The 115,343-nt window shown below is 61.7% G+C and carries 101 protein-coding genes and 1 riboswitch (1 of these 102 only partly in view); of the genes, 50 read left to right on the top strand and 51 right to left on the bottom strand.

The features are described from left to right. The first annotated feature begins 108 nt into the window (after nt 1–108). The 6 genes from ESZ00_RS03315 (at nt 109) to ESZ00_RS03295 (ending at nt 5,767) form a co-directional block, all read left to right on the top strand. Complete coding sequence (locus tag ESZ00_RS03315) at nt 109–1,980, top strand: alpha-L-arabinofuranosidase C-terminal domain-containing protein (RefSeq protein WP_229740925.1); 1,872 nt, start codon at nt 109–111, stop codon at nt 1,978–1,980. Between the two features lie 54 nt (nt 1,981–2,034). Beyond that, entirely contained in the window at nt 2,035–2,181 is a 147-nt protein-coding gene (locus ESZ00_RS19995) for a hypothetical protein (RefSeq protein ID WP_164981328.1), read from the top strand. A 2-nt stretch (nt 2,182–2,183) separates the two neighbouring features. After that, on the top strand, nt 2,184–2,396 hold the full coding sequence (locus tag ESZ00_RS03310) for a hypothetical protein (RefSeq protein WP_129206759.1): 213 nt from the start codon (nt 2,184–2,186) through the stop codon (nt 2,394–2,396). Between the two features lie 10 nt (nt 2,397–2,406). Further along, a complete protein-coding gene (locus ESZ00_RS03305; RefSeq protein WP_129206758.1) occupies nt 2,407–3,453 on the top strand; it encodes a glycosyl hydrolase family 18 protein in 1,047 nt (348 codons plus the stop codon). A gap of 110 nt (nt 3,454–3,563) precedes the next feature. After that, on the top strand, nt 3,564–4,610 hold the full coding sequence (locus ESZ00_RS03300; protein ID WP_129206757.1) for an aminopeptidase: 1,047 nt from the start codon (nt 3,564–3,566) through the stop codon (nt 4,608–4,610). Nucleotides 4,611–4,774: 164 nt separating this feature from the next. Beyond that, the gene (locus tag ESZ00_RS03295; protein ID WP_129206756.1) at nt 4,775–5,767 is read left to right on the top strand and encodes an aldo/keto reductase; all 993 of its coding nucleotides are present in this window, start codon (nt 4,775–4,777) and stop codon (nt 5,765–5,767) included. 117 nt (nt 5,768–5,884) lie between these two features. Here ESZ00_RS03295 and ESZ00_RS03290 read toward each other — a convergent pair whose 3' ends face one another. From ESZ00_RS03290 to ESZ00_RS03240, 11 genes are all read right to left on the bottom strand, one after another. Continuing rightward, complete coding sequence (locus tag ESZ00_RS03290) at nt 5,885–6,409, bottom strand: hypothetical protein (protein ID WP_129206755.1); 525 nt, start codon at nt 6,407–6,409, stop codon at nt 5,885–5,887. Nucleotides 6,410–6,412: 3 nt separating this feature from the next. Then, on the bottom strand, nt 6,413–7,195 hold the full coding sequence (locus ESZ00_RS03285; RefSeq protein ID WP_129206754.1) for a hypothetical protein: 783 nt from the start codon (nt 7,193–7,195) through the stop codon (nt 6,413–6,415). 97 nt (nt 7,196–7,292) lie between these two features. After that, on the bottom strand, nt 7,293–7,703 hold the full coding sequence (locus ESZ00_RS03280) for a hypothetical protein (protein WP_129206753.1): 411 nt from the start codon (nt 7,701–7,703) through the stop codon (nt 7,293–7,295). A gap of 507 nt (nt 7,704–8,210) precedes the next feature. Further along, nucleotides 8,211–9,533, bottom strand: a complete 1,323-nt coding sequence (locus tag ESZ00_RS03275) for an isoaspartyl peptidase/L-asparaginase (RefSeq protein WP_129206752.1) — start codon at nt 9,531–9,533, stop codon at nt 8,211–8,213. A 39-nt stretch (nt 9,534–9,572) separates the two neighbouring features. After that, complete coding sequence (locus tag ESZ00_RS03270) at nt 9,573–10,448, bottom strand: M28 family peptidase (protein ID WP_129206751.1); 876 nt, start codon at nt 10,446–10,448, stop codon at nt 9,573–9,575. 200 nt (nt 10,449–10,648) lie between these two features. Continuing rightward, nucleotides 10,649–11,416, bottom strand: a complete 768-nt coding sequence (locus tag ESZ00_RS03265) for an enoyl-ACP reductase FabI (RefSeq protein WP_129206750.1) — start codon at nt 11,414–11,416, stop codon at nt 10,649–10,651. 549 nt (nt 11,417–11,965) lie between these two features. Beyond that, nucleotides 11,966–12,514 carry a DUF1572 domain-containing protein gene (locus ESZ00_RS03260; protein WP_129206749.1) on the bottom strand — a complete coding sequence of 183 codons (549 nt, stop codon included), beginning with the start codon at nt 12,512–12,514 and terminating at the stop codon, nt 11,966–11,968. Between the two features lie 49 nt (nt 12,515–12,563). Then, complete coding sequence (murI, locus tag ESZ00_RS03255; RefSeq protein WP_129206748.1) at nt 12,564–13,367, bottom strand: glutamate racemase; 804 nt, start codon at nt 13,365–13,367, stop codon at nt 12,564–12,566. Then, a complete protein-coding gene (locus tag ESZ00_RS03250; protein ID WP_129206747.1) occupies nt 13,364–14,065 on the bottom strand; it encodes a GerMN domain-containing protein in 702 nt (233 codons plus the stop codon). Before ESZ00_RS03250 ends, murI begins: the two co-directional genes overlap by 4 nt. Then, nucleotides 14,062–14,811 (bottom strand): N-acetylmuramoyl-L-alanine amidase family protein, encoded by a 750-nt coding sequence (locus ESZ00_RS03245; RefSeq protein ID WP_164981327.1) that lies wholly within the window; start codon nt 14,809–14,811, stop codon nt 14,062–14,064. The genes ESZ00_RS03250 and ESZ00_RS03245 overlap by 4 nt, the downstream gene beginning before the upstream one ends. A gap of 40 nt (nt 14,812–14,851) precedes the next feature. Continuing rightward, the gene (locus ESZ00_RS03240; protein ID WP_129206745.1) at nt 14,852–16,210 is read right to left on the bottom strand and encodes a DUF1015 domain-containing protein; all 1,359 of its coding nucleotides are present in this window, start codon (nt 16,208–16,210) and stop codon (nt 14,852–14,854) included. A 390-nt stretch (nt 16,211–16,600) separates the two neighbouring features. Here ESZ00_RS03240 and ESZ00_RS03235 point away from each other — a divergent pair, with 390 nt between their 5' ends. From ESZ00_RS03235 to ESZ00_RS03215, 5 genes are all read left to right on the top strand, one after another. After that, nucleotides 16,601–17,587, top strand: coding sequence for a VWA domain-containing protein (locus ESZ00_RS03235; protein ID WP_129206744.1), 987 nt, complete (start codon nt 16,601–16,603; stop codon nt 17,585–17,587). Beyond that, nucleotides 17,571–18,740, top strand: coding sequence for a VWA domain-containing protein (locus ESZ00_RS03230; protein WP_129206743.1), 1,170 nt, complete (start codon nt 17,571–17,573; stop codon nt 18,738–18,740). The genes ESZ00_RS03235 and ESZ00_RS03230 overlap by 17 nt, the downstream gene beginning before the upstream one ends. 424 nt (nt 18,741–19,164) lie before the next feature. Further along, on the top strand, nt 19,165–19,491 hold the full coding sequence (locus ESZ00_RS03225) for an ArsR/SmtB family transcription factor (protein ID WP_129206742.1): 327 nt from the start codon (nt 19,165–19,167) through the stop codon (nt 19,489–19,491). After that, nucleotides 19,488–19,916, top strand: a complete 429-nt coding sequence (locus ESZ00_RS03220; protein WP_129206741.1) for an SRPBCC family protein — start codon at nt 19,488–19,490, stop codon at nt 19,914–19,916. Before ESZ00_RS03225 ends, ESZ00_RS03220 begins: the two co-directional genes overlap by 4 nt. Then, entirely contained in the window at nt 19,916–20,281 is a 366-nt protein-coding gene (locus tag ESZ00_RS03215; RefSeq protein ID WP_229740924.1) for a DoxX family protein, read from the top strand. The genes ESZ00_RS03220 and ESZ00_RS03215 overlap by 1 nt, the downstream gene beginning before the upstream one ends. A gap of 60 nt (nt 20,282–20,341) precedes the next feature. Here the strand turns inward: ESZ00_RS03215 and ESZ00_RS03210 are convergent, their stop codons facing one another. After that, complete coding sequence (locus tag ESZ00_RS03210) at nt 20,342–22,030, bottom strand: diguanylate cyclase (RefSeq protein ID WP_129206739.1); 1,689 nt, start codon at nt 22,028–22,030, stop codon at nt 20,342–20,344. A 353-nt stretch (nt 22,031–22,383) separates the two neighbouring features. Between ESZ00_RS03210 and cysK the strand changes: the two genes are divergently transcribed. Both cysK and ESZ00_RS03200 read left to right on the top strand, forming a co-directional pair. After that, the gene (gene cysK, locus ESZ00_RS03205) at nt 22,384–23,325 is read left to right on the top strand and encodes a cysteine synthase A (protein ID WP_129206738.1); all 942 of its coding nucleotides are present in this window, start codon (nt 22,384–22,386) and stop codon (nt 23,323–23,325) included. Nucleotides 23,326–23,379: 54 nt separating this feature from the next. Further along, nucleotides 23,380–24,534 carry a trans-sulfuration enzyme family protein gene (locus ESZ00_RS03200; RefSeq protein ID WP_129206737.1) on the top strand — a complete coding sequence of 385 codons (1,155 nt, stop codon included), beginning with the start codon at nt 23,380–23,382 and terminating at the stop codon, nt 24,532–24,534. A gap of 68 nt (nt 24,535–24,602) precedes the next feature. Here ESZ00_RS03200 and lon read toward each other — a convergent pair whose 3' ends face one another. The 7 genes from lon to purH form a co-directional block, all read right to left on the bottom strand. Further along, complete coding sequence (gene lon / locus ESZ00_RS03195) at nt 24,603–27,047, bottom strand: endopeptidase La (RefSeq protein ID WP_129206736.1); 2,445 nt, start codon at nt 27,045–27,047, stop codon at nt 24,603–24,605. Nucleotides 27,048–27,221: 174 nt separating this feature from the next. Further along, nucleotides 27,222–28,499: an ATP-dependent Clp protease ATP-binding subunit ClpX gene (clpX, locus tag ESZ00_RS03190; protein ID WP_129206735.1), complete on the bottom strand. Its 1,278-nt coding sequence runs from the start codon at nt 28,497–28,499 to the stop codon at nt 27,222–27,224. Nucleotides 28,500–28,530: 31 nt separating this feature from the next. Next, complete coding sequence (clpP, locus tag ESZ00_RS03185; RefSeq protein ID WP_129206734.1) at nt 28,531–29,121, bottom strand: ATP-dependent Clp endopeptidase proteolytic subunit ClpP; 591 nt, start codon at nt 29,119–29,121, stop codon at nt 28,531–28,533. Nucleotides 29,122–29,206: 85 nt separating this feature from the next. After that, nucleotides 29,207–30,607, bottom strand: coding sequence for a trigger factor (gene tig, locus ESZ00_RS03180; protein ID WP_129206733.1), 1,401 nt, complete (start codon nt 30,605–30,607; stop codon nt 29,207–29,209). A 309-nt stretch (nt 30,608–30,916) separates the two neighbouring features. Continuing rightward, a complete protein-coding gene (dgt, locus tag ESZ00_RS03175) occupies nt 30,917–32,062 on the bottom strand; it encodes a dGTP triphosphohydrolase (protein WP_129206732.1) in 1,146 nt (381 codons plus the stop codon). A gap of 25 nt (nt 32,063–32,087) precedes the next feature. Further along, the gene (locus tag ESZ00_RS03170; protein WP_129206731.1) at nt 32,088–34,214 is read right to left on the bottom strand and encodes a tetratricopeptide repeat protein; all 2,127 of its coding nucleotides are present in this window, start codon (nt 34,212–34,214) and stop codon (nt 32,088–32,090) included. A 439-nt stretch (nt 34,215–34,653) separates the two neighbouring features. Further along, nucleotides 34,654–36,225 (bottom strand): bifunctional phosphoribosylaminoimidazolecarboxamide formyltransferase/IMP cyclohydrolase, encoded by a 1,572-nt coding sequence (gene purH / locus ESZ00_RS03165; protein ID WP_229740923.1) that lies wholly within the window; start codon nt 36,223–36,225, stop codon nt 34,654–34,656. A 199-nt stretch (nt 36,226–36,424) separates the two neighbouring features. On the opposite strand from purH, the gene ESZ00_RS03160 reads away from it, so the two are divergent. Next, on the top strand, nt 36,425–37,432 hold the full coding sequence (locus ESZ00_RS03160) for a rhomboid family intramembrane serine protease (protein WP_229740922.1): 1,008 nt from the start codon (nt 36,425–36,427) through the stop codon (nt 37,430–37,432). Between the two features lie 116 nt (nt 37,433–37,548). Here the strand turns inward: ESZ00_RS03160 and ESZ00_RS03155 are convergent, their stop codons facing one another. Then, on the bottom strand, nt 37,549–37,896 hold the full coding sequence (locus ESZ00_RS03155; RefSeq protein WP_129207897.1) for a helix-turn-helix domain-containing protein: 348 nt from the start codon (nt 37,894–37,896) through the stop codon (nt 37,549–37,551). Between the two features lie 162 nt (nt 37,897–38,058). Then, on the bottom strand, nt 38,059–38,547 hold the full coding sequence (locus tag ESZ00_RS03150; protein ID WP_164981326.1) for a DinB family protein: 489 nt from the start codon (nt 38,545–38,547) through the stop codon (nt 38,059–38,061). Between the two features lie 234 nt (nt 38,548–38,781). Here ESZ00_RS03150 and ESZ00_RS03145 point away from each other — a divergent pair, with 234 nt between their 5' ends. Next, a complete protein-coding gene (locus tag ESZ00_RS03145) occupies nt 38,782–39,675 on the top strand; it encodes a YihY/virulence factor BrkB family protein (protein ID WP_129206728.1) in 894 nt (297 codons plus the stop codon). 67 nt (nt 39,676–39,742) lie between these two features. Here ESZ00_RS03145 and ESZ00_RS03140 read toward each other — a convergent pair whose 3' ends face one another. After that, on the bottom strand, nt 39,743–40,507 hold the full coding sequence (locus ESZ00_RS03140) for a hypothetical protein (protein WP_129206727.1): 765 nt from the start codon (nt 40,505–40,507) through the stop codon (nt 39,743–39,745). A gap of 456 nt (nt 40,508–40,963) precedes the next feature. Between ESZ00_RS03140 and ESZ00_RS03135 the strand changes: the two genes are divergently transcribed. Then, entirely contained in the window at nt 40,964–41,452 is a 489-nt protein-coding gene (locus ESZ00_RS03135; protein WP_129206726.1) for a hypothetical protein, read from the top strand. Between the two features lie 167 nt (nt 41,453–41,619). Here the strand turns inward: ESZ00_RS03135 and fabG are convergent, their stop codons facing one another. Beyond that, on the bottom strand, nt 41,620–42,366 hold the full coding sequence (gene fabG / locus ESZ00_RS03130) for a 3-oxoacyl-[acyl-carrier-protein] reductase (protein ID WP_129206725.1): 747 nt from the start codon (nt 42,364–42,366) through the stop codon (nt 41,620–41,622). A gap of 123 nt (nt 42,367–42,489) precedes the next feature. Between fabG and ESZ00_RS03125 the strand changes: the two genes are divergently transcribed. The 4 genes from ESZ00_RS03125 (at nt 42,490) to ESZ00_RS03110 (ending at nt 46,777) form a co-directional block, all read left to right on the top strand. After that, on the top strand, nt 42,490–43,392 hold the full coding sequence (locus ESZ00_RS03125; RefSeq protein ID WP_129206724.1) for a hypothetical protein: 903 nt from the start codon (nt 42,490–42,492) through the stop codon (nt 43,390–43,392). A gap of 11 nt (nt 43,393–43,403) precedes the next feature. Beyond that, a complete protein-coding gene (locus ESZ00_RS03120; protein ID WP_129206723.1) occupies nt 43,404–43,724 on the top strand; it encodes a hypothetical protein in 321 nt (106 codons plus the stop codon). Nucleotides 43,725–43,796: 72 nt separating this feature from the next. After that, nucleotides 43,797–45,272 (top strand): MFS transporter, encoded by a 1,476-nt coding sequence (locus ESZ00_RS03115; RefSeq protein ID WP_229740921.1) that lies wholly within the window; start codon nt 43,797–43,799, stop codon nt 45,270–45,272. Nucleotides 45,273–45,439: 167 nt separating this feature from the next. Beyond that, nucleotides 45,440–46,777, top strand: coding sequence for a serine hydrolase domain-containing protein (locus ESZ00_RS03110; protein ID WP_229740920.1), 1,338 nt, complete (start codon nt 45,440–45,442; stop codon nt 46,775–46,777). An 83-nt stretch (nt 46,778–46,860) separates the two neighbouring features. Here the strand turns inward: ESZ00_RS03110 and ESZ00_RS03105 are convergent, their stop codons facing one another. From ESZ00_RS03105 to ESZ00_RS03090, 4 genes are all read right to left on the bottom strand, one after another. Beyond that, entirely contained in the window at nt 46,861–51,402 is a 4,542-nt protein-coding gene (locus tag ESZ00_RS03105; protein ID WP_129206722.1) for a glucoamylase family protein, read from the bottom strand. 9 nt (nt 51,403–51,411) lie between these two features. Next, complete coding sequence (locus ESZ00_RS03100) at nt 51,412–53,238, bottom strand: ABC transporter ATP-binding protein (RefSeq protein WP_129206721.1); 1,827 nt, start codon at nt 53,236–53,238, stop codon at nt 51,412–51,414. Between the two features lie 243 nt (nt 53,239–53,481). Then, nucleotides 53,482–54,780: an amidase gene (locus ESZ00_RS03095; RefSeq protein ID WP_129206720.1), complete on the bottom strand. Its 1,299-nt coding sequence runs from the start codon at nt 54,778–54,780 to the stop codon at nt 53,482–53,484. A 127-nt stretch (nt 54,781–54,907) separates the two neighbouring features. Further along, complete coding sequence (locus tag ESZ00_RS03090; protein WP_129206719.1) at nt 54,908–58,762, bottom strand: carboxypeptidase-like regulatory domain-containing protein; 3,855 nt, start codon at nt 58,760–58,762, stop codon at nt 54,908–54,910. A 437-nt stretch (nt 58,763–59,199) separates the two neighbouring features. On the opposite strand from ESZ00_RS03090, the gene ESZ00_RS03085 reads away from it, so the two are divergent. From ESZ00_RS03085 to ESZ00_RS03075, 3 genes are all read left to right on the top strand, one after another. Continuing rightward, nucleotides 59,200–60,069 carry a hypothetical protein gene (locus tag ESZ00_RS03085; protein WP_129206718.1) on the top strand — a complete coding sequence of 290 codons (870 nt, stop codon included), beginning with the start codon at nt 59,200–59,202 and terminating at the stop codon, nt 60,067–60,069. A gap of 4 nt (nt 60,070–60,073) precedes the next feature. Next, entirely contained in the window at nt 60,074–60,580 is a 507-nt protein-coding gene (locus tag ESZ00_RS03080) for a DUF2165 family protein (RefSeq protein ID WP_229740919.1), read from the top strand. Nucleotides 60,581–60,698: 118 nt separating this feature from the next. Then, nucleotides 60,699–62,273, top strand: coding sequence for a GH39 family glycosyl hydrolase (locus tag ESZ00_RS03075; protein ID WP_129206717.1), 1,575 nt, complete (start codon nt 60,699–60,701; stop codon nt 62,271–62,273). 121 nt (nt 62,274–62,394) lie between these two features. Here ESZ00_RS03075 and ESZ00_RS03070 read toward each other — a convergent pair whose 3' ends face one another. Both ESZ00_RS03070 and ESZ00_RS03065 read right to left on the bottom strand, forming a co-directional pair. Next, entirely contained in the window at nt 62,395–62,820 is a 426-nt protein-coding gene (locus ESZ00_RS03070) for a VOC family protein (RefSeq protein WP_204520146.1), read from the bottom strand. A gap of 30 nt (nt 62,821–62,850) precedes the next feature. After that, on the bottom strand, nt 62,851–63,660 hold the full coding sequence (locus ESZ00_RS03065; protein WP_229740918.1) for a DUF899 domain-containing protein: 810 nt from the start codon (nt 63,658–63,660) through the stop codon (nt 62,851–62,853). Nucleotides 63,661–63,685: 25 nt separating this feature from the next. On the opposite strand from ESZ00_RS03065, the gene ESZ00_RS03060 reads away from it, so the two are divergent. The 3 genes from ESZ00_RS03060 to ESZ00_RS03050 all read left to right on the top strand — a co-directional run bounded on the left by ESZ00_RS03060 (nt 63,686) and on the right by ESZ00_RS03050 (nt 66,193). Next, the gene (locus ESZ00_RS03060) at nt 63,686–64,147 is read left to right on the top strand and encodes a MarR family winged helix-turn-helix transcriptional regulator (protein ID WP_129206716.1); all 462 of its coding nucleotides are present in this window, start codon (nt 63,686–63,688) and stop codon (nt 64,145–64,147) included. A 137-nt stretch (nt 64,148–64,284) separates the two neighbouring features. Beyond that, a riboswitch (SAM riboswitch) is annotated at nt 64,285–64,394 on the top strand. Between the two features lie 178 nt (nt 64,395–64,572). Further along, nucleotides 64,573–65,844 (top strand): threonine synthase, encoded by a 1,272-nt coding sequence (gene thrC, locus ESZ00_RS03055; RefSeq protein WP_129206715.1) that lies wholly within the window; start codon nt 64,573–64,575, stop codon nt 65,842–65,844. Next, entirely contained in the window at nt 65,834–66,193 is a 360-nt protein-coding gene (locus tag ESZ00_RS03050; RefSeq protein WP_129206714.1) for a MoaD/ThiS family protein, read from the top strand. The genes thrC and ESZ00_RS03050 overlap by 11 nt, the downstream gene beginning before the upstream one ends. A 63-nt stretch (nt 66,194–66,256) precedes the next feature. Here the strand turns inward: ESZ00_RS03050 and ESZ00_RS03045 are convergent, their stop codons facing one another. Further along, a complete protein-coding gene (locus tag ESZ00_RS03045; RefSeq protein ID WP_129206713.1) occupies nt 66,257–66,472 on the bottom strand; it encodes a hypothetical protein in 216 nt (71 codons plus the stop codon). 135 nt (nt 66,473–66,607) lie between these two features. On the opposite strand from ESZ00_RS03045, the gene ESZ00_RS03040 reads away from it, so the two are divergent. Then, nucleotides 66,608–66,856, top strand: a complete 249-nt coding sequence (locus tag ESZ00_RS03040) for a GlsB/YeaQ/YmgE family stress response membrane protein (protein ID WP_188590827.1) — start codon at nt 66,608–66,610, stop codon at nt 66,854–66,856. Between the two features lie 244 nt (nt 66,857–67,100). Here ESZ00_RS03040 and ESZ00_RS03035 read toward each other — a convergent pair whose 3' ends face one another. Next, nucleotides 67,101–67,787 carry a TetR/AcrR family transcriptional regulator gene (locus ESZ00_RS03035; protein ID WP_164981325.1) on the bottom strand — a complete coding sequence of 229 codons (687 nt, stop codon included), beginning with the start codon at nt 67,785–67,787 and terminating at the stop codon, nt 67,101–67,103. A 111-nt stretch (nt 67,788–67,898) separates the two neighbouring features. Here ESZ00_RS03035 and ESZ00_RS03030 point away from each other — a divergent pair, with 111 nt between their 5' ends. Continuing rightward, the gene (locus tag ESZ00_RS03030; RefSeq protein ID WP_129206711.1) at nt 67,899–68,750 is read left to right on the top strand and encodes an SDR family NAD(P)-dependent oxidoreductase; all 852 of its coding nucleotides are present in this window, start codon (nt 67,899–67,901) and stop codon (nt 68,748–68,750) included. Between the two features lie 51 nt (nt 68,751–68,801). Here the strand turns inward: ESZ00_RS03030 and ESZ00_RS03025 are convergent, their stop codons facing one another. The 3 genes from ESZ00_RS03025 to ESZ00_RS03020 form a co-directional block, all read right to left on the bottom strand. Beyond that, nucleotides 68,802–69,491: an energy transducer TonB gene (locus ESZ00_RS03025; RefSeq protein WP_129206710.1), complete on the bottom strand. Its 690-nt coding sequence runs from the start codon at nt 69,489–69,491 to the stop codon at nt 68,802–68,804. 59 nt (nt 69,492–69,550) lie between these two features. Next, on the bottom strand, nt 69,551–69,718 hold the full coding sequence (locus ESZ00_RS19990; protein WP_164981324.1) for a hypothetical protein: 168 nt from the start codon (nt 69,716–69,718) through the stop codon (nt 69,551–69,553). Nucleotides 69,719–69,832: 114 nt separating this feature from the next. Further along, nucleotides 69,833–71,845 carry an ArnT family glycosyltransferase gene (locus tag ESZ00_RS03020; protein WP_129206709.1) on the bottom strand — a complete coding sequence of 671 codons (2,013 nt, stop codon included), beginning with the start codon at nt 71,843–71,845 and terminating at the stop codon, nt 69,833–69,835. 170 nt (nt 71,846–72,015) lie between these two features. On the opposite strand from ESZ00_RS03020, the gene ESZ00_RS03015 reads away from it, so the two are divergent. Then, nucleotides 72,016–72,816: a CHAD domain-containing protein gene (locus ESZ00_RS03015; RefSeq protein WP_229740917.1), complete on the top strand. Its 801-nt coding sequence runs from the start codon at nt 72,016–72,018 to the stop codon at nt 72,814–72,816. Nucleotides 72,817–72,873: 57 nt separating this feature from the next. On the opposite strand, the gene ESZ00_RS03010 is transcribed toward ESZ00_RS03015, so the two are convergent. Beyond that, on the bottom strand, nt 72,874–73,329 hold the full coding sequence (locus ESZ00_RS03010; RefSeq protein ID WP_129206707.1) for a GNAT family N-acetyltransferase: 456 nt from the start codon (nt 73,327–73,329) through the stop codon (nt 72,874–72,876). Nucleotides 73,330–73,549: 220 nt separating this feature from the next. On the opposite strand from ESZ00_RS03010, the gene ESZ00_RS03005 reads away from it, so the two are divergent. Continuing rightward, nucleotides 73,550–75,094, top strand: a complete 1,545-nt coding sequence (locus ESZ00_RS03005) for a Ppx/GppA phosphatase family protein (RefSeq protein WP_129206706.1) — start codon at nt 73,550–73,552, stop codon at nt 75,092–75,094. Here the strand turns inward: ESZ00_RS03005 and sixA are convergent. The 4 genes from sixA to ppk1 form a co-directional block, all read right to left on the bottom strand. Next, on the bottom strand, nt 75,046–75,582 hold the full coding sequence (gene sixA / locus ESZ00_RS03000; protein WP_129206705.1) for a phosphohistidine phosphatase SixA: 537 nt from the start codon (nt 75,580–75,582) through the stop codon (nt 75,046–75,048). The genes ESZ00_RS03005 and sixA overlap by 49 nt on opposite strands. Nucleotides 75,583–75,714: 132 nt before the next feature. After that, complete coding sequence (locus ESZ00_RS02995) at nt 75,715–76,422, bottom strand: class I SAM-dependent methyltransferase (RefSeq protein ID WP_129206704.1); 708 nt, start codon at nt 76,420–76,422, stop codon at nt 75,715–75,717. Nucleotides 76,423–76,433: 11 nt separating this feature from the next. Beyond that, nucleotides 76,434–77,351 (bottom strand): hypothetical protein, encoded by a 918-nt coding sequence (locus ESZ00_RS02990; RefSeq protein ID WP_129206703.1) that lies wholly within the window; start codon nt 77,349–77,351, stop codon nt 76,434–76,436. A gap of 487 nt (nt 77,352–77,838) precedes the next feature. Next, entirely contained in the window at nt 77,839–80,019 is a 2,181-nt protein-coding gene (gene ppk1, locus ESZ00_RS02985) for a polyphosphate kinase 1 (protein ID WP_129206702.1), read from the bottom strand. Between the two features lie 187 nt (nt 80,020–80,206). On the opposite strand from ppk1, the gene ESZ00_RS02980 reads away from it, so the two are divergent. From ESZ00_RS02980 to ESZ00_RS02950, 7 genes are all read left to right on the top strand, one after another. Further along, entirely contained in the window at nt 80,207–80,782 is a 576-nt protein-coding gene (locus tag ESZ00_RS02980) for a hypothetical protein (RefSeq protein WP_129206701.1), read from the top strand. A gap of 294 nt (nt 80,783–81,076) precedes the next feature. Further along, the gene (locus ESZ00_RS02975; protein ID WP_229740916.1) at nt 81,077–82,516 is read left to right on the top strand and encodes a TolC family protein; all 1,440 of its coding nucleotides are present in this window, start codon (nt 81,077–81,079) and stop codon (nt 82,514–82,516) included. Nucleotides 82,517–82,518: 2 nt separating this feature from the next. After that, nucleotides 82,519–83,751 carry an HlyD family secretion protein gene (locus ESZ00_RS02970; RefSeq protein WP_129206699.1) on the top strand — a complete coding sequence of 411 codons (1,233 nt, stop codon included), beginning with the start codon at nt 82,519–82,521 and terminating at the stop codon, nt 83,749–83,751. 124 nt (nt 83,752–83,875) lie between these two features. After that, nucleotides 83,876–84,475, top strand: coding sequence for a Dps family protein (locus tag ESZ00_RS02965; protein WP_129206698.1), 600 nt, complete (start codon nt 83,876–83,878; stop codon nt 84,473–84,475). Between the two features lie 215 nt (nt 84,476–84,690). Then, entirely contained in the window at nt 84,691–85,674 is a 984-nt protein-coding gene (locus tag ESZ00_RS02960) for a VTT domain-containing protein (protein WP_129206697.1), read from the top strand. Nucleotides 85,675–85,744: 70 nt separating this feature from the next. Continuing rightward, entirely contained in the window at nt 85,745–85,999 is a 255-nt protein-coding gene (locus tag ESZ00_RS02955; RefSeq protein WP_129206696.1) for a hypothetical protein, read from the top strand. A gap of 188 nt (nt 86,000–86,187) precedes the next feature. After that, a complete protein-coding gene (locus ESZ00_RS02950) occupies nt 86,188–87,840 on the top strand; it encodes a UbiD family decarboxylase (protein ID WP_129206695.1) in 1,653 nt (550 codons plus the stop codon). Nucleotides 87,841–88,012: 172 nt separating this feature from the next. Here the strand turns inward: ESZ00_RS02950 and ESZ00_RS02945 are convergent, their stop codons facing one another. Further along, the gene (locus ESZ00_RS02945) at nt 88,013–88,549 is read right to left on the bottom strand and encodes a molybdopterin-dependent oxidoreductase (protein WP_164981323.1); all 537 of its coding nucleotides are present in this window, start codon (nt 88,547–88,549) and stop codon (nt 88,013–88,015) included. A gap of 218 nt (nt 88,550–88,767) precedes the next feature. On the opposite strand from ESZ00_RS02945, the gene ESZ00_RS02940 reads away from it, so the two are divergent. The 3 genes from ESZ00_RS02940 to ESZ00_RS02930 all read left to right on the top strand — a co-directional run bounded on the left by ESZ00_RS02940 (nt 88,768) and on the right by ESZ00_RS02930 (nt 90,369). After that, a complete protein-coding gene (locus ESZ00_RS02940; protein ID WP_129206693.1) occupies nt 88,768–89,262 on the top strand; it encodes a NuoI/complex I 23 kDa subunit family protein in 495 nt (164 codons plus the stop codon). Nucleotides 89,263–89,420: 158 nt separating this feature from the next. Continuing rightward, entirely contained in the window at nt 89,421–89,927 is a 507-nt protein-coding gene (locus ESZ00_RS02935; protein WP_204520145.1) for a PPC domain-containing DNA-binding protein, read from the top strand. A gap of 118 nt (nt 89,928–90,045) precedes the next feature. After that, a complete protein-coding gene (locus ESZ00_RS02930; protein WP_229740915.1) occupies nt 90,046–90,369 on the top strand; it encodes a PleD family two-component system response regulator in 324 nt (107 codons plus the stop codon). A gap of 33 nt (nt 90,370–90,402) precedes the next feature. Here the strand turns inward: ESZ00_RS02930 and ESZ00_RS02925 are convergent, their stop codons facing one another. Beyond that, complete coding sequence (locus tag ESZ00_RS02925) at nt 90,403–91,323, bottom strand: YqjF family protein (RefSeq protein WP_229740914.1); 921 nt, start codon at nt 91,321–91,323, stop codon at nt 90,403–90,405. 154 nt (nt 91,324–91,477) lie between these two features. On the opposite strand from ESZ00_RS02925, the gene ESZ00_RS02920 reads away from it, so the two are divergent. The 3 genes from ESZ00_RS02920 to ESZ00_RS02910 all read left to right on the top strand — a co-directional run bounded on the left by ESZ00_RS02920 (nt 91,478) and on the right by ESZ00_RS02910 (nt 97,057). Then, the gene (locus tag ESZ00_RS02920; RefSeq protein WP_229740913.1) at nt 91,478–93,052 is read left to right on the top strand and encodes an FAD-dependent thymidylate synthase; all 1,575 of its coding nucleotides are present in this window, start codon (nt 91,478–91,480) and stop codon (nt 93,050–93,052) included. A gap of 575 nt (nt 93,053–93,627) precedes the next feature. Beyond that, the gene (locus ESZ00_RS02915; RefSeq protein WP_164981322.1) at nt 93,628–96,066 is read left to right on the top strand and encodes a TonB-dependent siderophore receptor; all 2,439 of its coding nucleotides are present in this window, start codon (nt 93,628–93,630) and stop codon (nt 96,064–96,066) included. Between the two features lie 442 nt (nt 96,067–96,508). Continuing rightward, complete coding sequence (locus tag ESZ00_RS02910; protein WP_129206689.1) at nt 96,509–97,057, top strand: hypothetical protein; 549 nt, start codon at nt 96,509–96,511, stop codon at nt 97,055–97,057. A gap of 73 nt (nt 97,058–97,130) precedes the next feature. Here the strand turns inward: ESZ00_RS02910 and ESZ00_RS02905 are convergent, their stop codons facing one another. The 5 genes from ESZ00_RS02905 to dapA form a co-directional block, all read right to left on the bottom strand. Then, entirely contained in the window at nt 97,131–97,685 is a 555-nt protein-coding gene (locus ESZ00_RS02905) for a TlpA family protein disulfide reductase (RefSeq protein ID WP_164981321.1), read from the bottom strand. A 44-nt stretch (nt 97,686–97,729) separates the two neighbouring features. Beyond that, the gene (locus ESZ00_RS02900) at nt 97,730–98,521 is read right to left on the bottom strand and encodes a DUF3050 domain-containing protein (RefSeq protein ID WP_129206687.1); all 792 of its coding nucleotides are present in this window, start codon (nt 98,519–98,521) and stop codon (nt 97,730–97,732) included. A gap of 172 nt (nt 98,522–98,693) precedes the next feature. Continuing rightward, entirely contained in the window at nt 98,694–99,821 is a 1,128-nt protein-coding gene (gene hppD, locus ESZ00_RS02895; RefSeq protein WP_129206686.1) for a 4-hydroxyphenylpyruvate dioxygenase, read from the bottom strand. 396 nt (nt 99,822–100,217) lie between these two features. Then, nucleotides 100,218–101,078 (bottom strand): 2,3,4,5-tetrahydropyridine-2,6-dicarboxylate N-succinyltransferase, encoded by an 861-nt coding sequence (locus ESZ00_RS02890; RefSeq protein WP_129206685.1) that lies wholly within the window; start codon nt 101,076–101,078, stop codon nt 100,218–100,220. Nucleotides 101,079–101,285: 207 nt separating this feature from the next. Then, nucleotides 101,286–102,212, bottom strand: a complete 927-nt coding sequence (dapA, locus tag ESZ00_RS02885; protein ID WP_129206684.1) for a 4-hydroxy-tetrahydrodipicolinate synthase — start codon at nt 102,210–102,212, stop codon at nt 101,286–101,288. A gap of 94 nt (nt 102,213–102,306) precedes the next feature. Between dapA and ESZ00_RS02880 the strand changes: the two genes are divergently transcribed. From ESZ00_RS02880 to ESZ00_RS02865, 4 genes are all read left to right on the top strand, one after another. Then, complete coding sequence (locus ESZ00_RS02880; RefSeq protein ID WP_129206683.1) at nt 102,307–103,143, top strand: glycosyltransferase family 2 protein; 837 nt, start codon at nt 102,307–102,309, stop codon at nt 103,141–103,143. Nucleotides 103,144–103,267: 124 nt separating this feature from the next. Further along, the gene (locus ESZ00_RS02875) at nt 103,268–103,480 is read left to right on the top strand and encodes a heavy-metal-associated domain-containing protein (protein ID WP_129206682.1); all 213 of its coding nucleotides are present in this window, start codon (nt 103,268–103,270) and stop codon (nt 103,478–103,480) included. Between the two features lie 26 nt (nt 103,481–103,506). Next, a complete protein-coding gene (locus ESZ00_RS02870) occupies nt 103,507–105,861 on the top strand; it encodes a heavy metal translocating P-type ATPase (RefSeq protein ID WP_129206681.1) in 2,355 nt (784 codons plus the stop codon). Nucleotides 105,862–105,869: 8 nt separating this feature from the next. Continuing rightward, nucleotides 105,870–106,244, top strand: coding sequence for a metal-sensitive transcriptional regulator (locus tag ESZ00_RS02865; protein WP_129206680.1), 375 nt, complete (start codon nt 105,870–105,872; stop codon nt 106,242–106,244). A gap of 121 nt (nt 106,245–106,365) precedes the next feature. Here the strand turns inward: ESZ00_RS02865 and ESZ00_RS02860 are convergent, their stop codons facing one another. Next, entirely contained in the window at nt 106,366–108,843 is a 2,478-nt protein-coding gene (locus ESZ00_RS02860) for an ABC transporter permease (RefSeq protein WP_129206679.1), read from the bottom strand. 112 nt (nt 108,844–108,955) lie between these two features. Here ESZ00_RS02860 and ESZ00_RS02855 point away from each other — a divergent pair, with 112 nt between their 5' ends. After that, a complete protein-coding gene (locus ESZ00_RS02855) occupies nt 108,956–109,543 on the top strand; it encodes a GNAT family N-acetyltransferase (RefSeq protein ID WP_129206678.1) in 588 nt (195 codons plus the stop codon). A 104-nt stretch (nt 109,544–109,647) separates the two neighbouring features. Here the strand turns inward: ESZ00_RS02855 and ESZ00_RS02850 are convergent, their stop codons facing one another. From ESZ00_RS02850 to ESZ00_RS02840, 3 genes are read right to left on the bottom strand one after another with little or no spacing between them, the layout of a single operon-like run. Beyond that, nucleotides 109,648–110,205: an isochorismatase family protein gene (locus ESZ00_RS02850; RefSeq protein WP_129206677.1), complete on the bottom strand. Its 558-nt coding sequence runs from the start codon at nt 110,203–110,205 to the stop codon at nt 109,648–109,650. A gap of 24 nt (nt 110,206–110,229) precedes the next feature. Beyond that, nucleotides 110,230–111,507, bottom strand: a complete 1,278-nt coding sequence (locus ESZ00_RS02845; protein WP_129206676.1) for an MFS transporter — start codon at nt 111,505–111,507, stop codon at nt 110,230–110,232. Continuing rightward, complete coding sequence (locus ESZ00_RS02840) at nt 111,507–111,935, bottom strand: MarR family winged helix-turn-helix transcriptional regulator (protein ID WP_129206675.1); 429 nt, start codon at nt 111,933–111,935, stop codon at nt 111,507–111,509. Before ESZ00_RS02840 ends, ESZ00_RS02845 begins: the two co-directional genes overlap by 1 nt. Nucleotides 111,936–112,254: 319 nt before the next feature. On the opposite strand from ESZ00_RS02840, the gene ESZ00_RS02835 reads away from it, so the two are divergent. Continuing rightward, the gene (locus ESZ00_RS02835) at nt 112,255–113,184 is read left to right on the top strand and encodes a CsgG/HfaB family protein (RefSeq protein WP_164981320.1); all 930 of its coding nucleotides are present in this window, start codon (nt 112,255–112,257) and stop codon (nt 113,182–113,184) included. Nucleotides 113,185–113,219: 35 nt separating this feature from the next. On the opposite strand, the gene ESZ00_RS02830 is transcribed toward ESZ00_RS02835, so the two are convergent. After that, a complete protein-coding gene (locus ESZ00_RS02830; RefSeq protein WP_164981319.1) occupies nt 113,220–114,398 on the bottom strand; it encodes a tetratricopeptide repeat protein in 1,179 nt (392 codons plus the stop codon). 215 nt (nt 114,399–114,613) lie between these two features. On the opposite strand from ESZ00_RS02830, the gene ESZ00_RS02825 reads away from it, so the two are divergent. Beyond that, nucleotides 114,614–115,343: the 5' portion of a pyridoxal phosphate-dependent aminotransferase gene (locus ESZ00_RS02825; protein ID WP_129206672.1), read on the top strand. Its footprint extends 482 nt past the window's final position; 730 of the gene's 1,212 nt are visible here — the first part of the coding sequence; the start codon lies at nt 114,614–114,616; its stop codon lies beyond the right edge, outside the window.

The following is a 115,343-nucleotide window of genomic DNA, read 5'->3' as shown; positions in this document are numbered from 1 at the left end:
GGAGATAACGTTTACCTAACCTGTGAATGCCTGCAGTAAACCCACTCGTTCGACTGGAGCGTTATGCGATCTGTGCCGGCTCGGTTTGCCTGTTCTCTTCCCCTAGTATTGAGCGCTTTTCTTACCACGGCCGTGGCTCAGACTGCGCCCCCGGTAACCGTAGAAGCACACTTCGACCAGCCGACGGCCAAAGCCAGCCCGATGCTGCACGGCCTGATGACCGAGGAGATCAATTACTCCTATGACGGCGGCCTGTATGGCGAGCTGGTGCGCAATCGCACCTTCTTTACCGACTGGGAAGGCGCTCCCTATTGGCGGATGGTGCCGAAGGGGCAGGCCAAGGCTACGCTGACCATCGACAAGACGACCGGGCCGAGCGCGGCGCTGCCGCATAGCGCGAAGCTGACGCTCGAGAGCGTGGGCACTGGTGGCTCGGCTGAGCTGGAGAACCAGGGCTACTGGGGGATTCCCGTCCGTCCGCACGCGACCTACAAGGGATCGTTCTACGCGAAGGCCGATGGCTCGGTGGGGTCGGTGCATGTAGCCGTAGTGGGCGATGAGACGGGCGTGGAGCTGGCTTCGGCCGATGTGACCCTCGACGGAAGCGGCTGGAAGCAGTACAGTTACGAGCTGGTTTCCCATGCGGAGACCGCCAGCAGCACGAATCACCTGGTGCTGTCGATTGCGAAGCCGGGCTCGATCTGGTTCACCCTGGTGAGTCTCTTCCCGCCGACCTATCACGACCGCGAGAACGGCTTCCGGCCGGACCTGATGGAGCTGATGGCGGCGATGAAGCCGACCTTCCTGCGCATGCCGGGCGGGAACTACCTCGAGGGCGACCACATCAAGGAGCGTTTCGACTGGAAGAAGACGATCGGTCCGATGGTGGACCGGCCGACGCATCGCGGTCCCTGGGGCTATCAGTCCTCAGACGGCATGGGGCTGCTCGAGTTCCTGGAGTGGACGGAAGACCTGAAGATTCAGCCGGTGCTGGCCGTGTACGCGGGCTACTCGCTGCAGCAGGAGCACGTGAATCCGGGCAAGGATCTTGAGCCTTACGTGCAGGATGCGCTCGATGAGATCGAGTACGTGACCGGCGATACCTCGACGAAGTGGGGTGCCGAGCGCGCCAAGGACGGCCATCCCGCGCCCTTCAAGCTGCACTACATCGAGATCGGCAACGAGGATTGGTTCGACAAGTCGGGTTCGTACGATGAGCGCTATGCGCAGTTCTACAAGGCCATCAAGGCGAAGTATCCGCAGTATGAGCTGATTGCCACGACGCCGGTGAAGACGGTCAAGCCGGATGTGGTCGACGACCATTACTACAAGTCGGCCGAGGAGTTCTTCGCCGACGTCCACCACTACGACAAGACAGACCGCAACGGGCCGAAGGTCTTCGTGGGCGAGTGGGCGACGCGCGAAGGCTCGCCGACGCCGAACTTCGGCGCGGCGCTGGGCGATGCGGCGTGGATGACGGGCATGGAGCGGAACAGCGACATCATCGTGATGGCCAGCTATGCGCCGCTCTTCGTGAACGTGAACCCCGGCGGCATGCAGTGGGAGAGCGATCTGATTGGCTACGACGCGCTGCACAGCTACGGCTCGCCGAGCTACTACGCGCAGGTGATGTTCGGCAGCTACCATGGCGACGAGATCCCGAAGACCGAGACAACGGGCGACGAGTTGCGTTTCTTCTCCTCGATCACGCGTAAGAGCGAGAACGGCGAGATCTTCGTGAAGCTGGTCAATGCGACCTCCGAGCCCAAGCCGGTCACGGTGAAGCTGGATGGCGTGTCCAGCGTCGAGAAGATCGCCGACGTGACGACACTCAAGGCGCGCACGCTTTCGGCGACTAACTCGCTCACCGACCCGAAGAACATCGTGCCGGTGGAGTCGCGTTTTGAGCGGGCCGGAAAAACCTTCGACTACGAGATGGCTCCGTACTCGATCGCGGTCATCCGTCTGAAGGCCAAGTAATCTAAACTCAATACAGAAGGCGAACGGCGCTCCCTTCAGGAGCGCCGTTTTTCTTTGCTCAAGCAGACAGATATTGAGTTCTTCCGGACAGCGGGAAAGCTGTTGATGATCATGTCGGTGCTGGTCGCGGAGATGGCCGTGGTGCTCGGCATCCTGATCGCCGCTCTGGCATTCGCGTGGGAACATGCGAAGCACATCTAACTGTGGCAGTGCGGACTAACGAAGACGGGCACAAGGTCTATGAGCTCAAAGGCTCGGTCTTCTTTGCTTCGGCCGCAAAGTTCCGCACGCTGTTTTCTCCCGCCACTGATCCGGATGACGTGGTGATCGAGTTCCGCCATGCGCGGGTTGGAGAGCTGCATGATCTCGAGAAGGAGGAGCTGATGGCGGTGGTATCGTCGAAGCATCCTCTTTGAGCGGTGTTTCATGAAGAAGCTGTTCTGTCTTGCTGCCTTCCTGCTTGTGTTCGGCGGCCTCGCGCAGGCTGAGAATCCCAAGGCGTTGTTCTATCTCACGCGTGATCCGAAATCCGTGCGCTCTTTCATGGAGCACGCCAGCCAGATCGATATTCTCGTGCCTGCCTGGTATTCGGTCGATGCGGATGGTCTGGTCTCCGGCGGCCCCAATCCTGCTGTCATTGAGAAGGCCAAAGCCGCTCATACCCCGGTGATGCCGATCGTCGCGAATGACGCCTCTTCGCAGGAGCCGTTTCACAAGCTCCTGGGCGATATCCACGCGCAGTCTCAGATGGTCGACCAGCTGATCGAGATCGCCAAGCAGAATGGCTATACCGGCTGGCAGTTCGACTTTGAGAATGTGAACTGGACCGACCGCGATGCTCTCTCCCGGATCGTCGAACTGACTGCCGACCGTCTGCACAAGGCAGGCCTGCAGCTCACCATCGCCACCGTGCCCAATGCGCCCGGTCTTGCCGGAGAGACGGGCTATGCGAAGTGGATGTTTGCCAATTGGCGCGGCGCCTACGATCTCGCTGCCCTGGCCAGGTACGTCGATCTCATCTGCCTGATGACCTACGACCAGCACACCCGCTACACCCCGCCGGGACCGGTCGGCGGCTGGGGCTGGACCAATGAAAACCTCGACTACGCTCTCAAGGTCGTTCCTCCGCAGAAGCTGTCGCTGGGTATTGCCATCTACGGCTATCACTGGTTCTCGGGCACGCCGCAGAAGCCCGAAGAGAAGCCCAATCCTACCGCCGAATACATCAGCGGTTCCGACGCCCTCGACCTGGCGAAAGCATATGGGGGAGCAGTCCAGTGGGATCCGGTCGATAAGTCTGCGTGGCTTTATTTCTATCGCGACGATGAACGGGAATGGATTTTCTTCACCGACAAGCGCACCTTCGAGGCCCGCTATGACCTGGCGAAGCAGAAGGGCCTCCAGGGCTTCTGCTCCTGGGACCTGGGCGACGAGGATCCGGATATCTGGTCGGCTCTGCCCAGCCACAAATAGGCTCGGGCGGAAGGAACCTCGGCGGACCTGCGGGTCCGCCGATTTTTTGGCTGCGCCGCAAGCCCGTTTCCGCTACCCTGAAAAGAGCGGTTTTCCCGCCGACCCCGCACATGCAGACACAACTTTCATCGCAGGCCCAGGCCCTGCTGACCACGCCTTTCTCTCCCGAGTTCCTTCCCGGAGCGCATTCGGCTGTTTCTACCTGTCTGCGTATCGAGCCCTCCGAGAAGGTCACCCTCATCACCGACCGCGCCACGGCGCCTATCGCGGCTTCGCTGGCGCAGGAGCTGGCGGCCAACGGCTGCCGTTGGAACGTCTTCGTCCTCGAAGACCTGGCCCCCCGTCCGCTCGTCGACATGCCTTCGGCCGTTCTCGCCGATATGGAGACCTCTGACGTCAGCATCTTTGCCGTCGGCGTCCAGCGCAATGAGCTGCGCTCCCGCATGCAGATGACCGAGGTCGTCAACCGCCGCCGCATGCGCCACGCGCACATGGTCAACATCACCCCGCAGATCATGTGCGAGGGTATGCGCGCCGACTTCCATCGTGTCGACCAGCTTTCCCAGAAGGTCATCGAGAAGGTCCGCAAGGCCGGCTATGTCCGCGCCACCACTCCGGCGGGCACCGACATCCGCGCCGACCTGAATCCTGGCTACAACTGGCTCAAGACCTCTGGCATCATCTCCCGCGATAAGTGGGGCAATCTTCCCGGCGGCGAAATCTTCACTACTCCCGGCGAGGTCAACGGCACCTTTGTTGTCGACGGCGTTGTCGGCGACTACCTCTGTGCCCGCTATGGCCTGCTCGAAGCCAACCCGCTCACCATCGAGATCAAGAGCAACCGCATTGTCAGCTGCGAGAGCGAGAACCGCGAACTGCGCGACGACTTTTGGGCTTACACGCACACAGACGAGAACTCCGATCGTGTCGGTGAGTTTGCTATCGGAACCAATCTCGGCGTCGATCACGTGATCGGCAATATCCTGCAGGACGAGAAGTTCCCCGGCATTCATATCGCCTTCGGTAACCCCTATGGCGAGCACACCGGCGCGCCCTGGACCTCGACCACGCACATCGATGTCGTTGGCCTCCGCTTCAGCATCTGGGTCGACGACGAGCAGATCATGCAGGATGGCAGGTTTCTCATCGAAGCGTAGGGCTTGCCGGCAAAGTTCGTGCCTTGGTGTTTCTCCGGCCCCGGTACGCTCCGGTCGGAATGACGATCTTGTTTAAGAAGAGGGCTATACTTCCAGATCGCGACCAGCGGGAGCGCCACGCGAAGCGAAAAGCCTGGACGGCCAGTCCCGGCATCCAATCGGATATGGCTACACCACAGCTTTCTCAAGAGAAGACATTCGGGCTGCGCCGCCTCGGCAACTCGGATATGGATCTGACCCCGATCGGTTACGGGGCCTGGGCGATCGGCGGCGGCAACTGGGAGTTCGCCTGGGGGGCCCAGGATGACGACGAGTCGGTCCGCACCATCGAGCGCGCTCTCGATCTTGGCCTGAACTGGATCGACACTGCGGCTATCTACGGCCTCGGCCACTCGGAAGAGGTGGTTGCCAAGGCCCTGAGACAGAACCCGCACAAGCCTTTTGTTTTCACCAAGTGCTCCATGCGCTGGCATGAAGACCGCTCCATCTACCGCAGCCTCAAGGCGAAGTCGCTCGAGGAGGAGATCGAAAACTCGCTCCGCCGCCTCGGTGTCGACACCATCGACCTCTACCAGATTCACTGGCCTAATCCGGATGAGGAGATTGAAGAAGGCTGGGAGACGCTTGCCCGCTTCCAGCAGCAGGGCAAGGTCCGTTATCTCGGCGTCTCCAATTTTTCCGTCGCGCAGATGAAGCGCGCCCAGAAGATCGCCCCGATTACCTCGCTCCAGCCGCCTTACTCCCTGCTGCGCCGTGACATCGAGGCCGAAATTCTGCCCTTCTGCCGGGAGAACAATATCGGCGTCATCAACTACTCGCCCATGGTTTCAGGTCTGCTCACCGGCAAGATGACCGCCGAGCGTATTGCCCAGATGCCGGCCGATGACTGGCGCAGGAAGAGCCCGAACTTCAACGAACCCAAGCTTTCACGCAATCTGAAGCTTGTGGAAATCCTGCGGGAAATAGGTAAAACGCATGGTGTTGAGGCGGGCGTGGTCGCCATCGCCTGGACGCTTCGCAATCCGGCGATTACCGCAGCCATAGTCGGCGCCCGCCGGCCTGACCAGGTGGATGGCGTGCTGCCTGCGGCGACCTTCCGCCTCAGCGAGGAAGAGGCATCCCGCCTGGAACGTTTTCTCGCTGAAAACCCCGCGTAAGGCATTCATTCCAAAAAGAGCAAAGCCCACGCTTGGTGCGTGGGCTTTTATTCCGGGGAGGGGCAAAGCGGCCTTGCGTTTTGACTGAGGCTCTTGATCGATGTTTTACATCGAGCTTTACATCGATTCCAGGAAGCGCGGGAAGAACAGGGTAGAGTGCTCCTGGAAGAGCATCGTCATATGAGCCAGCATGGCGCTGTATGCGCTGGCCGCACGGTGCGCATGCACCGAGGCGGCAACGCCCGAGCGGGAGAAACCATACTTGACGAGAGAAATCAGTACCGCGACACGGAGCTGGAGGGCGTCGCTCCGCAGCTCTTCGATCAGCTGCTCCGGGACGTTTTCACCATGTTCGCTGGCGTAATCGGCGAGTTCGAGCAGGACTCCGGCATTGGTAAACATTGCCCAGAGGCCGTTCGCGCCGTCAATGCGGCGCCAGATGTCGGCGGGGGTGGCGTTGATCTGGTCGCTGTAGAGGTAGCGTTCGGTGACTTCGGCGAAGCCGAACTCACTGTTGGAGCGGAGCCGTGCGACGATCGAATCCCAATCCTTAGCCCGGCGACGGGACTGGCTGCGACGCCAGTAGACCGCATAGCCGAAGAGCAGGAGCACGACGGAGGCTGTGAGAATAGGCAGAACCATACGTTACCTGTGTTTCCTAGCAACGATTGACTGCTGCTGCTTTGGGAATGCTGATATTGATATCAAAAATTCCGACATTTTGGAATTAAATTCCTTCCTTGGGGCTTCTTTTCTCAGGAAGGCATAAGACCAGTAGTACAGGGCACAGATGTAGCTGGCTCCCACGACCTGTTGGAGGGCATGGTATTGGGTGTAATAGCTCGGGCCGCCATGCATCCGGTTCTGGAGCAATGTGGCGACCAGCGAGACGGCGGCATAGAAGGCAAGTCCGGAAGCAAGCCGCAGGACATGATTCTTCCAGCCCAGTCCCAGGACCTGCGCAAATCCTGCGATAACCAGGAACGTGATGAGCCGAAGAATCGCAATCGTATTGTTGGCTACGAAGATTGTGCGGGGATGTGCCAAACTCGAAGCATTGGCGTGCATTGCGTAGGTGAAACCGCCCAAGCCAAATAGTCCTATAAGAATAAACAGGATAGAGAATAGCTTCCCGAGCAGGGATCGTTTGGCAGGTGCCAGGACATTGGCTGCAATTTCAATCAGAACGCCCAGCTCAACAGCTGAAAGAATCAACGACTGGATAAAGTCGGACTTTAAATAAACGTTATAGCTGGCGTGACGGAGAAAAAAGTAATAGTAGCCTTCCGATGCCAAATAGAGGGAGATCAGTAGGGTAAAAACGGGAAAGCTGCGAAAGGCCCTACGGAAGAGCAGAATGCAGAGGAGTGCGCATTCGCCAAGAAATGCGATTCCCCAGAGAGCATTGTCAAGATACGTCGTCTGCATTCCTGCCTCTTAGCTAAGGCAAAGGATACAGCATAGAAGAAAAGGCCTGAACTGCACGATAGATGCAATTCAGGCCTTGCACATTTGTGTTAGGACGTTAAACCAGAGCAGGCGGCGGAACCGGGTGCGGGCTGGCAGGGCTCATCGCCAGAGCAGGCGGCGGAACCGGATGCGGGCTGGCAGGGCTCATCGCCAAAGCAGGCGGCGGAACCGGATGCGGGCTGGCAGGGCTCATCGCCAGAGCAGGCGGCGGAACCGGATGCGGGCTGGCAGGGCTCATCGCCAGAGCAGGCGGCGGAACCGGATGTGGGCTGGCAGGGCTCATCGCCAGAGCAGGCGGCGGAACCGGATGCGGGCTGGCAGGGCTCATCGCCAGAGCAGGCGGCGGAACCGGATGCGGGCTGCTGGGGCTCATCGCCAGGTTAGAGGTGGAAACACTCATGGCCAAGGCGGAAGTAAGAGGAAGAGCAAATGTGGCGAGTACGAAAGCTGGAATCAGTTTGGTCATGAGAGGTTTCTCCTAAGAGCCCGGGGGACGCCGGAGCTAGATGTCTTGTGTCGAGATTACCCTCGTAAGTTGTAGGCATGTACAACTTTTGTGGAACTATTTTCTAGATTTGGGGAAGTTTGCACTTCTGTACACGCCAAGTTCTAACCTGTCAGTTACTAGCTGCGGCGGAAGTAATAGGAAGGGAAAAAGTCGCAGAAAGTAGCAGGCCAGAATGGAAGCGTCAACGCGTAGATAGGCTGGCGGTGTCAATAAATTGTTGACTCGATGGCGCTATCTCCATCGCCTATCTTCCAGGAGCACATCTTTGACTCGTGTACTCCTGCTGCATAGAAAAGTGCTGTCCAGGCTATCTGTCCGTCGATTCCGGTTAGAAGGGAGATAGGGAAAGATAATTCATTTACTAATAACTGATCTTTATTGGAAAGAAAGAAAACGCTGCAAATCAAAAGTAAAAAGGCATAGCCGAAGCTATGCCTTTTCCCAAAATGGAATTTCTTGGAAGAACTAGAAGGGTGGCCAGATCGTCATCGTGCCTTCCAATAGATAAGCGCAGGGCTCGACCCGGAACGTGCCATCGTGGACTACAAACTCGCGCGGCCGTCCTGTTGCCCCTGTGCTCCAGAGTGAGACACCGGCGTAAGCACCGTCCTTGCGGACAATATAGAACTCCATATCCAGATAGCGGATCTTCCGCATGTCCCCGTTATAGTTACGCACGATCCTGCGCAATGCCTCGAGACCGGCCTCCTTCGGGCTGTAGCCGTGGCGCATCAGCTCGACGATGGTGTGTGCGCCGACGATCTTGATGTTTTCCTCGCCGGTACCGGTGGCACCGGCCGAGCCTACGTCCTGATCGGTCCATGAGCCGGCTCCGAGGATGGGTGAGTCGCCGATACGGCCGGGCAGCTTCCATGCCAGGCCGGAGGTGGTTGTCGCGCCGGACATCTCGCCCTTTGTATTGATCGCCGAGACGTGGATGGTGCCGGTCGTCGGCCAGAGGATCTGTTGTGCGGCGAACAGGCGTTTTTCCGGCGTGATGCCGAGATCGGCAGCCATGGCCATCAATTTCCGGGTGCGGTCAGCGATCACCGGCTGCCATTCCGCAGTAGGCTGGCGGGGAACTTTGCCGCCCGGGACAGGCAGCGGTTCGAGCTCTGAAGTCTTCTTCTGGTCTTCCGACATGCCATGCAGGTCCATCGTCGGTTTCGGGGCTGGACGGCCGGCATACGGGTCTTTCCAGTCCGGATCGGGCAGGCCGGGGCCCCACCAGTCCATCTGCGAGTTGCTTTCCTTCCAGAGCATCCAGATGCGGCGGGCATCTTCGGTGAGCAGGTCTTCGCGCTTGAAGCCGAGGTCTACGCCGAAATCCTCCGCGCCCTTGGCGGCCATCATCACGTGGGCCGAGTGCTCGTAGACCTTGCGGGCCAGCAGGCAGACGTTGCGGATATTCTGCACGCCGGCCACTGAGCCGGCCCGCCGCGTGGGGCCATGCATACAACAGGAGTCCAGTTCGACGACGCCCTGCTCGTTGGGCAGGCCGCCGTAGCCGACGCTGTGATCGTTGGGGTCGTTTTCGCGTCCCAGGCAGACATGGTGCGCGGCGTCGAGGGTGTCCTGGCCGTCGAGCAGCATCTGATAGGCTTCCTGGACGGTCTGATCGCCGGTCACACGGGTAATGATGACCGGCTTGGACGGCGGCTTGAGCGCGCGAACCTCGTCCGCGGTAAGTGAAGGGCGAATTTCGTCGGCAAAAGAGGCTTGTGTGCCGAGGCCGAGGCCGGCGGCGGTGAGAGCGCCAAGGGAAAGAAAGTTACGTCTTGTCGTCATGCGTACTCCAGTTGGGGGATAACTCTCCGGCATCGCAGCTCACCACATGTGGAATCGCTGCGGGCTGGAGGAAAAACTGTCTGTGTCGGATACCTGGTCCAGCTCTGCGATGAAGGTGCACAGCAGGTGGTAGGTGTCGTAATAAAGGTCATCCTGGATGGCGGCAGCGGTGTCCAGATCGCCGCCAGGCAGCGTGCCGTGGTCGGCTCCTTCGGAATAGATCACGATGGAGGGGATATTCCGATACCGGAACTGCTTCGTGTCATCGATGCGGAACCATCGATGCGGGGTGAGTGGCTGCGGTATCGGAAGGCCGGATTCGCGCGCCGACAATTCCAGCGTGTCGACTAGAGTGGTCTCCGTTGCTGTGAAGTGCATGTCGAGCGGGTGGAGATAAAAGCTCACAGGGCTGAGGCCGAGAGCGTCCAGGGCAATCATGTACTGAATATGCTTGCGCTGATCGGAAGTGAGGCTGCGCATCCAGTCCCTGGCCCCGTCTTCACCGGCAAAGGCGGCAAAGAGATAGGTGTGGCGGCGGGGTTGCGCTGTGAGCGCATGGTAAAGAAAGGGCAGCATGGTGCTGCCTGACCAGTCGCCGACTGCGCTTTCTCCATTGCCGATGTGCTGATAGTGAGCAGCGACAACGATCATGCCGGGAGTTTCGCCGGGGAGCTGGCAGAGCAGATTAACGCCCTGGGACGAGTGCTGCTCCTGGATGTCAGGCGAGAGACAGTGCAGGTCGTGGAAGGTCTGGCGGAGCTGGGCGAGGCGGATGGCATCGTTCTGGGGGACGTGATGGACGAGGGAGATCACATCCTGCTGGCGCATGTTCCAGTAGAAGACCGCGCGGTGCTTCTTCTCGGCCGGGGCCGAGAGCACAACGAGCGGAAGAAGGGCCAGAGCCGGAATGCGCATGGATTGCTGTTGTGGGCAGCATAGCAGACGCGCAAGGGCGTAAAACGGCCTCGCGGCGCTGGAAGCGCAGCCGCGAGGCCGGTGAGGTTCCAGCGGAATCCGGGTAGATATATCCGGAGGCGCTATCTCTCCGTGTCCTTTTCCTCAAGAAAAGGACACATGTACCCATATGGGGAGGGTACGGTTACCCAGATTCCGCTCTAGAACCCCATGATGCTGTAGCCGGAGTCGACGTAGATGACTTCTCCGGTGATGCCGCTGGCCAGGTCCGAGGCCAGGAAGGCAGCGGTACCCCCGACTTCGAGCTGGTCGGTGTTGCGGTGCAGCGGAGCGCGGTCGGCGTGCGCCTTGAGCATGTCGCTCAGGCCGCCGATGCCACGTGCTGCCAGCGTCTTGATGGGGCCGGCGGAGATGGCGTTGACGCGGATCTGCTTCCTGCCGAGATCGGCAGCCAGGTAGCGGACGCTGGCCTCGAGCGCGGCCTTGGCTACGCCCATCACGTTGTAGTTGGGCACGACCTTCTCCGCACCATAATAGGTGAGCGTCAGGATGCTGCCGCCTTCGGGCATCAGCGGGGCCGCGGCGCGGCTGAGCGCGATCAGCGAGTAGGCGCTGACCTCGAGCGCGGTGCGGAAGCCTTCACGGCTGGTGAGCGAGAAGTCGTTCTTGAGATCGTCGGCCATGGCGTAGGCGACGGAATGGACCAGGATATCGACCTTCCCGTACTTTTCCTTGAGCAGCGCGAAGGTCTGCTCGATCTCCGCGTCGTTGACGACATCGCACTGGAAGGCATCGGAGCCGGGCAGCTCGGTGATGAGCTGATGGGCCTCGGCTTTGAGGCGCTCATTCTGGTAACCGATGGCGAGCGTGGCACCGGCCTCGTGCAGCTTCTGGGCGATGCCCCAGGCGATGGAGCGCTTATTGGCGAGGCCGAAGATGACCGCGACTTTTCCTTGCAGGTTCAACATAGGTGGGGTGTTTCCTCCAGACCCAATCAGGATATCAAGTGCTCGCCGGGACTGGCCGTCCCGGCTGCTGCGCGCAGGCCGGATCGCCTTCGGGGACTGCCGTCCCGGCCTTACGCCTTCGGCCTCCGCTTCCGTTGGTCGCGGCACTGACCGTGCGGGCCTTTTGCCTTCGGCCGCCGCTCCCGTTGGTCGCGAGCTGAGATTTACGGTGGTCCATGCAAGCCTGATTTTGGCTTGCGTGGGGAAGCACAAAGGCGATTCACCACAGAGGACACAGAGAGCACAGAGGGAGTCGTGCATCTGCGCGCATCCCTTTCGCGCCAGGACGCCAAGAACGCCAAGTTCCGCAAAGACTTTTAAGAAGAACGACCCGGGTGCCCCATGTCTCGCTTCTGAGACATGGGTTCGCAGCAGAAAGGCGTCACGAAGGTTCGTACCGTCCCACCCAAGCGGAGCTTGGATGGGGCACCCCTTTCCGATCCACCCCACAGACCCCAAATCGCGACCAAAGGGAGCGCCACGCGAAGCGGATCGCCGGACGCGGAGCAGCTAGCGCTGGCTGGCTTTTCCGGAGGCTACCTGGCGGTTGAATTCCTGTGAGCGGTTGCGAGGCACGCTGAGGGAGCGCCAATTGCCTCCGGCCATGTGGCGGGCGAGCAGTACGATCTGGCCGACGTGATGCGGGTAGTGGGCGAGCTGGCGGTTGATGGCCTGCATCACGCTGTGCGCTTCGCCGCGGATGGTGATGGTGCGCGAGAGGTCGGCTTCGGTCAGTGGTTCTATCGCTGCAAAGAGCGTGGCCCATCCTGCTTCCCAGCAGGTGAGCAGTTCGGTCCGGGTGGATGGTGGATTTTCAAACTCGCCATCGCGATTCCGGCCTGGCTTCTCGCCGTCCGTGGTCAGGAAGTCCGTCCAGCGCGAGAGCATGTTGCCGGCCATGTGCTTGACGATGACGGCGATGGAGTTCGTCTCATCATCGAGCGCCAGGAAGAGCTGCTCGTCGGAGACCTGTTCCACCGCCTGATCGCCGAGTTTCTTGTAGTAGCGGAAGAGCGAGATCGAGTCGTCAAGATAGGAGGTAGTGAAGCGAAGAGCCATGCCGACAGTGTATGCCTGAGCGTCCGCTGTGCTTTCAGATGCAGAGAATTCAGCCGCCTAAGTCGATCAGCGTGACCTCATCCATCGGCTGTCCCAGGAAGGCCGCGCCGAGGCGGCGGAACTTCGCTACCGAATCCGTCGCATAGAAGAGGCGGATGCGATCACCTTTGGGACCGGCAAGGGCTTCGGCGGGGATGGCCGCGGCTACCTGCGCTGCGGTCACGTCAGCGGAATCAATGACGCGGATGGTTGCCGGTACGGCGCGCTCGATGTTGCGGCGCAGCAGCGGATAGTGCGTGCAGCCGAGTACCAGCGTGTCCGGTGTGAGCTGTTGCGCGGCAGATTCGGCGGCCAGCTCGTTGAGATAGATGCGCAACACCTCTTCGGTTACGGGGTGGTCAATCCATCCTTCTTCAACCAGCGGTACGAGGAGCGGGCAGGCTTTTTCCCATGCGCGCAGTCCGCGCTCATGGCAGGCATCGCGATAGGCATGGCTTTCGACGGTTGCCGCGGTGGCCATCACCAGCACGTCGGAGGTTTTCGAGCTGGCGAGAGCTGCATTCGCGCCGGTTTCGATCACTCCGAGCACGGGGACACGCACGGCATCGCGGATGGCGTCGAGCGCAAGCGCGCTGGCGGTGTTGCAGGCGATCACGAGATAGTCCGCGCCCTGCTCGACTAGAAATCTTGCGCTGGAGACGGCGTATCGCGCGACGGTCGCTTGCGACTTCGCACCGTAGGGCAGACGTGCCGTATCGCCGAGATACATGTAATCGGCCTGCGGAATTTGTTCGAGCAATGCGCGGAGGACAGTGAGACCACCGAAGCCGGAATCGAATACGCCGATGTTCATTGCGTGGTGGCTCCGGCTCCGTTCGTTACGTCGATGGCGGTATCTCCGGAAACACTGGTAGCCGTATCCGAGGCCACATAGGTGCGCGTGAGGTCGGCGTGGCCGGCCAGTGTGTCCTTGGTGCGGCCGTCGACCAGGAAGCGCACCTGCGTGATGTCCGGCAGGTTGTCGTGCAGCGTTCCGAGGACGGCAAGCAGGGTCAGAGTCTCCGGTTCGATGCCGGAGGGATGCGCGGCGGCGAAGGCCGAGCTGAAATCGATAACTGCCATCTGGCCTTTGACCGGCGTCGAGCCCTTGGCCTGAGGGATGGGCATGAGATAGATCTCGTCGAGATCCTGCGCGGCCAGCGCGTCTTCTGTGCCAGTCGATTGCGCGTTCAGCGGAGAGATCGGGTGCGTGGAATGCGGCTCGCGGAAGGCGTGCAGCAGCGTTTCGATGAGCACCTTGGCGCGTGCGCTCTCGTCCTGCGGCATCGGCATGCTGCGCCGCGTTTCGACGAGCGAGCCATCGGTGTCGTTCGGAATGAGCAGGGCGATGGACTCCGGTGCGTGGCTGACCGGTTCCACGGTGGGAACCTCTACCTGCAGCGAGCGGAAGCGGTCCTGCGCGCGCTCGCGCAGCCGGATAAGGATGGTTGCCATGATGACCACGGCGACCAGCATGGAAATAAAGAGAATGCGCTGCGCGCGGGAGATCACGGCTGCTGCCTCCAGTCGTTCTTCCACTGTTCAAGGGCGGCGGCCAGGGCATCGATGATCGATTTTTGATAGCTGATATCGGTGAGCGTTTTGTAGTGCGTGGTAGCACCTTCCTGCAGAGGCGCGATCTCAAGCGCAACCGTAGGGCAGGCGAAGCTGTCCATCGGCTCAAGCGAGGTGCGGCCGATCATCACCGGCACCTCGGCATGCGCCAGGGCCGAGTCGATCTCGGACGAGAGCTTCAGGCTCTGCGTCACATAGGAGGCCTGTGCTGTCTGCCAGGGGAGAAACTTTCCCGGCTGCGATGGTGCCGGGGCCAGCGATGAGGTGTAGAGATGTACTCCGCTCCCCGTTGGCGTGGCGTGGATGAGCAGGCATGCCGCTGCCTGCGTGCCGTTGGCGGTAGCAGCGCGGGCTAGGGCGGAAAGATCGCTGTCTGATTCGCGGGTGGTGATCACGCCGATTCCGCGCGCTGAAAGAGCCGAGCGCAGCCAGACGGAGAAGTTCAGCGTCACGCTCTTTTCCAGCAGCGTGTTGTTGATGCGCGCGCCGGTGTCGGAGCCTCCGTGTGCGGCATCGAGTACCACGACAAAGCGCGGACTGACGGGAGTGGGTGGCGGGGCCGAAGGCACGGCCGGTGCCGGAGATGCCGTCTGCACCGTGATCTGTTGTGGGGCCTGTTGCGGCTGCTGCGCCAGCGTCACGGTGGCGAGCGTGAGGGAAAGCGGCAGCGCCAGCCTACGCATCGGCTTCCCGCAGCTGCCGATCCGGCTCCTTACGCGGGCGTTAATCCAGCGCATAAATCGTAAGCCCGCTGAGAAGTTTGGGATAGAAATCGGTCGATTTCTGCGGCATGACCTCACCGGCGAAGGCGACTTCCCGCAGTTGTTCGAGCGTAATCGGGCGGACGAGAAATGCGATATCGGCCTGCCCCGTGCGGACCTGGGCCATGGCTTCGTCCGCATCGCGCAGATAGCGCAGATGCGTTTGCTGGCGGATATCTTCCGGCGTCAATCCGAGGAGCTCTTCCAGTACAAGCGTGTGCAGGCGGACGACATCGAGCTGCTGTTGCCGGGGCGAAAGCGCGGCCAGTGCGGCGGAGGAGATCTCCGGCTTGAGTGTAAGGAGCGTCGCTCCGCCGGTGGTGATGGCGAGGAACGAGGTCGTATCTGCCCGATCTGCGCCAAGCTGCGCAAGCAGGGCAGAAGTATCGTTCGTATCGAGCTGTTTGAGCTCGAAGGCGTGCTTTGCCTGGTCGAAAAAAACGGCGGCATCGAAGTGCGCAAGGCTGTGCACCACGCGATGCGTGGGCAGGATGACCAGCCCGTCGCTGTCCATGTTGACGAAGGTCATCATGGCAGCGGCTTCGGGCCAGGGCGGAGCCGGCAGCGCCGTGGGAGAGCTCTCATGCGGCGTCGCCATTGTTTCCGGTGCATGCTCGCGCGCATAGGCCAGCGCTGTCTCGTAGCGATGATGTCCGTCGGCGATGATGAGTTTCCGGTCGGCCATCTCCGCAGTCACCAGCCGGATAACTGCCGGATCGGAGATGCGCCACACCCGGTGCAGCACGCCGTAATCGTCGGTGACTTCCATTTCCGGCGCAGCGCCATCGGTGAAGATCAGGCTTTCGATCGTGTTGGCCGGATCGGAGTAGAGCATGAAGAGCTGGCCAAAGTGAGCGCGGGTCGTCCGCAACAAGTTGAGGCGATCGCTCTTGGGCTTGGCGAGGGTCTGCTCGTGGCGAAAAACGACGCCGTCGGCGTAGTCGTGGAGATGGCCGAGTGCGATCAGACCGCGGCGTTCGACCAGGGTCTCGGGTTCCCCATCTCCTGCCGTGCTGGGCACGGCGAAGCGCTGCGCATAGGCAAAGATGGAGGGCTCATTTTCCTGGGCCAGGATGCCATTCCTGCGCCAGGATGCGAAATCTCCGGCGGCGCGGGCATAAATGTCAGACGCGGCGTCGCCCGGCTGATCGAAGAGCTCCGGCAGGCCGAGGATGATGCGCACCAGGTTATAAGGGCTGCGCTGGTAATAGGCCTGCTGCAGTGCCGGGCTGATCTTGTCGTAGGGCTGGGTGACAACATCGGCAAGGCGGACCTGGGAGGAGTTGTAGCGAAGGGCTCGAAAGGGATAGATGCGGGCCATGCGGTAAGAGACGAGCTCCTGAAAGAGGCGGGAAGCCTGGCTGAAATCAACGGGCGGCAGGCAGACAACGACCGGCGCGGGAGCCCGGAGCATTCTGGTCGATTGTAAATCAGTGCCAAACCCGGTTCGGCTGTGGGAAGGTTCCTGGGAAGGGACAGCGGGGTTGGACGCGACGAAAGCGGCAGGCAGACGTGTTGCGCCGGCGTGCTAGGATGCTGCACAACCTTGTTTGAGCCCTGAGGATGGGAGGCAGTGGAAGCGGGTTCACGAGGTGCGGGCGGCTCTTTTATGGCGTGTATCCTGACTTCTGCATTTCTCCGTCTCAGGCCTCTTCTTTTTCGGCCGATTCCGACATCCCTGCTACGCGCGAGCAGGCTGCGTGGAGTGGGGATGGCGGGTCTGTTGTTCGCCGGCAGCATGTTCTCCTTTGCGCAGGAGAATCCCCTGGGCACTGTGCACGTTGAAGCGCCTCCGCCTGTGACTCAGCCTTCCAAGGAGCCGGCGCCGGTCGAGGGCAACGCCGCTCTGAAGGCCCGTTCCGGTGAGCGGATTCGCGTGGATGTGAACCTGGTGCTGGTGCCGCTCACGGTGACCGATCCCATGGATCGGCTGGTGACGGGGCTCGAGAAGGAGAACTTCTCCTTGTATGAGGACAATCACCCGGAGACGCTCAAAAGCTTTTCGTCGGACGATGTGCCGGTCTCGATCGGCGTCATCTTCGATCTGAGCGGGAGCATGGCAAACAAGGTTCTTCGCGCGCGGGACTCGATCTTGCAATTCATGAAGACATCGAACCCGCAGGATGAGTTTTTTGTCGTCGGATTCAATGACCGGCCGGAGCTGATCGAGGATTTTACGCAGTCGACCGATGAGATCGAGGCGCGGCTCAGCATGGTCAAGGCGGGTCATCGCACCGCCCTGCTCGATGCCATCTATTTCGGCATGGTCAAAATGAAGCAGGCGAAATACGAACGCAAGGCGCTGCTCGTAGTCTCCGACGGAGGCGATAACCGCAGCCGCTATACCGAAGGCGAAGTGCGCTCGGTGATTCGTGAGAGCGGCGTGCAGATCTACTCGATCGGCATCTTCGATCCCTATGCGTCTACCACCGAAGAGCGGCTCGGGCCGATGCTGCTGAACGACATCAGCAATGAGACGGGCGGGCGGTTGTTCCGTGTCGATGACATCTCCGAGATGGGAGATGTGGCGGAGAAGATCAGCTCCGAGCTGCGGCACGAGTATGTGCTGGGATACCGGCCGAGCAACGCAAAACGGGATGGCAAGTGGCGTAAAGTGAAGGTGAGGCTGGTGCCACCTTCAGGGCTGCCTCCACTCACGGTTCATGCCCGTAATGGATACTATGCGCCCTTGCAGTAATCGGATTGTTCCCACCCTGCTTCTTCTGCTTCTCCTCACTCCGCTTGCCGGTCATGCCCAGGCAGCAGCGCAAGGCCAGCAGACGGTCCCTGCATCCACTGCGCCTGCGCCATCCCGCCCCGTGCTGCGGCCGGAGTCTCAGCAGCCATTGAATGAAGACCGCGACCCGGTCACCTCTCCCGATGCCATGGACAATCTCGGCGTTAGTCCGGATCATCCTGGCGCGGCGCGACAGCAGCCACAGGATGTGGTGAAGGGCAACCACGGGTACACCCTGACCCGTACCGTGGACGAAGTGGTGCTCAACGCGACGGTGGTGGATGAGAACAAGCGTCTGGTTACGGATCTGAAGAAGGACGACTTCAAAATCTGGGAAGACAACGCGCCGCAGACCATCGCTTCGTTTCAGTATCAGGACATTCCGGTATCGATGGGCATCCTGGTCGATAACTCGGGGTCGATGCGCGACAAGCGTGCAGCGGTCAATGCGGCGGCCCTCGACCTGGTGAAGGCGTCGAATCCGGAAGACGAGGCCTTTGTCGTGAACTTCTCCGACGAGGCGTTTATCGACCAGGACTTCACCTCCGACCTGGGCAAGCTCCGCGAGGGGCTCTCACACATCGACTCCAAGGGTGGAACCGCGCTCTATGACGCGGTGGTAGCCTCTGCCGACCAGATGGCCAAAGCGGCGAAACGGCCGAAGCAGGTGCTGCTGGTCATCACCGACGGCGAGGACAACGCCTCGAGCCTGACCCTCGAGCAGACCATCCGCCGCGTGCAGCAGCTCCAGGGGCCAATCGTCTATTCGATCGGCCTGCTCTTTGGAGACGACAGCAGCGGACGGGAATCGAGGCGGGCCAAGCGCGCGCTCCAGCTGCTCTCCGACGATACCGGCGGTCTGGCTTTCTTTCCACATTCGCTGAGCGAGGTGGACTCAATCGCTGCCGAGGTGGCGCGGGATATCCGCAATCAATACACCATCGGCTATCACTCGACGCGGCCGCCGGATGAAGGCGGCGGAGCCTATCGCACGATCCGCGTGGACGCGCATGCACAGGGGCATGGCAGGCTGATTGTGCGCACCCGCAGTGGCTACTATCCCAAGGCCGGCCAGACGGCGGCGAAGCCTGCGGCTCCAGCGAATAACCACTGAAGCAGATTCGTTTGCCGGGGAGTATCCACCTATAGATCGCTCAAGCAGAGATCTGTCCTTTCGACCGGAGCAGGACAGTTTCATCGTCCTGCGGAGTGGAGAAACCTGCGGTTCTGCTGCGCGCAGGGCGGGACTGGCCGTCCAGGCCTTTTGCGCTTCGCGCCTCCGCTCCCGTTGGTCGCGAGCTGGGATGTTGCGGGGATAGATAAGACTGCAGGTTCCTCCACTTCGCTTCGCTCCGGTCGGAATGACAAAGTTAAGAACGAATGCTCCGGCCGGGAAGACAAGGCAGTGGTAAGTGTTTATTTCCAAGGCCACTCTCTGGAGATACACACTAGCGAGCTGCACTTCGCACTTTGCTGCCAGGAAAGTTTCGGCGCCAGTGCCCGTTGACAAACCATAACCATATGGTTATGGTTTGTCCGTGACGCAAGCTACTGCCAATCTGGTGTTCCGCGCACTCTCCGATCCCACCCGAAGAGCGATCTTCGAAGAGCTCACGCGGCAAGGAGGGCAATCGGTTCACGCGCTCACTCGTTTTGCGGGTGTCTCGCAGCCTGCTGTCTCCAAGCACCTGAATGTGCTCAAGCGGGCAAGGCTGGTAGGTCATCGTCGCGATGGCCGTGAGACGCATTATCGTGCACAGCCCGATGCGCTGGCACCTATGGCAGATTGGCTGCGCCTCTACAGCGCCTTCTGGCGCGAACGGTTCGACCGGCTTGAAGAAGTACTGGAAAGGATGGAACCATGAGCAATCCGATAGAAGCACCCCGTACCGTTTTTGTGGAACGAGTCTTCCCGCATCCGCCTGAAAAGCTGTGGCGCGCGCTCACCGACCCATCTTTGCTGGCACAGTGGCTCCTGAAGAATGATTTCAGCCCATCGGTCGGGCAGCTGTTTCAGTTCCGTGCCGAACCGGTTCAGAATTGGAATGGTGTCATCGATTGCGAGGTGCTGGCCATTGAGCCTCAGCATCGGCTCTCCTATACGTGGAACTCGATGGGGCTCCAGAGTGTGGTTCTCTTTACTCTGACCCCGGAAGAGGGTGGGACACGCCTGCGCATGGAACAGTCGGGCTTCCGACCGGATCAGGAAGCGGCCTTCCAGGGTGCGCAGTATGGATGGCAGAGGTTCCTGGGCCAGCTGGAGCAGGTGCTCGCCGGAGGTCTCCAGTAGTGTCGCCGAAGGGACGTGCCGTAGGCTTCTGGGTCGCCACGGCACTCTTCGCGTTGCACATGACCTTCACCGCCTATGCGCAGCTGAAGCTTCCCCAGGTCGCCGCGGCCTTCGCTCATCTTGGCTTTCCCAGCTATTTCCGTATCGAGTTGTCGTGGGCCAAACTTGTGGGCGTTCTTGCGCTTCTGATTCCTGCGGTGCCGGCGCGCATGAAGGAGTGGGCGTATGCCGGCTTCGCCATCACGCTTGTTTCCGCGATCATCGCTCACCTCGCGGTCGGGGACGGCCCGGAGGCCTGGGGTTGGGCGGTTGGCGCAGGGGTGCTGCTGGGAGTTTCCTATTTTTTCTGGTATCGCAAAGACTAGAAGAACGCAAGGATATGGCGGCCCGGCAGGCGCACCATTTCTGAATGTTGCTATGTTTGCTTACGAGAGCAGAAGGGCTTCGGCTGCGATCACCCGGTTGCGGCCCCGGTGCTTGGCTTCGTAGAGTGCGCGGTCGGCGGCGCGCATCACGTCTTCGGCCCGCTCTCCATGCTGGGGATAGATCGCCACGCCGACAGACATGCTGACATCGCGCAGAATCTCGCCGCGATTGCGGATGTGGATGTTGCTGACAACGTCGCGCAGAAACTCGGCGCGGTCCATCGCGGCTTCGAGGCTCAGCTCGGGCATGATGGCGACCAGCTCTTCCCCGCCATAGCGGCAGAGAATGTCTTCGCTGCGCACCGAATCGCGCAGGGCGGAGGCGATCTCCCTGAGCACGACGTCGCCCGCTTCGTGGCCGTAGGTGTCGTTGAATTGCTTGAAGTGGTCGAGATCCAGCATGAGGATGGCAACGGACTTCTGTTGCCGCAGGGCGCGGCCGATCTCGCGGTCGAGCGCGATCTCCATGAAGTGGCGGTTGAAGAGGCCGGTGAGGCTGTCGCGGATCGATTGGTGTTCGAGGCGGCTACGAAGATTCAGGCCGGCAATGGAGATGGAGGTCAGCTCGACCAGCTCCTGCAGGCGGCTCATCTTCGCATCGACCATGGCGGCGATGCCGGTGGAAGAGCACTCGATATAGAGGCTGCCGAGTGTGTCTCCATAGGCGGCGAGCGGCAGGCAGAGATAGCACTCGGGCGGCGTGCCGTTGAAATGGCTGCAGTGCACCTCGGAGCGGGCCGGCCGGCGCCAGCGCGGGCGGCCGGAGCGCAGGCCGCAGCAGGCATCGAGAGGAAAGCTCTCTAACGCGGCGGTAGAAGAGCCCCAGGAGGCCGTGGATTCGGCTACGTGGCGCGAGTTATTGATGATGTGAATGCTTCCCGAGGTGCCGGGCATCAGCTGCTCGAAGTATCGGGCCGCGCATTGCTGGGTCTGGAGCGGCTTGACGCAGAGCTGCAGCTCATCGCGGAAGCTGGTGACCAGCGACGATTCCCGCATCTGCCGCTCGAGAGCACGGATAGTGGAAGCCAGCTTTTCGTTGGCCTCGTAAAGCTGAAACTCATCGCGGCGGCGGCGAATGGTATCGCGGAGAAGAAAGCCGAAGAGGGTGAGAACGACGGCAATCGAGAGCGAGGTCACAACCACGCTGAGCTCAAGACTGTGGGCGGCGCCTCTGCGCGTGGTCTCGGTCCGGTTCTCGAGCATCTCGCGTTCTACTTCGACGAGCGTGGCCAGCACCTCACGGCACTGCTGGACGTCCGGGATGAGCAGGTGCATGTCCTGGTCGGCATTGCCGATCAGCTGGCCGAGCGAACTGGAGCAGGTGGAGAGTGAGGCCAGCTGTGCCGACTGCCGAGGGTTGTCCTGCACCAGGGAGCGCAGGTGCAGAACATCGGTGTTGAAGGAGACCTGGTTGGAGGAGGCGAGCCGGAGTTCCGCTGTCGAGGGATTGAGCCGGTAGATGCGCAGCGCCGCTTCGATGCGATCGACCCGTTGCCCGAGCGACTGCAGAGTGAAGAGTACGTTCTGCGAGTGCTCGACCCAGTCGCGGGACTGGTTGAGCCGGGCCGCGGCAGCATAGTGCAGCCAGCCGGCCGTGCCGATGCAGAAGCACGTTCCAAGAGCTGCAAGAAGCAGCAGCGGGATGGCACGGGTTTTCCCCGGTGACGGATTGGGTGGCGCTAGAGGCACAAATAGGTCTGGAACGGATGCTCGATAGAGACTGGAGTCTCCATCCTATCGCTCAGACAAGATGGAGCGGCTGCTCAATCCGAGCAGACCACAGGCCCGATCGAGTGACTAAAGTTTACCTTAGGAAGTTTCATGCCATAAAAGGAAAATGTAACGTCCAGGGGCAGGAACTCTTCCTATCTCTTATCTATAGATGGATGACGTTAGCGCTGAAGTTGCTTTTTCAGCCTGCCACTGTCCGGAAATAACACAGGGGCGACAGCGACAAACAGTGAGTCAGCGGCTAGACTATGTTGTTTTGGCTCTATGCATCTTGGTGACAGAGACAGGCGCCATGTTCGGGCCTCAGGAGGATGAGCGAATTGCAGATTGCGGAGAGCGTCTTGGATCTGGTTGGGCACACCCCGATGGTGAGGCTCGGCAGGTTGTGCCGTCCGGATTGGGCGGAGGTCTGCGTGAAGCTGGAGGTCTTCAATCCTGGTGGGAGCGTGAAGGATAGGGCCGCGCTGGGAATGATCCTCGCGGCAGAGCGGGATGGGCGGCTCAGCCCCGGCGCGACGATTGTGGAAGCGACGGCCGGGAATACCGGCGTGGGGCTGGCGCTGATCGGCGTGCAGCGCGGCTATCGCGTGGTGCTGTTTGTGCCCGAAGGCTTCGCCGAGGAGAAGTGCATCCTGATGCGCGGCTTCGGTGCGACCGTGGTGCGCACACCGGAGGCCGAGGGGATGGCCGGGGCAATCCGCCGCGCGCGGGAGTTGGCAGAGCGCGAGGGCGCGTTTCCGGCATTGCAGTTTGAGAACCGGGCGAACCCGCAGTATCACCACGACACGACGGCCATGGAACTGTGGAAGCAGATGGAAGGACGCATCGACGCCTGGATTGCGGGTGTCGGCACGGGAGGCACCTTCAGCGGCGTGGCGCGTTATCTGAAAGAGCAGAACCCGAAGATCCTGACCGTAGCTGTCGAGACGCAGGGCTCGGTGCTGGGCGGTGGTGAGCGCGGACCGCACAAGGTGGAAGGGATTGGCGCCTCGTTTATCCCCGAGACCTTCGATGCCGCGGTGACGGATGAGATCGTGATGGTGCATGATCCGGAGGCCTTCGGCATGGTGCGGCGAATGGCGGCCGAAGAGGGAATCCTCGGAGGATCGAGCTCCGGCGCGAATGTCTATGCGGCCTTGCAGATTGCCCAGCGGCTGGGAGCAGGGAAGCGCGTGGCGACGATCGTCCCGGATTCGGCCGAGCGCTATCTTTCAAAGAAGATTCTCGATGAGCACGCGCTGGATGAAGGCTGAAGACGACGGCTTATCCTGGCAAATGCAGAAGTATTTCACATGATAAGGAATGGCATGACGGAAACGAAGCACGGTTTTGCGACACGCGCGATTCACGATGGGCAGGCAGCCGATCCGTTGACTGGCGCAGTAAATGTGCCGATTTATCTCACCTCCACGTATGCGCAGGAGGAGATCGGTAAACATAAGGGCTACGAGTATTCGCGTGTCTCGAATCCCACGCGCGATGCGCTCGAGGCAAACCTGGCCTCGCTCGAAGGCGGCGCCAGCGCGCATGTCTTTGCCAGCGGCATGGCGGCGATCACCGCCATGGTGACGCTGCTGAAATCCGGTGACCACGTCATCTGTGGTGAAAACGTCTATGGCGGCACGCCGCGGCTCTTCAATCAGGTCATCACCCGCTACGGCATCGAGTTCAGTTACGTCGATACCTCCGATCTGGAGAAGGTGCGCGCGGCCATCCGGCCGGAGACGAAGCTGGTGCATATCGAGACGCCGACGAATCCGCTGATGACGCTGACCGATATTCGCGCCGTCGCCGATGTGTGCCACGAGCGAGGCGTCGAGCTGGCTGTCGATAACACCTTCATGTCGCCCTACTTTCAGCGGCCGATCGAGCTGGGCGCGGATATCGTGATGCACTCGACGACCAAGTTCCTCAACGGCCATAGCGATGGACTGGGCGGCGTCCTGGTAGGCACGAAGCCCGAGCACAAGGAAGCCTTCGCCTTCGTGCAGAAGTGCACCGGCGGGATTTTGTCTCCCTTCGAGTGCTGGATGGTGCTGCGCGGCATCAAGACACTGGCCGTGCGCATGAAGCAGCACGATGCGAATGGCCGCCGCGTGGCCGAATTTCTCGCCGCGCATCCGAAGGTGGCGAAGGTCTACTACCCCGGCCTCGCCACACATCCGCAGCATGACCTTGCAGCGCGGCAGATGTCCGGCTTCGGCGCGCTCATCGCATTCCAGACCGGCGGCCTGGAGCAGGCAAACGCAGTGCTGAAGCGGGTAAAGGTCTGCACGCTCGGTGAGTCGCTGGGTGGTGTCGAGACGCTGATTTCGCATCCGGCGACGATGACGCACGCGGCGATCGGCGCCGAGGCGCGGGCAAATCTCGGCATTACCGATGGATTGGTGCGTATCTCGGTGGGTATCGAAGATGTGGACGATATTCTGGGCGATCTCGAGCAGGCGCTGTCGGTTTTGTAACTGAAGGTGTAACAAAAGAGAGGGCGTCCGAATTGCGGACGCCCTCTCTGCTTTTGTCGCAGTGACGGTTACTGATGCGGACGGCGCTCGGTGGCCGGCGGCGGAGGGACAGTGGCCAGCACTTCCGGCGTATCCTCCTTGATCTCCGGCAGAGGTGAAGCCAGCGCGAGTTTGAGGACCTCATCCATCGAGTCCACGAAGTTCAGCTTCATTGCCGACCTCAGGTTCTCGGGAAGATCGGCCAGGTCCTTGCGATTCTCTTCCGGCAGGATCGCCTCGAAGATGCCGGCGCGGTGCGCGGCCAGCAGCTTCTCCTTCAATCCGCCGATGGGCAGCACCTTGCCGCGCAGCGTGACCTCGCCGGTCATGGCGACGTCGCGACGGACGGGGATGCGGGTGAGCGCCGAGGCCAGCGCCGTAGCCAGCGTGACGCCGGCCGAGGGGCCATCCTTGGGCACCGCGCCCTCGGGCACGTGGATGTGGATGTCGATGTTGCGGTAAAAGTCCTTGGGCAGGCCGAGATGGTGGGCGCGGCTGCGGATGTAGGAGAGCGCGGCCTGCGCCGACTCCGTCATCACGTCACCGAGCTGGCCGGTGGTGGTGAGCTTGCCCTTGCCGTCGAGAATCTGTACCTCGGTCTGCAGGATGCTGCCGCCGACCTCGGTCCAGGCCAGGCCATTGACCAGGCCAATCTCGTTCTTCTCGTGCACGGCGGAGTCGCGGAAACGCGGCACGCCGAGGAAGTCCTTCACGTTCTCGCCGGTGATGGTTTCCTTGTACTTTGCGCCGGACTTGACCACGCGGCGCGCAACTTTGCGGCAGACGTTGCCGATTTCGCGTTCGAGATTGCGCACGCCGGCTTCGCGCGTATAGCTCCGGATGATCTCGGTCAGCGCATCTTCCGTGAAGGTGATGTTCTTCTCGCTGAGGCCGGTGTTCTCGCGCTGCTTTTTGAGCAGGTACTGCTTGGCGATTTCGAGCTTCTCCACCTCGGTATAGCCATGCAGCCGCAGAATCTCCATGCGGTCCTGCAGCGGGCCGGGGATGGTGTGCATCACGTTCGCCGTGGCGACGAAAAGCACCTGCGAGAGATCGTATTCCACGTCGAGATAGTGATCCTGGAACGAGGTGTTCTGCTCCGGATCGAGCACTTCGAGCAGCGCCGAGGCCGGATCGCCGCGGAAGTCCGAGGCCATCTTGTCGACTTCGTCGAGCAGGAAAACCGGGTTTTTGGTGCCGGCTTTCTTCATCGACTGGATGATCTGGCCGGGCAGCGCACCGATGTAGGTGCGGCGATGGCCGCGAATCTCGGCCTCGTCACGCACGCCGCCGAGCGACATGCGCACGAACTTGCGGCCGGTAGCCTTGGCGATCGACATGCCGAGCGAGGTCTTGCCGACGCCCGGAGGTCCGACGAAGCAGAGAATGGAGCCCTTGGGGTTCTTCACCAGCTGACGCACGGCGAGGAACTCGAGGATGCGCTCCTTGATCTTTTCCAGGCCATAGTGATCGGCGTTGAGCACCTTCTCGGCATGATCGATGCTGCGCGTCTCTTTCGACTTCTTCTTCCACGGTACGGCCAGCAGCCAGTCGAGATAGTTGCGCGAAACGGTCGACTCAGCCGACATCGGCGGCATGGCTTCGAGCTTCTTCAGCTCTTGGATGGCCTTCTCGAAGACATCCTTGGGCATGCCGGCGGACTCGATCTTTTTCTTCAGATCGTCGAACTCGCTCTTCTCGCCGCGGCCCAGCTCCTTCTGGATGGCCTTGATCTTTTCGTTGAGGTAGTACTCTTTCTGCGCCTTCTCCATCTGCCGCTTCACGCGCGACTGGATGTTGCGGTCCATGTTGAGCTTTTCAATCTCGAGCTCGAGCACCGCGGCTACAGCGGCGAGGCGTTCGGAGGGATCGAAGACATCGAGGATCGCCTGCTTTTCAGGAATCTCAAGCTGCAGGTTGGCGGCGATGGTATCCGCAACCTTCATCGGCTCATCGGTGCGCACGGCAGCGATCATCGTCTCGTAGTTCAGAGACTGCTGCAGCTTGACGTACTGTTCGAACAGGGAGACGACGCGCTGCACCAACTGCTCGACTTCCGGCGTGTTCTCCAGCTCGGTGGCGCCGGTCTGCAGCGTGGCGACGAAGAAACCGTCGGCGTCGTTCATCTCGACGGCGCGGGCACGCTCCAGGCCTTCGACCAGCACCTTGATGTTGCCGTCCGGCATCTTCACGCTTTGCACGATGTTGCCGATGGTGCCAATGGGATAAATATCCTCGGCGCGTGGCTCGTCTACCCGTGCATCGTGCTGCGTGGCGAGGAAGATCTTGCGGTCGCCGTTGAGTGCTTCTTCAAGGGCCCGCACGCTCGATTCACGGCCGACGACGAACGGCGTCATCATGTGCGGGAAGATGACCATGTCTCGGATGGGCATCATGGGCAGCTTGCGCAGTTCGTTCTCGTTTCGGCTGCCGATCGGGTCCTTTTTATCGCGGGGTTCTTTGGGCTGAGTCACAGGATCCCTTTCTTTCGTTCCTTGTTAGATGAACTTTAACGCATTCCGTCTCGCGACGTGTGAACTTCGGTGATCCCTTTGCACTGGATTTTGTGCAGTGAAAGTAGAGGAAATAAAAAGGAAGGCGAGCTGGACAGCTCGCCTTCCCGTTAACTCGTGGCTCGAATCAGTGCACTAGCCAGCTTTTTCAAGCAATGAGACAGAGAGATCGCGGTTCTTGACCATTTCCGCGGTAATCTCCAGGTCCTTGATCTTCTTGTTGCTGGGCAGGTGATACATCAGGTCCAGCATCAGCTCTTCGAGGATCATGCGCAGACCGCGTGCGCCCACCTTGCGGGCGAGTGCTTCCTGGGCGATGGCCCTGGAGGCGTCTTCGGTGAAGAGCACCTTCACGCCCTCATACTCGAAGAGGCGCTGGTACTGCTTCAGGATGGCATTGCGCGGCTTGGTGAGGATTTCCACCAGCGCCTCCTCATCCAGCTCGTCGAGAATGCCGAGCACCGGCAGGCGTCCGACGAACTCCGGGATGAGGCCGAAGCGGATCAGGTCCTGAGGTTCTGCCTGGCGGAGCAATTCGGCATCGCGCTGGGTGCGAACCGAAGTCTCGCCGGAGGCGTCCTTCTCTGCAATCGCCTTGAAGCCGAGGGCCTTCTTGCCGACGCGGCGTCCGACCACACGCTCGAGTCCGACAAATGCGCCGCCACAGATAAAGAGGATGTTGGTGGTGTCTACCGGCGTGAACTCCTGGTGCGGATGTTTGCGTCCGCCCTGCGGAGGCACATTGGCGACCGTCCCTTCGAGAATCTTGAGCAGCGCCTGCTGCACGCCTTCACCGGAAACATCGCGGGTGATCGAGGGGTTCTCGTCCTTGCGGCCGATCTTGTCGATCTCGTCGATGTAGATGATGCCGGTCTGGGCGCGCGCGACGTCGCCGTCAGCGGCCTGGAGCAGCTTGAGAATGATGTTCTCGACATCTTCGCCGACGTAGCCGGCTTCGGTGAGCGTGGTGGCGTCGACGATGGCAAAGGGAACATCGAGCATCTTCGCCAGCGTGTGCGCCAGCAGCGTCTTGCCGCTGCCGGTGGGGCCCACGAGCAGGATGTTCGACTTCGACAGTTCCACGTCGTTGCCGCGCGTCCGGTTCATCTGGATGCGCTTGTAATGGTTATAGACAGCGACGGCGAGCTTCTTCTTGGTCGTATCCTGGCCGATGACGTACTCGTCGAGGAAAGCCTTGACTTCCAGCGGCTTGGGAAGATGCGCCGGTGCTGCACCTGCGGGAGCCTCGCCGCGGTCGTCCTCCAGGATGGAGTTACAGACCGCGACGCACTCATCGCAGATATACGCACGCGGATAATCGCTGGGCGAAGAAATCAGCTTTGCGACAGCGTCCTGCGATTTATGGCAGAACGAACAACGGAGAGTATCGTCCGAACCGGTGCGCGTTTTCATGCTTCTGCTCCTTCAACTTGCCCGAAAAGGGCTAGGTTCGCGGCCGATCGATGATTTCATCGATAATGCCGTATTCCTTGGCCTGGGGGGCGTTCATGATGAAATCGCGTTCCACGTCGCGTTCGATACGCTCGAGCGACTGGCCCGTGTGCTTCGACATCAGAGTGTTGGTGATTTCACGAATGCGCAGGATTTCGCGCGCGTGAATGTCGATGTCCGTGGCCTGGCCGGAGAGCCCGCCCATGGACGGCTGATGAATGAGGATACGCGAGTTGGGCAGCGCAAAACGCTTGCCCGGAGTGCCGGCCATGAGCAGGAATGCGCCCATGCTGGCAGCCTGACCGATGCAGAAGGTCACCACGTTGTTCTTGATGTATTGCATCGTGTCATAGATAGCGAGGCCCGCGGTGATGGAGCCGCCCGGGGAGTTGATGTAAAGCTGGATATCTTTTTCCGGATCTTCACCCGAGAGGAAAAGCATCTGGGCGATCACGAGGTTGGCGATCTGGTCGTCGATGGGCGTGCCGAGGAAGATGATGTTATCGCGAAGCAGACGGGAATAAATGTCGTAGGCGCGTTCGCCGCGACTCGTCTGCTCGATGACCATGGGTACGAGTGCCATATCCTGCCTTACTCTCAATCCTTCCGCGATCAGGTGACGTTACAGCCTGCGGAGATCGCGCTCTCCGCAGGCCAGAAATCTACACTTAAGCGAGCCGCTCGTAGAGCAGATTTCCTGTCTTTTCCCTGCGTAGTTGTTCACGAATTCTAGCCAGCGCCCCATCGTTCGTCAAACGTTCACGGAGCGTTTCCAGGGGTTCGCGAGTCTGCAGCGAGATGAGCTGGAGCTCGTTTTCAAGCTCTTCGTCGGAGACTTCGACATTCTCGGTCTGAGCGATCTTGTCGAAGATCAGCGTGGCCTTCACTTCGTTCACGGCCGAGTCGCGCTGCGCCTCGCGCAGGCGTGCGAAGTCCAGCTTGCGCATGTCCTCGGGGTTCATGCCCTGCTGCGCCAGGGCGCGCAGGCCGCGGTCGAGGCGTGCATCCACCTGGTTCTGCACCAGCGACTCGGGAACCGGGAAGGTAAACTTCGCGATCAGGGCTTCGGCCAGCTTGTCGCGGGTCTCGGCCTTGGCGCGGCGATCCTTGTCGTTGGCCAGGTGCTCGCGCAGCTTGGCCTTGAAGTCTTCGATGCCCTCGTAGTCGCCGAGCTCCTTGGCGAAGTCGTCGTTCAGCTCGGGGGAGATCTTCTTCTTGATGGCCTTCACCTCGACTTCGTAGGAGACGGTCTTGCCTGCGAGGCGGCGATCGCCGAACTCGGCCGGGTAGGCCACTTCGAGCTTCAGTTCCTGGCCGGGCTTCGAGCCGCGGAGGGCGTCGTTGAAGGCTGCCAGGGTATTCTCGCCGCCCACTTCGACCGGCACGTCGGTGCCTTCGAGGGGCTGCTCACCGGCAGCAGGCTCTTCGCCCTGGATCTGGCCCTTGAAGCTGATTACGGCAAAGTCGCCGTCGACGATCTCACGCTCTTCTTCGACCGGCTCGAGAGTCGAGCGCGAATCGATGACGCGGTTGAGCTCGGCGTTGAACTCCTCATCGGTTAGCTCGGAGACGGACTTCTCCACCTTCACATCCTGATAGCCGTCGATGTGGATCTCGGGCAGAACTTCGAAGACGGCCTTGAACTTGAGCGGCTTGCCGTCCTCGAGCTCCAGGTCGGTGACCTGCGGCTGGGAGACGGGCTGGATGCCCTGGGCGTCGATCGCGCTGCGGAAATGCGCGGGCAGCACGGCCTCGACCACGTCCTGGCGGATACCGTCGTTGAAGCGGCTCTTGATCAGCGTCTCGGGCACCTTGCCGGCGCGGAAGCCGGGGATGCGCGCCTGCTTCTGGTAGCGCTTGATGACGGTGCGGAAGGCCTTCGAGACTTCGTCGGCGGGAATCTCGACTTCCACCTCGCGGGTGACTTCGGGATTCAGGGCCGGGCCATGCTGATGCGCATGATCGTGATGCGCGTGGTCATGGTCATGGTCGTGGTGCGCGTGGTCATGCGCCTCTGCGGTGGGCTCGGCGGCGTTCGGAGTGTTTTCGACAGTGTCAGTTGTGCTCAACGTATTGCCTTCCAGATGTGTCCGTCCATATGGTTTGCATGCGTTCGAACGGGCCGTTACTCCGGCGAAGACGCAGCGGTGGACGCTTCTACTTATGGTACGGAGCTTCCGCCCAGCCAGCAAGTGGACTGCTGCGCGCAGGGCGAACCGCCTTCGGCTTCCGCTCCCGTTGGTTCCGCTCCGGCTGTGTGCAGAATGGAGGACTTGTCCTCCCCCCACGTTGTCATTCCAACCGAAGCGAGACGGTTTTTTCGTCTCGCGCAGTGGAGGAATCTGCAGTTTGGGACAAAACAACAGGCGGGTAGGGATTTACCGTTCCGAATCCAGGAACTCCTCGTAGCGGCCGAGGATATAAAGATCGGTCATGCCGGCGATGTAGTCGGCGACGGCACGCGGCGCGCCTTCGGTTTCAACGTCCGGCAGCTGGCCGGCAGGCATTCGCGAAGGTTCCTCGACCCAGGCCTGAAAGAGTGTGGCGACCACCTTCTCGGCTTCAGACCGGCCCTCGGCCAGCTCCGGCGAGCGGTAAAGCCGCTCGGAAAGAAAGGCCTTGGCTTCGACGCGCAGGGCTTCCATTTCGGGTGAGAGTGCGGCCAGCCGTTCGGGATGATGGCGGATGGCGTCGAGCGAGAGCGCGCCGGCGGATTCGACACGGCGGGCGGTTTCCGCGATCAGGTCACCGACCAGCGCATTGAGCATGCGCTTGAGCGCCTCGTTGAAGACCAGCTTGTCCCGCGCATCAGGATACTTCGCCAGCATCGGCTCCCAGAACTGGCGGAAAAGTGTGACCCGGGAGGCTGCTTCCTCGAGCGAGAGAATGCCGGCTTCGATGCCGTCGTCGAGATCCGCGGTCAAATACGCAATCTCGTCCACCACGTCGATGAGCTGAGCCTCGAGCGGCGGCCGCAGATCGAGGAAATACTCCGCAAGCTCGGGGTGTTCGACGGCTGAGTAGTCGCGGGAATGTTTGATAATGCCCTCGCGCACGCCGAGCGTCAGGTTGAGCCCGCGAAAGCCGGCATAGCTTGTCTCGAAATACTCGACGATGCGCAGCGCGTGGAGATTGTGGTCGAAGCGCAGGCCGTAGGGACGCAATGCCTTGTCGAGGGCGTGCTCGCCGGTATGGCCGAAAGGCGGATGCCCGATGTCGTGGACCAGCGCCAGCGACTCCGCCAGAGGCTCATTGAGCCCCAGAGTGGCGGCAACGGTGCGCGCGATCTGCGCGACCTCCATAGTGTGGGTCAGCCGGCTGCGGAAGTGATCGGAAGAGCGGTGCGTAAAGACCTGCGTCTTGCCGGCGAGGCGGCGGAAGGCACGGGCATGAATGATGCGCGCGCGGTCGCGGTCAAATGCGGGCCGATACGAATGAGGAGGTTCGAGATGCTGCCGCTCGCTGAGCGGTCCCTCATTGGAGACCGCGCAGGCAGCAGGTAAGCGATGGATATCGTCTGTCATCGGAGGGACGGCATCCGGGATGTCATTACGGCTTGGCCGTGGTCTCTACCGGCGCAGAGCCTTCCCTGGCCAGGCGGACACGGGCATTGTCGAGCCGCTTCTGCACCTTGCTTACGTCACCGGGATCGGTATCTGCGGGCAGGGTGTGTGCGTACTCGCTCAGCGACTCCTCCCACTGCGAGGCCGCCAGCTTCAGACGTCCGGTCTTCTCGTAGAGCTCGCCGAGATGGTCATGCACGGTGGGATCGGTGGAGTTGCGCTCGACCGCCTTGCGGAGCTGCTCTTCAGCCTGGGTGTACTTGCCGAGCTTGAAGTTGGCCCAACCAAGCGAATCGAGATACGCATAGTTCTGCGGATCGAGCTCAACGGCCTTCTGGATCATGGCCAGCGCTTCGTCGAGCTTCATGTCGTGGTCGGCGAGCATGTAGCCGAGGTAGTTGAGAGTCATCGAGTTCTTGGGGTCGATGACCAGCACCTGGCGGAACTCGGCTTCGGCCGGGACGAACTCCTTCTGCCGTTCGTAGAGCACGCCGCGCAGGAAATGGATGTAGAGCTTGTCGTCAGGCTTGGTGGAGAGCTGCTCGGCATCGTCGATGGCCTGGGCCGCGTCCTTCCACCTGCGCAGCCGCGTGTACATGGTCGCCAGGGCGCGGTAAACCTCGAGGTCGCTCGGTTGCTTCGAGAGCATCGACTTCGCCAGGTCGATGCCTTCCTCGGCGTGATAGTTATCGGCAAGCTGGCCGGCAAGCATCAGCTTGCGGGCACGGTTTGAGGGATCCTTGGCGAGGGCGTCGCGCGCTACCTGCGTGGCCTTGTCATACTCGTGGGCATCGCGGTAGGCATCGACTTCGGACTCATACGCCTGGTCGGCAAAGGGCGTGCCCAGCTCGGCGAGCTTCTGCCAGGTGGCCGCGGCCTTGTCGGTCTGGTTTGCTTCTCCGTAGACGATGGCCAGCCGTTCGAGGAAGAGAGCGTGGTTGTTCTTCTCGGGCTCGGAGTATTGGCCGGTAGAGTGTTCGGAGTCGGAGGCCAGCTTCTCGAAGATCTTCGTGGCCTCGTCATAGCGGCCGAGCGCGTCGTTGAGGAGCCCTTCCTGGAAGGAGATCTCAATCGAATCGGAGGCCAGGGCCTTGGCTTTTTTGAGCGAGGCGAGTGCGTCTTCGTAGTGACCCTCACGGCGCTGGATCTCGGAAATACGCAGAAATGCCTCGGGATCGCTGGGATCGCCGGCGGCGATATCCTGAAAGGCCTTCAGTGCCGGGTCGAGCTGGTTGTTGGCCAGCAGCAGCTTGGCCAGGGCGCGTTCCGCATCGAGGTTATCGGGATCGAGGTCGACCGCCCGCTGGTAGGCTGCGATTGCGTTCTTGTCGTCCTTGATGTGCTCGTAGGTCGCGCCGAGCAGAAATTCGGTCTTCCCGGTGCGGGCGTCTGGCGGAACCTGGTTCAGGATGGTGATGGCGCGCTTGGTATCGCCCTGCTCGGTATAGAGGCGGGCGAGATTGAGCGCCGTATCCTCGGAACCGGGATCGATCTTCTGCGCGGCATCGAACTGCTGCTCGGCGTGGACCGAGTCATGCGCAAAGGAGTAGAGCTGGCCAAGCAGCAGGTGGTCTTCGATGGAATTGGGCTCGAGCTGGACGATGGTGTTGTATTCGTCGATGGCGAGCTTGAGAATCTCGTCGGAAGCGCTGTTCTGCTGGCCGTCGCTGAGCGTGCGCAGATAGATGTTGCCGAGCAGCTTGTGGGCGTCGAGGTTCTTCGGGTCCTTCTTGATCTGCTCCTGCGCGGCCGAGATGGCGTCGCGGATACGGCCGGTGCGGTAATAGAGCTCGGCGAGGCCGTTGTTGAGGAACTTCGACGTCGGATCGTTGTTCAGAGCCAGCTTGTACTCTTCGCCCGCGCGTGTGGCGTATTCGGAACGGCCGGTGGTCATGGCCAGCTCTTCATATTCATGCGCCAGCATGTAGTGGTAATAGGCGGCGGCGCGATCGGGCTGCTGTGCGGCGTCAGGTGCGGCAGTCTTCTGCGGCACTGCGGGAACGGTCTGGGTCCCGGTTTGTGCAAAGGCCCCGCTGCTCGAAACAAAAGCCGCGAGCGTGAGGGTGGCGATATGGCAGAGAGAGAGTCGGCGCGGCTGCGGCTTGCTGGTCATGGTGGTTGGAATTTCCTGTGTCGGAGATATGACGGCCGACCGATTCAATAAGACGTGCGACGCGTGCAGATCGTGTCCTTTTTACGTTTGGGACGTGTCTGTGGTCGGTCGGTTTCCGGTCACCCGGTCCAGCGACCCAGGCATGCTTCCAACAATAAGACGATTGTAACCCGCTCCGGGTTCGGCGCTGGAGAAGAGGGTAAGGGATAGGGGGAGGGTGTAGACGACAAACCCCTGCCAGGGCAGGGGTTGCGAGGGCCACGGCCTGCGCCCGGCGGAGATGGTTTGTCCGGTTCTTTCCTGGGATATCTGGGTGAGACCCACCCATGACGGCAAAACATGTCATGGGTGGGGCACCCGGCCGGGACTCAGGTACTCCCGCCGGAGCGCGACCAAAGGGAGCGGGTGCCGAAGGCGAAATGCCCGGCACGGCCAGTGCCTAGTGGCGGAAGTGGCGCATGCCGGTGAAGACCATGGCGATGCCCAGCTTGTCGGCCGCCGCGATGACGTCCGCGTCCTTGACTGAGCCTCCGGGCTGGATGACCGCCGTGGCGCCAGAGGCGACCACGACTTCGAGCCCGTCGGGGAAGGGGAAGAAGGCATCCGAGGCGGCGACGCAGCCCTTGAGCGGCAGCACGGCCTTCATGGCGCCGAACTTCGCAGCGTCGACGCGGCTGGTCTGCCCGGCTCCGGCGGCCAGCAGCTGACCGTTTTTGGCATAGACAATCGCGTTTGACTTGACGTGCTTGCAGACGCGCCAGGCGAAGAGCAGTGCTTCGAGCTCGTCCTCGGTGGGCTTGCGAGCGGTGACGACCTTCAGTTCATCCGCAGTGACGTGGCCGCGGTCGGCATCCTGCAGCAGAAGACCGCCGGAAACCTGCTTGACCACGCGGGCTGTCGTGGACGGCCGAACCTCGACCAGGCGCAGGTTCTTCTTGGCGGCAAAGCGGGCCTTCGCACCTTCGGAGAAGGACGGAGCGGCGATGGCTTCGACGAAGAGCTTCGCGATCTCCTCGGCTGCGGCCTCGTCCACTTCGCGGTTGATGCCGATTACGCCGCCGAAGGCGGAAATCGGGTCAGCGGCGAGGGCGCTCTGGTAGGCCTCGAGGATGGTCGCGCCGGTGGCCGCGCCGCAGGGGTTGGTGTGCTTGATGATGGCCACGCCGGGCTTGTCGAACTCCTGAACCAGCTCCCAGCAGGCGTCGAGATCGACCAGGTTGTTGTAACTCAGCTCCTTGCCCTGGAGCTGAGTGCAGCCGGCGACGCCGGTGCCCGTGCCGTCGGAGTAGAGAGCGGCCTTCTGGTGCGGGTTCTCGCCGTAGCGCAGGCTCATCTGCAGCGGATAGTTGACGCGCAGCGCCTTGGGGAACTCGGCATCGGTGAAGTGTGGGGCGACATCCGGCTGTTCGGCCGAGTCTATGCGCTCGAGAGCGTTGGCGATGGCGGTGTCGTAGGCTGCGGTCACGGCAAAGGCCGCCTTGGCCAGCTTCCAGCGGGTCTCGCGCGAGAGGCCGCCGGTCGACTTCAGCTCCTCGGCCAGCGCCGGGTAGTCTGCGGCCGCGGTCACGATGGCGACGTCCTCGAAGTTTTTGGCCGCCGAGCGCACCATCGAGGGGCCGCCGATGTCGATGTTCTCGATCAGGTGGGCAAAGGACGCCTCGGGGTTCGCAGCCGTCTTCTCGAAGGCGTAGAGGTTCACCACCACCATGTCGATGGGCTGGATGGCATGGGCCTCGACCGCGGCGCGATGCTCGGCATTGCCGCGGATGTGCAGAATGCCGCCGTGGACCTTGGGGTGCAAGGTTTTTACGCGGCCATCGAGCATCTCGGGGAAGCCGGTGAGCTCGGAGATATCCAGAACCTTAAGGCCTGCCTCGCGCAGGGTACGGGCGGTGCCGCCGGTCGAAACCAGCTCGACGCCGGCGGAGGCGAGATGCTGGGCAAAATCGACCAGGCTGGTCTTATCGGTGACGCTGAGGAGGGCGCGCTTCACAGGCTTGATGCCGCTCAATGGGGACTGCTCCTGAATGCAGCCAGGATGGCTGCGGAAATGGTGTACAACCCTCCAGTGTAGCGGTTCTGCGCATCCCCTGGGGAGGGATGGCGCATCTGTGGTGTGAGAGCCGCAGGCGCTGGGTGCGAGAGTCGCAGGGCTGTGCTCAGAGGACAGAAAGCGGTCAGACGGTATAGTGAGAGGAAAGACTGCACGGATGATGGAGCGAAACCTGAGCTGGTCGGCTGCCGGAGCGAATGCACGGCAGGAAGGATCCTTCGGACCGGCGGGTGACGCCGGCCGGAGCATGCACTTTTCTCAATACGAGCCGGAGATTCTGCCGCCGGGCCGGGAGCCGGACGAAGGTACCCGCCAGTGGGGCTGGCAGGATGGACGCGGGCCTGGGGCTCCGCAGCCAAATTTTGAAGGACAGGGCCAGTGGATGCCACGGCCTTCGGGGCCGCAGCGCAAGGGCCACGCCTGGGCCTTCGCTCCGGCTACCTACACCCTGCTGGGCATCAACTGCCTCGTCTTCCTGGGAATGCTGCTGACGGGCACCTCGATCATCTCTCCCACTACGTCGGAACTGCTGCGCTGGGGCGCGAACTGCGGCCCTTATGTTCTGGTAGGCCATGAGTGGTGGCGGTTGTTCACGGCGATGTTCGTGCACGTCGGCATCATCCACATCGCGACCAACATGTGGTGCCTGTGGAACCTGGGGCTGCTGGCCGAGCCGCTGATGGGGCCGTTCGGCGTGGTCGCCGCCTACGTGCTCACCGGCTTTGCCGGGAACCTGCTGAGCCTTGCGGTGCATCCGGGGCTGGCCTACCAGGGCGGACAGATTGTGCCTGCCGATTCGGCTATCGTCGGCGCGGGCGCCTCCGGGGCCATCTTCGGGCTGGCCGGGGTGCTGATCCTGCTGCTCAAGTCGAAGCGGCTGCCGCTGCCGCAGATCGAGGCCAAGCGCCTGCGCTGGAGCGTGATCCAGTTCGCCATCCTGAATTTTGGGATTGGACTCTACACCGCCTTCGGCAAGAGCCCGGTGCAGATCGACAATATGGCGCACCTCGGAGGTTTCCTGGGTGGGCTGGCTCTGGGAGTGCCTCTGGTGCCGCGCATCGGCTCTCCGCGGGCACTGTTTGCACGGCGCCGGATGCTGGCCGTCGGCGGCATGGCCTTCCTGCTGGCGCTGCTGACCTACGGTGTCTATTCCTTCTGGAAATAACGAACGGCGTACAGAACGGCGACCCCAAAGAACAAGCCCCGGCCGAAGCCGGGGCGTGAAAATGCGTCTGAGGGAGTGGGGTGAAAGGTCTTGCCGCAAGGGGGAAGCGGCCGGGCCTAGCGAACTGCTGTGGCGGCAAACTTCTTGACCATAGCCAGCAGAAGTTTGCGATCGCTGTCGTTCAGATTCGACGAGTAGCGACGAATCTGGGTGAGAAAACGGAGCTCATCGTCGGAGAGCTTCTGCGGGTTCAGCTCGCGGCCGAGTGAATCTTCGGCAAAAAACTGAGCCAGCGGGAGATCCAACGCCTGGGCGATTTTTGCCAGGGTGTCGAGAGAGGGAACGGTATGACCGTTCTCTACCCGGGACAGATAACAACGCAGCAAGCCTGTGCGCTTTTCGATATCGCCCTGGGAGAGCCCTTTTTGCAGGCGGTATCCCCGAATGGTGGTTCCAATTTTCATAGACATAGCTATGACCGCACTTTCCCCTTCATACCTCAAGGTGGGTTTTTGTGGAGGTATTGGCTGCATAGTTAACATGCGGAAATGCGCGATGCAAGAAGAATTTCGTATAGGTGCGAGCTAAGTCCCAAAATGAACCATATTTGGTCCCAAACAGGACGTTTACCAGCTGTCTCCACCGGAAGGCGGCGGCCATGCGCCGAGGATCTGGCGTAAGAGGACAATGCGGCCGAGATGGTAGGCATTGTGGGTAGCGAGGCCAAGGAGTTCGTCCTCGACGGTAAGGCGAAGCGTGCCTTTCCGAGAAGGGCGTTCGAAGCGGCGTTCGAGGGTAGCTTCGTCGGCGGCCATGCCGGAGGCAAGCTCGAGGCCGTCCAGGAAGCGGCGGAGGAGTGGGATGATGGGCTCGTCGGCGACGTCCTCGGGGGAAGGGAAACCCTCGGCGGAGTGAGCCGGGTAAGGAGTGGGTCGCCCGGTGATCCAGTCGAGCGAGAGCTCGAGCCAGAAGGCGAGGTGCCAGAGCTCCTCGTAGATCGTGTGGGGAGCGCCGGGAACGCGGGTGTGAACGAGCGTTTCGGTCAGGGCTTCGAGGATGCGTGGAGGCGGTGTGCCATATCCGTCGGCGATGAGGTTGCGCTGCAGTTCATTCATGGTGTCAGGCCTTTGGATGCCTATCATAGCGGTTGGCTGTAAAAGGAGGGCGGTAGATGCGGCGAATCCGGATGTCCGGCTGCGCGATAGGCCTGCTGGCACAGGGAGCCATGGCGCACTGCGGCGGGCTGCTTTCCGTGGGCAACATGGGATGGTGATGTGCCTGCAGCCGGAAGAGAGAACGCATCCAGACGAGTGCTTCGCACATCGGAGAGAGTGAGCCGCGGGAGAACGATGCAGAGCGTAACCAGATGGCCAGGGTTGAGGGAGCGCGTAGAGGCGGAGGCACGGGAGATCTGGCAGATCACCGTCCTGATCTATAACGAGCTCTGGCGGACACGTGCGTTCACGATTGCCGCCGCGCTGGCCTACTACTTCCTGCTGGCGCTGGTGCCGCTGATCGTCATTTTCTCCTCGCTGCTGCAGTTTCTGCCTATCCCCAATGTCTTTCAGGCCATGCTGGACCTAATGGCGGAGGTGGTGCCGGCGGACTCGATGAATTTCGTCGTGACGATCCTGTCCAGCATCCTGACCCCGAACCGGGGAAAGCTGCTCTCCTTCGGCGTCGCGGGCTATCTGTGGGCGGCTACGGGAGGATTCTCATCGTTGATCGAGGCTCTGGATATTGCCTACGATGTGCCGCCCGAGAAGCAGCGGAACTGGTGGCGCAACCGGCTGCAGGCGTTGCTGCTGACCTTTACCAGCGGGGGACTGGTGTCAATCTCGCTGCTGGCGCTGGTGGCCGGACCGCATTTCGGGCACTTTCTTACGCGGTTGTTCCCAATTCCGCAGGCATTCGAGCATGTGTGGCCGCTGCTGCGGCTGGCTGTCACCTTCCTGGCCTTCTTCCTGAGCCTGGAGCTGATCTACTATCTCGGCCCGAATGTGAAGCATCGCTTTGCCACCACGCAGCCGGGTGCTCTGGTGGCCATCACGGGGTGGTTTCTGGGGTCTACGGGGCTGAGCTTCTACCTCAGCCATCTGTCGAACTACAACGCGACCTATGGATCGATGGGCGCGCTGGTGGGCCTGATGCTGTGGTTCTACCTGTCGGCGGTTGCCATTCTCATCGGAGCCGAACTGAACGCGGAGTTATGCAAGCGGAGAACGATGAAGGCGAAGAGCTAGAGTGTAGAAATATGTTTGCGGCGCGCCGGGCAGCTCTGCCGGCGCGCCGTTCTGCTTTTGTGCCCGGCTATGCGTGGATGAAAGGCGCGGTGGTGCGGCCATTCCAGTTCGCCGCGTTGCGCGCGTCGTCGCTCTCGAGGTGGTAGCCGACGATTTCCGGGATAAAAGCGCGCCGGGAACGCGGCCACATCTGTGCGAAGACGGTGTCGCCGCGGCCGGCATTGGTGTGCTCTTCCGGATAGCGCGTGATGCCGGAGGTCGATGGATTCCAGAGCTGGAAGAAGCCGATGGGGACGTATCCGCCGGCGTGACGATGCATGACACGGGTGCCGATGGGGAAGGCGTGCATGTGAATGTAGGTTTCGGCCTCCTGCTGGAGTCGTGGCTCGCCCTGGAAAGCGGCCCAGGCCTGGTAGCCGCGGACGTTGAAGCGGTCGATGCCGTAGATGCAGCGGGGATCGAGCTCGGCCTGCTGGAGCAGGAGCCGGGTCTGCGGCGGCAGGTAGATGTCGGCATCCAGGTGCACGGCCCAGCCCTTCAGGCTCAACGCTTCAAGGCCGAGATTGATGCCTTTGCCCTTGTGAAACTCCCCCTTGCGGCTCTGCAGCAGGTCGGTGGGGAGGCACTGCACATGATGGAACTCGCAGAGCTTGCGGGTGGCACGGTCCTCGTAGGAAGTGACGACGACGATGCGGTCGAAGAGGAACTTGTTGTGCGGTAGGGTGTGGGCGAGGAAGTCGGAATATTGGTCGCAGACGACGACCGCTTCCAGGCAGAAGGGTTGAGGCGGGCAGGGCTTCGGCTGGGGTGGATTCTGGTCCTGATAGGTCATCGGGATGGCTTCCTCACGGCTTGAGATCGAGTTTTGCGCAAAAGAAAACGGCCGCCCGGGGATGCCGGACGGCCGTTTCTTTTCCTGATTTCAGTGTAGCTCCGCGAGGGGAAATTCCATGCCAGCGCGAGGCTTTCGCAAGTAGCTGATGGGGAGCGAGTTGCGCACGGTTGCCAAGCTTTCTGGCTTGACTGGAGGTTCCATTGCCTGGAGAAGCAGGCCAGGGAATCTCTCTGCGCACCTAAGGGGCGGCTTTGAAATCAAGGAGCGTGCTTTTCAGCGCTTGCGGCAAGGGAGGGCGTTCGCTATGCTGTGTCCGCTATGAAAGCGTGCGCGATTGCTTTGCTCGTTGTCGTTTTCGGGTGGGTTGGCGCAGGCTCGGCACAGACTTCGGAGGCATCGCAGGGAGAGCCGCTCCTGCTGCTTGCTCCCACACCCACGCCTGGGCTTTTTCGCGTGGAACTGCGCAACGCCACTTCGCAGGATCAGACATTCAATGTAGGGATCTCGCTGGCGAATGGAGCGAAGCAGTATCCCCATGCGGTGAAATACACGCTCACTCTGCCGAGTGGACAGGTTCTGCATCTTGAGCCTGTGGAGCCGGGCTTTATTGCAGGACGTGTCGATCCTTTGATCGCGTCTTTGCCAGTCGGCGCAGCGTTCTCCTTCGAGGTGGACCTCCGGAAATATGCGGCGCCCAAGGAAAAGATCTGGAAGATCAATTTTCCGCCCGGTAGCTATACGTTGCAGGCGCAATTCACAGGAAGAGCCGTGTCGATGGCGGAAGCCAATCTCGACTTCAAAGGGGTTGCCCTGATGCGCTACTGGTTGGCTCCGTGTCCAGTGCACCCCTTGTTTTTACGGTTACGGCTGAGGAGAAGGTGGTACCCGTCCGCTGATGGCAGCTGGTTGCTGCTTTGGAATTGGTGCGAGACCCACCCATGACCGGCCGCGTGTCATGGGTGGGGCACTCGAATTCTCGCTCGCCGTTCAGGCCAACTTCAGGCTTGGATGGGCCCCATTCTTCCGTGCCAGGCGAGCTCGCGACCGCAGCGCGCCCTGTGCGCAGCAGCCGAAGGCGAAAGGCCTGGACGGCCAGTCCCGGCCAGTCCTTAGTTCATGTGCATGCCGCCGTTGACGTCGAGCGTGTGGCCGGTGATATAGGCGGCCTCATCGGAGGCGAGGAAGCGGACGGCGTAAGCGATGTCCTGCGCGCTGCCGGGGCGGCCGAGCGGGATGTTCGTCGTCATAGCCTCGCGCTGTTTCTCATCGAGGACGGCGGTCATCGCGGTCTCGATGTAGCCGGGAGCGACGGCGTTCGCGGTGATGCCGCGCGAGGCGAGCTCGCGGGCCAGCGATTTGGTGAAGCCGATGAGTCCGGCCTTGCTGGCGGCGTAGTTGGCCTGCCCGGCCTGCCCGATCTCGCCGACCACCGAAGAGATATGGATGATGCGGCCCCAGCGTGCTTTCATCATGGAGCTGACCAGCGCCTGCGTGAGCAGGAAGGTGCCGGTGAGGTTGGTGTTCAGGACCGAATCCCAGTCGGCGCGCTTCATGCGCAGCAGGAGCGTATCTTTTGTGATCCCGGCGTTGTTGACCAGGATGTGCACCGTGCCGAAGTGGGCGAGGATAGCCTTGGCGCATTCCTTGATCGAGTCTTCGCTCGAGATGTCGAGTGCGAAGGGCTGGGCGGTGCCGCCGGCGGCGGTGATCTCCTGCGCCAGTTCGGCAAGAGCGGCTTCGTTACGGGCGGCGAGAGCGACGTTGGCTCCGGCGCGGGCAAGCTCGAGGGCGATGGCGCGGCCGATGCCCTGCGAGGCTCCGGTGACGAGGGCGGTTTTTCCGGTCAGAGAAGACATGCTCAGGTGATTGTAATCTCGCCAGGCACAGGGAAACTTCTGCGTTGACAGCGCGGGACGCGTCTCCTAGCATTTGGCAGCTTTTCCCTTTATGCGGCTCAGGTCCGGTTCTGGAGGTGAGGTATGTCCTGGCGTCGATGTGCGGCGGCCATGGTGGGGCTGCTGGTGATCGCGGGCTGTAAGACCGCCGAAGATGCGACCGCCGCGGCCACGCAGATGTCGGCAACGGCGAAGTCGCTGAGCGATTACTACGCGGCGCTGGGTACGGTGCTCACCGCGCGGGACCAGATGCTCAAGGTGCGCGAGGCGCTCTTCGGGATTGCCTATCCGGCGGCGAGCCGGCAGGAGATTCATGCCACCGAAGAGGAACTGGCCACGCGCGAGGCGATGGCCGCAGACCTGACTGCCGTGGCTGGAGACTTTGCCGCGCTGGCTGGCTCAAAGGCTGCCGACGATGTATCGACCGCCTGCGGCAAGCTGGAGATGGAGGTGGACGGGCTGGCATCGCACAAGGCCTCGTCTGACGAGCAGGCTGCGATCAAGGCGGGCATTGAGGCTCTGGTGACTGCGGTGAAGGCGCATAAGGAGCACGAGGTGGCCAAGTCGCTGGACCAGGTGGCAGGCGCGCTGAGCGGGCTCTTCGACAAGGAAGCGCCGGATTGGCGGACGATGGAAGAGGCGTATCTGGCCGAGGCTTCGATGCTGGCGGATATGCTGTCCGATCAGAATGCGGTAGACAGTGCGGCGCTGCTGAAGCCGGCGCTCGATCCTTTCGGTCTAGGGACTGCGCCGGTGCCGGCTGCGGTGAGCGTGAAGCTGACTCCCTTGGTAAAGCAGCAGATCGCCGATAAAAAGACAGCGCAGTTGGCTGCGTATGACAAGGCAAGCGATGCCATGTCGGCGGCGCTGAAGGAGATGGCAAAGCGGATCGATCTGGTGGCGACCGAGAAGCCGATGGCCTTTCGCCTGCCCCCGCCCACGATCGATGGCGTGAAGCAGTGGACGGACGAAATTCTGGCGAAGTGAGGACGGGGACGATGGCAAACGCACTCGAAGATGTGCTGGATACGTACACGGCCCTGCTGAGCCAGTACGAGACTGTAAGCGCAAAGTGTACGGGCGAGCAGAAACAGGTCTTGAACGGGCAGGTGACTGAGGCGGAGGCAAACTACGAGAAGGCGCTGAACCAGATACTTAGCGACAACGACGCGCAGGTGGCGGCGGTCAGCAAGCAGTTGAAGGCTGCAAATGCTGGTATCAAAAATGCGGCGGATCAGTTGAACAATATCCAGAAGGTGATCGGCTACGTGACATCGGCGGTGAATTACGGCTCGCAGCTGCTGTCGATGGTGAAGTAATCTTCGCCGGGCATTTTCAAGAGGGATTTTTCATCCTCGCGGCGCAGGGCGCATCTCTTTATTGGAGATACCTTGTCGAAGATTGAAACTATGCGCACGCCTGCTGAGGTGAGCGGTGGGGTTTCGGCCGCCGTGAAGAAGACAACCCATCCCAACCTGATTCTGGCCATCTGCTGCATGAGCCTGCTGATCGTGGGCATGGACGTGACGATTGTGAATGTCGCGCTGCCTGCAATTCAGAAGGACCTGCATGCGCGGATGAACGGCCTGCAGTGGATCCTCGACGCCTACACGCTGGTGGTGGCGAGCTTCCTGATGTTGTCCGGCTCCATGTCAGACCGCTTCGGGCGGCGACGCGTCTTTCAGATCGGCCTCGGCGTGTTCACCCTGGGATCGCTGCTGTGCAGCCGCGCGGCGACGATTGAGCAGCTGATTGCCTTCCGTGCGCTGCAGGGCTTCGGCGCGTCGATGCTGAACCCGGTGGCGCTCTCGATTATTGCGAATGCATTTCCCAATCCGAAGGACCGCGCCAAGGCGGTGGGCATCTGGGGCGCGGTAGCGGGTGTGTCGCTGGGCATTGGCCCCTTGATCGGCGGTGCGCTGACGCAGGCCATCGGATGGCGATCGATCTTCTGGATCAACATCCCGGTGGGAATCGTCGCGGCGACACTGGCTGCGATCTTTATCCATGAGTCGAAGGCGGCGCGGGCGCGGCGGTTTGACCCCGTGGGTCAGTCGCTGGTGCTCATCGGTCTGGCGTCGCTGACCTGGGGCGTGATCGAAGGGCCGCATGCAGGATGGACCTCGGGGTTGATCATCGGACTATTTGTCACCACCGCAGTTGCATTTCTCGGCTTCGTGCTCTACGAGCCGCGCCGGCGCGATCCTCTTCTCGATCTGCGCTTCTTCCGTAGCATGCCGTTTGCCAGTGCGACGGTGCTGGCGGTGAGCGCCTTCTCCTGCTTTGCCGGCTTTCTCTTCTTGAATGCGCTCTATCTGCAGCAGGTGCGCGGCCTCTCGGCATTCCGTACCGGGCTGTTTACGCTGCCGCTGGCGGTCATGATGATCATCTGCGCGCCGTGGTCGGGGCGGCTGGTAGCTGCGCATGGCCCGAAGCGTTCGCTGATTGGAGCGGGGCTTGGATTTCTGCTGGCTGCGCTGACCCTGACCGGTCTCGGCCAGGCGACGCACGTGGGTTGGCTGCTGCTGGCCTACACGCTCTTCGGTATCGGACTGGGACTGATCAACCCCGCAATCACCAACAGCGCGGTGGCCGGCATGCCGCTCTCGCAGGCGGGCGTGGCTGCGGCCATCGCCTCGACCAGCAGGCAGGTAGGCGCAGCGCTGGGTGTCGCAGTCAGCGGCTCGGTGGTGGCTGCGAGCCGCGTGCACGGTACGGACTTCACCACGGCGACGCATGCCATCTGGTGGACGATGACCGCTGCCGGTGCTGCGGTACTGGTGCTGGCATTCGTCTCAACCTCACCCTGGGCACGTGGAACGGCGGAGTCGGTGAAGCACCTGCTCGAAGATCATCCCAGCGCATAATCACGGAACTGGCGCACGTCGAGAGCCAGCTGTTAGGCTGGCTCTTTCCTATGAAGAGCCCTATCTCTATTTCGCATGCGCTTCGTTTCGCCTCTGTCCTCTCTGCTTTTTCGATGAGTGCCGCGCTCATCGCACAGTCTGCGCCGCCGGGGCTTGTGGTGGAGACAATGCCCTCAGCCGAACGGGCGAAGATCGACGCGGCAGCCGAAAAGGTATTGGCCACGACGGGTGTGCCTTCGGCAACGCTGGCGGTCGTTGAGCACGGCGAGATCGTCTACACGCACGCGTATGGCGATGCCCGCCTCTCGCCAAAGCTGGCGGCAACGCCGGCCATGCGCTATTCGGTCGGTTCCATTTCGAAGCAGTTCACCGCGGCGGCAATCCTGCTGCTCGAGCAGCAGGGCAAGCTCTCGATCGACGACCCCGTCTCGAAGTATCTGCCCGATCTCACGCAGGCCAAGGATGTGACCATCCGCATGCTGCTCTCGCATACCTCGGGCTATCAGGATTACTGGCCGGAGGATTACCTGATGCCTCCCATGCGCGAGGCTGTCACCGCGCAGCACATCCTCGATGTGTGGGGTAAGAAGCCGCTGGATTTTGAGCCGGGAACGAAGTGGCAGTACTCCAACACAAACTTCGTGATCGCCGGACGCATTGTGGAGATGGTGAGCGGCGAAGAGCTGATGCCGTTTCTGCAGGAGCATATCTTCAAGCCGCTCGATATGGAGGCGGTGTGGAACTCCGATGCGAAGAAGCTGGGCGATACCGATGCCGAGGGGTACATCCGCTACGCGCTGGGGCCACTGCGTCCGGCGCCGAAGGAAGGCAAAGGTTGGATGTTCGCGGCCGGCGAGCTGGCGATGCCGGCCTATGACCTCTCGCAATGGAACATCAGCATGATGAATCGCTCGCTGCTTGAGAAGAAGTCGTATGACGAGATGGCTGCGAGTGTGAAGCTCAAGGACGGCACAGACTCGCACTACGGGCTTGGCATCTTCGTGCGCCAGTACGACGGGCATGTATTGTGGGAGCACTCGGGTGAGGTCTCAGGCTTCACTGCGGAGAATCTGGTTTTCCCCGACGACAAGATCGCGATCGCGGTTCTGACCAATCAGGATGCGGCTTCGGCGGGCAGTGGCATTGCGCGCGCAGTCGCGGACCTGGTGCTCGATACCGCAGCAGGGAAAACACCTTCCAGCGCGGAGCTGACTCAGGCGAAGCAGATCTTCGCCGGTCTGCAGCAGGGGAAGATCGACCGCTCGCTCTTCACCGACAATTGCAATGCGTACTTCGGCGATCAGGCACTCGAAGACTTCAAGAACAGCCTGGGGCCGCTGGGAGAGCCTTCCTCCTTCACGCAGGGAAGTGAGAGCCTGCGCGGCGGCATGACCTTCCACAGCTTTGCGGTGAAGTTCGATAGCCGCCCGCAGACGCTGCGCGTGACCACCTACACCATGCCGGATGGCAAGCTGGAGCAGTACCTGGTAGAGCCCGTGGAATAACCGGTAAAGATGAGCATGTGAAGGAAATAGAACGGGCCGGCGAAATTTTGCCGGCCCGTTCTATTTTTGTGCTGAGAAGCCAGCTATGCCGCGGATTTCTTCGCCTTGCGGACAGGTTTCTGATCGGCCTTGAGGCCCGCCTCGCGGATAGGCTTTTCATGCAGCAGCAGCTCCGAAGCCTGGAACTCCGGGTTGGCATGGAACCAGCGTTGGACGGCATTGTCGGCCAGCAGGTTGAGCAGCGACATCATGGCCATACCCTGGTGATGGGCCATCCACTCGCGCACGACGACTGGCTTCGAGGTCGATTCGCAGAAGTCGGCAGCTTCATAGAAACCGTAAGCGCCAACCCATTGCATGCCTTCCATGCGGCGCAGGTTGCGAATAGCCTCCTGCTGCTCGACGCCGATGGCAAGGAAGGTGGAGTAGGGCGAAACGACCGGGCCGGCGGTCGCGTCGTACTTGAGCGAGATGGCCGGGATGCCGAAGGCCTGATAGTGATAGTGGCCGGCGTCATCGGTCTTGCCGAAACCGGATTCGGAGATGCCCCACGGAATGCCGTTCGCCTTGCCGAATTCGCGTTGGATGGCGACGGCCGATGAAAGCGAGCGGGCGATGAGCGTGTCCGGATAGTTGCGCATCCAGAGCGCCGGCATCAGGTACTCGAACATGGTGCCCGTCCAGGAGAGCAGGATGGCGCGACCGTAGGCCATGGTGTGCACGCGGCCCATCTTGAACCATCCCTGCTGCGGCAGCTCGCCGCGTGAGACGGCGATGAAGGTGGCGATGCGCGCTTCGGAGGCGAGCATGTCGTAGGTGGCTTCGTGCAGCGTGTTCGTCGCAATTTCATAGCCGATCGAGAGCAGCTGACGGCCCTTGTCGGCGAGGAAGGCGAAGTCCATCTCCTCGGCGGCGCGGAGAGCGCCGTTCGAGACTGCAAGCAACTGCTCGGAGAGCGCGGTGAGCCTCTGGCGGACAGCGGGGAGCTCGGAGCGGAGCTGTTCGATGAGAATGCCCTGCGCAGAGCTGTCCAGATCCGAAGAGCCTGCCGACGATTGCGTGGCGTTGGCCGTAGCCCAGGCGCGGGCAAGGCGCTGCTCGAGCTGATCGAGGAATTCGGGTGCGTTCTCGAGGGTAGGAATGATCTCCTTGTCCTTGAGTGTCTGCTGTACGAGCTCGCGGATGGGAATATAGCCGCAGGAGATCCAGGGCAGGTAGTTGCGGACGAGGCTGAGGATGGCGTCGAGGCGGGCGCGGGTTTCGCGAAGCCACCAGGCGAGCTCATCCGGCGAGGGCGCAGCGTATGCGGGCAGCTGCTGGAGCGAGGGAAGCTGGGAGGTTTCGGAGATCCACCCTATCCAGCCATAGATCCCGGCAGTGCGGGCCGGAGTGGTACGGTTCGCCAGTTCGGCGGGCAGGCCTTTTTGTAACCGCAACAGTTGCCAATGTGTTTCGAGCCCGGTAAAGAGCGTGGGTTTGAGAACCGGGCGGTGCAGAAGCTCGCGCGCGCCGGTACGCAGCGTGTAGAGCGATGCGATGAGGTTGCCGCTGTCGACCGAGGAAACGGTGATTGGCGTGAGCGGTTCGAAGGTATGCGTGTTGTACCAGTTGTAGATGTGGCCGCGGAACTTCTCCAGGCGGTCCATGGCATCGAGGCTGCGCAGCGAAAGGTCGCAGAACTCGGGCAGGGTGAGGAAGCCGAGCTCGACAGCAGCCTGGCGTGCATTGAGCAGCAGGCCGAAGTTGGTCGGTGAGACGCGCGCGGCTTCGAAGAGCGTTTCTTCTTCGACATTGTCGGGGATGAAGTAGTTGTGGCGCTCACCGCCAAACTCGTGAAAGAAACGCCAGATGCGCAGCGCGTGTTGGCGCATCCATGCCTCGTCCTGCGCGGTGAGAGGAGTTTTTTCTTCCCGCGGAGCGCGGTTAAGCCAGACAGTGATCGCGCTTTCGAGGCCCCAGAGCACGAGGATAGGCGCAGCGACAAAGAGCGCCTTGAGATGGAAGAGTGCCAGTAGCCCGGCGAGTGCGAGAGCGAAGACCGGTGAAGCGGCGAGATAGCGATCGACCGGGGTGCGTTTCGCTTTGCTCGATTCGGCTTCGGCGGCTGTCTCCCACTCCAGCAGACGCTGGCCGGTGATGAAGCGGCGCACGAGCGAGCGCACGATGGCGTCGAGCGAGAGCATTGTCTGGTGAGGCAGAAAGATGAGGTTCAGCAGCGTGATGATGAGCGCCTGGTAGAAGCCAAGCAGGGCTTCGCGGACTTCGCCGGGCATCTCGCTGGCCATGGCGCGGCCAAGGCTGAAGATTAGTTGCACAACCGTGGGAGTGAAGAGCAGAAAGAGAGTGACCGCGGTCCAGAAGAGCGGTCCTCCGGGCAGGCCAAACCAGCCCGCCACAAGCAGGATCAGCGTGATCGGTTCCACCAGCGAGCGGCGCAGGTTATCGAGAATCTTCCAGCGCGAGATATTCGAGATGGGGTTGCGGACATAGTGGCCGGACTCATCCGGCACGCGCGAGAAGAGCCACTGCGCAATCTGCCAGTCGCCGCGTACCCAGCGGTGCTTGCGGCGGGTGTATGCGCTGTAGTGCGAGGGATAATCGTCGATCACCTCAATGTCGGTGGCCAGGCCTGCGCGGGCGTAAGCGCCTTCGATGAGGTCATGGCTGAGCAGCGAATTGCGCGGGAAGCGGCGATCGAGCACCGCATGCAGCGCGTTGACTTCGTAGATGCCCTTGCCGGTGAAAATGCCCTCGCCGTATAGGTCCTGATAAACATCGGAGACAGCGCGCGTGTAAACGTCGAAGCCGGTCTGGCCGGAGTAGATCGAGGCCAGCCGCGAACGCGAAGCAGACTGTACGCTGACACCGACGCGCGGCTGCAGGATGCCATAACCGGCGGTGACGACGCGGCGGTCCGGATCGATGACAGCGCGGTTGAGAGGATGCGCCATGGCTCCGACCATGGCCTGCGCCGTGCCGCGCGGTAACTGGGTGTCGGAGTCGAGAGTGATGATGTATTGCGTGCGGGCGAGCGTCGCCATGTCGCCGGCCTTGACAGGAAATGCGTCGAAGGTGCCCTTCAGATAGTTATTCAGGTCGAGGAGCTTGCCGCGCTTGCGCTCCCAGCCCATCCACACGCCCTGGCGCGCATTGAAAATGCGATGGCGATGGAGCAGAAAGAATGACCCATGCTTCGCGGCTGTCGAAGCGTAGCGCTGGTTGAGGCCATCGATAAGCTTGACGGCAAGGTCGACCAGAGGATCACGGTCGGCTTCACGGGGGCGCGCGACAGAATCGGGCAGGTCAGTGAGCAGCGCGAAGTGGAGATTTGGATCCTGGTTGGCGAGGAAGCGGACTTCAAGCTCTCCGACCAGTTCGCGCACCTGCTTTTCATGCATGAGCAGCGTGGGCACGGCGACGAGCGTGGTGAACTCTGCCGGGATGCCTTTGGTGAAGTCGAGCTTGGGAAGGGCGGCGGCCTTGAAGATGGCGGTGACGGTGTTGTTGATGAAGTCGATCGCGGTTTGCGAGACAGGAAGCAGGAGCAGGAAGAACGCGACGGTGAGTCCGCCGATAACGGGATGATGAGGGACAAGTGGCACGACAATGGCGGCCATCAGCAGGATGGTGAGGACTTCAATGCCGATGATGAAGAAGTCGTCCGGATTGCGGCGCAGGGTGAGGCGCAGGCTATGGATGAAGTTGGGGCGATAGCCGATAGCTCGCGCGAGGTCGGGGAACCCGCGGTCGAACAGATAGTAGCCGACATGCGCCTGGCGCAGGTACACACGGGGATCTTCAATGCGCTGCTGCTGAGCCTTCACTGCAAAATCGATGACAGACTGCGCGACTTCGGATTCGGAACGTTCAGAGTAGAACGCAATCTCCGCGACACGCTTGCGATAGTTCTCGCGGCTGTCGAAGTCCATCTTCGCGTAGGCACCGGAGGGATCTTTGAGCAGGGTCGCGTCGAAGACAACGAGCGGCTCCATGAGCGAGGTCCAGTCGGCGTGGCCGAGCTGGCGAAGGCTCTTGATGCGCGCGGTGAGCAGCTGCGGAGTGCCGGCGTCGGGCATCTCCGGATGGTGTAGCATCGCGTCGGCCTGCATGAGGATCGAGTCGAGCAATGCGAATTTCAGAAAAGTGGGGAGAATCCAGAGCTCGCGCAGTTCGAGTGGATCGAAGGACTGCGCTTCGTCGAGCCAGATGCGCAACGCCGAGCCGTTCCAGACCGACTTCGCGCCTTCCAGATAGCCGGAGGCGACGACAGCGGCGCGAGGTTCCTCGCCGAGAGGTGAGACCACGCGGGGAAGTTTGGGGACTTTCTTCTGAACGGAGACCATCTCGGTGATGGCGGTACGGAAGAGGCGCGGGTTCTCGCGAATCTCCAGCAGCGGATTGGGACCCTGTTGTGCGGCGCTGGCGGGCAGTTCTTCGAGTTCGGCTAAAAGCGCGTTGAGAGACTCTTCTGCCTGCTGAATGCGGGGCGCAAGCGTGATGGGCGACTGGGGGCGGTGAATGACCGACCATTGCGCGGTGACAGTGCGGGCGTGTGCGCGCATTTCTGCCGGGACGAGGCCGGCTTTATCGAGGATTTCCTGATCGATCGCGGGAACCTGGAACATGCGTCTCCATCATCGGTAGCTGGCTGCCTGCATTTCGAACATGCCGGCATAGCGGCCACCGAGGGCCATGAGCTGAGAGTGGGTGCCTTCTTCTACGAGCTGGCCGCCTTCGAGCACCACGATGCGGTCGGCCATGCGTACAGTCGAAAAACGATGGGAGATGAGCAGCGCCATCTTGCCTTCGGTGAGCTCGGCAAAGCGCTCGAAGACTTCGAGCTCGCTGCGGGCGTCGAGGGCGGCGGTAGGTTCATCGAGGATGAGCAATTGCGCGTCGCGCAGGTAGGCGCGTGCGAGGGCGATCTTCTGCCACTCGCCGCCGGAGAGATCGACGCCGGTTTCAAAACGGCGGCCGAGTTGCTGGTCATAACCATCGGCAAGTTTTGCAACGACAGTATCGGCGAGGCTCTTGTGCGCGGCCGAAACAATTTCTTCTTCGGTATGCGGTACTTCGATGTGGCCGACGAGGATATTCTCCTTCGCGGTCATCTCGTAACGCATGAAGTCCTGAAAGATGACGCCCATCTCGTGATGAAGATCGTCGAGATCGTAGTCGCGCAGATCCACGCCGTCGAGCAGAATTTCGCCTTCGGTCGGATCGTAGAGGCGCGTGATGAGCTTGACGATGGTGGTCTTGCCCTGGCCGTTCTCGCCGATGAGCGCGATGCGCTCGCCGGGATGCAGCGTGAAGTTGAAGTTCTTGAGTACGCGCCGCCCGGTGCCGGGATAAGCAAAGGAGACATTACGGAATTCGAAGCCGCGCCGTATGGGGCGAGGAAGCTTGAGGCCGTTGGGCTTCGAGTAGACCGTCGGCTTCATCTCGAAGAAGGCGATGAGGTCGGTAAGGAAGAGCGCCTGGTCGGCAATGCCGGATGCAGTCGAGAATGCCTGCATAAAGTTGGTTGAGGCCTGCTGGATCGCGACGGTGATCAGCGAGAAGACGCCGATGGTCGGGTACTTGCCGCTCACAGCTTCATAGATGGCGAAGGCATAGGCGCCGTAGTAGCCGGCGGTGCTGATGAGCGAGAGCAGACCGCCCCAGAGCAGCTTCTTGTTGGCCAGCGCAACGTCTTCATCGTAGATCTGCTGGGAGAGCGCACGGAAGCGTCCGCTGAAGTAACGGCTCAGGTTGAAGAGCTTCAGCTCCTTGGCTGCTTCCTTGCTGCCGCCCACCTGGCGCAGATAATCCATCTGGCGCTTGGCCGGCGTCTGGCGGAAATTCTTCGCATAGCCGAGGAAGGCGAAATGCGTCTCGCCGAAGAAGCTGGGCAGCACGCCGGCGATGAGCAGCAGAATCATGCCTGGCGAGCGATAGACAAGCACGCCGCTCCAGATCAGGGTGAGCACCGAAAGCTGGAAGAGGCGGCCCATCTGCTGGATCATGGCCAGCCGATCGGTGGCCTGGGCGCGTGCGCGTTCCAGGCGGTCGTAGTATTCGGGATTCTCGTAGGTGGTCAGATCGAGCTGCGCGGCCTGTTCCATCACCTGCACGCTTACGTGGAAGGTGTAGCGATTGGCCAGCAGCTGATCGGTGTAATCGATGGTGCGCGAGAGGATGCCTGTCAGCAGCGCGAGGACAATCTCCGCGATCACCAGCCACCAGAAGTGCGGAAACTGCGGCTGGTGCTCGAAGGCGCGAGCGACGCCGGTGATGATGCGCGCGGCGACGATGCCGATGAACAGCCCGAGTACAGGAACGATGACGCGAAGGATCAGCCCCCAGCTGACGACCGCGGGGCCGGACTTCCAGACGATGCGCAGGACCTGGGGGACGTTCTTGAGGGCGCGGATGCGGTCGCCCCATGCGCTATGGGTACTGGCTTGCTTCGATTCGCTCATTCTTGTTCGGTGTTCCCCGGTGTTTCGACTGGTCTTCGCCTGTTCCGTCGTGAGACAGGGCTGGAAGCGCCGTCATTATTCGGGGACAAGGCACTTAGTGCGATGCGGGCTGCGTATCGAGATGTTGTTCCAGGCCGAAAGAAAGGACCAGACAACAGTATGCAGGATCAATGGGATAGAGGATACAGGGAGAACGGTGGCCGAGCATGGAATCGTGTCGGCCGCACAGCTGCGCGCACACGTTTAGCTCTCGGTGCGCAACGCTTCACCGAGCAGGCGGGTGAAGGCGAGCAGCCGGGCATCGTCTCCAAGTGGTGCAAGCAGTTGCAGTCCCGCAGGCGCTGCCGGTAGTACAACGGTGGGATTTCCGCCGAGACTGGCTGGCGTGGTGTAGCGCAGGATACGTGGGCGATTCGGCGTCTGGTCTTCTCCGGCGACGAGACGCGTAATTGGCAGCGCGGGGAGCAGTAGGAAGTCGAACTGCGTGAAGAGAGCGGCCATGCGTTGCTGAAAGGCCGCATGACGCTGGCGGAAGTTCCGAACGTCCTGCATGGAGAGCGCAGCGCCCCAGCGTAGACGCTCGGCAATGGCCGTCTCGAAGACATCGGCCTGTGGATCTTCGTAGTGGCCCTTGTAAATCGCAGCAGCTTCATGGGCCTGGATTGGAGCGTAGATGTCATAGGCTTCGGTCCAGAAAGAGGCTTCGCACGCTGCAACATGCACGCCAAGACTCTGGATGCGTTCTATCCAGCGGCTCTGCGCCGTAAGTATGGATGGATTGCAGTCCTCGAGCAAAGCGCCGGTGACAATGCCGACGCGGACAGATGCGGCTGGTGAGGCTTCGGGAATGTCGAGCCCGAAGAGCGCAGATGCAAGCAGTGGAAGATCGCGAAGGTCGCGGCAGAGCCAGCCGATGGTGTCGAAGGACTGTGCCAGATGCGCTCCTCCCTGCCAGTTGCCCACACCGAGCGAGGCGCGATAACCGGCGAGGCCGCAGAGCGCGGCTGGCGCGCGCACCGAGCCGCCGGTATCTGTGCCGATGGCGGCAAAGGCGGAGCCTTCCAGGACAGAGGCCGCGGAACCGGAAGAGGAGCCGCCGGTGAGCAACTCGGGCGCGCCGGGTTGCAGGCAGTCGCCGTAGTCGCGATTCTCGCCAGTGATGCCGTAGGCAAGCTGATGCAGGTGTGTTTTGCCGGTGACGATTGCTCCGGCGCGCTTGAGCTGCGCAGCGACCCAGGAATCCGCCGCTGCAGGGGAGTGGTGCTCGGCATAGAAGCGCGAGCCGCTGCTGGTGACAAACCCTTCGAGATCGAAGCAGTCTTTGAGCGCGACAGGAAGGCCTTGCAGCGCACCGCGCTCGCTGCGTGACGAGGGTGCCTTGAGCTGGTCGAGCGACCACTGCTCGTCGCGCACAAGGTAGGTGTTGGCAGAGGCATTGCCATTGGCGCGGGCGAGCGCAGCGCGGAGTACCTGCTCCGGATCGGCTTCGCGTGTGAGGAAGGAGTGAAGCAGCGAGGCAATGGGCGAGCAGGCAGATGGCATGCGGCGATTGTATCCGCACGATAGACAGCCCTGAGCAGGAATACAACCTTGAGCGGGAGTACAGCCCTGAACGGAAAACGGCAGCCCGAGGGCTGCCGTCTCTGCTGCGCATGGTGCGCAGGATGGGTTAGAAGGTGACGCGCAGGGACATCTGGATCTGGCGCGGGCTGCCGATGGTATGGGTCACGTAGCCGAGTCCCGAGGGGCAGTTGTAGAAGGGGGTTGAGGAGGCTGTGCCTGCTGCGCAGGCGGCTGCGGATGGTGCTGGTGTCGTCCCGGCAACGGGGAAGTCGTTGTACCCGTCGTTCTGTGCGACGTTGTCTCCGGGGATGTCGAAGCTGGTGGTGTTGGTGAGATTGAAGACGTCGAAAGTATAGCGGGCAGCAATGCTGTCGGTGATCTTGAAGTTCTTGGCCAGCGAGGCGTCGGCACGCTTCTGCCAGGACTGACGGAAGATATTGCGCTGACCGCTGGTGAAGTTGGTCTCGAAGGTATCGTTGGCGGGGATGGCACCATTCAGCGCGCCACCGTTCAGCAGCGGGATGGTGAAGCAGGTGGAGTCGAGAGCCGGTGTGCCGAAGGCACCCGATTTGCCCGTGTAGGCCTTCTTCGGCGTGCAGCCAGGAGCGAGTGGCACGATGGGATTGGTGATACCGTCGGAGACTCCGTAGTAGATGGAGCCTACTGCGCCTGAGTAGTCGATGATGCTGTAGGGTTGGCCGCTCTGCAGTACAGTGAGGCCCTGAAGCGTCCAGCTGTTGAGTGCGCGGCCAGCAAGGGTATTCTCGCCGAGGAAGGCAGGGCTGGTATAAGACCAGGTGAAGTTGATGACGTGAGTGCGGTCGAAGTCAGACGAAGCGTAACCGTCATGGAGGTCGAGCGGGTTATTTCCGTTATAGAAGAGGCCCATCGCGCTCTGCTCATCGAGCGAGTGAGAGTAGGTATAAGAGAGTCCGCCCTGGATACCATGGCTCAGGCGCTTTTCCACGTGTGCGGTGACCGCGTTATAGGCAGAAAGTCCAGCGGCCTTGTAGGTTTCGGATTCAGCCGAGTAGCCGACGTAAGGAACGCGGAGATCGATGTTGCCGCCTTCATAAGTAGCAAGATAGGTAGTGCCGTCAGCCAGTGTGGCCGGAGAGCAGTTGCAGTATGTATCCGCAGCTGAACCGGCGCTTTGGACCGAGTATCCATAGGTGTAGTTCTGCCCGTTGATCGGGCTGGTGGGAGAAGCGGTTTCGGCCTGATTAAACGGCACCGGAACCACCTGGTGACGACCCACATTGCCGACGTAAGCGATATCGATGGCAAGATCGCTACGCGGCTGCCACTGCACATCGAGCGTGTAGTTGATGCTGTAGGGGAGCTTGTTGGCGCGGTTGTAGTTCGCGAAAGAGAAGAGCTGTGCGCCGTTTTCAATCTCTGAGACAGTCGGAAGATATTTGGAGATGTCGGCTGGATTGCCGCTGGGTGCGTTGGCGGCTGAGTCGCCCCATGGGGTGGAAAGATTGAATGTGCCGCCGCAATCCGAGGCAACGGTGGGCTGCGGATCGTTGGGATTGCACTGCACGGTATTCACGAACGGTGGAGTCTGGTTCACGCCGAAGGGGCCGCCAGTGACTTCGCCCGCGGCATAACCGGGGGAGAGATAGGTGAAGAGCTCACCGCGATCGTAGTAGATGCCGGTGCCGCTGCGCACGACAACCTTGCCGTTGAGTTCTTTCGGCTCCCATGCCAGGCCAAGGCGCGGGCCGATGCCCCATTGGCGGCCGGTGAGCGTCGTGTCACTCACGCCTGCAGTGGGGAACAGCTTATTGTTGCCGGCAACTACGAAGCCGTTGCTGGTCACCTCGTTACCGTCAAAGGCATAGCCTGAAGGATCGAAGTTGAAGATCTTTCCATCCTTCTCGGTGAGCCCGCCGTTCCAGTCATAGCGAATGCCGGCGGTAAGACTGAGGGTCGGGGTTGCCTGGAACTTGTCTTGGATGTAGGCGCCGGCCTGGTTAGCCCGGTAGTAGCGATTCGCATTTCCTACCATGAAGGATGTTGTCGTGTAGTCGGTGTTTTGTGGGGCAAGGTTGCCTTCGAGAAAGTTTCCGAAGTCGGAGGTAGCGATCATGCCCTTACCCGTACGATCGTCGCGTACGTTGAGCTGGGTGTAGGAGTAGCTGCCACCGAAGGTGACAGTGTGCTTGCCGAGTGTCCAGATAGCGCTGGCCGAAGGCATGATGCGGTTTTGAAAGAGGCCGGTGAAGGGGGATTGGGTAAAAGAGCCAGGTCCGATATTCGCGGATGCGTCGTAAACACCGTTCGGGTTGTATGTTGACGAGTCGTTGCCGAGATTGTCGATGATGCTGATGCCCGGGAAATAGGAGCTGCCGAAGGCGCTGATGCCTGCTGCGGCCGGACCGAAGGGCTGCTCATTGACGCCATAAGCTTTTTCGCGAAGAAAGCCGAGTACTTCGGTGATGGAAAGAGCCGGTTTTACAAGCTGGGTGTTATTGAGCGAGAAGACCTGGCTGCCGGTGTCGAGCTTTTGGGTAAAACCGGAGACGTTGGAATAAGCATAGGGCGCGGCCAGCGGATCGTGCTGGTAGTAGTACTTCGCGGCCAGTGTGTCCTTCGACGTGGCGTTCCAATCGAGGTTGGCGATGCCCTGGTCGGCGGTGAAGTAGCTGGTGCCGGGGATGGATGCGTTATACGGGTCGCTCGCAGTGGGAGCGGCGCTGGTCGTCGGCGACGGCATCAGGTACTGGCCGTTCGGCATCTTGTACTGCATCAGGAAGAGAGCGACCGGGCTGATGTCGGCTGCGGTGATGTCGGTTCCGAACTCCTCGTTCGCCACGTTCGCGAGCGCGCCGGCGCTGCGGTCGTCGGTGAGTGCGGCAGGAACGACGAGGCGGGAGATGCCGATCTCCTGGTCTGCAATGTGAACATGCTGATAGGCGACGTAGCCGAAAAGCTTGTCCTTGATGATGGGGCCGCCGATAGAGCCGCCAGCGATATACCGATGCAGCTGCGGTACTTTTTCATCTTCCGGGATGAAGGAAGATTGCTTGAAGAAAAAGGGCGCGGCATTCAGCCAGTCGGTGCCGCGATGGGCGTAAAGCTGGCCATGGTACTTGTTGGTGCCGGTTTCGGTGCTCATATCGATATGCGCACCGGAGGTGGCACCCTGCTGTGCATCGTACATAGAGGTGTTGACGCGGATTTCCTGTAGCGTTTCAGGCGCCGGGCTGGGCAATGCGTTGCCGATAGCGAGATAGACCGATGCCGAACTCTGCTCAACACCGCCGGCTCCGGCATTGCCGACACCGGTGTTGTTGACGATGCGGGCCGATGCCACCTGGCTGGTGCTCTTGCCGTTGAAGAGGTTCGAGGCATCGACGCCGTTCAGCAGGAAGCTGTTCGATGTGTCGCGCTGGCCGTTGGCCCAGATGGGTGCATTGCCCAGGCCGGAGTTGGATCCGGTGCCGCCGGGCAGCTCGGCATTGACACCCGGAGCGAGAATGGCGACACCGGTGAAGCTGCCAGTGGGCAGAGGAACGGCGTCGATCTGCGCTTTATCGAGGATGTAGCCGTTCGTCGTATCGACGGCATTCATCAGCGGGGAAGCTTCAACGGTGACCGATTCACTGGTCTGGCCGATCTTGAGCGAGGCGTTGATGGTCGCCGTGCGGTCGGCCTGCACGAGGATCGAGGGCATCTTCTGCGTCTCGAAGCCGTCATGGGTGATGGTGAGGCTATAGGTGCCGATGGGGAGGCTTGAGAAGAGATACGCACCGCTGGCGCTGGTCTTTACAGAGCGCGTCAGGCCGGTACCGGTATCCACGGCGGTGACGGTGGCATCGGAGATGAGGGCTCCGGAGGCGTCACTAACCTCGCCGGTAATGCCGCCGAGGGTCTGCTGAGCCCAGCTGTTACCGGTGAGCAGGAGTAGACCAAGGAAAAACGAAAGGGCAGATATGCCGAGTCTCTTCAACATCGATGAATGGCCTCATAAGGGAAAAGCTCGCGCCTTGGGAGCGGCTATAGGGTGGACCCGGTGCCTGGCAGGGAGGCCGTGTGGTGAACGACCGTCTTCTGTTCCTGGCTGTCGGAGAATCCGAGGATCGGCAAACGGGCAGCGATCCCGGAACTTGGGAGTGAGCATAGCGCAGACCGGGGCCGATTCTGAAGGGAAAAGCGCAGCTGTCCGAAGTTTGTGTGAAGAGGTCAATAAAGATTTTTTATGAGTGTGAGAAATGTTCCGGATAGAGGCAGGGGCTCTGTTTTTTTGAAACGCGCTGACAGCTTTTATTGCGGCGAATTTGTCACACCGGATAAGGCGAGATCGCAAGTGCCGTGTTCTCTCCGAAAAGGCATCGCACTCCCGCTGGAGCACGTCCCAGTGTCAGGAGAAATGCCTTAGGATGGGCAGACATGTTTCTCTCTCGAGCGAATATCATGCTGCTGCTGGCTGTCCTCCTGCAGCCCTTCTCGCAGCAGCTGGAGCTTTCGCCGGTGTCCACTTCCAGCTCGGACCTGAAGGTGAGCGGCGCGCTGCCGGCGCTGCCCGTGGATGCGGTTCGCTTCATTCGGCGCAGTGAGCTGGAGCAGCTGCCGATGGTGAGCTATCGGGTGACAGACGATGCGAACTTCCCCAGGCCGGTAGAGATTCGCGGCGTACCGCTTGAGGAGCTGCTGCATGCGCTGAATGTTTCGAGTGAGAGCGTGATTGTGGCGGCGGTGTGCGATGACGGTTACGAGGCGCATTACAGTCCGCAATACCGGCACACGCATGGGCCGATTCTGGTGACGCAGGTCAACGGCAAGGAGATTCATGGCGGCACGCGCGCAAGCGACGACGGCGCCTACGGACCGTATCTCGTCTCGCATGCCAGCTTCCATCCGTCCTATCGCGTGCTGGGGCAGGATGAGGAAGCGCAGATTCCCAACGGTGTGGTCGAGTTGCGCATTCTCAAGCAGAAGGACGTGCTGGCGGCAATTGCGCCGCGCGGGCATGTGGCGCCGGGTTCTGAGGTCGAGCAGGGATATAAGCTGGCCGGCCAGTACTGCTTCCGCTGCCACAACGCAGGGGAGTACGGAGGGCATAAAGCGAATGTGCCCTGGGGACAGATCGCCAACGAGGCGGCGCGCGATCCGAAAGGCTTCATGCTGTGGGTGCGGAATCCGCAAGCCGTGGACCCTGCGGCGGAGATGCCGCCGAGCGCGGACTACAGCGAGGCCATGCTCCATGCGGTGATGGCTTATTTCCAGAGCTTTGCTGCGCCTATGGCAAGAAGGAAGTGATGGCATGATGATGCTTCGGCTGGGCAAGATCGTGCTGCTGGCGGCAGTAGCTTTCTTCTACACGCTGGTGGTTTTCAACAACCTCACCGACTACAGCTCGAATTGGCAGTTCGTCCATCATGTGCTCTTGATGGACACGACCTTTCCCGGCAACCACGGCATGTGGCGGGCGCTGCATCCGGCACTCCTGCAGACGCTCTTCTATGACGGCATCATCGTCTGGGAGGCGCTGACCGCAGTGCTTGCCTGGATCGCCGTGGCGAAGCTGTTGCAGGCGTTGCGTGCGCCGGCGGCAGTATTTTCTCGCGCCAAATCGTGGGCTTTTGCTGCGCTTACGGCAGCCGAGCTGCTGTGGTTCGGCGCCTTTCTCAGCGTGGGCGGAGAATGGTTCCTGATGTGGCAATCGAAGATCTGGAACGGACAGGATGCGGCCTTCCGGATGTTCACCTGCATCGGGATTGTCTTCCTCCTGCTGGCGCTGCCGGAGATGGACGACAAGCCGCCATCCTGAACGGTGGCTCGGCGCTTTTTAGGGAAAGAAGAAGCCAGGGATATCGCATGGCTGGTATGCTTCCATCGTTTCGGAAAAGCGATTTTCTAAAGATGAATCGGGAGACGATAGCCTGGCTATGTTCTTGCGCCGTATTGCAGCTTTCCTTGTCCTTGGAGCGCCTCTTCTGGCGCAGAACCCCAGTACCCCCAATCTCTCCGTGCGGGAGATCGCTGTGGATGCAGCGCATAGAACCGGGCCTCACTCGTCTACGCCGCTGATGACCGTAGGCGCGGGCCGCGCCAACGAAGGATTGAGGGCCGACTGGCAGGCGCAATTGGCCACGGTGCAGAAAGAGATCGGCTTTCGTTATCTGCGTTTTCATGGCCTGTTGCATGACGACATGGGTGTCTACGCCGAAGATTCCGCCGGGCATGCAATGTACAACTTCCAGTACGTCGATGCGCTCTACGATGCATTGCTTGCGCAGCACATCAGGCCGTTCGTAGAGCTGTCTTTTATGCCGGCGCAACTGGCAAGCGGGACGAAGACCGTCTTCTGGTGGAAGGCGAATGTGACACCGCCCAAAGACATGGAAAAGTGGAACGGGCTGATCCGCGCGCTGATGGAGCACTGGAAGGAGCGCTACGGAGAAGAGGAGATTGCGCGCTGGTACTTCGAGGTGTGGAATGAGCCGGACTTGGATGGCTTCTGGTCGGGGACACGGGAACAGTACTTCAGTCTCTACAAAAATACGGCTACAGAGATCAAGACGGTATGCGCCGCGTGCCGTGTCGGTGGTCCTGCTTCGGCGCGATGGGAGATAGAACCGGCCTGGCTGGACTTCATTGCGAAGAACCATGTGCCGGCGGACTTTCTTTCGACACATACCTATGGCGTAGTGCAGGGATCGTTCGATGCCGATGGCCATGCAGGTACGGTGCTGGATACGAAGCCGGACTCGATTGTGGGGCGGGTGCGCGACTCGCGGGAGCGGATTGCACATTCAGCCACACCGCAGCTGGAACTGCACTACACGGAGTGGAGTACCAGCTATACGCCTGCCGATCCGATCCATGACCAGTACATCTCGGCGCCCTTCATTCTGGAGAAGCTGAAGGCCGCTTCTCCATTCGCGCAGTCTATGTCGTACTGGACGTTCACCGATATCTTCGAAGAAGCGGGTCCGCGGTTTACGCCCTTTCATGGCGGCTTTGGGTTGATGAACTACGAAGGCATCCGGAAGCCCGCATATTTTGCATACAAATTTCTCGCCGCGCTCGGGCCGGACGATGTGGCGACGAACGATGCCGAAAGCTGGACGACGCGCAAACAGGATGGTTCGGTGCAGGTGCTGTTCTGGAGCTACAAAGCCATTGCTCCTCCAGGGAAGGAAACAAACCAGACCTTCTACAAGCGCGAGCAGCCGGCGCAGACCACGGCTCCTGTGGCTCTGACGGTGAAAGGCTTGAAAGATGGGCTCTACCGGATGCAGGTCTTCCGTGTGGGATATGAGCAGAATGATGCCTACACGGCATATCTGCACATGGGGTCGCCCAGCCAGCTGACGCGTGCGCAGGTAACGGCATTGCAGGCCGCGGCCAGTGGCGATCCGGAGCAGACGGAGGCGATAGAGGTGAACAATGGCAGCGTGGCGGAGCGCTTTTCCATGCGCGAGAACGATGCCGTGCTCGTGGTGCTCACGCCGGAATAGGAATCTGTAACAGGGCGTGGAGGAAAGAATGTACTGCCGTGAGAGTTTGTCGCAGGCATAGTTGCAAATATGGAATAAACAAAGGCTGCCGGGGAGAATGACGCCGGGCAGCCTTCTCTTTTTAGCTTTGCATGGGGCGAGGGTGGAGCACCATCCAGTTAATCCCGAACTTATCGCGCAGCATGCCAAATCGAAAGGCAAAGAATGTTTCCGCTATCGGCATAAAGATCTCGCCGCCATCGGCGAGCGCCTTGTAGATGCGCTCGGCTTCCTCGATGGAGTCGGCCGAGAGCGCAACATAGGCGCTGCGCATGGGCTGATAGCGCGAGGGTGGAATATCGTTGCCCATGATATGCGTGTCGCCCAGGCTTATGCGCGAGTACATCACGGAGTTGGGATCGAATTCACCTGGAGGGGCATTTCCCGGAGGTGCTTCTGCGAAGGTCATCGAGAAAAGCAGCTTTGCTCCGAGGTGTTTCTCATAGTAGCGAAAGGCATCGGCGCAGTTGCCGCCGAAGTTGAGATAGGCATTGACATGCATCGGCATCGTGAGAGGTTCTCCTGAAGGTTGGGCGGGTTATGCGTGCTCGGTACAGCAGGCATGAGGCTTGGGGAGGTTCTCGTACTCGTCGTGCCGGCGAACGAAATCCATGGTGCTCTTCTCGTTGCGGCCCTTGGGCGCGCGGTCGAGGATCATGAGCGTGCCGATCCACTCTTCCGGCCCACGAGCGTAACTGGAATAGGTGTGATAAACATGGCCGTCGTCATCGCGGAAGAAGCTGCTCATGCCGGGCAGCTCGGTATTGTCATCGCTGACAGGAAAAGGAGTTTCGGTGAAGTTGTAGTGGACAGTGCCGTTGGTGCCGGGGCCGGGCAGGAAAGAGACGTGGTAATCGAAGTTGAAATCGTTGCTGTGAGAAGAAACCCAGGGGAAATGCCATCCCATGCGGCGCTTGTAGGCTTCGATCTCCGAGAGCGGAGCGCGGGAGACAGCGGTGAAGGTGACGTCATGATGGTTCAGGTGAGGTAGCGCGCCGTCGAAGTGATCGGCAAGGAAGGAGCAGCCGGGGCAACCTGCGGCCCATCCGGGAGCGAGCATGAAGTGGTAAACGATGAGCTGGCTGCGGCCGGCGAAGAGTTCGGCAAGAGAGCGGCGCCCAGTCGGGGTATCGAAAACATAGTCCTTTTCAACCCTCACCCAGGGCAGGGCAAGGCGCTGGGCGTTGATGGCGTCGCGCAGGTGAGTCTCTTCCTTTTCGCGGGCGAGCAGCGCTTTGCGTGCGGTGAGCCACTCTTCACGGGATACGACAGGGTGAGTTTGCATGACGAACTCCTTGGCGGCGCTGCTGATTTCGTGGCGCAGGATATGGATCTTGCTTGACGGCATACGTTGATATCAACATTATTGAGATATGTCAAAGGCTGCCCGCCCGGCTCCGCGTCCGGTGCCGTTCGAGACCACGTTGCTGGTCCGGGATTGTTGTCTGTGTCTGCATGTGCAACGTGCTGCGCGCGCTTTGGCGCGGCGTTTCGATGAAGTGCTGAGGCCATTGGGGCTGACCAACGGGCAGTTTTCGCTGCTGATGTCGTTGAACCGGCCACAGGCGGCACGGATGGCCTCCGTGGCAGCGCTGCTGGCCATGGATCGCACGACACTGACAGCCGCGCTCAAGCCGCTGGAGCGCCGCGGACTGCTGCGGATCGCGCCGGACCCGGAAGATCGCCGCTCCCGTCTCCTGGCGCTGACGCGCGCAGGAGAGGAACTGCTGGCACAGGCAGTGCCGGTGTGGGAGCGGACGCATGCGGAAGTCGAAGCTCAGCTGCCGCAGGGCGGCGCTGCTGCACTTCGCAAAAGTCTGCTTGAGATCGCTTGATGCAGCGTTGTATGGCCAGGGCTGAAGTCCAGATAAAGGACGGTCGCAGGCAGCAAATATCCACAGGATTTCTTGCATCCGCACGGCCACTGTGGTATCAAATGATTATTCAAGTTTGCTCTTACGAGCGAGCCTGAATTTCATGAAGAGTGGCTGAGGGACGGGCCCTGTGACGCCACGACAACCGGCTTAGGCAATCTAAGACATCGGTGTCAACTCTCTCCTGGGAAACCGGGGAACATGAGATTCGGGGATGCAATGCAGTATCGCATCTCGCCAAATCCCAAAGTGGTACCGGGCTCTTGGTCCGGGTAGTTTGCAGTACCAGATGTTGCAGCAGAGTACGTCACGCATGCCCGTGCATTTGTACCCATAGGGGAAAGCTCCTGTGGTGTCCGTCAGCAGCTCTCGGAATCGAGGGTTTCATGGCGCTTGCCTATGAATTGCGATGTCGGGAATGCGGGAAGACGTATCCAAACACCCCGCTTTCCATCTGTGATGAGTGCTTTTCCCCGCTTGAGGTGTTCTGCGACCTCGAAGCGGCGCGCGGCAGCTTTACCCGCGAGAAGATTGCGCAGGGTCCGGACAGCATGTGGCGTTACCAGGCGCTGCTGCCGGTGCCGGAGGACTACGTCCCGGCAACGCCCTCCGGCTGGACGCCGCTGCTGAAGGCTCCGCGACTGGCGAAGCGGATCGGTGCCTCGAATCTGTACATCAAGAACGATGCCGTGTGCGTGCCGACGTTGAGCTTCAAGGATCGCGTGGTGGCAACGGCTCTGGCGAATGCGCAGGTCTTCGGCTTCGACACGGTGGGATGCTCCTCGACCGGTAATCTGGCGAACGCAGTGGCCGCAGGCGCGGCGCGGCTGGGTCTCAAGACCTACATCCTGGTCCCGGCGGACCTGGAGCCGGCAAAGATTCTGAATACGCAGGTCTATGGTGCGAACCTGGTGCGCATCGACGGCAACTACGACCATGTGAACCGGCTGTGCTCGCAGATCGCGGAGCGCTACAACTGGGGCTTTGTGAATGTGAACCTGCGCCCCTACTACGCCGAGGGCTCGAAGACGGTCGGATATGAGATCGCCGAGCAGCTGGGCTGGCGCCTGCCCGACAACATCGTGTGCCCCATGGCCGGCGGTTCGCTGATCACCAAGATTCGTAAGGCTTTCAAGGAGCTGGTTGCCCTGGGCCTGGTGGAAGATAAGGAAGTGCGCTTCTTCGGAGCGCAGGCGACGGGTTGCTCGCCGATTTCGACGGCGGTGAAGAACGGTGCCGATCACATCGAGCCGCAGCGCCCGGCAACCATCGCACGCTCGCTCGCGATCGGCAATCCCGCAGACGGTGTCTACGCGGCGCGCGCCATCCGCCAGAGCGGCGGCTGGGCCGAGGATGTCTCGGACGTCGAGATCGTCTCCGCAATTCAGGAACTGGCCGAAACCGAGGGTATCTTTACCGAGACCGCGGGCGGCGTGACTACGGCAGTGACCGCGCGGCTCTACGCGCACGGCCGCATCAAGCCGGATGAGCTTACGGTATCCGTCATCACGGGCAATGGTCTGAAGACGACCGACGCACTGACGGGCGCATATGAAGTGGAGCAGGCGGTACGTCCGCGGCTCTCCGATTTCGAAGCCTACATCGATCAGAAGACCGCCAGCGGTGAACTGGCTGGGGAGGTTGCAAGTGTCCGTTAGAGTTTTGTTGCCGAATGCCTTTCAGAAGCACACCGATGGTGCCAAGGAACTGAAGTCGAGCGCGCAGAATCTGCCCGAGCTGATCACCGAGATCGAAACCACCTTTCCCGGCCTGAAGACGCATCTGCGCGACGAGCAGGGCAATGTGCGCCGCTTCATCAACTTCTACGTGAATGAGGAAGACATCCGCTTCCTCGGCAACGAGAAGTACGCTTTCCAGGATGGCGATGAAGTGCTCGTGATCCCGTCGATCGCCGGCGGCTGCTGCGCGCAGGGCGAATCGCGCTTCGCGCCCGAGCAACTTCGTTGCTGCTCCTACTGTGGGCAGGAAGAGTGTCTCTGCTACTAGGCGTTCTCCGCATTGGAAACGGCCCGCTTCGGCGGGCCGTTTTTCTTTTGAGCGAATAGCGGGTTACATCCGAGGCGTGCGCCGCGGCAGGTCGACGCCATAGGCACGTTCCGAGCCCTCGCGGATAACGAGGAATGACAGCAGTGTTCCCGGGAACCCGAAGATAAACGAGAGCACGCGCCACGCAATGCTGGAATGCGCCTGGGCTCTCATCCCCGCATAGCTCGCGTTGGCAAGCACCCAGATCGCGCCGACTCCTTCCGTGCTTCCGTTGACCATGCAGCTCTCCTTTTCACCGGATAGAGGACCGATTCAGCATAACTGTAAATTGCCTGTTTCGACGCATTTCATCCTTGACGGCCGTGGAGATGGCGTGGAACGCTCATCGCCTCCCCCGGAATCCCAGGAGGTGGAATGGCTATCTTATGGTGGGTCATCGTCGGTCTGATTGCGGGCTGGATCACCGGCAAGTTAATGCGTGGCGAAGGCTATGGGACGATCATGGATATCGTCATCGGTATCGTCGGTGCGGTGATCGGCGGCTTTATCATGCGGGCGCTCGGTTTTGCAGGCTCCGGAGGCATGATCTACACCATCGTGGTCGCGGTTCTGGGCGCGGTGCTGCTCACGCTGTTGCTGCGCCTGTTCACCAAGGGACGATGACTGCTGCGCGCAGCAGCGAATCGCCTTCTGCCCGCGCTCCCGTTGGTCGCCAGCAGGGAGAGACAGCCGCATGGCGCTCCATGTCTCGATCTTGAGATGTGAAAAGTACGCACGGCTAATGTGTGAGAATGCGTGCTCATAGGCCGGCGCGTGGTAGCGCCGCCTCATAGAGAGAAAGACCAGTCGGAGATGCCGGCGCGGCCCTGTCGCTCATGCAGGGCCGCGCTGCTGCACGCAAGGCGGCTCAGGATTTGCCGTGGACAGCTTTCTTCCGCGTGGTGCTGTTCCTGCGCTCCGGGTACAGGTGTTCGATCACCCGGGGTAGCTCCTTCTTCCTGAAGTCGCGCGCGTTGGCGTTGCGAAAGAAGTGGACAGCCTTCTCTTCGAGCACCAGGGAAGCGAGTCCATGCAGCGTGGCCATGCCGCAGAGGATGTCGGCCGCGTCCTCGAAGCGATTCATATCCACATCGTTCTTGCCCTGGTAGGTGAGGATGGCCTGGCTGAGCCTTCTTCCCGATTGCCGGGGGAACGAGGCAAAGCGCGGGTCGCTGCGATCGACGAGATCGTTGCGGAACATCAGCCGGAAGTGCCCGGGATGGTCGAGCGCAAAGTGAATGAAGGCAAGGCTCAGCGCGCGCACCTCGGCAACCGGGTCGTCGGAGTGCCCAGCCTTCTGGATATAGTCCTCTAATCGCTTGTAGGCGAGCAGCGCGACTTCGGTGAGCAGTCCTCGCGCATTGCCGAAGTGGTGTGCCGGAGCACCAGGGGAGACACCGGCCCGCTGTGCGGCTGCGCGCAGGGAGAAAGCCTCAATACCGCCTTCGGCGATGATCGCGTCGGCAGCCTGGATAAGCGCGGTGCGCAGGTCTCCGTGATGATACGTCGACCGTTTTCCCGGTTTGCGCTCTGCCTGAATCTTGACAGTGTTCAAATAGACGGATACCTTCAAAACTAGTTTGTTTCACGTTAGCACTGGGAAGCAGTGTGCCGGCAATCTGAACGTTGTTTAAATAATCGGGCGGAATATTCAGGAGAAGAATCGATGAGCAGCAAAGTATGGTTGATCACCGGCGCCTCGCGTGGCATGGGGCGTATCTGGGCCGAGGCTGCACTGAAGCGTGGCGACAAGGTTGCGGCCACGGCGCGTAAGGCTGCCGATGTGGCCGATCTCGCGGAAAAGTATGGCGATGCGGCCCTGCCGCTGGCGCTGGAGCCGACGGATGCCGCGCAGGTGGGTGCGGTTGTGGAGCAGGCGCACGCGCACTTCGGCCGTCTGGATGTGGTGCTGAATAATGCCGCGTATCCGCTGATTGGCACCATGGAAGAGGCGGGCGATGACGAGGTGCAGGCGCAGTTCGACACGAATGTCTTTGGCCCGCATCGCGTGATCAAGGCTGCGCTGCCGCTGCTTCGGAAGCAGGGCAGCGGGCACATCATCGGCGTTTCGAGCACCCTCGGTGTGATTACGCTGCCGCTGATTGGCTTCTACTGCGCTTCGAAGTGGGCCTTTGAAGCCATGCACGAAAGTCTTGCGAAGGAAGTGCGCGGCTTCGGCATTGACGTCACCATCATCGAGCCGGGAGCCTACGCCACGGAGTTCGGCGGACCACAGTCGGGCAAGCGGGCTCAAGAGCTCGAGGTGTATGCTCCGGTGCGCAAACAGGTCTATGAAGGCCTCACAACGATGGAGCGCGGTGATCCCAGGGCAACGGCAGAAGCCGTGCTGAAGCTGGTGGACGCGGAGCATCCGCCGCTGCGGCTGATGCTCGGAGACAAAGGGCTGCCCCAGACGCAGGCGGTTTACGCAGAGCGCCTGGCGACGTGGGAGGCATGGAAGGATGTTGCGGATGCGGCGCAGGGTGTGTCTGTGAGGATGTCGGACAGCGCGCACTGATGCGAGGTGATTGCAGAAAGTAAAGGCTCGCTTCGGCGAGCCTTCCCGCGTTTACGCGTGGTAGCGCGGGCTCATGGGAAAGACCAGTTCGGAGATGCTGGCCACCGGCGCGCCGTTGCGCGTAGCAGGATGAAAACGCCAGCTGCGTACGGTATCGAGGACAGACTGATCGAGGCCGTTGCCGAGGCCGCGAATGAGCTTTTCGTCCAGAACGAGTCCATCGGCGCTGACGTTCACATCGACAACGATGTTGGTCTCATTGGCAGGCAGCAGCGAGCGGTCTCCCACGGGCGGATTCGGGGAAAACGTGGGCCATGCAGGCGTAGCGTCTGCGTCCGATTCGCCATTGCCGATGAACTGGGTGTGTGTCTGCGAGGCTCCGGCGGAGGCAGCCTGCAGTTCGCCTGTCTTTGTTGCGGAAGGTGTGGCCAGTGCCGGTTTCGCCTGAGCTTGCAGCAGGTTCTTACGTGAAGCCTGCCGCGCTGGCGAGACAACGGTCTTGCTCGTAGTGTGCTGCTGCGCGGCGCCGATGCCAACGCCAGCATTCCAGTAGAGCACGGTAGCGTGGCCGCCGCGTGTGCGCACGGTCTGTGGCTTCCAGACTGGCCGTGCGGCATAGAGAATCACGAGCAGGACAAGAACGTGCGTCAGCAGCGAGAGTGCAGAAGCGAGCGAAGGCTCCGCGGAAAGCCGTCGCTTGCTCGCGTTTGTTGGCGTGTCTTCGTTCGCGCCTGGGTTCATGCCGTCACCTTGCTTTCAGGATGCGGCTGCTGCGCCGAGATTGCAATGGTAAAGCTGCGTCAGGCGACGCGGCGAGGTGTGTTCGGGGTCGACGAGATTCCAGGATAGGTCTTGTTCTGCGAGGGCTTGGCGGCGGGCAGCGACCCATGCTGCGGGGCTCCGCAGAGGGTGCAGGGTCCGCTTTTGGGGGTGATCTCGGCTCCGCAGCAGGCACAGAAAGCAGCCATAGGATTGATCCTCCTATGTATTGGACGAAGCAATTGGAGAATTGGATTCGCAGAGTCTGTCATAGAAAAAAAGGCCGGCGAGAATATCCCGCCGGCCCTTCGCATCGCGCGTGGTTATTGCGTTGGTCTGTCTGTGTAGAGCGCTTTGTCTGACAGCTCCTGCAGCAGGTAGAGATGCCCCTTGAGCATCTGCTCGACATGCGGCCGCAGGTCGCCGCCGACGAAGAGGAACTTGCGCGGTCCGGTGCCCCACATCGGTAGAAATTCCGAATCGGTGAGGAAGATGTGGGGTGCGTCCGGATAGTCCGATCCCCAGATCATCGAGGAGCCGAAGTTGCCTTCGAAGTACGAGGACTGGCCATGGACCAGCAGCGCCTGGCGATGGGTGTAGAAGATCACTGAAGAGGCGTCGGCCTGATCGCCGTAAATGATGAGCTGCGAGGCATCCTTCGGCTCACCCGCCGTCATGCGATTGATCGTGTCAGCCATGGCGCGCGAGGAGAGCATCGGTTCGAAGCGGAAGAATGCGATGTGCGCGGCGATGAGAAAAACGGCGGCGGTGAAGCCGATAGTGACCGTGGATTCAAAGCCGTGGCCGCGGCGGCGCAGGAGCCATGCGGCAAGCGGGCCAAGGAGCAGCGCAATGGCTGCGATCAGAGCAGGCTCGCGCAGCGCGGCAAACGACGGTCCGGTGAGATCGAAGAGGTGCGAAGTCGCGAGTGAATAGTCACCCACGCCGCGATGCGCCAGCAGCGTGCCGATATCCGAGACAAAGGGCAGGTTGCGCGAGGTCCAGAGCCCATAGCCGAGAGCGGCTGCGGCAAGGATGCCAATGATCGCGAAGAGCGCATGTGCGCTCGAGAGCCAGCGGCTCGAGGCCGTAACCCAGCGATTATCTCCCTCGGGAGCGTCCTCGATCGAGGCCAGTGCGCCCGCAATGATCATGAGGATCGGCACCCAGGCTGGCCAGGTGTAGTACTCCTGGTTGGTCGAGATGGAGAAGAAAACCAGGATGAAGCCTGCGTAGATCGAGAGCAGCAGGTTGGTGCGGGCGCGGAAGCGGACGCGCGAGGCCAGCGATGAGGCGTGGTGCGCCGTCATGCGCGGATCGAGAAACTGGATGGTATTCGTCGCGTCGTAGCGCAGGTCGGCGTTAAAGATGCTGCGGTTGCGCCAGGCGCGGATAAGGGTCGCCGGGAGAAAGAGGCTCCACGGGAAGAGCCAGGCAATCTGGCCGAGCCAGAAGGCAAGGAATGACTGCTTGTTGTAATCGTGCGGATACCGCTTGCCGAGGAAGCGGAGGAAGTGCTCGTTGATGAAGTAGAAGTAGAGGAAGCCGTGCACATGGCCGGGCGAGGGAACATTGCCGGAGGGGTTGCCGTGGTCCGGATTGCGCAGCGCGGCCATCACGTGCCACGGCGCGGCAATCGCCAGGAAGAGCAGCAGGCCGGTAACCGGGCGCAGCTGCCGCCACTTGCGCCACTCGCCGCTGATGGCAAGGTAGGGCAGGAAGGCAGCGAAGCAGAAGACCGGGGCGATAAGTCCCTTGGCCAGCGTGGCGATGGCCAGCGCAGCCCACGCCATGTAGATCAGCGAGGGCCTTCGCAGTTCGAGGCCGGTGAGGAATCCATAAAGCGCCAGCGTGATGAAGAAGGTCAGCAGGGCTTCGGGGATGAAGAAGCGTGTCCAGAGGAAGACGCCAACCGAGGTAAGCACCGCAAGCGCGGCGTAAAATGCAGCCCTGTCCCCATAAGCGCGCCGTGACCAGACCCAGGCCAGGATGGCGCAGGCGAGCACGCCGAGGGTGATCGGCAGATGGGTGGCATAGACATTGAAGCCGAAGAGGTGATAATCGGCGGCTGCCAGCCAATAGGGCAGCGGCGGCTTTTCGAGATAGCGGATGCCATTGACATAAAGCGTGACCCAGTCGCCGGAGACCGCCATGTGCTGCGCGGCGTTGGCGTGGGTGGCGTCGGCATCGTCCAGAAGCGACGGCGTGAAGAGCGCGACGAAGTGAACAGCGAGGAAGACGAGGACGAGCAGCGTCCAGCTTTTGACAGGCGAGGTGTAGAACGAACGTTTGTCGTTGTCTACAGGGTCGTGACCGGAAAGGGATGGGTTCGTCATTGCGTTCATCGGGGCATTCATCGGGCTCAGATGCTCAGGATATCAGCCACGGCAGCACTTCCAGACGCAGGAATCGGCGGAGCGGAGGCAGGGACGCGGCACGGCTGCGAGCGCTTGCTGCGAAGCTCGGGGAGAACCTCGAGGTGTGCGCCCAGGAGAGTGAGCCGAAAGTGGAGGCGGTCCATCAGGTGCGCACCGGCACGCGCCGCATCGAAGCGCTTCTGGAGGCGTTGTGGGCGGCCATGGCGCGCCGCCCTGCCGAATGCGAGCCCGCGGCTGGCGCCCAGGAGAGATACGAAGAGATGTTTGGCCGCTGGCGGGCCCTGCTCAGAAAGGTGCGCCAGGCGGCAGCGCCGGTGAGAGATCTGGATGTGCACCGGAAGCTGCTGGGTGGCCTGATCGAGCGCTGGTCCGCGGCCGACTCTGGTCCGGAGGCCAATCTGCATCAGCAGGCCGGGCATCTCGATGCGTGGCTGCGGTCGCATCGGGCCAGAGCAGCGCGGCCGCTGGGCCGGCGCGCAGCGAAATGGGCAGGCAAGCTCGACAGCCTGGTGACGGCAACGTCGGAGGCGCTTGCGGGGCTCCCCTTGCCTGCAGGTGCGCGCCGCAGAAATGCAGGCGCCCGCACCGCCTTAGACGCCTTCGCCCGGCTCTCGGCGGAGATCGAGCTGCTGCACGGCGAAAATTTGCACGATTTTCGCAAGGGCGCGAAGAAGGCACGTTACATGGCCGAAGCCGACGGTGCGGACGCGTATGCGGGTGAGGTCGGCAAGGCCATCAAGCGTGTGCAGGATGCGATCGGAGACTGGCACGACTGGGAGATGTTGGCCGAGGAGGCGCGTGAGGCACTCGGTGACGTCGAACTGGCTGACTATCTTGCCGGAGCGCGCGACCGGCGCTACGCAGAGGCTGTGCGGATCACGCAGACCATGCGCGGACGGCTCATGGGGGAGTGGCGCTCCATCGCGTAGGCTGTACCGCGGCCCGCAGGAGCGGAGGTCGAAGGCGATTCGCCCTCCGCGAAGCAGTTAGTCCGGCAAAAGCTCCATCTGGAAGCTATACCCGTGCCGGGTGAAGCCCAGCGAATCGTAGAAGCGGTGCGCATCGAGACGCTTGAGATTGCTGGAGAGCGTCAGTTTGTAGCAGGAGCTCTCCCGGCACTGCTCCAGCGCATGCCGCATCATGGCGCGGCCAATGCCTTTCCCTTGATAGTCCGGATGCACCGCCACATCTTCCACAATGGCAGACTTCCGGCCGCGCTTGGCCATGTTGTCCATGATCATGAGCTCGTAAGTCCCGGCGACGGCCTCATCGATAAGGGCAACGAAGACGCGGAAGTAAGGATAGGTCCTCAGCAGTGCCAGGTGTTCGATCGCTTCGTCGGCCGTGAAGTTCGTCTCATCGCCGATCCCGGAGACGGTGTACAGCTCGAGGATGGCGGGGATGTCCGCATCGCAGGCCTCGCGGATGAGCAACTCATGCATGCTGCCGATAGTCTATCGTTTCCTCTTCGCCGGACCAGTGCCTATCCAAACCGGAATGAGACAAGAGGCACTTTAAAAAAAAGTAGGAATCTCCACTCGCGACCAAAGGAAGCGGAGGCGCGAAGCGCGATCGCCAGGACGGCCAGTCCCGCAGCAGTCGTGTATCTTTCAACTTAGAAAAATTGTTGTGCGAATTTCTCTCCGGGGCTGATGTGCAGTGATGCAGACCTTTGCGGCGATTGATATTGGATCGAACTCGTGCCGTCTGAAGATTGCGCGGGTGGTGCAGCATCGGCTGCGTGTGGTGCATGAAGACCGCGAGGTGACGCGGCTGGGTGGCAGCGTCTTCGAGACCGGCCTGGTCTCGCCGGAGTCGATGGCGGCAACGCTGCGCGCGCTCAAGCGCTTCTACAAAGCGGTGCAGGCGCACGGAGCCGACCAGGTGCGTGCCGTGGCTACCGCGGCCATGCGCGATGCGCGCAATGGCCGGGCCTTCCTCGCCTGGGTGCGCGATGAGACCGGCTGGGAGGTGGAGATCATCTCCGGCCTCGAAGAGGGACGCCTGATCCATCGCGGGGTCATGAGCCATGAGCCGGGCACCTCCGGCCGGTGCATCCTGATCGATGTTGGCGGCGGCAGTTGCGAGGTCTCGCTCTCCGATCATAAGCGGCTGATCGAGACCATCAGCCTTCCTCTGGGCGCGGTACGGCTCACGGAAGAATTCCTCAAGACCGATCCGCCGACCAAGGAAGAAATCGCGCGGATGAAGCAGTTCATCGCACGCGAGTTGCGCCGCGCGTCGCGGAAGATCAGCGGCGAGCGCGTGCCGCTGGTGATTGCCACCTCGGGTACTGCAGCGGCGCTCTCTGAGGCAGGCCGGACGCTCGTCGCGAAGAGAACCGTGAAGAGCAAGACCTCCGTCGCCGGCGATATGACGCCAGTGCGCGAGGTGCGTCGGCTTACGGAGAAGCTGACTAAGATGACGAACGAGCAGCGCGGCGCCGTTGAGGGGGTTGGGCCGCGCCGGTCGGAGATCATCGTCGCCGGTGCACATGTTTATGCGCAGCTGCTCGAGCACTTCGCGCTGCCGGGCTTCCGCTACTCGGCGATGGGGCTTCGGGACGGCATCTTGGCGCAGATGCTGGCCGAGCAGGACTCCCGGACGACAGCGCACCGGCAGTTTGAACAGGATCGCTGGGCAGCAGTGCTCGAAACCTGTGGGAAGTACGGCGTGGAGCCGAAGACCGCCGAGCCGGTGCGGCAGCATGCGGCGCAGCTCTTTCATGATCTGCTGGCCGTGCATCAGCTTCCCGCCGAGTACGAGACCTGGCTGGAAGCGGCGGCGATGCTGCGCGATATCGGCAAGTTCATGAACTACCAGGGGCACCACCGGCACGCCCAGTACATCATCGCCAACTCGGAAATTTACGGCTTCAACCCGGTGCAGCGGGTGATCACTTCCGCTATTGCGCGCTACATCGGCAAAAGCCGGCCGGAGCCGCAGGGCAGAACGATGCGCCAGGTGCCTCCGGAAGAGCATGAGAACGTGAAGCGGACGGTCGTGCTGCTGCGGCTGGCCGTGGCGCTCAATCAGGACCGCGCCAGCGATGTCCTGAAGATGCGCGTACGGGTCTATCCCAAGCGGATTCTGCTGGAACTGAGCCCGGGAAGAACGGGTGCGGAACTGGAGCTGTGGTCGCTTCGCAAGGAAGCCGACTACTTCCGCGAAATCTTCCGGCGCGAGCTCTTCGTCACCCTGGTATAGACCCCGCGGAGAATACGCGGGTCGACCAGCCAGTGCAGGATGCCGGGTCGCCGGGTGTAGTCCACGCGGGCGATGGCGCCCTTGCGCATGCGGATGCTGGGGCGTCCCGAGCTGAGTCCCGATCCCAGCAGGGAGCCGAGAAGCTGGGGCAGATTCGGGTTATGGCCGACCAGCAGAACATTTTCATAACCCTGAAGACCGGCAATCATGGCCTCAAATTCGGTCAGCGTGGCATCGGGGGCCAGCTCATCGGCCACCTGGATGCTGCCTTCGTAGCCGGTTTCGTTGCCGACCAGGGCGGCAGTCTGGAGCGCGCGCTTGAGCGGGCTCGAAATAATCAGGTCAAAATGGACCCGCAGGGCATTGAGGTAAGCGCCGACCAGGATGCACTGCTGCTTGCCTTCCCGGTCGAGTGGACGCTTGACGTCAATGATTGGATTGGCGCGGCGGGTGCCGGCGCTGGCATGGCGAAGAATGTACAGGTTCACGGGGGCTTTCTGTCGCGGTGCGATCCTTGGGTTGTGCGATTTCTATAGGACGCGCGGCAATCTATTCATCTTATTGTAACAATCCTCCGGTCTTCCCAATGTTAATTTCGCGCGCTTCTATGTCTTTTTCCATCAATACGTTAGCGGTTTCGTGGAGGCCCCTGCAGGGGTTGTCCACCGCTCACTCATAAGCAGTCCGGCGAGCCAGGTGCAGCGATCGAGGAGAACAAATCCGGCGTTCCGCAGCGCCTCGGCGTGGTCGGGTAAGGTGCGCGTCTGGAGGCCGGTGATGACCCTGAAAGCCAGATAGAGGCTCCGGACGACGATCCGGGCTGGGATGCGAGCTGCCCCGCCGGGAAGGGCGAAGTCAGAGACGATCCAGCAGGCTCCCGGAGCCATACGGAGGCGCAGGCGACGGGCAAGCGCCTCGATCTCTGTGGTCGAAAGACAATCGAGGCAGAAGTGCGTGGTGACCAGGTCGTAGTCCGCCGCGGGAGTGAAGCATCGGATGTCTTCGCAGTGAATGGTGAGGCGAGAGGCGTTGCCGTCGCGGGCCGCCCGGCGACTCTGGCGGTCAAGCATGGCCGGGCTGCTGTCGACAGAGAGGATGCCAAGGCCGGGATTCTGGCGAAGCAGGCGGGCGAGAAAGCGGCCGTCGCCATCTCCGAGGATGAGTGCATGCCGGGCTGCGGTGACCGATACGTCGCGCAGCCGCGCATTGCGGCAGAGAGCCAGCCATGGGCCGAAAGTAAGGTATTCCAGCCAGCGATAAAGCCGGGCGAGGCGGCCGAAGCCATCGCGCTGGGAGTGCTCATCCTGGACAGGAAGGGATGGAGGCATCGGCAGGGCGTTTATCGAAGCATCGGCAGGATGAGCAGCGGAGTAAGCAGAACCGCATCGGCGGCGATGCGCAGAGGGAGCACGGGCAGGTGGTGGTGACGGCGGTGGAGCATCGCGAGCAGCGCGGCGGCAAGAGCCTGAGCGAGAAAGAGCGCGGCGGAGCGCGGCTCCCTTTGCAAAGCGCAGAAGGCTGCGGCGATCAGGCCGCCGGCAGCCAGAGTGATCGATACGGGCGCGAGGTGGCGCTGGAGCCATAGGGTGGTCCCGTGCAGAGCTGTTGTGGATTGCATCGCCCTGTCGCTCTCCCAGGTCTCAATCGCCGCGCAATTGAGCCAGCAGAGACCGGCGAAAAGAATCGTTGCGGCGGCGAGGAGCGTGACGCTCTGCATGGTGTGCGGAATCCTCACCCAGGCGGGGACGGCGGTGGCAAGGGCAAAAATGAGCGCGACGGCGAGTTCTTTCGGAAGTCTGCGGCGGATGGCCGCACCTGGAACATGCACAGCCGTGAAGTAGGTAAGGGTAAGGGCGAACAGCGCGGTATCGTCGCGGCGGGCGGCCGGGCTCATATGGAAGGCAATGAGCCAGAGGAGCAGCGCTCCGGCTGGGATGGCAGCGGCAAGAAAGGCTGGGCGATGGCGGCGGCTGAAGTGGTGGCGATCGCGCAGGATGGCCGTATCCCGCAGGCCATCGAGCAGGCGGTCAGCGACATAGAGCAGCCACGTTCCCGTGGCGAGCAGGAGCGGTGCAGTCAGAGGCGGATGTACGCCGAGGGCGCGCGCCAGGCTCCAGGACCAGAGTGCGGCAACTGTGGGTGCGTCGAGCGAGAGCAGATGCCACCATGCCGGAAGCGCAGCGAGAAGCATCGCCAGACGTGTTGCAGGAACCGGGCGGCGACGGGAGAGCGCGGGCGCGGCAGTCGTCGAAGACACGCAGGAATCCTACTAGATCCGGGCTGGGGTTTAGAACAGCGTCCCGGCATCGGAATAGCGGCTGGACTATGCAAGCCTCCGTTGCATGGGTGTGGGGACACTCCGCTCCGGTAGGTTTTCCGAAGAGTTTAATAGGCTTTATTGTTTAATAATTTCTATTGATCGATGACATTCGCCCTCTCAAGCCGGAAACAGGCTCGAGAGGGCGAGGTAGAGGTACTAGAGCCTGTTATGAACTTTCCCGCGGCGGACGCTGGGCGCCAATTTTTCTGAGGTCGAGGAGCGAGTTGCGACGGATATCGGGTTATCTCCGAGCAGCGAGCGACGAAGAGATCGGGAAAATTGGCCCCAGCCCTTCGGGTTGCGGGGAAAATCGGCCCATACTTCGTTGTCGTCCTCGACTTGGAGTAGCCAAGCCTTCGTCCTCCGCCTCGTCTCGGCCGATTTTCCCGCGCAACGCCGCTCGCGCGAAAGTTCATAACAGGCTCTAGTCCGCTGCGGCGTTTTTTGCGCGCTTGGCGGCGGCTTTTCTGGGTGGTGCCAGGGGGACGGCCTCCACCGGGCCTTCAGCCGGAGGAATATCGGCTGCTGTGGCCTTGCTCTCGGCGACGCGGATGAAGAAGTCCTGTGCGCTGAAGGGCGCTAAGCCCGGGATGAGGTCGCGCAGGTGCGGGTAATCGCCGGAGGGCTGTAGGCGGCGTGCCTTGACCGTGTCTGCGAGATAAGCGGAGAGGATTTCGTAACGCAGGCGGTGGCGAATCTGTGCGTCGCGGACGGGGAAGACCACCTCGCAGCGCTCGAAGAGATTGCGGGGCATCCAGTCGGCGCTGCCGCAGTAGACCTCCTCCTCGCCGCCGTTCAGGAAGAAGAAGATGCGGCTGTGCTCGAGGAAGCGGCCGACGATCGAGGTGATGCGGATGTTCTCGCTCAGCCCCTTGACGCCGGGACGCAGCGAGCAGATGCCGCGCACAATCACATCGATCTGAACGCCGGCCTTCGAGGCGTCATAGAGGGCGTTGATGACCGAGGGCTCGAGCAGCGAGTTCATCTTGGCGATGATGCGCGCGGGGCGGCCGGCCAGTGCGTGCTCGGTTTCTCGGTGGATGAGGCTGATCATGCCCTGGGCCAGTGTCAGCGGGGCCATCATCAGGGGTGAGTAATCGTCGGACTCCGAGTGCGCGGTCAGGTAGTTGAAGACCGAATGCATGCGCGCGGTGATGTCAGGGTCCGAGGTGAGCAGGCTGATGTCGGTGTAGAAGCGCGAGGTGACCGGGTTGTAGTTGCCGGTGCCGAGATGACCGTAGCTGCGCACCACGCCGTCCGGATCGCGGCGCACCAGCAGCGCCAGCTTGCAGTGCGTCTTGAGGCCGACGATGCCGTGGAAGACCTGCACGCCGGCGTCTTCCATTTCACGCGCCCAGCGGATATTCGAGGCCTCATCGAAGCGCGCGGTCAGTTCGACGACCACCGTTACTTCCTTGGTCTGCGCGGCTTCGGTCAGCGCCTGGAAGATCGGCGAGTCGGCGCTGGTGCGGTAGAGCGTCTGCTTGATGGAGACGACGTTCGGGTCCTTGGCCGCTGCCTGGATGAAGCCCACCACGCCGTCATAGGAATCGTAGGGGTGGTGCAGCAGGATATCGCGGTGGCGCAGCTCGTCGAAGAGGTCTTCCGACTTGCGGTTCAGGCGCAGCTCGCGGGCGACAAAGGGCTGGTCCTTGAGATCCGGGCGCGGTGTGGCGCTGTAGAGGTTCATCAGCCGCGAGAGATTGACCGGATGGTCGGTGAGGAAGACCTGGCTCTCATCGAGCTCGAAGTTGATGCGCAGCCGCTCGATGATCTCCGGTTCGGCGTTCTGGTCGATTTCAAGGCGGACGGCATCGCCCTTGCGGCGGTTATGCAGCTCGGCGCGGACGGTTTCGAGCAGGTTGCGCGACTCTTCTTCCTGGAAGTAGAGGTTGCTGTTGCGGGTGACGCGGAAGGCGGTGCGGGCGAGGATCTCATAGCCGCGATACATGCTGCCCGCGTTGCGCTCGATCAGGTCATGCAGGAAGACGAAATCATGCGTGCCGCCGTTGGACGGTAGCGGTACGAGGCGCGGCAGGGCGCGAGGCACGGTGATGACGCCGAGCACCGGCGCAGTCGAGGACTTGCTGCGCTTCGAGCGCAGCAGCAGCGCAAGGCACAGCGCCTTGTTGAGCACGCGCGGGAAGGGATGGCGCGGGTCGATGGTGATCGGCGTAAGCAGCGGATCGGCTTCGCGCTGGTAGAACTCGGTGGCAGCCTTGCGGGCGGTCTCGTCCATCTCGTCCCAGCTCAGGACGCGGATGCCGGCCTTGCGCAGTGCCGGCTGCAGCTGTTCGTTCCAGCAGTGGCCCTGCTCGGCCACGAACTCATGCATGTCCTCATTGATGGCGGCGAGGGTCTGTTGCAGGGTGGTGCCGTCCGGGGCGGTCTCGGAGTAGCCGTCTTCGATGCGCTGCAGCATGCTGGCCACGCGGATCTCGACGAACTCATCGAGATTGCTGGCCGTGATGGCGAGGAACTTGACGCGCTCGAGGAGCGGGTTGGATTCGTCCTGGGCCTCTTCGAGGACGCGGCGGTTGAAGCTGAGCCAGGATTCATCCCGCCCGAAGAAGAGGCTTTGCTGTGTGTCGCGTGTCCTTGCCATGAGGCTATGTCCCTGCGCAGTGCGAGTTTATACGACCAGCTATATACCAGCTACAGATGCCGGGGGATGAATGGGATGCGAAAAGTGAGGGTGAAAATGGGAATGCCCGAAGGCCTGACAGTCTCCCGGACGGTTGACGCGTTGCGGGGAGTCAGTAAGGATAGAGGGTACGCTGGAGGTTCTATCGATGATCGACAACGACTGTTCCGGTTCGGGTCTGGCAAAAGCGCAGGATGCGGCTGTGGAGCTTTACCAGCTGGCAGCCCTGCTGCTGGGCAGACAGGCAGACGCGGTAGCGCTGGTAGAAGAGGCTTTCGCGGGTGTGGAGATTGATCCCTGTGCACAACAGGAGGTAGCGGCTGGGCTGGTGCGGGAGCGGCTGCTGGAGTCGGTGATGGCGCGGATGGCGGCCGAGGACCCGAAGGGGTTTGTGGCACCGGCGCCGAATGACCATGCGCAGGGCAGCTGCATCGAAGACGACGATCTCTCCGCGGCGGGTCTCACCCCCGCGCAGCTGAGCGAGATGATCGGCGGCTCAGGACGCGAGGAGATGCGGGCGTGGCTGGAACAGCTTCCCGCAGCGCAGCGGGCAATCTTTATTCAGCGTGCTGTTCTGGGTCGCGACAACGCAACCACTGCGGCAAGCGTGACCGGTTCGGGCGGCGGATCATGGACCGCGCAGCAGGTGAGCGATACCTACCGGCAGGCGCTGTGCTCCCTGGCCAACTCTCTGGTGCATGCAGCGGTCAAAGTTTCGGCTTAAAGTTTTAGAGTTTCTGTTTCGACGGGTCGGCCCTGCATGCCCCCATACTGAAGACTGGCTTCCCGGAACGGAAGCCGGTCTTTTCCACTTCTGGGGCGCCGGCACACGATGGTTTCAGGGAAACCCGGAAGCGGGCCGGGAACCGGACGCAAATTGTTGTGAATTCTGAATACTTTCCGGACGAGCCGCATCCAAACCTCGTACCCTTTTCCCGTAGTATTTCGGGTGAGTAACAACCTTTTTCTGGAGTTACGTGTGGCGATGGCCCTTCTTCCTGGGCGGGGAAAAGCCGTTTTGTGTTCGGCTCTGGCGGCCGGTGTGCTGGCGCTTGCGCCGGTTGGCGCGTATGCGTTTCAGCTGGGCGGAGGCTCGAGCAGCGGCGTGGCGCAGCCGGCAGCTCCGATCCAGGTGCAGCAGCCGGTCATCAACAGTTCGACCTTCCAGGGTTCGGAAACGACGGACAAGGCAACCGACGGGGTGCTGGACCTGACGCTGGCGGATGCTATCGCGCGCGGGTTGAAGCATAACCTGGGCCTGATCCTGACCAGCCAGAGCACGCTCAGCTCCCGGGGCTCGCAGCTTGAGCAGCTGCAGTCTCTGCTGCCGACGGTGACCGGCAAGATCACCGAATCGGTCCAGCAGACGGATTTGCAGGCGCTCGGTCTACGAGGCGAGGGCTTTCCGGCGATCATTGGCCCGTATGGCTATACCGACCTGAGAGCATCGCTCAAGTGGTCGCTGCTCGATCTTTCCTCCCTGCAGAACTATCTGGCGTCGAAGCATAACTTCGCTGCGTCGAAGCTCTCCGCGGCGGATGCGCGGGACATGGTGGTGCTGACGGTGGGGAACGCATACCTGCTGTGCATCGCCGACAAGTCGCGGATCGATTCGGTGCAGGCCCAGGTGGACACCTCGAAGGTGTCGCTCGACCAGGCGGTCTCGAATCATCAGGCCGGGACGGCTCCGCTGCTGGACGAGCTGCGCGCCCGCGTCGATTACCAGACGCAGGAACAGACGCTCATCAGCACAAAGAACACCTACGAGAAGGATAAGATTGCGCTGGCCCGGGCCATCGGCCTGCCGCTTGAGCAGAAGTTCGAGCTGACCGATCAGGAGCCCTACGCAGCGCTGGACCCTGTGGATGCGGATGCGGCGGTGAAGCAGGCGCTTGGCGCACGCCAGGATCTGGCGGCGGCCCAGGAGCAGCAGACAGCCGCCGAGCAGGCGCGCCATGCGGCGACGTATGAGCGCCTGCCGGTCATCAGTTTCTCGGGCGACTATGGCGCGATTGGGGTGAATGTGGGAAACTCGCGTTCAACCTTCGATGCCACCGGATCGCTGGACATTCCGATTTTCGAGGAAGCCAAGCTGCGCGGCGATGCGCAGTCGGCACAGAGCCAGCTGAACCAGGCAAAGGCCAAGTTAAGCGATAAGCAGGGACAGATCGGCGCCGATGTGCGCGACAGCCTGCTGGATATGGAATCGGCGGCCAAGCAGGTGGAAGTAGCCCGCAGCAATGTAGAGCTGGCCAAGGAAGCCTTGAGCGAGGCGCAGCAGCGGTACAAGGCCGGAGTGTCGGACAACCTGGCGGTGTCGCAGGCGTTGCAGGCGATGGCGCAGGCCGATGACCAGTATGTGAGTAGCCTCTACCAGCACAATGTCGCGAAGCTGTCGCTGGCGCGCGCGCTGGGTGTGGCGGATCAGAAGTATCAGGTTTATCTGGGAGGAAAGTAGCGGTGGCGGACGAGAAGCCCGAACAGCAAAACGGAAACGGCGGAAAGCAGCCCGAGGCGCCCGAGCAGAAGGCGCGTCGCCGGTTCATCATCGTGGGCGTGGTCTTGATCCTGTTGGTAGGTGGGCTGCTGTTCTGGTGGCACTCGACCTACTATGAGGACACCGACGACGCGCAGGTGAACGGCCACCTGATCCAGATCAGCTCCCGCATTGCCGGCAACGTGGTCAAGGTCAACGTGGACGAGAACCAGTTCGTGGAAAAAGGCACGGTGCTGGTGGAGCTCGATCCCAAGGATTTCGAGACCGCGGTGCAGCAGGACGAAGCCAATCTGCAGTCGGCTGAGGCGGCTTTTGAGGCGGCCAAGGTCAATGTGCCGGTCATCAACGTGAACGCGGGCACCAACCTGCGCACGGCCGGTGTGGATGTTTCGACGGCCGGCGCCCAGGTGGCGCAGGCGGAGAAGCAGCTCGAAGCCTCGCAGGCGGCGGTTCTTCAGGCCGAAGCCAATAACACCAAGGCGCAGCTCGATCTGCAGCGTTACACGCCGCTGGTCGAGAAGGATGTCATCTCGAAGCAGCAGTTTGACGCGGCAGTGGCTGCGGCAAACGGCGACAAGGCAGCGCTCGCACAGGCTCAGGCGCAGGTGCTGGCTTCGCAGGATGCGGTCCGGGTAGCCAAGGATCGCGTACAGCAGTCGCAATCGGCGCTGCAGTATGCCAAGACGGCTCCGCAGCAGGTGGCGATCCAGAAGGCCAAGGCCGACCAGGCGGCGGCGCAGGTGGAGCAGGCCCGTGCCGAACTGGCCCAGGCGCAACTAAACCTCGGCTATACGAAGATCGTGGCTCCGGAGGCGGGCATCATCACCCGCAAGAGTGTGGAAGTAGGTCAGAACGTCAGCGTCGGTCAGAACATGGCCACGCTGGTCTCGCTCGACGATATCTGGATCACCGCCAACTTCAAGGAAACGCAGCTCGAAAACATGCGTGCCGGCCAGAAGGTGGAGATCAGCGTAGATGCCTATGGTGGACGCAAGTACGACGGCAAGGTCACGCAGATCGGCGGCGCGACCGGCTCGGTGCTCAGCCTCTTCCCGCCGGAGAATGCAACCGGCAACTATGTGAAGGTGGTGCAGCGCGTTCCAGTCAGAATCGACCTTACGGATATGAAGGAAGATTCCGATCACCTGCTGCGTCCGGGACTCTCGGTCGAGCCGAAGGTCCGGGTCAAAGACTAACCATCGCTGTTTTGCTCAAGAGGCGCCCTGAGGGGCGCCTCTTTTTCGTGCGGGCAAACTCATCGTGTTCGAGAGGTAGCTTCGGCAGAGCTCCTCGCATCCAACCCATAAAAGGAGAGTGGACATGAGCACTGCCGCATTGAAGGAAGTTGCGAAGAACCGCGATCTGATTACTCCGCAGTGGCGTCAGAATGCGAAGGAAATCCAGAAATTCGGAACCGTCATCAAGGATTTGCCGATCGGCATCGATAAGGATGCCCGGCAGAAGGTGTGTGAACGGTTGAACGTGTTGCTGGCCGATATTGCCAGCCTCCGTGACCTCTATAAGAAGTCGCACTGGCAGGTCGGCGGTCCTACCTTCTACCAGCTGCATCTGCTTTTCGATAAGCACTTTGAGCAGCAGGTAGAGCTTGTCGACCTGATCGCCGAACGCATTCAGATACTTGGAGGCGTAAGCGTGGCGATGGCTGCCGATATCGCCGAGCTGACCCGGCTCGAGCGCCCTCCGAAGGGACGCGAAGAGGTTCCGGTGCAGATTTCGCGGTTGCTCGAGGCGCATGCGCTGATCCTGAAGGATGCCCGCGATCTGGCGGAGAAGGCCTCCGACCTGGGAGATGAGGGGACCAATGACCTGCTCATCAGCGATGTGGTCCGCACCAACGAGATGCAGGTGTGGTTCCTGAGCGAGCACCTGGTCGAAATGCCGTTGGTGCACGCGAAGTAACGCAATCGGCAGGATGGCGCAGCCGCAGCTATGGGCTGCGGAAGAGCGCAGCGATGAGCCGCAGGTTGGGCAGACCTGCGGCTTTCGTGCATCTGCCTAAGCCGCCTGAATCGTTTGCCGGTTGCGGGGCATCCTTGAATCACCGACAATCAATCGGTAAGAGTGATCGCGACTTTATGATCGACGCTCCTCTAACGTAGTTTTCGAGGCTTGTGGTGCCGGTTGCGCTGGATTTTTTCCTGAAATACGGATACCTGATCCTGTTCCTGTGGGTGCTGACGGAACAGCTCGGGGTGCCGATCCCGAGTGTGCCGGTGCTGCTCACCGCGGGCACGCTGACGGCGACGCATAAGCTGAACCTGCCGCTGGTGCTGGTCTCGGTGATGCTGGGCAGCCTGATCAGCGACAGCCTCTGGTACCTGATGGGCAAGCGCTATGGCGGCGCGGTGGTGCGGCTGCTGTGCCGGCTTTCGATGGAGAGTTCGACCTGCGTCCGCAAGACGGAGAACTATTTCACCAAGCACGGTCCGGCGGCGCTGCTGCTGGCCAAGTTCATCCCTGGCCTGGGAAGCGTGGCGGCACCGATCGCCGGGCAGACCGCAATGCCTTACAACTCGTTTGTGATCTTTGACTGTGCGGGGATTCTGATCTGGGCTCTGACCTTCACGCTCGGCGGCCGGTTCTTCGGCGATGTGCTCAAGAAGCATCCGGGGGCGTTGAGCTGGGTCGCACACTTTGCCGTGCTGCTCTTTGCGTTATTGTTACTGGCCTTCCTCTCTTATCGCTTCCTGCGTCAGAGGGCATTCCTGCGTGAGATCCGTACCCAGCGCATCGCGCCGCAGGAGCTCAAAGGCATGCTCGATAACGGACAGCCGGTATATATCGTAGACCTGCGGCACCCGCTGGATTATCTGCCGGATCCCCGCACGCTGCCCGGAGCGGTGATGCTGACGCCGGACAAGCTGGTGCTCGAGAGCGAGCAGATTCCCCGCGACCGCGATGTAGTGCTCTTCTGCACCTGCCCGAGCGAGGCAACGGCGGCCAAAATGGCGCTGGCCATTCGCAAGCTGGGAGTCTATCGGGTGAGGCCGCTGCTGGGCGGATTCGATGAGTGGAAGGGCCTGGGCTATCCCCTGGTGCCGATTCCTGCCGTGAGCGATGTGGACGGGGAGTTCGTGGCGGCCAGCCAGTTGGCATGAGCTTTTGATCCAGCGCGACCTCCGGCTATGCTAAGTTGTGCAAAGCACAGCACACACCGTTGAGGATGCGATGGCCTGGATAGAGACATACCACTGCGACGTTTGCGGCAAGCGTAAAACGGAAGAGGCGACAGACTGGTGGCTGGCCTGGACCGAGGGCTCATCGCCGATTGCGGGCGGAGAGTGCCAGCCGGTGCTGAAGCTGACGCCATGGCACCTTTTTCTTTCCCATGATGCAGGCGCAAAGCACCTGTGCGGCGGACGCTGCGCGCAGACGCTGATGGATCGCTGGATGCACACGCAGACTGGGTGCGTGACCGACTAAAGAAGTAGGCGGCAGCGTCGCCAGGGATAAAGCGGCGAGTAGCCAGTCATAAAAACGGCCAGTGGGAGTGTGCTCCTGCTGGCCGTTTTTGCATCTGGCTGCTGGACGCGCAAAGCGCGTCCCACTGGCTGCTCCCCCCAATTAAGATAAGGAGTTGCGTCCGCGGACTGGGCGCCTGAGGAGCGGCATTGGCATACGACGACCTGCGCGACTGGATCAAGGCACTGGAAAAGGCTGGCGAACTGAAGCGCGTGCGCGCCGAGGTCGACCCCATCCTCGAGATGACGGAGATTGCCGATCGCGCCTCGAAGGCAGGCAAAAAGGGCGGAGTGAAGGGCTATGCTCCGGGTGGTCCGGCGCTGCTGTTCGAGAATGTGAAGGGCTATCCCGGTGCAAAGGTGCTGATGAACCAGTTCGGCAGCGAGCGGCGCATGAAGCTGGCCCTCGATGTGGACTCGCTGGACGAGATTGCCGGACGCATCCGCGCCTTCATGGATATCAAGTCGCCGGAAGGTCTCTTCGAAAAATTCAAGATGCTGCCCATGCTGGCCGAGGTGGGCAAGTTTTTCCCCAAGGTGATCCCGGCGAAAGACGCGGCCTGCAAGCAGGTGATCAAGCGGGATGGTTTCAGCGTGCTCGATTTCCCGGTGCTCAAGACCTGGCCTTTCGACGGCGGACGGTTTATCACGCTGCCCTGTGTGGTCACGCGCGATCCGAAGACGGGCAAACGCAACATGGGCATGTATCGCATGCAGGTGTACGACGGACAGACGACCGGCATGCACTGGCAGCGGCAGAAGAATGCGGCCGAACATCTGCGCGAGCGTGTGAGGGCATCTGTTGGGAACTCGGCAGCAGCGCATGTCGCAGCGATGGCAGAGACCGCCGGGGCAACGACGAACATTGCCGGCATGGCGAATACCATCTCAGGGCCGGTGGCACCAGGCTCCGGATCGGTGACTCCGGGCGTGCCGCAGGTGGCCTTCGCCAAGGAAAAGGATGGCCGCCTGGAAGTGGCCGTGGCCATCGGCACCGATCCGGCGACGACGTTCTCGGCTATCGTGCCGGCTCCGCCCGAGGTCGAAGAGTTCGTGATCGCGGGCTTTCTGCGCCAGAAGCCGGTCGAGCTGGTGAAGTGTGAGACGGTCGATCTCGAAGTGCCTGCGCATGCCGAGATCGTGCTCGAAGGCTATGTGAATCTCGAAGAGCTGCGCACCGAGGGGCCATTCGGCGATCACACCGGCTACTACACCATGGAGGAGGAGTACCCGGTCTTCCATATCACCTGCATCACGCATCGCAAAGACCCGGTCTATGCGGCGACCATCGTGGGCAAGCCGCCCATGGAGGATGCGTGGATGGGCAAGGCCGTCGAGCGCATCTTCCTGCCGCTGATGAAGCTGACCATGCCCGAGATCGTGGACATCAACCTGCCGCCCGAGGGCGTGTTTCACAACCTGATGATCGTCTCCATCCGCAAGAGCTACGCCGGGCAGGCGCGCAAGGTGATGAACGGCATCTGGTCGATGGGCCAGGCCATGTTCACCAAGTGCGTGGTGGTCGTGGACGAGGATTGCGATGTGCAGGACCTGGGCGAGGTGACACTGCGGGTGACGAACAACATCGACCCCGAGCGCGACATTGCCTTCACTCTGGGTCCGGTCGACTCGCTCGATCACGCCTCGCGGCTGCCGAACTATGGCAGCAAGATGGGCATTGACGCCACGCGCAAGTGGGCCGCCGAAGGCTTCACACGGCCGTGGCCGCCGATGATCGAGATGGACCATGCGACGAAGTCGCGCGTGGATGCGATCTGGAAGTCGCTGGGGATTGAGGACTAGCCGTCCAGGCCTTTTGCCTTCGGCCTCCGCTCCCTTTGGTCGCGATTCCAATTTGCACTTCATGAGAGAGATGAAGACTCCGGGCAGCGAGCGTTGGATGCTTCCCACCCAAGCGGAGCTTGGGTGGGGCACCCTTTTTGTTCCTCTGCACACGAAAGCCCGCTGACTCGTTCTACTCCGCTGCCTTCAGCTCGATCGAGGCCAGGTTGTGCACCGAACGCGCCGGACGCTTGTCTTCACTGACGACCAGGCGGAACGGGCCGGTCTTTGCATCGATGGGCTTACCGTCCATGGTGTCGGCGACGAGCACCTGGCCTGGATGGAATTCCGGATCGATCTCGGCCAGGGCGATGACCGCTTTATAGCCGTCTGAGCCGGTGGCGATGATGTAGTCCGAGAGCCCCTTGCCGTGCAGGTCTTTCCCATGCGGCGTGCCGAGCGGGGCGAGCAGCTCGATGAGCGGTACGCCGGAGTAGGTCTCGTCTGCATTCGTATGTGGGTTATGGACGGTAACCGTAATGTGCGGCTTCGCCTTGAGGTCCTCGAGTGAGAGCGTTGCGCTGCCGGCAGGCGTGTGGATAGCGAGTGCGGTGACAAGTGGCCCGGGTGCATGCTCGTGGGCCATCTCTGTCTGGGCGCGAGCGCATGGCGAGACAAAGACCGCAGAGCCCAGGAGCAGAGCAAAAGCGAGGATGGGAGTGCGAGACATCGGAATCTCCGCTGGCGAGAAATAGGAAGTTACTGGCGAAGTCAGTATAGGGGATCGAATCCGGCGGCAGGCCGGAGACAGAGAGGCATGCTCAGGCTGGTAATGGTGTAGGAGCATGAGGCAAAACGGGTCAAACCGGTCCAGCTAAGTGTTTGAACTGGAATGGGAAAGCCATTCGCTCTGGATTTCGTTGCTGTGCGCGGTATATAACGGTGGGCATGTCGATCGTGCGCAATATCGCTGGAATCGCCAAGGGGATGAGCATCACCTTTGGAGAGATGTTCCAACCTACCGAGGTCGAGAATTATCCGGATGGGCCGGGCCCGCTGCGCGGAGCAGTCTTCCAGGAGCGGTTCCGTGGTGCGCACGTGCTGCAGCGCGATGAGAACGGTTTGGAGAAGTGCGTGGCCTGCTTCCTTTGCGCGGCAGCCTGCCCTTCGAACTGTATCTACATCGAGGCGGACGAGAACACGGCCGAGCAGCGCATCTCCAGCGCCGAGCGCTATGCCAAGGTTTATAACATCGATTACAACCGCTGCATCTTCTGCGGATATTGCGTGGAAGCCTGCCCCACCGATGCGATCACGCATGGGCATGGCTTTGAACTGGCCAGCCTGAACGCGACGAACCTGGTGATGCGCAAGGAAGACATGCTGGTATCGACAGCGGGCATGCCCGGCGAACTGGCAGCGCATTCCGATTCCGTGAAGTAAACAGGCTTCCTCGAAGGAAAGGTGAGGTGCTGCATTTGCATGCCGGCCTGTCTGTTCTGAGGAGGCGATCGATACAGCAAGTCAGCAGGGCCGCAGGGATTGCGGCCCTTTGCCTTGGTACGTGCACATGGATCCGGGCTCAGTCGGCATCCGGCCATGTGAGCACGGGGCCAGCTGTCTTCCTCTCGCCGAAAGCCATCCAGGCCACGGGCTCTGCGCCGCGCATGCAGGTGCAGCAGCTCACCTCCACTGGCGAAGTGAAGGAGTACGCGGTGATTTTCTACACCGGCGATGAGGCTTTCAGCGGGCTCGTCGCATTTGCGAAGCAGTATCACGTGACCAGCGCGCATTTTACGGCCATCGGAGCAATTAGCGGAGCGCGGCTTGGCTGGTTCGATCAGGCAAAGAAGATGTACCGCATCACGCCATACACCGGGCAGATGGAGGTCGCCTCGATGAGCGGCGACATCGCCATATACCAGGGCAGGCCGGCGGTTCATGCCCATGCCGTGCTGGGTATGCTCGACGGCTCGACGCGGGCTGGGCATGTGGTGGAGATGCAGGTGCGCCCGACGCTCGAGGTCATGGTGACAGTCGATCCGGCCGGTATGCAGAAGCGCTTCGATCCGGAGACCGATCTGACGCTGATCGATCCAAAACCCTAGTCGTACTGCGGCTGTGGGTGGCGCTCTGCTTTGGAGGCATGCCGGGTGGGGTAAAATTGCCCAGCGATTACCTATGAGCGAAGCGGGCCCCTCAATTCTCCATATTTGCAGCCGAGAGATGATTCTCGGCCTGCGCGACCAGATTTTGCGCGTGCATGGCTACCAGGTGGATTCAACCCTGGATTCGGCCGTTGCGCTGGAACTCAGCCGCAGACGCGCCTATGACCTGGTAGTGATCGACGTGGAAGGTGACGGGCGCATTGCCCTCGCCGAGGAGCTCTGCCAACAGCTCAAAGAGCAGCGGGCGGGACAGGACGTGGTCTTTATCTGCAATTACCGCGTCTCGCAGGAGACGGATTGCCCGGACGAGGTGATCCGCGCTGAATTCAATCCCAAGGCCATGGTCGCGGGGATCGAAGACTTTCTTCGTAAGCGGGACTAGGGCCGATTATCGGCTATACATTCTTCCTACTTCCTACAAAGGCTTTGGAGCCGGTACCGGTGTCGCAGCCGGATTGGGCACGAGCGTGGGCAGCGGGTCGAGCGCCCACACATAGACGAAGAGCTCGCGGCTGTAATGGAGCACCGGAGGGATGTCCGGGAGCTTGATGCCGTGGGCGGCGGGTAGCTCGTTGATCTCGAATTCCGCCTCGGCGCGTTCGAGCGGCCAGGGCAAATGATGGATGTTGCCCTTGAAGATGGCATCCTGCTCGCCGGGCTTGCCTGTGCCGGCAGTGTAGAGGGCGTAGCGCTCGGTGAGGAACTGCTCGAGGCCCTGCTTGTCGGAGGCCTGCCCGAGAGAGCGATACCGGGCGCGGAAACGGGCACGGGCCGGCGAATGGCCGGAAGCAAAGCGGCGCTCGCTCGAGTAGAGGAATTCGCGGTTATCGCAATGCTCGATCTTCATCTTCGCCCAGTGATAGGGCAGGCGGTAGAAGGTCCGGGCCATGGTGACGGCGATCGGGTTGGCGGCATCGAGCGAGAAGAAATAAACGCCGCCGAGGTTGGTGTGCGGCTCGCGGACATAGGTGCGCAGGTTGAGCTCGGGAAAGCGATTGAGCCCGGGAATGGCGGGTAGTCCGCGGAGGCGGATCTGGTCCATCCAGAAGGGAACGACGCCGATCCACGCGGAGCCGTCAAAGGTATCGATGGTGAGGCCGGAGGGGATAAGCGGCGCGATCTGCGAGGCCGGCACGGGCCAGTGCGCGAAGAGCAGGTCGTTCCATCGCTGGGTCATGCTCCAATGTGCGGAGGGTAACGGCCAGGGACGATGACCGGTCTCGGAGAGGATATCGCGCATGTTGGATGGAGGAAGCGGCGACTGTTTTGAGAAAGATAAACCCGGAGCAGGGGAGAAGAGTTGCTGCTGCAGCACGGGAATTTGAACTCTGTTCACGTCGCTTTCCTTCGTCTCTCACAGGTTCTTAGATGGACCTCTGCGTCATAAAGACCAGTTCCGGCAAGCTGGGGAGCCGGCTGGGGCGCGGAATTGCACAACCGCTCAGCACATCACACAAGTGCGAGCATACCGTATGCTGTAGCAGATGCAGGTGAAGGAAGAAAAACCCGACGCGGGAACCGCCGCAGAGCGTCCCCGGAACCAGACAGAGGTCTTTGCGGTGCACGGGGCCGATCCCGAGGTGCTGGCCTATGCCATGGCCAAGTATTCGCGCTCGGCGCTGTCGATGAAGGAATCGCTCCGGGAGATCTCCAGCCAACGCGCCGAGCAGTTCCTCAATACCTTTTATTTTCAGTATGGACATCGTTCCATTGCCGACCTGGCGCATCTGGCTTTTGCCATCGAGCGCCTCTCGCTCCTGGCGGCGATTGTGCTGGTGGACGAGCAGCGCTGGGATGGGCAGGAGCGCTCGACGCGCTATCAGAACTTCCGCACCAGCGGCTGGTATCTGCCTGACTTTGCCAGCGATACGGCTTCGGAGACGGAGTTCAAGGCGGGGATAGACTCCCTGTTTGCCGCTTATCACGAGGTCGCCGAAGGCGTTGCCGAGAGCCTGAAGCGCACGGTCGCAAAGCCCGAGGAGATGAAGCCCGAGGCCTACGAGCGCACGCTCAAGGCGCGAGCCTTTGACGTGGCGCGCTACCTGCTGCCGCTGGCGACCAACACTTCGCTGGGGCAGATTGTGAATGCGCGCACGCTCGAGACGCAGGTTTCGAGGCTGCTTTCGAGCCCCTTTGCCGAGATTCGCGAACTGGGCGAAAAGCTGCGCGTGGCGGCAAGCGGCGCGGCCTGGAATGTCCGTGCCGAGGAGATGGCCGGCGTCCAGCACGAAATTCGCAAGCTGGATGTGGAGCTGGGCGACCGGACTTCAGCGTTGCTGATGCGCGAGGTGAAGGTAGCTCCGACGCTGGTGAAGTATGCGGCGCCGAACGAGTACGAGATCCGCACCCGCGCCGAGCTGCGGCAGGCTGTTGCCGAACTGATGTCGGGTGAGGCCATCGACGCGGCCCCGGTGGTCGATCTCGTTGAGGCCGATCCAAGCCTCGAGGTCGAGCTGGCGACGACGCTGCTTTATGGGGCATGCCACTATCCCTACCGGCAGATTCAGAAGCGGGTCGCCGCGCTCGACGAAGTACGGCGCAACGAGATCATTGCACTCGGTGTCCGTCATCGTGGACGTCATGACGAACTGCTGCGCGAGTTCTCCGCCGGGCAGGCGCTCAAGTTCGACATCCTCATGGATATCGGCGGCTTCCGCGACATGCACCGCCATCGCAAGTGCACGCAGATCATGCAGTCTTTCACCTCGCTGCATGGTTTCGATGTGCCTGAAGGGCTGGCCGAGGCCGGGCTCGAGGCTCGTTACAGCGAGGCGATGACGGCGGCCCACGCCGCCTATGAGAAGCTGGCTGCCGGACCGGTGCCCGAAGCGGCCGAGCGGGCGCAGTACCTGCTGCCGCTGGGCACACGCAATCGTTCGCTCTTCAAGATGGACTTTGCCGAGGCGCTCTACATCTCCGAGCTACGTTCGGCGCCGCAGGGACACTTCTCCTATCGCCGCGTGGCCTGGGAGATGTACAAGGCTGTCGAGGTCCGGCATCCGGCACTGGCCCGCTACTTCCGGGTCACGGATGTGAATGAGCCGGTCGACCTGCTGAAACGCTAGGCACTTCGTGCGGTCTTCCGCCTTCGGCCTCCGCTCCCTTTGGTCGCGATTTTGGATTTTTCTATGGGGCTGAGACGGAAACGGGTGCCCCATCCAAGCTCCGCTTGGGTGGGAAGGCATGAACCCCAAAGCTGGCTTCTGTGCTTTCCCACTCAAGCCAACTTCGGGTTTGAGTGGTCCACCCGCGGGACTGGCCGTCCAGGTCTTCCGCCTTCGGCACCCGCTCCCTTTGGTCGCGAATAGAGCTACAGCCTCCCCTTCAAGTCTAAAGTTGGCTTGAAGGGGAGGCTGTAGCTCCTTCTGCTTTCCCTGGCAACAAGCAGCCCTTCGGGGGCATTCCGTCTGCACTTCTCATTTGTCTTTTCAGAACGCATTCTCAGCCGCTTGGGGGTTGTTTCTCCCTACCTGGGGTTGACTAGGACTGATTTGGTCCTATTTAATGAGGACTGGATTGGTCCTATATGGACTGCAGCTCGCTTTTGGTGTGCTGTGCGGTTTCTGGCAGGCGCGGATGGAAACAGATCCGGAAGACGCCTGAAATACACGACAAGTTGAAGGGTTTCAGCAGGATGACTTTGAAGTTGGGTAAGGCTGGGTTGTTGGCATGCGCGCCCTGGATGGCGCTGATGGGGCTGGTTGCAGGTGCAGGATTGCTTTGGGCCGAAGATGGAAAAAATACGGCTGAGATGCCGGCTGTGGTTGCGGAGAACGTGCCGGCCGGATGTCCGGCACCTGGAGCCGCAACCGCGCCGCTGCGGAGGCTTTCCGGCGTGGTAACCGATCCCTCGGGAGCGGGCGTGGCCCATGCTGAGCTGACGCTGACCTGCGATGCTTTCCAGGCGACGGCGACTTCCGATGCTGCCGGAAGCTTCAGCCTCGCAGTCCCGGCTGGCCGTTACCAGATGGTGGTGGAGTCCAAGGGCTTTGGCAGCACGACCCAGAGCGTGGCCGTGGAGGACACGGCCACCGGGACGATTGTGAATCCGAAGCTGCAAATGGGCCACGTGACGAGCTCGGTGACGGTGACGGCGGGCAATGAGTACGCCACGTCGGTCTCGAATGGCGGAACGAAGACGGAACTGCCGTTGAACGAGGTTCCACAGTCGATCAGCGAGGTGAACCGCCAGCAGATGGATGCCGAAGGGGTGGTGACCCTGGAGCAGGCGCTGCGCAATGTCTCCGGCGTGATGGCGGGCGGTTACTACGACAACTACGACTACTACCGCATCCGGGGCTTCGATGCCTCGTTCAATACCTATATCGACGGGCTACGCAGCGGCAACGGCGTGAGTGAGGAGATGTGGGGACTGGAGTCGGTCGAGGTGCTCAAGGGGCCTTCCTCCGCGCTCTACGGACAGAGCCCGCTGGGTGGACTGGTCAACCTGGTTACGCGCAAGCCGGTGCCGGCCAACTTCGCGCATGTGCAGCTGACGGGCGGCTCTTTCAACTTTATCGATCCGGCGGTGGACGCGGGCAGGGAGTTGAACTCTTCGGGCACGCTGTATGGGCGTTTCGCGGGCCTGTTCCACTCAGCAGACACCTTCGTCGATTACACGCACCGCAACCGCTACTACCTGGAGCCTTCGCTGACGTGGAGGCCGAGCCCGTCGACCCAGCTGACGCTGCTGGGCCGCGCGGAGCGCGATAACGGACGCATGGCCATGCCGCTGCCGGCCGTGGGCCTTATCCTGCCGAACCCGAACGGCCAGATTCCTATCAGCCGCTACATCGGCGAGCTTGAGGATCATGCCAACGGGCTGGCGCAGGCCACGCAGCAGATCGGCTACCAGCTTACGCAGAAGCTGACGGACAGCATCTCTCTGCACCAGAACGCGCGCTTTGCCTGGTACCAGGAAGACTGGAACCGGCTCTATTACCCGGCGTATCTGTCCTCGGACGACCGCACGCTGTATCGCTATCCGCTGAGCTGGCATGGGCCGTGGCAGGCGCATGAGGTGGATACGAACTTCGAGCTGCGTCACTCCTTCTTCGGCATGGAGCATGATGTGCTCGCGGGCCTGGATGTCTACCGTAGTCCCTCGACGGGAATCGGTTACTCCATCAATTTCGCCGATCCGGTCTATGAACCTCTGGATCTGTTCCATCCGGTATACGGCGCGAATCCGATCCAGCAGCTGGTGCTCTATTCGGATACGTTCACAGTGACCCAGTACATGGGCGTCTACCTGCAGGATCATGTCCGTCTGCCCCATCACATTACGGTGACGGCCGGTGGGCGCATCGACTTTGCCAAGAACGAGAGCCGAGGCGAAGCTAACCAGAACGGCACGGGCGAGACACCGCGCGTGGGCGTGACCTGGGAGGCGATCCCGTCGACGACGTTCTATGCGAGCTTCAGCAAGTCGTATCTGCCGCAGTCGGGCAGCGTCTATAACGGCACGACATCCGGCAGCTATCTGCCGCCCGAGCGCGGTCAGCAGTGGGAGGGCGGTACCAAGAGCTCATTCTGGGGTGGCCGCGTGACGGCGACGACTGCGATCTTCCAGCTGAACCGCAACAACGTGGCGACGACGGACGAAACCCATCCGAACTACTACGTGGTGACCGGCGCGCAGCGCAGCCGCGGCGTGGAGTTCGAAACCGCTCTGCATCCGATGACAGGATGGAACGTGACTGCGGCGTATTCCTATGTAAATGCCGAGGTGACCAAGGACACGACGATTGCTTCCGGCACGCCGACTCTGAACGCGCCACGGAACATTCTGAACCTGTGGACCACCTATGAGATTCCGCGCGGTGTAGTGCGGGGACTCGCATTCGGCGTCGGCGGTCACCATTACACCGATCAGGCTGGCGATCTCGAGAACAGCTTCCAGTTGCCCGGCTATGGGCTGATGGAAACTTCGGTGAGCTATCACCGCGGCCACGCACTGTGGCAGTTCAACGCGGAGAACCTGCTCAACGAGCGCTACGCCTCCGGCTCCTACAACGATATCTACGTGAAGCCGGGCGATCCGCGTACGCTTCACGCTACGATGTCGTGGAACTTTTAGAGCCTGTTATGAACTTTCGCGCGGGCGGCGTTGCGCGGGAAAATCGGCCCAGACGAGGCGGAGGACGAAGACATAGGCGATTCCTAGGCGAGGCCGACAACGAAGTATGGGCCGATTTTCCCCGCAACCCTTCAGGGCTGGGGCCAATTTTCCCGATCTCTTCGTCGCTCGCTGCTCGGATATGGCCCGATATCCGTCGCAACTCGCTCCTCGACCTCGTAAAAATTGGCTCCCAGCGTCCGCCGCGGGAAAGTTCATAACAGGCTCTTAGACTCTGACGAGTTTCCCGGCAGGGGAAAAGCGAACGGGGATACGGCACGTGCCGTGTCCCCGTTTGCGTTTGCAGGCCCGGCAGGAATTTGCGGGAAGACAACAGCGCCTGTGGCATACTGTCGGCGACTCCCCCCTTGGACAATTCAGATGTGGAAAGCGGAGCAGGCACATGTACGTAAAAGTGGCCGTTTTGTCGTTTCTGCTGTGGACCGGGGTTGGAGGACCGGTACAGAGCGCTCCTGCCGCCAGCGCGGCGCAGGAGCCGGAATATATCAACAGTTTTCGTGCGCTCGCGCCGGATGGGAGCCTCAAGCCGCTCGAGCAGCAGCAGATGGCCGCAGCGACCAAGGTGCACGGTCTGGGCTATGGCGGCGCTGAAACCGTCTATGCCGTCGAGGGCGAGAAGTCTCCGGTGCGCTTTACTGCCGCGACGCTGCCTCCCATGATCGTCAAACTGCCCAGTCCGGACATCGATCCTTCGACGGTAGTGCACCTTTACCAGCTCACGCCGAAGAAGGGAAAGCGTGAGGTGCAGGTGGCAAAGGCGCACCTGTTTACAGGCGGCAAGAGCACGCTTGCAGGCGAGCAGATATCCATGAACTTTGCCAAATATGGAACCGGATCGGTGAAGGTGATTCCTGCCGCGCCGCTCGCACCGGGCGAATACGCGCTGATGACACAGGGTTCGATGCAGGCCTTCTGTTTCGGACTCGATTAGAGCCTTGGGGCTTACCCGCAGAAACGGCCGGAAGCTATGTGTTTCCGGCCGTTTCTGTTTCTGTCGAGAGGGGCTAATTCGTTGCGAGTGCTTTGCTGAGTGCGGCCTCAAGTCCGGCAAAATCGGCATCGGTGTAGCCGACGCTCTGGAAGACGATCACGCCGTGGCGGTCGATGACGTAGCTGCGTGGAATGCCGATGTCGGCGAAGTGCTTGTAGACATCGCGCTGCGGATCGTAGGCGAGCGGAAAGGTGTAAGCGGTGTGTTTGGCGGCAAAGCCGGCGACCACATCCTTCGTCTGCTCACGGGCGATGGCGACCATCGCGAAATGCGGATTCGATTTGTACTTCTCCCAGACTTCCTTCTCGAGGCGCGGCATCTCGATCTGGCATGGACCGCACCATGTGGCCCAGAAATTCACGAGTACGACCTTGCCCTTCTCGTGCGCAAGGTTGAAGGTGTCTCCGGATAGCTCATCGACTGCGACCGCGGGCGACTGATCTCCGACCTTGGTGTGCGTACCTTTCACCATCGGGTCTTCCTTGCCGACCGGTGTGTCCGACGCGTAGGCGGAGAGTCCGAGCATGAAGGCGAGGGCGAGCGGGAGAAGGCTTCGGCATGGGCGCATGGTGGTCATCAGAATAACGCATAAGTCCGTGTCTGGAGCGGTTATCAGCCGCTTATGACGCGATGCTTCTCGATGCGCGAGAGGATGCCATCCCACAGCGCCAGTCGCGATTGCAGTGCTGTTTCCGCGGCTCTGGCTGCTTCTTCCCATCGCTCTGCGGAGTCGCCGCAGAGGTCGGCGACCATGCCCAGGGCAAGCGGTCCGTGGTCATCGCCATCGACCTCGATGTGGCGCTCGAGATACCAGACAAAGCGGTCAAGCCGTCCGCTGAGCTCATGATTGAGGTCGCGGACCAACGCGCGGAACATCGCCGGGATCAGATCTTCGCGGCCGAAGGCAAAGGCTCCGGCCTGTGCCGCGGGTGAGCCGCGCTCGATGATGCGGAAGGTGTCCTCAACGAAGGCACGGGCCTCGGCGGGTGTCTCGGCGGCGAAGATCACGTTGCCGGTCGGTGCGTTGCCGAGCAGCGCATCGATAGCGGCGGTTGAGGCTCCCGCCTGCCGCATGGCGGACAGGTACATTTCAAAGTGACTTGCCGGCTGGCCGTCGTAGAGGTCGCTCTCCTCGCCGAGGACGATTTCATTGAGGAAGCGGCGGCTGGCTGGAAACGGTGTCGGCACCCATGGCACAGAGACCGAGGTGAGCGTGCGCTGCAGGCTCTTGAGCAGGCTCATGAAATCCCACACGGCAAAGACATGCGACTCCATGAAGAGACGGAGTTCAGCCAGGGTGCGGATTTCGAGATAGAGCGGGTGTGCGGCGAGCTTTTCGCGAAGAGGAGCGATGCGGGTTTCTATGCGGGCGGCAGCGGGCGGAGCGGGGCTGGCGGTGTTCACTCTTCAGTAGAGCATTTTTCATGGCCAGCATGCTTTTCCACGTCTCAAGTTGAGACCTGGAGCACACGCCGGCACCTTATCCAAGCCAAAATCAGGTTTGGATAAGGTGCCCATATTTCGTTTCATCCCCCAAACGCGAAGTTTCGCAAAGGGTTTCGGATCGGAATGCGCCTTACAGGTTTCCGCGCTCGGCCTGTTCGCGTTCAATGGCTTCAAAGAGCGCCTTGAAGTTGCCCTTGCCGAAGCTGCGGCTGCCCTTGCGCTGGATGATCTCGTAGAACAGCGTCGGGCGGTCTTCGACCGGCCGGGTGAAGATCTGCAGCATGTAGCCTTCGTCGTCGCGGTCGACGAGGATGCCGAGGCGTTCGAGTTCTTCGATCGGTTCGTCGATCTTGCCGATGCGCTGCTCGAGCTGCGTGTAGTACGTGTGCGGGACTTTGAGGAAGCCGATGCCCTGCGCCTGCATCTGCGAGACGGTGGAGAGGATGTCGTGCGTGGCCATGGCGATATGCTGCACGCCGGGGCCGTGGTAGAATTCGAGATACTCTTCGATCTGCGACTTGTGCCGACCTTCGGCGGGCTCGTTGATGGGGAATTTCACGCGGCCGTTGCCGTTGGCCATCACCTTCGACATCAGTGCCGAATACTCGGTCGAGATGTCCTTGTCGTCGAAGTGCTGATAGAGCGAGAAGCCGAGGGTGTCGGCGTAGAAATCGACCCAGCGGTTCATCTCGTTCCAGCCGACGTTGCCGACCATGTGGTCGATATAGAGCAGGCCGGTTGGCCGGGCGATCAGGTCTTCTGGCTCGGCGCGGTAGCCGGGCAGGAACGGACCGGCGTAATCACCGCGTTCGACAAAGGTGTGGATGGTGTCGCCATAGGTGGCGATCGAGGAGAGGCGGACGCGGCCGTACTCGTCCTGCATCTCAAAGGGCTCGCGGATGGAGCGGGCGCCGCGCTTGGTGGTCTCCTTCCAGGCCTGCCGCGCGTCGTCGACCATGAGGGCTACGTCGCGGACACCGTCACCGTGAATGTGGACATGCTGCGCGATCTCGCCATCAGGACGGAGCGCGGTAGTGAGAACGAAGCGGATTTTGCCCTGTTGCAGGACATAGGAGGCGCGATCGCGGCGTCCGGTCTCGGGACCGGCGTAGGCGACGAGCTTCATGCCAAAGGCGGCACGGTAGAAGTAGGCCGCCTGACGGGCATTTCCCACATAAAATTCGACGTGATCGGTGCCGTTGAGGGGAAGAAAGTCTTTCGGAAGAGCAACTTCGGGATGCAGCAAGGTGGTCGACATAAGCAGGTACTCCAAAACATTCGATGCGGCCGCCCGGCGGGGTCGAAACGGCCCGGACGCAGAGCGACTGCCTACCATATATCGACGGAGGCAGGATTGAAAAGTGGCGCGTACCGGAGCAGATACAGGGAATAAAGATAGGCTCCGGTTTTGGCGGAGCCTTTTGCAGATCTGGAGATGCGTTAGGGGTATCGACCTATAGCCCAGGCAAATCATGGTCATTTCGACCGGAGCAGGACAGCTTTATTGTCCTGCGGAGTGGAGAAGCCAGTGGTTTCCTACCCGGACAGGCGTTAACCGCAGGTCCCTCCACTTCGCTCGCCTTTGGCTCGCTTCGGTCGGGATGACAATTTGGCGTTAAGTTTTTATTCTCTATGCGTTTCTATGTCGACAGGCTTAGCGCAGCAGGTCTTCGAGCGTGGCGCTGAGGTCGGTCTTCTCGTCGCGGTACTTTACGATGACCGGTGTGTAGACGCTGAGACCCCATTCGGCGGCCTTGCCCTTCTGGATGGAGCGCGAGCCGGGGACGACGACGGCATTCTCGGGGATGATGAGCGGCGTTTCGGCCGTGGCGCGCAGTACGGTGCCGTTCACCGTGTCATAGACCGGTGTGCCGCGGGTAAGGATAGTACCGGCCGCGAGCACGGCGCGCTTGCGCACGATGGTGCCTTCATAGACGCCGCAGTTGCCGCCGACGAGCACATCGTCTTCAAGGATGACGGGGCTGGCGTTGACCGGCTCGAGTACGCCGCCGACCTGCGCCGCGGCACTCAGGTGCACGCGCTTGCCAATCTGGGCGCAGCTGCCGACCAGGGCGTGCGAGTCGACCATGGTGCCCTCATCGACGTAAGCGCCGACGTTCACATACATGGGAGGCATACAGACCACGGATTTGGCCAGATACGCTCCTGCTCGAACAGACGACCCGCCGGGGACGATGCGAATGCCCTGCTCGGCGGTGAAGATGCGCGCCGGATAGGTGTGCTTGTCGACGAAGGAAAGATCGGAGCCTGCGGCTTCAAGATGGCCGAGGCGGAAGCCGAGCAGGATGCCTTGCTTGACCCAGGCATTGACGCGCCAGCCCAGGGGGTGGGTCGCGTCGGGCTCGGCCGAGCGCAAGGTGCCGGCCTCGAGGGCCGAGCGAAGTTCAAGGAAGGCGGCGATGGCGGCAGCGTCGCCAATGGCGGCCGGCCCGGCGGCGAAGTGGTGCTCAATCTGTGATTGCAGAGCTGGGGACTTCAGGGTGCTTTCAGACATTTGATTCAAGTTTACCGGACCAGCTGCGCACAGGGTGGATCGCCTTCGGCTGCTGCGCGCAGGGCGGATCGCCTTCGGCCTCCGCTCCCTTTGGTCGCGATCCAGATGCTTTGGGATAACCCAGGATTCCTTTCCGGAGCTATCTTTGCGGGACTTTAAAAGGTCTGGTGTTGAAGGGAAGCCGGGACTACGTCGCGTCCCCTGCGGCTAGAACAAACCCGGATCGCCGTCGACCTGCGGTCCGTGCACTAACAGGCCCAGCTCTCCGGCCAGTCGCTCGAGTCTGGCGCGGGTCGAAGGCGCGACTGGAACGATCGGCAGGCGGTAGTGCTCTTCAAGCTTGCCCATCATGGTCATGATGGCCTTCACCGGGCCGGGACTGGTCTCCCAGAAGTTGGCCTGGAGCAGGCGGAAGTACTTGCGATTCAGGCGGCGGGCGGTGGTCCACTCATTGGCCAGCGCGGCGTGGATCATCTCGGCCATAGCGCCGGGGATCTGGTTTGAGGCGACCGAGACCAGGCCTGAGCCGCCAAGGGCGATGACGCCGAGGGCCATGTTGTCATCGCCGGCATAAACATGGAAGCTGCGCGGGACCAGCGTGAGCAACTCGGTGATCTGCGGCAGATTGCCGCTCGATTCCTTAACGCCGGCGATGTTCGGAGCGGCGTCGATCAGCTGGAGCACGGTCGCCGGTTCGAGGTTTGTTCCGGTGCGGCCGGGAATGTTGTAGAGGATTACCGGCAGCTGGGTCGCCTGGGCGACGGCGCGGAAGTGCTCGAACTGGCCCTGCTGATTGGGCTTGTTGTAGTACGGGTTCGCCGAAAGGATGGCGGTGACGCCGGGGATCTGCGCGGCCAGCGCGGCGCGGTGTGCGGCCTCGCGCGTGGAGTTATGCGTAGCCCCGGCCCAGACGGGGACGCGCCCGGCGACAGCCTCGGCAATGATGCGGATCACCCGCAGCCACTCCTCGTCGGTCAGCGTCGGCGTCTCAGCGGTTGTGCCGCAGGCGACAATCCAGTCAATACCGCTTTCTACCTGCCATTGCGCAAGGTTGTAGAGCGTGTGTTCGTCGAGGCTCCCATCGGCGCGGAAGGGAGTGACGAGGGCAGTGCCACAGCCAATCGGTGCATCCATCACGTTTGTGAGTTTACAGGGGGAGGGGGGCAAAGAGAAAACACGCGGCTCATCACTACAATGGCCCTATGATTTCCTCACTGGAATTCGGTTCGTGATATCCGTTCTCATCCTGACGCGGAATGAAGAGCAGGACCTGCCTGGGTGCCTCGAGAGCGTGGCCTGGTCCGACGACGTGCACGTCTTTGACTCGGTGAGCACCGATCGCACCGGTGAGATTGCCGCTGCGCACGGAGCACACTTTACGCAGCGGGCCTTCGATGGCTATGCGCGGCAGAGGAACGCGGCCCTCGAAGGACTGCCCTTCAAATACGAATGGATCTTCATCCTCGATGCGGACGAGCGACCCACCCCGGAGCTGGCGGTGGAGATGCAGCGCAGGGTGGCGTCGGTTTCGCCGGAGGTGAATGGCTACCGGCTTCGCCGCCGCGACTTCTTTATGGGTACCTGGCTGAAGCATGCCCAGATCTCTCCGTTTTATATCCGCCTGGTGCGGCGCGGCCGCGCCCGCTATATGCGGGAGATCAACGAAGTGCTCGAGGTAGATGGCGGAGTGGGTGACCTGACGGCTACGCTCGATCATTATCCGTTCTCGAAGGGCATTCGCCACTGGATCGAGAAGCACAATGTCTACTCGACGATGGAAGCACGCGTGGTTGCCGACGGGCTCTCGCGGGCGCAGGCGTCGTGGCGGGTCGCGCTTTTCGCGAAGGATTTCCATGCCCGCCGCGTGGCGCAGAAGGCGCTCTTCTATCGCATGCCGGCGCGGCCGCTGCTCAAGTGGGCATACATGATGTTCGTGCGCCGCGCGCTGCTGGATGGTTCGGCGGGCATCGCCTACGCCACGCTGCAGTCCATCTATGAGTACTTCATCGTGCTCAAGACGCGCGAACTCGAGCGCGAACGCGCCATTGGCGTGCGCGGCAGCTGAGCCTGCTTCCATTGTCATTTCTATGAGTTCACCGCTGCCAAGGCAGCGGTTTTTGCTTTTCAAGAGGATTTTTGAATACCCTTGGGGGGTATAGGCATCAGAGGATTGGAGGGAGAAAAGAAAGATGGCAGAGGACACGGTAAAGCTGGCAATCGAGGGCATGCATTGCGGGGCGTGCGTGCGGCGTGTGACCCAGGCGCTGGAAGGAGTGGCCGGTGCGAAGGTGAAGTCGGTGCAGGTGGGCTCGGCAGAGGTTGCGCTCGGTGCGGGCGTTACGCCGGAAGAGGCCGCGGCTGCGGTGAGCCAGATCGGTTTTGCTACACGCGTAGCGCGCTAGAGCCTGTTAGCGACCAGGAGGGCAGTATGGCGGGTGGCACAGCAGAGAAGCAGCAGGAAGGTCTCGAACGGGTGAGCTTCCCGGTTACCGGGATGACCTGTGCGGCCTGCCAGGCCTTCGTGCAGAAGACGCTGGGCGCGGAGCGCGGTGTGCGCGAGGCGACCGTGAACCTGATGCTGCATCAGGCCACGGTGAGCTTCGATCCCTCGGCCACCTCGATTGCGGCGCTGGTGGAAAAGGTGCGCAGCACCGGCTATGGCGCGGAGATGCCCATTGCCGATGCCTCTGCTGTTTCGACGCAGGAGCGCGAAGACAAGGCACAGGCGGCAGAGTATCGTGCCTTGCGCCGTAAGGCCGTCGTTACAGTCGCCGCAGGCGCTGTGGCGATGCTGCTGTCCATGCCGCTGATGACCGCCGGGCACACATCGCATGCGGCGCATGATCCGGTTCTGGGCTGGGCCATGCGCTTCGTCGATCCCGTGCTGCACAGCATCGCGCCATGGCTCTTCGCGCTGTCTCCTCAAATCCTGCGCTGGAGCCTGCTGGTGCTCTCCGTCGCGATCATCGCCTGGTCTGGCCGGCGATTTTACGTGAAGGCATGGAGTGCTCTGCTCCATCGCGCCGCGGATATGAATACGCTGGTGGCTCTGGGTACAGGTACTGCCTTTCTTTATTCCGCCGCGGCTACCGTGGTTCCGCAATGGTTCCTGTCGCATGGTGTTGCGCTTGACGTTTACTACGAGGCGGGCCTACTGATTCTCGGCTTCGTGCTTACCGGCAACACGCTTGAGGCGCGGGCCAAGGGACAGGCTGTGGCCGCGCTGCATCGACTGGCGGCGTTGCGTCCGGCTACGGCGCGCGTGGTGCGCGATGGTGCGCAGGTGGACGTGCCTCTCGAAGAGATTCGCGCCGGAGAGACGATCATCGTGCGCCCTGGTGAGCGCGTGCCTGCGGATGGCGAGGTCATCGCGGGGCATAGCAGCGTCGATGAGTCGATGCTGACCGGCGAGGCAATGCCGGTAGAAAAAAATGCCGGCAGCAGGCTGATGGGCGGCACGATGAACCAGCGCGGCGTGCTGCGCTATCGTGCGACCACCGTGGGCGCTGAGAGCACGCTCGAGCAGATTGTGCGACTACTGCGCGAGGCGCAGGGCTCGCGCGCGCCTATCCAGAATCTTGCTGATCGCATGAGTGCGATCTTTGTGCCGGCAGTGCTGGGCATCGCTGTGGTGACACTGCTCGCCTGGAGAATTTTCGACCCTGCCGCAGGTGCAGCACAGGCGGTTGCTGCTGCCGTGGCCGTGCTGGTGATTGCCTGTCCCTGTGCGATGGGCCTTGCCGTGCCGACCGCGGTGATGGTGGCGACTGGCCGTGGCGCAGGCGAAGGGCTGTTAATCAAGGGCGGCGCACCGCTCGAGCGGCTGGCGAAGGTGGACACCGTGGTCTTCGATAAGACAGGCACGCTGACGCAGGGCCGGCCCGAGGTGGTGGAAATTGTCACTGTTATCGGTACAAATCAAGACGAAGTTCTGCGCATGGCCGCTTCACTCGAGCGGGCAAGTGAGCATCCGCTGGCGGGAGCTCTGCTGCGCCGTGCGGGCGAAGGCATGCCGGAGGCTGAGCATTTCGAGGCGCTGACCGGGCTGGGTGTTCGCGGTATGGTTGAGGGGCACGCCGTGCTTGTCGGCAGTCGGACACTGATGGAGCAATACAGCGTGTCTACCGCGGAGCTGGCGGACGTTGCCGATGATGCCGCGCATGCGGGACAGACAGCCCTGTGGGTTTCAGTCGATGGCCTTGCGAAGGGAATTGTCGCGGTTGCGGATACGATCAAGCCCGATGCGGCTGCGGCAGTTGCCGGGCTGCGTGCGCTGGGGCTCCGGGTAGTCATGCTGACCGGCGATAACGAGCGCACGGCGCAAGCCATGGCGCATGCTGTCGGGCTCAGCGAGGTGATTGCCGGAGTATTGCCCGAAGGCAAGGTGGAGGCGGTGCGGAAGTTGCGGGGGGAGCGTCGCGTGGTGGCGATGGTAGGTGATGGCGTGAATGATGCTCCTGCGCTGGCGCTGGCTGACGTGGGTGTGACCATGGCCTCCGGTTCGGATGTGGCGCTTGAGGCGGGCGAGGTCACACTGATGCGCAGCGATGTGCATTCCGTCACGACGGCGCTGGCGCTTTCCCGCAGCGCGATGCGCGTGATGCGGCAGAATCTTTTCTGGGCGCTCATCTTCAATGCCGTGGGTATTCCGGTTGCGGCGGGTGTGTTGTATCCGGCATTCGGGATTTTGTTGAGCCCGGTATTGGCGAGCGCGGCGATGGCTGTCAGTTCGTTCAGCGTAGTGATGAATTCTGTCCGGCTCAGCCGGATGCGGTTGGGGTGAGGGAGACGATGGCAGCAAAGAAAAAGAGCGAGGCTGTGGCGAAGGCTGACGTGGTCCATGCCTGCGCAGTGCATGGCACAAAGGGCGAAGAGCGTAAGGCTGTGGGCGTCGATCCCGAGATTCGCGCTTCAAACCTCCGGCGCCTGAGCCGCATCGAGGGCCAGATCCGCGGCATTCGCAAGATGGTCGAGGACGATCGCTACTGCGCGGATATTCTCATGCAGGTTTCGTCGGCACAGGAGGCATTGCGAGCCGTGGCTCGCGCGCTGATGCGCAATCACCTGGCGCACTGCGCTACGCATGCCATAGAAACCGGCACGCAGCAGGAAAAGGAAGCCATGTATGACGAGCTGCTGGAGATGATCTATCGCAACGCGCGATGAATGTGTAACTGTACGGGTAGTAAGTCTGGTTGTATGCCTGAATTTGCAATCTCAATCTGCGCCTTGCGATGCACCGTACTTCCCGCCCAAGCGAAGCTTGGACGGGGCATCCAGGTTTTCTCTACTCCGAACGCAGTGCCTGCACCGGGTTGATGGAGGCTGCCCGTCGCGAGGGCAGATAGCAGGCCAGCCATGCCGCTAAGAGGACGGCGATACTGATTGCCGCATAGGTCAGCGGGTCCATCGGGCTCACTCCGAAGAGCAGCGATGACATCAGCCGCATGGAAAGGAAGGCAGCGACCAGACCGCAGGCGACACCGATGCCGGTGAGCATCATGCCCTGGCGTACAAAGAGCCCGGTGAGCGATTCGCGCTGCGCGCCGAGCGCCATGCGGATGCCGATTTCGCGGGTACGCTGCGAGACCGAGTACGCGATCACCCCGTAGATGCCGATGACGCCAAGCAGCAGCGCCATCGATCCGGCGACTGAGAGCATGACCAGTGTGAACGAGGTGCGCGCCATCGACTGGCGAAGGTATTCGGCTTCCGTGCGTTCGCCGGAGATTGGAACTTCATTCTCAACCGACCACGCCTGCTGCTGGAGCTCATGAATGAAGGTCTGCGAGCCGGCGCGGGGGCTGCGCACGATGTATGTGACGTAGCGCTCTACCTCGGTGGGCTGGCCTTCCAGATGATCGCTCAGCAGCGGCCAGTAGACGGTGGATTCAGCAGGTTTGTCGACGCCAGAGGCATGCACGTCTTCGACGACTCCGACGATCTCGCGCCAGTCATCTGTGCTGCTTGCGCGGATATGCTTGCCGAGCGCATTGACCGGGCTCTTCCAATATTCGCGGGCGAAATTTTCGGAGATGACAGCCACCGGATGCCGGTCGTAGTTGTCGCTCCAGGTGAAGTCGCGTCCGGCAAGAATACGGGTGCCGAGTGTGTCGAAGGCTCCGGGCGAGACATGCATGAACTTACGGATGGGGGGCAGCTCGCCCTGTCCATAGGTGTGATCCTGCGCAAAGACCGGGTCCATGGAGTAGCGGCCATCCATAGGCACGGAGCTGGCGATCGCTGCCGAAGAAACGCCGGGCAGGTCTGCGAGCTTATCGCGAATCTCCTGCTCCATGCGGATCACGCGGTCTCCCTGCGCGTCGGGTACACGGTTTTCGGGAATATAAAAGCGGAAGGTCTGCAGCGTTTCCGGATGCGTGAAGCCAGGCGAGACATGCGAGAGCGCGCGGAAGGTGCGGATCATGAGGCCGGAACAGATGAGCAGTACCAATGCGAGCGCCACCTGCACCACCACCAGCGTTTTGCGCGCGCGATGCCGCTCGCGGCTCTGGCTCAGGGAGCGGCCGCCTTCGCGCAGTGTGGCATTGATCCCCGTGCCCGCGTATTTGAAAACCGGAATCGCGCCAATGAGCAGGCTGGTGAAGAGCGCAAGTCCTACAGTAAAGAGCAGCACGGGCAGGTCGATGCCGATTTCATGCACGCGGGGCAGCCCCTCCGGTGCGATGGCAAGCAGGACGTGAAGTCCTCCCCATGCAAGGGCAAGGCCGAGCAGGCTTCCCGCGATGCCGAGGGCAAAGCTCTCGACGAGCAGCTCACGGGCGATCTGCATCCAGCCTGCGCCGAGCGCGGAACGCACGGCCAGCTCCTGGCGGCGCCCTTCCACGCGTACCAGCAGCAGGTTGGCTACATTCGCGCAGGCGACAAGCAGCACCATGGCGATTGAGCCCATCAGCACCCAGAGCATGTTGCCGATGTCGCCGATCACGTCCTGCTTGAACGGACGGAGCAGGGGATGAATATTTGCTTTCTGGAAGAGCTCGAGGCTGAATCCCTCCGGAGTGGGGAAAGAGCGCAGCGTGACGGCTTGCAGGTGCGCCAGGTCGGCGTAGGCCTGCTGGAGCGTTATGCCGGGTTTGAGGCGGGCAACGGCGCGGTCGTTGAAGCCGCCGAGATGCACCTTAGCCCGATCGATCTGCATGGGCGCGTAGATATCGGCGTCGTCGAGGTCGGCGACATGGAAACCCTTGGGCAGCACGCCGATGATCTGGCGCATCTGTCCGTCGGCAACCAGCGTGCGGCCGAGGACACTCCGTGCGCCGCCGAACTTCCGCTGCCAGTATCCATACGAGATAAGGATCGTGTGCGGGGCGTTGGGTAAATCATCCTGCCGGCTGAAGAGCCGGCCAAGCACGGGCTGCGCGCCGAGGATGGGCAGCGTGCCGTCGGTGACATCGGCGCCGCTTACGCGCTCCGGAGCATTGCCGCCGGTGATATCGAAGGCATCCCCGTCATAAATGCCGATGTCCTGCAGGGTGGTGTTCTGCTCGCGGTCGATGAAGTAGTTTGCCGCCGACATGTTGAGCTGGGGGATGTTGACGCCGTCGGCGCGATACCAGACTCCGATGAGCTGCTCGGGATGAGGGTAGGGCAGGGGCTTGAGCAGGATGCCGTTCACCACGCTGAAGATGACCGTATTCGCGCCGACTCCGATGGCGAGGGTGAGCAGCGTGATGGCGGTGAAGAGCGGGGCGCGTCCAAGTCGCCGCAGCACCTGCTGCAGCTGGTTTCCAAACAGCGTCATACGGCCTCCATGGAGCCATGAGGTGGGGCGCGTGGCGCACCGTGAGGAGTGTACGCAGGTGAAAGCGCAATAGTTCCCTGACGATGTACTGGCGTATTGATACAGTGTCGGGATGGTGCCTGCGCTTACGACATTGCGGATGATGCTGCAGCCGCTGCGGCTGGAAGATGCGGAGCAGACGCAGCCGCTCTTCGCGCGGTGGGAGATCGTGCAATACCTGAACAGCCGCGTGCCATGGCCATTTCCGGACAGCGGCTGCCTGAGCTACTACCGCGACTCTGCGCTCCCGGCGATGGCTGAGGGCAGGGAATGGCATTGGACGCTTCGGCTGAAGGAGGCGCCTGGCCGGATCATCGGCTCCATCTGCCTGGTTCGGGGTGAAAAGACAAATCGAGGCTTCTGGCTGGGGATGCCGTGGCATGGGCGCGGGCTTATGACGGAAGCCGTGGCCGCTGTGAATGACTATTGGTTCGATGCGCTGGGCGAAGCGGTGCTGCGCGTGCCGAAGGCGACCAGGAATGTTGCCTCGCGCCGTATCTCGGAAAAGACGGGAATGCGGGTGGTGGAGCGGATGGAAGATGGCTACGTCGGAGGCGTGATGCCTGCGGAGCTCTGGGAGCAGACGGCTGAGGAATGGCGGGCGTGCCGGCGTAAGCTGCTGGAAGGGATCGAACGCCGGGCGGACGAAGAGAGGAGATGAGCTGCCTCGCCCTGCTGCTCTTCCGTTCATTCGTACTTTCGTTCATCCGTAAAGAAGTGCGGCGTGCATTTGTCACCATGTTGGTGACAAATGCACGCCGTTTTTCAGGCGCGGAGCCTGGCCAGCACTGTTTCCGTGGTGTCGATCTCTCCCATGCGCGGGAAGATATTCTCGATGCTATGGGTGTGCGCCGCGGCGCTCAGGTCGGCCATGGCATCAGAGACGAAGACGATGTGATAGCCGTGGTCATAGGCGCTGCGCGCCGTCGACTCTACGCCGATCGTCGTGGCAACACCTGTGAGCACGATCTGCGTGACGCCGCGGCTGCGGAGGTAGTCGTCGAGACCTGTTCCGGGAAAGGCTCCGAAGGCGTGCTTGGTGACACGATGATCTGTCGGCTGCGCGTCGAGCTCCGGCACCAGCTCGGCGAAGTCGGCGGGGAACTGCGAGAAGTCCGGGCGCGGACGCGAGGTGCGTCCCGGTGCTGCTCCGGCGACATTCACCAGTACCACCGGCAGGCCGCGCTCGCGAAAGGCCCTGGCGAGCTCCGCCGAGCGCTGGATCACATCGGAGACCGGATGCGAGACAGGCATTGCGGTAATGCCCTTCTGAAGATCGATGATGATGAGGGCGGCATTCGGTTCGAGCTGGGTGAGAGGCATGAGGAGTAGTCCTTTCGGTCACGTTTAGCGTGCGGTTGAGGTGGAAACGGAGAGAGAACCGTGGGCATCACCGGCCGGTGCCGGCAGGGAAGCCTGAATCTGCGGCAGCCGCGCCGTGTACCAGAGCGCGGCTGCGAGACAGCAGGCGCCGCAGAGAATCACCGTATGCGGCGCGCCGATGCGGTGTGCCAGAGCTCCGGCAAACAGGTTGCCGAAAGGCGCGGCGCCGAAGAAGGCTGTTGCGTAATAACTGAGCACGCGAGCGCGCTTGTCCTCGGGTACAAGTGACTGGACGATGGTGTTGGTGATGGTGGCGCCCTGCATCATGCCGAAGCCGACGCACGTCAGCAGCGCCATCGAGAGCCAGAGCGCATGCGAAAAGCCCAGCGCGATGAGACCGCCGGCGAGTACCGTGGTGGCAATCTGCAGCGCGCGCGGCAGACCGTGGATGCCCTTGCGCAATGTCAGCGAGATGGCGGAAGCCAGCGCACCCGCGCCGGAGGCGGAGCTGAGCCATCCTAACGTTCGCGCATCACCGTGCAGTACCTGCGCTGCGAAGATGGGCAGCAGCACGGTGAAGGAATAGCCCATCAGGCTAAGTACGCAGAAGAGCAGCAGCACGGAGCGAATGGGCAGTGAGCTGCGAACGAAATCCCATCCTTCACGCAACTGCGCGAGCATGCCGGCACGCGCTCGATGCGTCTCCATTGGCCTGAGCTGCATCATGGCGAGCGATGCGATGACGGCGATATAGCTGGCGCCGTCGATGAGGAAACACCAGCCCTCGCCCACCGCGGCGATCAGCACCCCGGCAAAGGCAGGTCCGATGAAGCGCGCGCCGTTGGCCAGCGCGGAGTTGAGCGCGATGGCATTGCCCAGATCCTCACGGTCGTCGACCATCTGGATCAGGAACGAATGGCGTCCGGGTGCGTCGAAAGCATTGATGACGCCCTGCAGTGCGGAGAGCGCGATGATCTCGATGAGGTTGATGCGGTGCGAGAGCGTGAGCGCGGCCAGTGAGAGCGATTGCACCGCGGCGGCGGCCTGGGTCCATAGCAATAACTTGCGGCGTGGCATGCGTTCCACCCATGCGCCGGCGAGAGGCCCGAGCAGGAAGGAAGTGATCTGACCGCAGAAGCCGACGATGCCGAGCAGCAGTGCCGAGTGTGTGAGACGGTACACGAGCCATGTGGCGGCTATGCGGGTGATCCATGTCCCGATGAGCGAGATGCCCTGGCCGAAGAAGAAGAGCTGGAAATTGCGATGCCGCAACGCACGCCATGCGTGACTGAAGCGCGTCATTACTGTTCGGCCAGATGGCGGATGATCTCTGCGGCAGCGAAGAGCGTCTCCTGTTCTTCTTTCGGGAGCTGAGAGATGGCGCTTGCGATCCAGGAGCGCTTGGCAGCCTTGAGAGCACGCCGTGTTTCCCCGCCTTTTGCGGTGAGCGAGATCAGAAGCTGGCGTCCGTCGGTGGGATGCGGCGTGCGTTGCAACAGCTCTCGCTCTTCGAGTGCAGCCACGGTGGCTCCCATGGACTGCGGCTTCATGCTCTCTATGCGGGCCAGCTCGGCCGTTGTCATGGGCCCGTGCTGCTCGAGGCGGGCAAGCACCGTGGACTCGGTGAGCGAGAGCTCGTGCGAGGCTGTGGCTGCGCGCAGACGGCGTATCAGCAGTCCGATCGACTGCGTGAGGTCGGCGACGGAGGCGTCGAAGGATTTCCGCTGCATGGATCGATTTTAGGATAATAGAAGTCAAACTTGCAAGTTTAGCTGGCAAGATTGCCTGTTGATCGAGATGTGCGCGCCTGCGTCCGTTCCGGCAGAGGACATACCCTTGGCGGGTGGGCGAACTGGAACAAGTTGTTGGACGTCGAGCGGCCGGCGGTCACTCGAAATTCCCGTTGGGGATTGCAGAGCCTGGGCTATGATGGTGCGCGTTCTCCTTCTGCTGGCAATGCCGGGCCTTCCCCTGGGAAATTCAGAATGCTGTCGCCGATGGTTTTCGGCGAGTGCGGACAGGTGTGCAGTGCGGATCGCTGGAGGAAAGATGCGGGTGCGTTGGGTGGTGTGTTCGTGGCTGGTCGTGGCGGCTTGCCCTCTACTGATGGGGCAGGCCGGGCGGAGATGGGCGATTGTGGAGGAAAACGGACCGGCGGCGCGGAGCAACGGCGCTGTGGCGGCTACGGAGGCGCGGGTTGCCGACGACCTGAACGCCAAGCTGGCCGGGCAGCCGGGAGTCACGCTGATCGACCGGGCAAATGTGGACAAGCTCATCAAGGAGCAGAACTTCCAGAACAGCGACCGTTCGGACCCGAATACGGCGGCGCGGATCGGCAAGCTGCTCGGTGTTTCGCAGGTGGTGATGGTGAATGTCTACGACTCGAACTACTCCACGCACCAGGACGGCTCGAACGGCTCCTCGAAGACGACCGGCACGGTGGTGCTGCGGGCGAATGCGCGGCTTATCGATGTGGAGACAGAGGTGATTCTGGCGCAGCCGAAGTCGGAGTTTCAGGACAGCACGGTGGTGGGGGAGACTTCGAAGTCGCAGGGCTTTAACTTCGGGGCTATCCGGGTTCCTGCCAAGCAGAAATCGAGCGGCGGCGATCCGCAGGTCATCAAGGACAACGAGACGGCGAAGGCCGTGGATGCGGTGACCACAGACCTGGCGACGCAGTTCAAGGCGGTGATCGCGAGCGCGCCGAAGCCGAAGGCCGCGCCTGCTCTGGTGGCTGGAATTTCCGGCGGCGCGGTGTACATCAACGAGGGAACAGCGGCCGGAGTGAAGGCCGGAGATCGCTTCCAGGTGACGCGCGAGGTGAGCGTAGGGCTGATCGATCCGAAGACCGGTCAGCCGATTGTGCGCAAGCAGAAGATCTGCGTGCTGACCATCGCCGATGCTGAGGACACGAATGCCTCAGGTACCTGCGCTGGAGGATTGCCGCAGAGCAAGGATGTGGCTGAGCCGATGCCGTAAATGTGGTAAGTGCTCCGCGCTGCCAGAACATGCCACTACCAGAACATGCCGATGGATGCGCCCAGGACAAAGCTTGAGAGCACCTGGGTGCGGCGGTCGGCTTCGCGCTCATTCAGGTCCTGCTGGCGCTCGAAGTCGTGTTTCTGCTCATCGGCGCGGTCCTTGTACATCCTGGCAAGGGCGGGATTGGGTCTGGTGCCCTGGCCGGCTTCATACATCTCAGAAACGGTGCGCTCGGCCTGGTAGATGCCCTGGTCGGCTGCCTTCTGGAGCCAGTAGAGAGCCTTGGCGTAGTCCTGGGGCACGTCGTTGCTGCCCACGTAATAGAGCCGTCCGACAATGCGTTGCGCGGTGACGTCTCCGTCGCCGGCGGCGAGGGTGTAGCAGGCGATGGCCTCACGGCTGTGATGGAACATGAGGCCGGTCTGGCCGAGCGCCATGGCCTCCTGGTGGCTGAGGTCGTCATGTGGATCGCAGGTGAACTTCGGCACGCTGGCATTCCAGGAGCCGGTGCGGTCGCCGGCATGGCCGGGGCTGCTGTACACGACGGTGCCCGCGTAGTGATCGCCGCGCAGAGAGCCGGTATAGATGGCGGAGTTGGGGCTGGTGGTGTCGGTGCGGCGGACCACGATGTAATCCGGCTCCGCGCGCACGATGGTCAGGTGCGCGTGGGTGTGATTTTCATCGAACCAGACCGCGGTGCCCTCGGTTCCCTGAAAGGTCCAGGCTGCGCTGCACGGCGGTCCCTGGTTTTCGCAGACCAGCAGTTGCGGCGGCAGCGGTGAGACTGGAGCTACAGAAGCAGCAGGCACCGGGGCAGCGGCTACCGTGTCTTGCAGTACGGCAGAGAAAATGCCGCTTGCAGGATAGTCCGCATGGCCGGGCCAGCTCCATTGCACGGTGCCGGTAACGTGGGTTCCCTGGACGGTGCCGGTGTAGACGGCGGTAAGGCCGGAGGCATCCGTACGCTGGACGACGAGCGCGGTGCTGTCGAACTTCTGAATGGACAGGTGGGAAGGCTGCTCGTTTCCGGTAGTCGAAGTGGCTGTGCCCTCGGTACCGTCGAAGATCCATGTCTGATCGAGGGTGGCCGCGGGCTGGGCGCAGGTGTTGTCGCGCGACTCGCAGGCCAGGAAGCGTGTGGGCGATTGCGCGGCCGCGACAGCGGCGAATAGGAGCATGGGCAGCAGGGCCAAGGCGGAGCGTCGGGCCATGATCTCCTCCTGAGACACGGGGATAGAGACGCGGTATGGGTGCTGACAGCAAGGGAGGCAGGTTGCGGGGCCCTGAACATCAAACCGGGGAGCCGATATGAGAAGCCGCTGGGGGATTTCGGGGCACCAGTATAGAGCGAACCGTGTGCGGCTGGGCGACGGTTTTCGTTCGAGGCGAGAATCCAGACCGAAAGTCATGAAAAAATGAAGAAGTGATGACAGCGAGCACAGCGGGAGTGGCAAGGGAGTTCAGCGAGCGGATCGGCCGGTTCGAGGTCTCGGCGACGGCGGTTGTGGTGGCGGAGGCGGCGAAGCTGAAGGCCGCAGGCGTGGATCTGGCCGACTTTGGCGCCGGGGAGCCGCATTTCCCCACGCCGCGTCACATCAAGGATGCGGCCATTGCGGCCATCGAGCAGAACTTTACCCACTACACCACGACTCCGGGCATTCCCGAGGTGAGGAAGGCGATTGTCGATCGCCATGCTGCAGATTTCGGCTCGGATTACGCGCCGGATGAGGCCATCTTCACCACGGGCGGCAAGCTGGCCATCTTTTATGCCGTCTCGGCATTGATCGACCATGGCGACGAAGTGATCGTGCCGGTGCCGTACTGGGTTTCCTACAAGGACATCGTGCAGTATGCGGGCGGGCGGCCGGTCTTTCTGGAGACCGCGGAGGCCGATCACTTCCGCATCACGGCTGAGGCGATCGAGAGCCTGATCACGCCGCGTACCCGCGCCATCCTGCTGAACTCGCCCTCGAACCCTTCCGGCGCGGTGATGGACACCGCGGACTTCGAAGGCATCGTGCGGCTGGCTCACGAGCGCGGCATCTACGTGCTGCTCGACGAGTGCTATGCCTACCTGACGTATAAGGGGAAGCCGGTCAGCGGTGGATCGTACATCGAGGCGAAAGAGCATGTCGTCGTGCTGGGTTCGCTCTCGA

Origin of the sequence: Silvibacterium dinghuense (genome assembly GCF_004123295.1) — a bacterium.
GTDB classification, from domain to species: Bacteria; Acidobacteriota; Terriglobia; order Terriglobales; family Acidobacteriaceae; genus Silvibacterium; species Silvibacterium dinghuense.
This window is presented reverse-complemented; position numbering and strand designations above follow the sequence as displayed.

Coding starts and splice junctions, on each gene's coding strand:
- ESZ00_RS02890 (WP_129206685.1), bottom strand. CDS start 101,078: ATGTCTGAAAGCACCCTGAAGTCCCCAGCTCTGCAATCACAGATTGAG.
- ESZ00_RS19990 (WP_164981324.1), bottom strand. CDS start 69,718: ATGGCTGCTTTCTGTGCCTGCTGCGGAGCCGAGATCACCCCCAAAAGC.
- ESZ00_RS02910 (WP_129206689.1), top strand. CDS start 96,509: ATGTACGTAAAAGTGGCCGTTTTGTCGTTTCTGCTGTGGACCGGGGTT.
- ESZ00_RS03090 (WP_129206719.1), bottom strand. CDS start 58,762: ATGTTGAAGAGACTCGGCATATCTGCCCTTTCGTTTTTCCTTGGTCTA.
- ESZ00_RS03200 (WP_129206737.1), top strand. CDS start 23,380: ATGACGGAAACGAAGCACGGTTTTGCGACACGCGCGATTCACGATGGG.
- ESZ00_RS02845 (WP_129206676.1), bottom strand. CDS start 111,507: ATGACGCGCTTCAGTCACGCATGGCGTGCGTTGCGGCATCGCAATTTC.
- ESZ00_RS02870 (WP_129206681.1), top strand. CDS start 103,507: ATGGCGGGTGGCACAGCAGAGAAGCAGCAGGAAGGTCTCGAACGGGTG.
- ESZ00_RS02865 (WP_129206680.1), top strand. CDS start 105,870: ATGGCAGCAAAGAAAAAGAGCGAGGCTGTGGCGAAGGCTGACGTGGTC.
- ESZ00_RS03125 (WP_129206724.1), top strand. CDS start 42,490: ATGTCCTGGCGTCGATGTGCGGCGGCCATGGTGGGGCTGCTGGTGATC.
- ESZ00_RS02995 (WP_129206704.1), bottom strand. CDS start 76,422: ATGCCTCCATCCCTTCCTGTCCAGGATGAGCACTCCCAGCGCGATGGC.
- ESZ00_RS03140 (WP_129206727.1), bottom strand. CDS start 40,507: ATGACCTATCAGGACCAGAATCCACCCCAGCCGAAGCCCTGCCCGCCT.
- ESZ00_RS03220 (WP_129206741.1), top strand. CDS start 19,488: ATGAGCAATCCGATAGAAGCACCCCGTACCGTTTTTGTGGAACGAGTC.
- ESZ00_RS03045 (WP_129206713.1), bottom strand. CDS start 66,472: ATGGTCAACGGAAGCACGGAAGGAGTCGGCGCGATCTGGGTGCTTGCC.
- ESZ00_RS03260 (WP_129206749.1), bottom strand. CDS start 12,514: ATGGCTCTTCGCTTCACTACCTCCTATCTTGACGACTCGATCTCGCTC.
- ESZ00_RS03095 (WP_129206720.1), bottom strand. CDS start 54,780: ATGCCATCTGCCTGCTCGCCCATTGCCTCGCTGCTTCACTCCTTCCTC.
- ESZ00_RS02965 (WP_129206698.1), top strand. CDS start 83,876: ATGAGCACTGCCGCATTGAAGGAAGTTGCGAAGAACCGCGATCTGATT.
- ESZ00_RS03030 (WP_129206711.1), top strand. CDS start 67,899: ATGAGCAGCAAAGTATGGTTGATCACCGGCGCCTCGCGTGGCATGGGG.
- clpP (WP_129206734.1), bottom strand. CDS start 29,121: ATGGCACTCGTACCCATGGTCATCGAGCAGACGAGTCGCGGCGAACGC.
- ESZ00_RS02875 (WP_129206682.1), top strand. CDS start 103,268: ATGGCAGAGGACACGGTAAAGCTGGCAATCGAGGGCATGCATTGCGGG.
- ESZ00_RS03005 (WP_129206706.1), top strand. CDS start 73,550: ATGCAGACCTTTGCGGCGATTGATATTGGATCGAACTCGTGCCGTCTG.
- dapA (WP_129206684.1), bottom strand. CDS start 102,212: ATGGATGCACCGATTGGCTGTGGCACTGCCCTCGTCACTCCCTTCCGC.
- ESZ00_RS03295 (WP_129206756.1), top strand. CDS start 4,775: ATGGCTACACCACAGCTTTCTCAAGAGAAGACATTCGGGCTGCGCCGC.
- ESZ00_RS03145 (WP_129206728.1), top strand. CDS start 38,782: ATGCAGAGCGTAACCAGATGGCCAGGGTTGAGGGAGCGCGTAGAGGCG.
- ESZ00_RS03245 (WP_164981327.1), bottom strand. CDS start 14,811: ATGCGTAGGCTGGCGCTGCCGCTTTCCCTCACGCTCGCCACCGTGACG.
- ESZ00_RS02955 (WP_129206696.1), top strand. CDS start 85,745: ATGGCCTGGATAGAGACATACCACTGCGACGTTTGCGGCAAGCGTAAA.
- ESZ00_RS02830 (WP_164981319.1), bottom strand. CDS start 114,398: ATGGCCCGACGCTCCGCCTTGGCCCTGCTGCCCATGCTCCTATTCGCC.
- ESZ00_RS02905 (WP_164981321.1), bottom strand. CDS start 97,685: ATGCGCCCATGCCGAAGCCTTCTCCCGCTCGCCCTCGCCTTCATGCTC.
- ESZ00_RS03010 (WP_129206707.1), bottom strand. CDS start 73,329: ATGCATGAGTTGCTCATCCGCGAGGCCTGCGATGCGGACATCCCCGCC.
- ESZ00_RS03085 (WP_129206718.1), top strand. CDS start 59,200: ATGTTTCTCTCTCGAGCGAATATCATGCTGCTGCTGGCTGTCCTCCTG.
- fabG (WP_129206725.1), bottom strand. CDS start 42,366: ATGTCTTCTCTGACCGGAAAAACCGCCCTCGTCACCGGAGCCTCGCAG.
- ESZ00_RS03305 (WP_129206758.1), top strand. CDS start 2,407: ATGAAGAAGCTGTTCTGTCTTGCTGCCTTCCTGCTTGTGTTCGGCGGC.
- ESZ00_RS02855 (WP_129206678.1), top strand. CDS start 108,956: ATGGTGCCTGCGCTTACGACATTGCGGATGATGCTGCAGCCGCTGCGG.
- dgt (WP_129206732.1), bottom strand. CDS start 32,062: ATGACAGACGATATCCATCGCTTACCTGCTGCCTGCGCGGTCTCCAAT.
- ESZ00_RS03300 (WP_129206757.1), top strand. CDS start 3,564: ATGCAGACACAACTTTCATCGCAGGCCCAGGCCCTGCTGACCACGCCT.
- ESZ00_RS02850 (WP_129206677.1), bottom strand. CDS start 110,205: ATGCCTCTCACCCAGCTCGAACCGAATGCCGCCCTCATCATCATCGAT.
- ESZ00_RS03290 (WP_129206755.1), bottom strand. CDS start 6,409: ATGGTTCTGCCTATTCTCACAGCCTCCGTCGTGCTCCTGCTCTTCGGC.
- murI (WP_129206748.1), bottom strand. CDS start 13,367: ATGAACATCGGCGTATTCGATTCCGGCTTCGGTGGTCTCACTGTCCTC.
- ESZ00_RS03275 (WP_129206752.1), bottom strand. CDS start 9,533: ATGACGACAAGACGTAACTTTCTTTCCCTTGGCGCTCTCACCGCCGCC.
- ESZ00_RS02980 (WP_129206701.1), top strand. CDS start 80,207: ATGATCGACAACGACTGTTCCGGTTCGGGTCTGGCAAAAGCGCAGGAT.
- ESZ00_RS03285 (WP_129206754.1), bottom strand. CDS start 7,195: ATGCAGACGACGTATCTTGACAATGCTCTCTGGGGAATCGCATTTCTT.
- ESZ00_RS03075 (WP_129206717.1), top strand. CDS start 60,699: ATGTTCTTGCGCCGTATTGCAGCTTTCCTTGTCCTTGGAGCGCCTCTT.
- ESZ00_RS02835 (WP_164981320.1), top strand. CDS start 112,255: ATGCGGGTGCGTTGGGTGGTGTGTTCGTGGCTGGTCGTGGCGGCTTGC.
- ESZ00_RS02860 (WP_129206679.1), bottom strand. CDS start 108,843: ATGACGCTGTTTGGAAACCAGCTGCAGCAGGTGCTGCGGCGACTTGGA.
- ESZ00_RS03105 (WP_129206722.1), bottom strand. CDS start 51,402: ATGTTCCAGGTTCCCGCGATCGATCAGGAAATCCTCGATAAAGCCGGC.
- ESZ00_RS03230 (WP_129206743.1), top strand. CDS start 17,571: ATGCGCCCTTGCAGTAATCGGATTGTTCCCACCCTGCTTCTTCTGCTT.
- ESZ00_RS03120 (WP_129206723.1), top strand. CDS start 43,404: ATGGCAAACGCACTCGAAGATGTGCTGGATACGTACACGGCCCTGCTG.
- hppD (WP_129206686.1), bottom strand. CDS start 99,821: ATGTCGACCACCTTGCTGCATCCCGAAGTTGCTCTTCCGAAAGACTTT.
- ppk1 (WP_129206702.1), bottom strand. CDS start 80,019: ATGGCAAGGACACGCGACACACAGCAAAGCCTCTTCTTCGGGCGGGAT.
- ESZ00_RS03155 (WP_129207897.1), bottom strand. CDS start 37,896: ATGAAAATTGGAACCACCATTCGGGGATACCGCCTGCAAAAAGGGCTC.
- ESZ00_RS02840 (WP_129206675.1), bottom strand. CDS start 111,935: ATGCAGCGGAAATCCTTCGACGCCTCCGTCGCCGACCTCACGCAGTCG.
- ESZ00_RS03025 (WP_129206710.1), bottom strand. CDS start 69,491: ATGAACCCAGGCGCGAACGAAGACACGCCAACAAACGCGAGCAAGCGA.
- ESZ00_RS03160 (WP_229740922.1), top strand. CDS start 36,425: ATGATGGAGCGAAACCTGAGCTGGTCGGCTGCCGGAGCGAATGCACGG.
- clpX (WP_129206735.1), bottom strand. CDS start 28,499: ATGAAAACGCGCACCGGTTCGGACGATACTCTCCGTTGTTCGTTCTGC.
- ESZ00_RS03060 (WP_129206716.1), top strand. CDS start 63,686: ATGTCAAAGGCTGCCCGCCCGGCTCCGCGTCCGGTGCCGTTCGAGACC.
- ESZ00_RS02945 (WP_164981323.1), bottom strand. CDS start 88,549: ATGTCTCGCACTCCCATCCTCGCTTTTGCTCTGCTCCTGGGCTCTGCG.
- ESZ00_RS03080 (WP_229740919.1), top strand. CDS start 60,074: ATGATGATGCTTCGGCTGGGCAAGATCGTGCTGCTGGCGGCAGTAGCT.
- ESZ00_RS03070 (WP_204520146.1), bottom strand. CDS start 62,820: ATGCCGATGCATGTCAATGCCTATCTCAACTTCGGCGGCAACTGCGCC.
- ESZ00_RS03265 (WP_129206750.1), bottom strand. CDS start 11,416: ATGTTGAACCTGCAAGGAAAAGTCGCGGTCATCTTCGGCCTCGCCAAT.
- ESZ00_RS03100 (WP_129206721.1), bottom strand. CDS start 53,238: ATGAGCGAATCGAAGCAAGCCAGTACCCATAGCGCATGGGGCGACCGC.
- thrC (WP_129206715.1), top strand. CDS start 64,573: ATGGCGCTTGCCTATGAATTGCGATGTCGGGAATGCGGGAAGACGTAT.
- ESZ00_RS02940 (WP_129206693.1), top strand. CDS start 88,768: ATGTCGATCGTGCGCAATATCGCTGGAATCGCCAAGGGGATGAGCATC.
- ESZ00_RS03040 (WP_188590827.1), top strand. CDS start 66,608: ATGGCTATCTTATGGTGGGTCATCGTCGGTCTGATTGCGGGCTGGATC.
- ESZ00_RS03110 (WP_229740920.1), top strand. CDS start 45,440: ATGCCCTCAGCCGAACGGGCGAAGATCGACGCGGCAGCCGAAAAGGTA.
- ESZ00_RS03065 (WP_229740918.1), bottom strand. CDS start 63,660: ATGCCGTCAAGCAAGATCCATATCCTGCGCCACGAAATCAGCAGCGCC.
- cysK (WP_129206738.1), top strand. CDS start 22,384: ATGAGCGAATTGCAGATTGCGGAGAGCGTCTTGGATCTGGTTGGGCAC.
- ESZ00_RS03280 (WP_129206753.1), bottom strand. CDS start 7,703: ATGACCAAACTGATTCCAGCTTTCGTACTCGCCACATTTGCTCTTCCT.
- ESZ00_RS03150 (WP_164981326.1), bottom strand. CDS start 38,547: ATGAATGAACTGCAGCGCAACCTCATCGCCGACGGATATGGCACACCG.
- ESZ00_RS03235 (WP_129206744.1), top strand. CDS start 16,601: ATGGCGGGTCTGTTGTTCGCCGGCAGCATGTTCTCCTTTGCGCAGGAG.
- ESZ00_RS03240 (WP_129206745.1), bottom strand. CDS start 16,210: ATGGCCCGCATCTATCCCTTTCGAGCCCTTCGCTACAACTCCTCCCAG.
- ESZ00_RS03020 (WP_129206709.1), bottom strand. CDS start 71,845: ATGACGAACCCATCCCTTTCCGGTCACGACCCTGTAGACAACGACAAA.
- ESZ00_RS02930 (WP_229740915.1), top strand. CDS start 90,046: ATGATTCTCGGCCTGCGCGACCAGATTTTGCGCGTGCATGGCTACCAG.
- ESZ00_RS03170 (WP_129206731.1), bottom strand. CDS start 34,214: ATGACCAGCAAGCCGCAGCCGCGCCGACTCTCTCTCTGCCATATCGCC.
- ESZ00_RS03270 (WP_129206751.1), bottom strand. CDS start 10,448: ATGCGCATTCCGGCTCTGGCCCTTCTTCCGCTCGTTGTGCTCTCGGCC.